At 40.2% G+C, this 115,343-nt stretch carries 91 protein-coding genes and 2 tRNA genes (1 of these 93 only partly in view); 56 read left to right on the forward strand and 37 right to left on the reverse strand.

What is annotated here, in order from left to right:
- Nucleotides 1-2: 2 nt before the first annotated feature.
- The 4 genes from FAZ19_RS16595 (at nt 3) to obgE (ending at nt 1,973) form a co-directional block, all read left to right on the forward strand.
- Nucleotides 3-76: transfer RNA gene (locus FAZ19_RS16595), tRNA-Arg, on the forward strand.
- 159 nt (nt 77-235) lie between these two features.
- A tRNA-Arg gene (locus FAZ19_RS16600) sits at nt 236-309 on the forward strand.
- A 77-nt stretch (nt 310-386) separates the two neighbouring features.
- Nucleotides 387-962, forward strand: coding sequence for an adenylate kinase (locus FAZ19_RS16605; protein ID WP_136821870.1), 576 nt, complete (start codon nt 387-389; stop codon nt 960-962).
- Nucleotides 963-974: 12 nt separating this feature from the next.
- Nucleotides 975-1,973 (forward strand): GTPase ObgE, encoded by a 999-nt coding sequence (obgE, locus tag FAZ19_RS16610; RefSeq protein WP_136821871.1) that lies wholly within the window; start codon nt 975-977, stop codon nt 1,971-1,973.
- Nucleotides 1,974-2,045: 72 nt separating this feature from the next.
- On the opposite strand, the gene FAZ19_RS16615 is transcribed toward obgE, so the two are convergent.
- Nucleotides 2,046-2,999, reverse strand: a complete 954-nt coding sequence (locus FAZ19_RS16615) for an acetyl-CoA carboxylase carboxyltransferase subunit alpha (protein WP_136821872.1) — start codon at nt 2,997-2,999, stop codon at nt 2,046-2,048.
- A gap of 221 nt (nt 3,000-3,220) precedes the next feature.
- On the opposite strand from FAZ19_RS16615, the gene FAZ19_RS16620 reads away from it, so the two are divergent.
- Nucleotides 3,221-4,090, forward strand: coding sequence for a mechanosensitive ion channel family protein (locus tag FAZ19_RS16620; RefSeq protein ID WP_136821873.1), 870 nt, complete (start codon nt 3,221-3,223; stop codon nt 4,088-4,090).
- Here the strand turns inward: FAZ19_RS16620 and coaA are convergent.
- From coaA to FAZ19_RS16660, 8 genes are all read right to left on the reverse strand, one after another.
- Complete coding sequence (gene coaA / locus FAZ19_RS16625; RefSeq protein ID WP_136821874.1) at nt 4,077-5,030, reverse strand: type I pantothenate kinase; 954 nt, start codon at nt 5,028-5,030, stop codon at nt 4,077-4,079. The two genes, FAZ19_RS16620 and coaA, sit on opposite strands and share 14 nt — an antisense overlap.
- Nucleotides 5,031-5,093: 63 nt before the next feature.
- Complete coding sequence (locus tag FAZ19_RS16630; RefSeq protein WP_136821875.1) at nt 5,094-5,495, reverse strand: OsmC family protein; 402 nt, start codon at nt 5,493-5,495, stop codon at nt 5,094-5,096.
- 7 nt (nt 5,496-5,502) lie between these two features.
- The gene (locus tag FAZ19_RS16635; RefSeq protein ID WP_136821876.1) at nt 5,503-5,877 is read right to left on the reverse strand and encodes a methylglyoxal synthase; all 375 of its coding nucleotides are present in this window, start codon (nt 5,875-5,877) and stop codon (nt 5,503-5,505) included.
- 119 nt (nt 5,878-5,996) lie between these two features.
- Entirely contained in the window at nt 5,997-7,229 is a 1,233-nt protein-coding gene (locus tag FAZ19_RS16640) for a nucleoside recognition domain-containing protein (RefSeq protein ID WP_136821877.1), read from the reverse strand.
- Nucleotides 7,230-7,315: 86 nt separating this feature from the next.
- Entirely contained in the window at nt 7,316-8,596 is a 1,281-nt protein-coding gene (locus FAZ19_RS16645; protein ID WP_136821878.1) for an anthranilate synthase component I family protein, read from the reverse strand.
- A gap of 8 nt (nt 8,597-8,604) precedes the next feature.
- Nucleotides 8,605-9,876 carry an adenylosuccinate synthase gene (locus FAZ19_RS16650; RefSeq protein WP_136821879.1) on the reverse strand — a complete coding sequence of 424 codons (1,272 nt, stop codon included), beginning with the start codon at nt 9,874-9,876 and terminating at the stop codon, nt 8,605-8,607.
- 325 nt (nt 9,877-10,201) lie between these two features.
- Nucleotides 10,202-10,690 carry a Fur family transcriptional regulator gene (locus FAZ19_RS16655; RefSeq protein ID WP_136821880.1) on the reverse strand — a complete coding sequence of 163 codons (489 nt, stop codon included), beginning with the start codon at nt 10,688-10,690 and terminating at the stop codon, nt 10,202-10,204.
- A gap of 78 nt (nt 10,691-10,768) precedes the next feature.
- A complete protein-coding gene (locus FAZ19_RS16660) occupies nt 10,769-12,976 on the reverse strand; it encodes a RelA/SpoT family protein (protein WP_136821881.1) in 2,208 nt (735 codons plus the stop codon).
- Between the two features lie 305 nt (nt 12,977-13,281).
- Between FAZ19_RS16660 and FAZ19_RS16665 the strand changes: the two genes are divergently transcribed.
- Genes FAZ19_RS16665 through bshB1 form a run of 3 tightly spaced genes read left to right on the forward strand, consistent with a single transcriptional unit; the run spans nt 13,282 to nt 15,181 of the window.
- Entirely contained in the window at nt 13,282-13,923 is a 642-nt protein-coding gene (locus tag FAZ19_RS16665; protein ID WP_136821882.1) for a DUF4294 domain-containing protein, read from the forward strand.
- A 7-nt stretch (nt 13,924-13,930) separates the two neighbouring features.
- On the forward strand, nt 13,931-14,422 hold the full coding sequence (locus FAZ19_RS16670) for a glutathione peroxidase (protein ID WP_136821883.1): 492 nt from the start codon (nt 13,931-13,933) through the stop codon (nt 14,420-14,422).
- 39 nt (nt 14,423-14,461) lie between these two features.
- Nucleotides 14,462-15,181 carry a bacillithiol biosynthesis deacetylase BshB1 gene (gene bshB1 / locus FAZ19_RS16675; RefSeq protein WP_136821884.1) on the forward strand — a complete coding sequence of 240 codons (720 nt, stop codon included), beginning with the start codon at nt 14,462-14,464 and terminating at the stop codon, nt 15,179-15,181.
- 38 nt (nt 15,182-15,219) lie between these two features.
- Here the strand turns inward: bshB1 and FAZ19_RS16680 are convergent, their stop codons facing one another.
- The 5 genes from FAZ19_RS16680 to FAZ19_RS16700 all read right to left on the reverse strand — a co-directional run bounded on the left by FAZ19_RS16680 (nt 15,220) and on the right by FAZ19_RS16700 (nt 18,953).
- Nucleotides 15,220-16,203 (reverse strand): bifunctional riboflavin kinase/FAD synthetase, encoded by a 984-nt coding sequence (locus FAZ19_RS16680; RefSeq protein ID WP_136821885.1) that lies wholly within the window; start codon nt 16,201-16,203, stop codon nt 15,220-15,222.
- 101 nt (nt 16,204-16,304) lie between these two features.
- Nucleotides 16,305-17,015 carry a tRNA pseudouridine(55) synthase TruB gene (truB, locus tag FAZ19_RS16685; protein ID WP_136821886.1) on the reverse strand — a complete coding sequence of 237 codons (711 nt, stop codon included), beginning with the start codon at nt 17,013-17,015 and terminating at the stop codon, nt 16,305-16,307.
- Complete coding sequence (locus FAZ19_RS16690) at nt 17,015-17,809, reverse strand: undecaprenyl-diphosphate phosphatase (RefSeq protein WP_136821887.1); 795 nt, start codon at nt 17,807-17,809, stop codon at nt 17,015-17,017. Before FAZ19_RS16690 ends, truB begins: the two co-directional genes overlap by 1 nt.
- A gap of 3 nt (nt 17,810-17,812) precedes the next feature.
- Nucleotides 17,813-18,055, reverse strand: coding sequence for a DUF3098 domain-containing protein (locus FAZ19_RS16695; RefSeq protein WP_136821888.1), 243 nt, complete (start codon nt 18,053-18,055; stop codon nt 17,813-17,815).
- A 19-nt stretch (nt 18,056-18,074) separates the two neighbouring features.
- A complete protein-coding gene (locus FAZ19_RS16700; RefSeq protein ID WP_136821889.1) occupies nt 18,075-18,953 on the reverse strand; it encodes a cell division protein FtsX in 879 nt (292 codons plus the stop codon).
- Nucleotides 18,954-19,180: 227 nt separating this feature from the next.
- Here FAZ19_RS16700 and leuS point away from each other — a divergent pair, with 227 nt between their 5' ends.
- Nucleotides 19,181-21,964, forward strand: coding sequence for a leucine--tRNA ligase (gene leuS, locus FAZ19_RS16705; RefSeq protein WP_136821890.1), 2,784 nt, complete (start codon nt 19,181-19,183; stop codon nt 21,962-21,964).
- A 540-nt stretch (nt 21,965-22,504) separates the two neighbouring features.
- Nucleotides 22,505-23,002: a hypothetical protein gene (locus FAZ19_RS16710; protein WP_136821891.1), complete on the forward strand. Its 498-nt coding sequence runs from the start codon at nt 22,505-22,507 to the stop codon at nt 23,000-23,002.
- Between the two features lie 47 nt (nt 23,003-23,049).
- Here the strand turns inward: FAZ19_RS16710 and FAZ19_RS16715 are convergent, their stop codons facing one another.
- A complete protein-coding gene (locus FAZ19_RS16715) occupies nt 23,050-23,661 on the reverse strand; it encodes an NUDIX hydrolase (RefSeq protein WP_136821892.1) in 612 nt (203 codons plus the stop codon).
- On the opposite strand from FAZ19_RS16715, the gene pyrE reads away from it, so the two are divergent.
- From pyrE to FAZ19_RS16755, 8 genes are all read left to right on the forward strand, one after another.
- Nucleotides 23,660-24,307, forward strand: a complete 648-nt coding sequence (gene pyrE, locus FAZ19_RS16720; RefSeq protein WP_136821893.1) for an orotate phosphoribosyltransferase — start codon at nt 23,660-23,662, stop codon at nt 24,305-24,307. The genes FAZ19_RS16715 and pyrE overlap by 2 nt on opposite strands.
- A gap of 15 nt (nt 24,308-24,322) precedes the next feature.
- The gene (locus tag FAZ19_RS16725) at nt 24,323-24,721 is read left to right on the forward strand and encodes an SRPBCC family protein (RefSeq protein WP_136821894.1); all 399 of its coding nucleotides are present in this window, start codon (nt 24,323-24,325) and stop codon (nt 24,719-24,721) included.
- Between the two features lie 257 nt (nt 24,722-24,978).
- A complete protein-coding gene (locus FAZ19_RS16730) occupies nt 24,979-25,932 on the forward strand; it encodes a 3'-5' exonuclease (protein WP_136821895.1) in 954 nt (317 codons plus the stop codon).
- A gap of 38 nt (nt 25,933-25,970) precedes the next feature.
- A complete protein-coding gene (gene trxB / locus FAZ19_RS16735; protein ID WP_136821896.1) occupies nt 25,971-26,933 on the forward strand; it encodes a thioredoxin-disulfide reductase in 963 nt (320 codons plus the stop codon).
- Between the two features lie 142 nt (nt 26,934-27,075).
- Nucleotides 27,076-28,638 (forward strand): calcineurin-like phosphoesterase C-terminal domain-containing protein, encoded by a 1,563-nt coding sequence (locus FAZ19_RS16740; RefSeq protein ID WP_136821897.1) that lies wholly within the window; start codon nt 27,076-27,078, stop codon nt 28,636-28,638.
- A 204-nt stretch (nt 28,639-28,842) separates the two neighbouring features.
- On the forward strand, nt 28,843-29,391 hold the full coding sequence (locus FAZ19_RS16745; protein WP_136821898.1) for a YeeE/YedE family protein: 549 nt from the start codon (nt 28,843-28,845) through the stop codon (nt 29,389-29,391).
- Between the two features lie 3 nt (nt 29,392-29,394).
- Entirely contained in the window at nt 29,395-29,808 is a 414-nt protein-coding gene (locus tag FAZ19_RS16750; protein WP_136821899.1) for a YeeE/YedE family protein, read from the forward strand.
- A 12-nt stretch (nt 29,809-29,820) separates the two neighbouring features.
- Nucleotides 29,821-30,621: a sulfite exporter TauE/SafE family protein gene (locus tag FAZ19_RS16755; protein ID WP_136821900.1), complete on the forward strand. Its 801-nt coding sequence runs from the start codon at nt 29,821-29,823 to the stop codon at nt 30,619-30,621.
- Nucleotides 30,622-30,710: 89 nt separating this feature from the next.
- Here the strand turns inward: FAZ19_RS16755 and FAZ19_RS16760 are convergent, their stop codons facing one another.
- Nucleotides 30,711-30,920, reverse strand: a complete 210-nt coding sequence (locus FAZ19_RS16760; protein WP_136821901.1) for a hypothetical protein — start codon at nt 30,918-30,920, stop codon at nt 30,711-30,713.
- A 234-nt stretch (nt 30,921-31,154) separates the two neighbouring features.
- The gene (locus FAZ19_RS16765; RefSeq protein ID WP_136821902.1) at nt 31,155-31,685 is read right to left on the reverse strand and encodes a YceI family protein; all 531 of its coding nucleotides are present in this window, start codon (nt 31,683-31,685) and stop codon (nt 31,155-31,157) included.
- A 226-nt stretch (nt 31,686-31,911) separates the two neighbouring features.
- Here FAZ19_RS16765 and mnmE point away from each other — a divergent pair, with 226 nt between their 5' ends.
- Both mnmE and FAZ19_RS16775 read left to right on the forward strand, forming a co-directional pair.
- On the forward strand, nt 31,912-33,291 hold the full coding sequence (gene mnmE / locus FAZ19_RS16770; protein ID WP_136821903.1) for a tRNA uridine-5-carboxymethylaminomethyl(34) synthesis GTPase MnmE: 1,380 nt from the start codon (nt 31,912-31,914) through the stop codon (nt 33,289-33,291).
- Between the two features lie 85 nt (nt 33,292-33,376).
- Complete coding sequence (locus FAZ19_RS16775) at nt 33,377-34,192, forward strand: ZIP family metal transporter (RefSeq protein ID WP_136821904.1); 816 nt, start codon at nt 33,377-33,379, stop codon at nt 34,190-34,192.
- Nucleotides 34,193-34,430: 238 nt separating this feature from the next.
- On the opposite strand, the gene FAZ19_RS16780 is transcribed toward FAZ19_RS16775, so the two are convergent.
- Complete coding sequence (locus FAZ19_RS16780) at nt 34,431-34,754, reverse strand: YegP family protein (RefSeq protein ID WP_136821905.1); 324 nt, start codon at nt 34,752-34,754, stop codon at nt 34,431-34,433.
- A 198-nt stretch (nt 34,755-34,952) separates the two neighbouring features.
- Between FAZ19_RS16780 and FAZ19_RS16785 the strand changes: the two genes are divergently transcribed.
- The 7 genes from FAZ19_RS16785 (at nt 34,953) to FAZ19_RS16815 (ending at nt 45,726) form a co-directional block, all read left to right on the forward strand.
- Nucleotides 34,953-35,942, forward strand: a complete 990-nt coding sequence (locus FAZ19_RS16785; protein WP_211245523.1) for a Gfo/Idh/MocA family protein — start codon at nt 34,953-34,955, stop codon at nt 35,940-35,942.
- 702 nt (nt 35,943-36,644) lie between these two features.
- Nucleotides 36,645-37,595 (forward strand): bifunctional molybdenum cofactor biosynthesis protein MoaC/MoaB, encoded by a 951-nt coding sequence (gene moaCB / locus FAZ19_RS16790; protein WP_136821906.1) that lies wholly within the window; start codon nt 36,645-36,647, stop codon nt 37,593-37,595.
- Nucleotides 37,596-37,597: 2 nt separating this feature from the next.
- Entirely contained in the window at nt 37,598-38,782 is a 1,185-nt protein-coding gene (locus FAZ19_RS16795) for a molybdopterin molybdotransferase MoeA (RefSeq protein ID WP_136821907.1), read from the forward strand.
- 31 nt (nt 38,783-38,813) lie between these two features.
- Nucleotides 38,814-40,130 (forward strand): NarK family nitrate/nitrite MFS transporter, encoded by a 1,317-nt coding sequence (locus tag FAZ19_RS16800; protein ID WP_136821908.1) that lies wholly within the window; start codon nt 38,814-38,816, stop codon nt 40,128-40,130.
- Between the two features lie 10 nt (nt 40,131-40,140).
- Entirely contained in the window at nt 40,141-43,665 is a 3,525-nt protein-coding gene (locus FAZ19_RS16805) for a nitrate reductase (RefSeq protein WP_136821909.1), read from the forward strand.
- Between the two features lies 1 nt (nt 43,666).
- Nucleotides 43,667-45,148, forward strand: a complete 1,482-nt coding sequence (locus FAZ19_RS16810; RefSeq protein WP_136821910.1) for a rubredoxin — start codon at nt 43,667-43,669, stop codon at nt 45,146-45,148.
- An 8-nt stretch (nt 45,149-45,156) separates the two neighbouring features.
- On the forward strand, nt 45,157-45,726 hold the full coding sequence (locus FAZ19_RS16815) for a molybdenum cofactor guanylyltransferase (protein ID WP_136821911.1): 570 nt from the start codon (nt 45,157-45,159) through the stop codon (nt 45,724-45,726).
- 186 nt (nt 45,727-45,912) lie between these two features.
- Here FAZ19_RS16815 and FAZ19_RS16820 read toward each other — a convergent pair whose 3' ends face one another.
- Nucleotides 45,913-46,473: a biliverdin-producing heme oxygenase gene (locus FAZ19_RS16820; RefSeq protein WP_136821912.1), complete on the reverse strand. Its 561-nt coding sequence runs from the start codon at nt 46,471-46,473 to the stop codon at nt 45,913-45,915.
- A gap of 273 nt (nt 46,474-46,746) precedes the next feature.
- On the opposite strand from FAZ19_RS16820, the gene FAZ19_RS16825 reads away from it, so the two are divergent.
- From FAZ19_RS16825 to FAZ19_RS16835, 3 genes are all read left to right on the forward strand, one after another.
- Nucleotides 46,747-49,221 carry a glutaminase family protein gene (locus FAZ19_RS16825; RefSeq protein WP_136821913.1) on the forward strand — a complete coding sequence of 825 codons (2,475 nt, stop codon included), beginning with the start codon at nt 46,747-46,749 and terminating at the stop codon, nt 49,219-49,221.
- Nucleotides 49,222-49,554: 333 nt separating this feature from the next.
- Complete coding sequence (locus FAZ19_RS16830) at nt 49,555-50,739, forward strand: hypothetical protein (protein WP_136821914.1); 1,185 nt, start codon at nt 49,555-49,557, stop codon at nt 50,737-50,739.
- A gap of 174 nt (nt 50,740-50,913) precedes the next feature.
- A complete protein-coding gene (locus FAZ19_RS16835) occupies nt 50,914-51,567 on the forward strand; it encodes a hypothetical protein (protein WP_136821915.1) in 654 nt (217 codons plus the stop codon).
- Nucleotides 51,568-51,600: 33 nt separating this feature from the next.
- Here the strand turns inward: FAZ19_RS16835 and FAZ19_RS16840 are convergent, their stop codons facing one another.
- Nucleotides 51,601-53,118 carry a GH3 family domain-containing protein gene (locus FAZ19_RS16840; protein ID WP_136821916.1) on the reverse strand — a complete coding sequence of 506 codons (1,518 nt, stop codon included), beginning with the start codon at nt 53,116-53,118 and terminating at the stop codon, nt 51,601-51,603.
- Between the two features lie 114 nt (nt 53,119-53,232).
- Between FAZ19_RS16840 and FAZ19_RS16845 the strand changes: the two genes are divergently transcribed.
- Nucleotides 53,233-54,228, forward strand: a complete 996-nt coding sequence (locus tag FAZ19_RS16845) for a DUF6807 domain-containing protein (RefSeq protein ID WP_136821917.1) — start codon at nt 53,233-53,235, stop codon at nt 54,226-54,228.
- A gap of 113 nt (nt 54,229-54,341) precedes the next feature.
- Nucleotides 54,342-54,845, forward strand: coding sequence for a VOC family protein (locus FAZ19_RS16850; protein ID WP_136821918.1), 504 nt, complete (start codon nt 54,342-54,344; stop codon nt 54,843-54,845).
- Nucleotides 54,846-55,601: 756 nt separating this feature from the next.
- On the opposite strand, the gene FAZ19_RS16855 is transcribed toward FAZ19_RS16850, so the two are convergent.
- From FAZ19_RS16855 to FAZ19_RS16890, 9 genes are all read right to left on the reverse strand, one after another.
- On the reverse strand, nt 55,602-55,793 hold the full coding sequence (locus FAZ19_RS16855) for a cold-shock protein (RefSeq protein ID WP_136821919.1): 192 nt from the start codon (nt 55,791-55,793) through the stop codon (nt 55,602-55,604).
- Between the two features lie 334 nt (nt 55,794-56,127).
- Complete coding sequence (locus FAZ19_RS23935; RefSeq protein WP_169305686.1) at nt 56,128-56,286, reverse strand: hypothetical protein; 159 nt, start codon at nt 56,284-56,286, stop codon at nt 56,128-56,130.
- A 934-nt stretch (nt 56,287-57,220) separates the two neighbouring features.
- Nucleotides 57,221-58,516 (reverse strand): S41 family peptidase, encoded by a 1,296-nt coding sequence (locus tag FAZ19_RS16860; RefSeq protein WP_136821920.1) that lies wholly within the window; start codon nt 58,514-58,516, stop codon nt 57,221-57,223.
- A gap of 87 nt (nt 58,517-58,603) precedes the next feature.
- A complete protein-coding gene (locus tag FAZ19_RS16865; RefSeq protein ID WP_136821921.1) occupies nt 58,604-59,614 on the reverse strand; it encodes a hypothetical protein in 1,011 nt (336 codons plus the stop codon).
- Nucleotides 59,615-59,635: 21 nt separating this feature from the next.
- The gene (locus tag FAZ19_RS16870) at nt 59,636-60,460 is read right to left on the reverse strand and encodes a hypothetical protein (protein ID WP_136821922.1); all 825 of its coding nucleotides are present in this window, start codon (nt 60,458-60,460) and stop codon (nt 59,636-59,638) included.
- 85 nt (nt 60,461-60,545) lie between these two features.
- Nucleotides 60,546-61,238: a hypothetical protein gene (locus FAZ19_RS16875; protein ID WP_136821923.1), complete on the reverse strand. Its 693-nt coding sequence runs from the start codon at nt 61,236-61,238 to the stop codon at nt 60,546-60,548.
- 128 nt (nt 61,239-61,366) lie between these two features.
- Nucleotides 61,367-62,164, reverse strand: a complete 798-nt coding sequence (locus FAZ19_RS16880; protein WP_169305687.1) for an HmuY family protein — start codon at nt 62,162-62,164, stop codon at nt 61,367-61,369.
- Nucleotides 62,165-62,297: 133 nt separating this feature from the next.
- Complete coding sequence (locus tag FAZ19_RS16885) at nt 62,298-63,029, reverse strand: HmuY family protein (RefSeq protein WP_229707621.1); 732 nt, start codon at nt 63,027-63,029, stop codon at nt 62,298-62,300.
- A gap of 54 nt (nt 63,030-63,083) precedes the next feature.
- Complete coding sequence (locus FAZ19_RS16890) at nt 63,084-65,462, reverse strand: TonB-dependent receptor (protein WP_229707620.1); 2,379 nt, start codon at nt 65,460-65,462, stop codon at nt 63,084-63,086.
- Between the two features lie 253 nt (nt 65,463-65,715).
- Between FAZ19_RS16890 and FAZ19_RS16895 the strand changes: the two genes are divergently transcribed.
- The 5 genes from FAZ19_RS16895 to FAZ19_RS16915 all read left to right on the forward strand — a co-directional run bounded on the left by FAZ19_RS16895 (nt 65,716) and on the right by FAZ19_RS16915 (nt 70,775).
- Nucleotides 65,716-66,576 carry a heme/hemin ABC transporter substrate-binding protein gene (locus FAZ19_RS16895; protein WP_136821925.1) on the forward strand — a complete coding sequence of 287 codons (861 nt, stop codon included), beginning with the start codon at nt 65,716-65,718 and terminating at the stop codon, nt 66,574-66,576.
- Nucleotides 66,577-66,644: 68 nt separating this feature from the next.
- Nucleotides 66,645-67,670 (forward strand): FecCD family ABC transporter permease, encoded by a 1,026-nt coding sequence (locus FAZ19_RS16900; protein ID WP_136821926.1) that lies wholly within the window; start codon nt 66,645-66,647, stop codon nt 67,668-67,670.
- Between the two features lie 7 nt (nt 67,671-67,677).
- Nucleotides 67,678-69,423, forward strand: coding sequence for a heme ABC transporter ATP-binding protein (locus FAZ19_RS16905; protein WP_136821927.1), 1,746 nt, complete (start codon nt 67,678-67,680; stop codon nt 69,421-69,423).
- 15 nt (nt 69,424-69,438) lie between these two features.
- A complete protein-coding gene (locus FAZ19_RS16910; RefSeq protein ID WP_229707619.1) occupies nt 69,439-69,717 on the forward strand; it encodes a transcriptional repressor in 279 nt (92 codons plus the stop codon).
- A gap of 95 nt (nt 69,718-69,812) precedes the next feature.
- The gene (locus FAZ19_RS16915; RefSeq protein ID WP_136821929.1) at nt 69,813-70,775 is read left to right on the forward strand and encodes a helix-turn-helix transcriptional regulator; all 963 of its coding nucleotides are present in this window, start codon (nt 69,813-69,815) and stop codon (nt 70,773-70,775) included.
- Between the two features lie 7 nt (nt 70,776-70,782).
- On the opposite strand, the gene FAZ19_RS16920 is transcribed toward FAZ19_RS16915, so the two are convergent.
- A complete protein-coding gene (locus tag FAZ19_RS16920) occupies nt 70,783-71,589 on the reverse strand; it encodes an XRE family transcriptional regulator (RefSeq protein ID WP_136821930.1) in 807 nt (268 codons plus the stop codon).
- 54 nt (nt 71,590-71,643) lie between these two features.
- On the opposite strand from FAZ19_RS16920, the gene FAZ19_RS16925 reads away from it, so the two are divergent.
- Genes FAZ19_RS16925 through FAZ19_RS16935 form a run of 3 tightly spaced genes read left to right on the forward strand, consistent with a single transcriptional unit; the run spans nt 71,644 to nt 77,083 of the window.
- Nucleotides 71,644-72,444 (forward strand): ImuA family protein, encoded by an 801-nt coding sequence (locus FAZ19_RS16925; protein WP_136821931.1) that lies wholly within the window; start codon nt 71,644-71,646, stop codon nt 72,442-72,444.
- Nucleotides 72,438-73,940, forward strand: coding sequence for a Y-family DNA polymerase (locus tag FAZ19_RS16930; RefSeq protein ID WP_136821932.1), 1,503 nt, complete (start codon nt 72,438-72,440; stop codon nt 73,938-73,940). The genes FAZ19_RS16925 and FAZ19_RS16930 overlap by 7 nt, the downstream gene beginning before the upstream one ends.
- Nucleotides 73,941-73,945: 5 nt before the next feature.
- Entirely contained in the window at nt 73,946-77,083 is a 3,138-nt protein-coding gene (locus tag FAZ19_RS16935) for an error-prone DNA polymerase (protein ID WP_136821933.1), read from the forward strand.
- On the opposite strand, the gene FAZ19_RS16940 is transcribed toward FAZ19_RS16935, so the two are convergent.
- Complete coding sequence (locus tag FAZ19_RS16940; protein WP_136821934.1) at nt 77,084-78,187, reverse strand: NYN domain-containing protein; 1,104 nt, start codon at nt 78,185-78,187, stop codon at nt 77,084-77,086. It abuts the gene before it with no gap.
- Between the two features lie 400 nt (nt 78,188-78,587).
- Here FAZ19_RS16940 and FAZ19_RS16945 point away from each other — a divergent pair, with 400 nt between their 5' ends.
- From FAZ19_RS16945 to FAZ19_RS16970, 6 genes are read left to right on the forward strand one after another with little or no spacing between them, the layout of a single operon-like run.
- The gene (locus FAZ19_RS16945) at nt 78,588-81,824 is read left to right on the forward strand and encodes a SusC/RagA family TonB-linked outer membrane protein (RefSeq protein ID WP_136821935.1); all 3,237 of its coding nucleotides are present in this window, start codon (nt 78,588-78,590) and stop codon (nt 81,822-81,824) included.
- Between the two features lie 12 nt (nt 81,825-81,836).
- Nucleotides 81,837-83,735 (forward strand): RagB/SusD family nutrient uptake outer membrane protein, encoded by a 1,899-nt coding sequence (locus FAZ19_RS16950; protein ID WP_136821936.1) that lies wholly within the window; start codon nt 81,837-81,839, stop codon nt 83,733-83,735.
- Between the two features lie 21 nt (nt 83,736-83,756).
- Nucleotides 83,757-84,986, forward strand: a complete 1,230-nt coding sequence (locus FAZ19_RS16955) for a DUF4959 domain-containing protein (RefSeq protein ID WP_136821937.1) — start codon at nt 83,757-83,759, stop codon at nt 84,984-84,986.
- A 29-nt stretch (nt 84,987-85,015) separates the two neighbouring features.
- Nucleotides 85,016-86,254: a DUF5000 domain-containing lipoprotein gene (locus tag FAZ19_RS16960; protein WP_136821938.1), complete on the forward strand. Its 1,239-nt coding sequence runs from the start codon at nt 85,016-85,018 to the stop codon at nt 86,252-86,254.
- Nucleotides 86,255-86,296: 42 nt separating this feature from the next.
- Nucleotides 86,297-88,504, forward strand: coding sequence for an alpha-amylase family protein (locus FAZ19_RS16965; protein ID WP_136821939.1), 2,208 nt, complete (start codon nt 86,297-86,299; stop codon nt 88,502-88,504).
- 9 nt (nt 88,505-88,513) lie between these two features.
- A complete protein-coding gene (locus FAZ19_RS16970; RefSeq protein WP_136821940.1) occupies nt 88,514-90,874 on the forward strand; it encodes a glycoside hydrolase family 95 protein in 2,361 nt (786 codons plus the stop codon).
- 210 nt (nt 90,875-91,084) lie between these two features.
- Here the strand turns inward: FAZ19_RS16970 and FAZ19_RS16975 are convergent, their stop codons facing one another.
- Nucleotides 91,085-93,286, reverse strand: a complete 2,202-nt coding sequence (locus FAZ19_RS16975) for an alpha-galactosidase (protein WP_136821941.1) — start codon at nt 93,284-93,286, stop codon at nt 91,085-91,087.
- A gap of 111 nt (nt 93,287-93,397) precedes the next feature.
- Nucleotides 93,398-94,351: an aldose epimerase family protein gene (locus FAZ19_RS16980; protein WP_136821942.1), complete on the reverse strand. Its 954-nt coding sequence runs from the start codon at nt 94,349-94,351 to the stop codon at nt 93,398-93,400.
- A 136-nt stretch (nt 94,352-94,487) separates the two neighbouring features.
- On the opposite strand from FAZ19_RS16980, the gene FAZ19_RS16985 reads away from it, so the two are divergent.
- On the forward strand, nt 94,488-95,390 hold the full coding sequence (locus FAZ19_RS16985) for a helix-turn-helix domain-containing protein (RefSeq protein ID WP_136821943.1): 903 nt from the start codon (nt 94,488-94,490) through the stop codon (nt 95,388-95,390).
- 10 nt (nt 95,391-95,400) lie between these two features.
- Here FAZ19_RS16985 and FAZ19_RS16990 read toward each other — a convergent pair whose 3' ends face one another.
- Together FAZ19_RS16990 and FAZ19_RS16995 are read right to left on the reverse strand one after the other, a co-directional pair.
- Complete coding sequence (locus FAZ19_RS16990) at nt 95,401-95,961, reverse strand: DUF4230 domain-containing protein (protein ID WP_136821944.1); 561 nt, start codon at nt 95,959-95,961, stop codon at nt 95,401-95,403.
- Nucleotides 95,962-96,035: 74 nt separating this feature from the next.
- Nucleotides 96,036-96,803 (reverse strand): lysophospholipid acyltransferase family protein, encoded by a 768-nt coding sequence (locus FAZ19_RS16995; protein ID WP_136821945.1) that lies wholly within the window; start codon nt 96,801-96,803, stop codon nt 96,036-96,038.
- A gap of 324 nt (nt 96,804-97,127) precedes the next feature.
- On the opposite strand from FAZ19_RS16995, the gene FAZ19_RS17000 reads away from it, so the two are divergent.
- The 8 genes from FAZ19_RS17000 to FAZ19_RS17035 all read left to right on the forward strand — a co-directional run bounded on the left by FAZ19_RS17000 (nt 97,128) and on the right by FAZ19_RS17035 (nt 112,253).
- Nucleotides 97,128-100,265 carry a SusC/RagA family TonB-linked outer membrane protein gene (locus FAZ19_RS17000; RefSeq protein WP_136821946.1) on the forward strand — a complete coding sequence of 1,046 codons (3,138 nt, stop codon included), beginning with the start codon at nt 97,128-97,130 and terminating at the stop codon, nt 100,263-100,265.
- 17 nt (nt 100,266-100,282) lie between these two features.
- Entirely contained in the window at nt 100,283-101,851 is a 1,569-nt protein-coding gene (locus tag FAZ19_RS17005; protein WP_136821947.1) for a RagB/SusD family nutrient uptake outer membrane protein, read from the forward strand.
- 21 nt (nt 101,852-101,872) lie between these two features.
- On the forward strand, nt 101,873-102,757 hold the full coding sequence (locus FAZ19_RS17010; RefSeq protein ID WP_169305689.1) for a DUF5017 domain-containing protein: 885 nt from the start codon (nt 101,873-101,875) through the stop codon (nt 102,755-102,757).
- Nucleotides 102,754-105,408 (forward strand): glycoside hydrolase family 88 protein, encoded by a 2,655-nt coding sequence (locus FAZ19_RS17015; protein ID WP_229707618.1) that lies wholly within the window; start codon nt 102,754-102,756, stop codon nt 105,406-105,408. The genes FAZ19_RS17010 and FAZ19_RS17015 overlap by 4 nt, the downstream gene beginning before the upstream one ends.
- Nucleotides 105,409-105,477: 69 nt before the next feature.
- Nucleotides 105,478-106,914, forward strand: a complete 1,437-nt coding sequence (locus FAZ19_RS17020) for a glycoside hydrolase family protein (RefSeq protein ID WP_136821949.1) — start codon at nt 105,478-105,480, stop codon at nt 106,912-106,914.
- A gap of 26 nt (nt 106,915-106,940) precedes the next feature.
- Nucleotides 106,941-110,378, forward strand: a complete 3,438-nt coding sequence (locus FAZ19_RS17025; RefSeq protein WP_211245524.1) for a hypothetical protein — start codon at nt 106,941-106,943, stop codon at nt 110,376-110,378.
- 46 nt (nt 110,379-110,424) lie between these two features.
- Nucleotides 110,425-111,105 (forward strand): GDSL-type esterase/lipase family protein, encoded by a 681-nt coding sequence (locus tag FAZ19_RS17030; protein ID WP_136821950.1) that lies wholly within the window; start codon nt 110,425-110,427, stop codon nt 111,103-111,105.
- Nucleotides 111,106-111,578: 473 nt separating this feature from the next.
- Nucleotides 111,579-112,253, forward strand: a complete 675-nt coding sequence (locus FAZ19_RS17035; RefSeq protein ID WP_136821951.1) for a hypothetical protein — start codon at nt 111,579-111,581, stop codon at nt 112,251-112,253.
- A gap of 354 nt (nt 112,254-112,607) precedes the next feature.
- On the opposite strand, the gene FAZ19_RS17040 is transcribed toward FAZ19_RS17035, so the two are convergent.
- Nucleotides 112,608-113,033, reverse strand: a complete 426-nt coding sequence (locus tag FAZ19_RS17040; RefSeq protein WP_136821952.1) for a response regulator — start codon at nt 113,031-113,033, stop codon at nt 112,608-112,610.
- Nucleotides 113,034-113,042: 9 nt separating this feature from the next.
- Complete coding sequence (locus tag FAZ19_RS17045; RefSeq protein WP_136821953.1) at nt 113,043-114,932, reverse strand: sensor histidine kinase; 1,890 nt, start codon at nt 114,930-114,932, stop codon at nt 113,043-113,045.
- A 292-nt stretch (nt 114,933-115,224) separates the two neighbouring features.
- Here FAZ19_RS17045 and FAZ19_RS17050 point away from each other — a divergent pair, with 292 nt between their 5' ends.
- On the forward strand, nt 115,225-115,343 hold the start of the coding sequence (locus FAZ19_RS17050) for an NAD(P)-dependent oxidoreductase (protein WP_136821954.1). 736 nt of this gene lie beyond the right edge of the window; only the first 119 of its 855 coding nucleotides appear in the window; its start codon is at nt 115,225-115,227; its stop codon lies off the right edge, out of view.

The following is a 115,343-nucleotide window of genomic DNA, read 5'->3' on the forward strand; positions in this document are numbered from 1 at the left end:
CTGCGCTCATAGCTTAATTGGATAGAGCACCTGACTACGGATCAGGAGGTTAGGGGTTCGACTCCCTTTGAGCGCACATTATCTCTTTCAAAAAGTTTACTGACCTGACTTTTCTTCCTTTTACATTCTTCTATTAGATTCCTTAATGTAAAAAAAATTTGCTATAAACTATATATTTACCTATATTTGCATCACCAAAACAAAAAGGACTATTAGTACTTAAGTGATGGCTGCCGCGCTCATAGCTTAATTGGATAGAGCACCTGACTACGGATCAGGAGGTTAGGGGTTCGACTCCCTTTGAGCGCACCTAGTAACTGAAAAGCCTAATTCTTTAAAACGGGATTAGGCTTTTATTTTTGTCATAATATTAACAACTAAAACTTATGCTAAACCTCGTGTTATTCGGGCCTCCAGGAGCAGGAAAAGGTACTCAATCAGAAAAACTTATTGACAAATACCGACTGGTACATGTTTCTACAGGAGATATTTTTCGTTCGCATATTAAGAATCAAACCAGTTTGGGTCAGCAGGTAAATCAAATAATAGCCGAAGGAAATTTGGTGCCTGATTCGATAACCATAGCTATGTTGGAGGAAGAAATTAAAAAAAATCCGCACGCAGAGGGTTTTATTTTTGATGGATTCCCACGAACCGTTGCTCAAGCAAAGGCTTTAGATAATTTTTTAATGGATAATAATACCTCGATCACTGGAGTTATCGCTTTGGATGTAACTGAAGAGGAACTGACCCAACGTATTGCTAAACGGCAGGAAATATCTGGAAGGGCTGATGATGCTGCTGATAAACTTAAAAAGCGTATTGAAGAATACTTTAGTAAAACTATCCACGTGTTACCTTATTATGATGAGCAAGGTAAATTGTCTAAAGTGAATGGGATTGGTGATATCGAAACTATTTTCGCTGAATTGTCAGCTGTTATTGATGAATATAATGCTTAATTTTTAATCAATATGGCGCAAGGCTCGAATTTTGTTGATTATGTAAAAGTGTGTTGTCGTTCGGGACATGGAGGAGCTGGCTCAGCGCATTTGCACCGCGATAAGCATACCGCTAAGGGTGGGCCGGATGGAGGAGATGGTGGTCGCGGTGGTCATATTATTCTTAAGGGCTCATCCCAGCATTGGACCTTATTGCACTTGAAATATAGAAAGCATATTATTGCCGCAGATGGTGAGCGTGGAGGAGCTGCATTGCGTTCAGGAGCTACCGGAGCGGATGAAATTTTAGAAGTTCCGTTAGGCACCGTAGCTAAAGACGCAGAAACAGGGGATATTCTTTTTGAGATTACAGCGGAAGGTGAAACACAAATCCTGACCCCTGGAGGGAAAGGAGGATTAGGTAATTGGCATTTTAAGTCAGCAACCCAACAAACACCTCGACATGCTCAACCTGGTATAGCCGGTAAAGAACAGTGGATTATTCTTGAATTAAAGGTTTTAGCCGATGTAGGACTTGTTGGTTTTCCCAATGCAGGTAAATCGACGCTATTATCGGTAGTATCGGCTGCAAAACCGGAGATTGCAAACTATCCATTTACCACATTAGTCCCTAATCTGGGCATCGTGGGCTACCGAGAAAGTAAGTCGTTTGTGATGGCTGACATTCCTGGGATTATTGAAGGGGCATCACAGGGCAAAGGTTTGGGATATAGGTTTTTGAGGCATATCGAGCGGAATTCTGTCCTGCTGTTTATGGTGCCTGCAGATACCGATCGTACTATTGCGGAAGAGTACGAAATTCTTCTGAATGAGTTGACGACATACAATAGCGAATTGTTGGATAAGCCTCGGGTTCTGGCTGTGACAAAGGTGGATATGTTGGATGAGGAACTAGAGAATGAAATGAAGGTACAAATCCCTGCTAAAATACCGTATATTTTTATCTCTTCCGTAACAGGTAAAAACATTCAAGAGTTAAAAGATATGCTTTGGAAGGCAATTAATTCCTAACAGTTTGCAAAGAATTTTAAAGGCTAATCAAATTTTACTTAATTAGCCTTTAATTTACCAATATTATTACACCTATTCGTTCACCACGCCCATTTTGCTGAATTTGTCAATACGATCGGCAACTAATGTATTGGGATCTTTAGCTTTGAGAATACTTAAATCGCTTAAAATTCTATCTTTCACATTTTGAGCGGCAACTAGTGGGTTTTGATGTGCCCCACCTAAAGGTTCAGCAATGATACCATCAATTAATCCATTACCCAGCATATCTTTTGCGGTAAGTTTTAAAGATTCAGCAGCTTTCTCCTTTTGATCCCAACTACGATACAAAATAGAAGAACAGGATTCTGGAGAAATCACAGAATACCAAGTGTTATCCATCATGTAAACTCGATCACCGATACCGATCCCTAAAGCTCCACCAGAAGCTCCTTCACCAATTACGATACAGATTACGGGAACTTTTAATACAGACATTTCTAGCAGGTTTCGCGCAATTGCTTCTCCTTGGCCTCTTTCTTCCGCTTCTATACCTGGATAGGCTCCCATTGTATCGATAAGCGTGACTACTGGTTTATTAAACTTTTCAGCCATTTTCATCAAGCGCAATGCTTTACGGTATCCCTCCGGATTTGCCATACCAAAGTTACGGTATTGCCTTTCTTTCGTATTTTTCCCTTTTTGATGACCGATTACCATGACAGAGTGACCACCTATAGAAGCGAAGCCACCTACTATTGCTTTATCATCTTTAACTGTACGATCGCCGTGTAATTCCACAAAGTCGTCACAGATCATTTCGATGTAATCGAAGGTTTGAGGACGTTCTGCATGCCGTGACATCTGAACCTTTTGCCATCCAGTCATGTTATTGTATATCTCGTGTTGTGTAATTTCTAATTTTTCTTCTAGCTCACGTACGGTTGCACTCATGTCCACTTTCGTTTTCTCGGCTACCTGCTGTACTTTTTCTATCTGTGTTTGCAAATCTGCAATTGGTTTTTCAAAATCAAATGTTGTTTCCATATAAAAACTCGTTCACTTTAAGCAAGCTAAGTTAGTGTATTTTTGTCTATTTTAAAATATTCACCATAAAATGAATTGCTCGATACTGTAGAAAAATCGCGCGCGTATTACAGATATTCATGATATAATAAACTTAAATTTAGCTAAGTTTAAGTGAATAATTAGAAATTCATAAGCAGCATTCTAAATAATTTGTTAGTTTAGTATATTATGTTTATTGTATGTTAGAGAAAGAAAATAAGAATAAAATACCGGTCTCTTTTATTTTGAAAATTGTCGCGGGGATCCTGTTAGTAGGTTTTTATTTGCAGTTTGAGAATCAAATTAATGAAAATAAATGGCTTCAGGTCATCAAAGGTTTAAATAGCTTTTTGATTCCCAGTATATTACTATCTGTTTCCCGTTTTGTTGTGATTGCACTATATAATGCACAACATGCGAACAAGGCAGTAAGAGGTAATTTTGTTTTGGGAATAAATCGGCTTACTGCTATCCTAAATGCAGTGTTTGCGATAATAGCAATTATGATTGCATTAGGCATAAATCCTGTTGAATTTATCACCAGTCTGACCATTGTTGCGATGGCGATAGCAGTATTATTCCGCGATTACATTACGAATCTGATAAGTGGATTATTCATTATGTTCTCCGAGCAGCTTTCTGTAGGCGACCGTATCAAAATAGGAGATCATAAGGGGAGAATAATGGATATTACTTTTGCAAATATCATAGTGCAGAATGAGGAGGATGATATTGTCATGGTACCCAACAATCTAGTTTTTTCCAATCCTACCGTTAATTTATCTGCTCATCGGTCTAATTTGTTTGCGGTAAAATTTGAACTACCGCTACATGCTGCTACCGAAATAGATAAATTGGAAAATGAAATACAGGCAGTAGTATTGAATCATCCAAATTTAGCCAAAGAAAGCGATATTATATTGAATGTTGAGGAAATAGGGAAGGATTTTGTTCGTTATAAAATAGAATTACACGCTGTAACCAGTAGTAACCGTTTACATAAACAATTGGAAAATGAGCTTTTGAGGCAAATTCTTATTTTTGAAAAAGCGTTAATTAAATCTTCCTGACTTTAATTGTTTTCACAAAGTGTCGAGAGCTCTTTTCTAAAATTAGATCCGCACGATACTTAGTTGGCAAAATATTATCCCGAAGATTTGGGCGATTGATCTCGTTCCAAATATGATTGGCCATTTGGATACTTTTTTCTTGAGATAAATTGGCGTACTTGTGAAAATAGGATGAAGGATCTTGGAAAGCTGTTGTGCGTAAGGATTCAAACCGGCTGATATACCAATTGACAATATCTTTTTCTGCCGCATCTACATAAATGGCGTAATCAAAAAAGTCAGAAACGAATACTCCAGGACCTTGCACCCGCTGCGAATTGACTTGCAGCACATTTATTCCTTCTACAATCAGAATGTCGGGATTTTGTATTTTTTGTTTTTTATGCTCTTGTATATCATATTCCATGTGCGAGTACACAGGTACAGTAACAGTCTTTTTTCCTGATTTTATGGATGAGAGAAAATTTAACAGACTTTTCGTATCATAACTTTCTGGAAAACCTTTTCTATTCAATATGTTTCGTTCAATAAGAACATTATTGGGGTACAAAAAACCATCAGTAGTTACCAATTCCACCTTAGGTTTACTTGGTAATAACGATAATACTTTTTTTAATACACGGGCAGTTGTACTTTTTCCCACTGCTACAGAACCAGCGATCCCAATGATGAAAGGTAATTTTTGTTGAGTCCGCTGGAAAAAACTATTATTGTTGTCACGGAGCGCCGCATAGTTATTTATGTGAAGCTCTAAGAGATGAGCCAAAGGGAAATATATCTCTTCGATCTCCTGTATATTCAGCGGCTCATTTAACGCGTGTAATTGATCAATATCCTGAGCAATTAGGGTATGATTAAAATGCCCATTCAGGCTCTTCCACTCTTCTCTTTCGAAAGTTTGATAAGGGCTACTGAAAGTTTGCTCGCTGATAAGTGTCATGAAAATATGCGTTGATATTAAATTTTTGTTAAATATACGCTGTCTATGTGAAAATTCTCAAAATTAAATCATATTACTCTCTATAATAATGGGGTTGGTAAGTATTTTGTGAATGGGACATTTGTCAGCTATTCTATAAATACGCTGTTTTTGCTCGAGTGTCAAATCACCCGAAATAATGATGTGACAGCGAATGAATGTCGTTTGTTGTTGTTCACTTTTTTTTACTTCTGATGACAACCGTACTTCCACCTTCTCCAATGGCCAATTTTTTCGATCCGCATACATACGCATTGTCATGGCTTTACAGGTTCCTAGAGAAGATAGCAGCAGTGGGGTAGGTGAGAAACCTCTATCTTTACCACCCAGTTCTTCGGGTTCGTCAACTATTATAATGTGCTTATCAAAATTGATCTCCGTAGTATATTTTTCTTTCCCGATGGTAACGATAACATCTTTCGTCATTTTGCTATTATAAATTATCTTCTAAAAGGCCTTCGATTATTAATGAACCTGTACCCGGATTGGTGGCTAGAGGTACATTGTACAGATCACAGATTCGCATCAACATCTGAATATCCGGTTCGTGTGGATGCTTGCCTAATGGGTCTCTGAAAAATATTATACCATCAATTTTTCCTTCAGCAGCTAAAGCAGCTATTTGCGCATCACCACCTTTAGGGCCGCTTAATTTGAGCTCAACAGGAAGGCCAGTTTGCTGGATATAAGATCCAGTCGTACCTGTTGCGACGAGCTTTGCTTTACGTAGATATTCGATATGGTCTTTTACAAAACCCACCATTTCCGCTTTTTTACCGTCGTGGGCAATCAGTGCAATTGTCTTCATCTATCTTTATTTATTGATAAGTTTTAGCTTTTTACATGTATGAATGAGCTCGCTATCGCTCTGTTTTTTCTATGGTTGATGTGAGATCTCCGTTCCCTTTTTTATAGATTTGAGTTGATTTAACCGAAGAATATATATGCTAAAAATATTGCTGCTATTAATCCCACTAAATCAGCTATTAAGCCACATGTCAGCGCATATTTTGTGTTTTTGATACCTACGGAACCAAAATAGACAGCTAGTACATAAAAGGTGGTTTCTGAAGATCCTTGAATAACACTAGCCAGTCTCCCTTGAAAAGAGTCTACCCCGTAGGTATCCATAACGTCAATCATGAGTCCTCGGGCACCCCCACCGCTGAGCGTTTTCATGAATCCAACCGGTAGAGCGGGTACAAACCGCGTGTCCAGGCCGAAATAAGTAGCTACTGAAGCAATACCATTTACTATGTAATCCATACATCCCGTTGTTCTAAAAGCAGAAATTGCCACCAGAATAGCTATCAGAAAAGGAATAATCATTACGGAGGTTTTAAAGCCTTCTTTGGCTCCTTCAATAAAAGAGTCATACACATTTATCTTCTTTGCTGCTGCATACGCAATAAACAATACTATTATGGAAAATATAAGCAAGCCTCCAATTAAGCCTGTTATTTTTTGAATTTCTTCTGGCGGTAATCCGTTAAGTCCAAAGTAAAGTAGACACATCAATCCGATGAAGAATCCTAGAAAAACAATTATGGGAAGCTTTAGAAGATTTATTTTTTGGTAAGCCGCTACTGCTATCATGCCAGATACAAAGGATATAAATGTACCCATGAGAGATGGGATGAATATATCTGCTGGATTTTCAGCACCCGCTGCCATCCGTAAGGCGATAACGGAAGTTGGTATCAAGGTGATGCCGGCCGTATTTAATACCAAAAACATAATTTGGGCATTGGTAGCCGTATCTTTTTCGGGGTTAATTTCATGCATTTCCTTCATCGCTTTCAGACCTAGCGGTGTCGCCGCGTTATCTAATCCCAACATATTAGCGGAAAAGTTCATGATAATAGAACCATTTGCTGGATGGCTTTTCGGAATCCCGGGAAATAATTTACTGAAGAAAGGGCTTACTCCTTTTGCAAATAACGTAATCATACCAGCCTGTTCTCCAACCTTCATAATACCTAGCCAAAAAGTCATAATACCAATGAGTCCTATTGATAATTCTGCACCTGTTTTCGCACTATCAAAGATACCATTAACAACCGCTGAGAAAATCTCCGTATCACCAAAAAATATAAGTTTTATCAATGCGACAACAAAAGATATAATAAAGAAGCTTACCCAAACGTAATTTAATGCCATAAAGTTGTTTATTTACGTAAATGTAGTATTTAAGAAGGATTCTTCCAAAAGTGAACTCCCTAAGAAAGGGAAAAATATGTTACAGCTTATTCCAACTCAGTATTCAGGGTTTTTAAGATAGCGCTGGCTTTCAGTTCACATTCGTTATATTCATTTTCTGGATCTGCTTCTATGGTCAAAGCTCCGCCAGTGTGAAAGGAAAGATACTTGGAACTTTTGTTATACAGAATGGTGCGTATAACGACATTAAAATCAAAATCGCCATCAGATGAGAAATAACCAACAGTACCCGCGTATACCCCTCTACGGCTTATTTCGTATTGTTCACATAATCGCATGGCACTGATTTTGGGAGCCCCCGTCATGGATCCGGCGGGAAAAGTATCTTTAATTACATCAATATCAGATTTCGAATGGTCGATTTTGCAAGTAATAGTTGAGATCAATTGATGAACCTGCTTAAAAGTATGCACCTGAGGTCTCTTTTCTGCCGCTACAGTGCCCGGCAATGCGCTGCGTGTTAGGTCATTGCGTACGAGATCCACTATCATTACATTTTCAGCTATTTCTTTCGGATTGTTTTTCAATGTATGGATTATTTCCTGATCTTCTTGGGGTGTGTTCCCACGGCGTGCAGTGCCTTTTATGGGTTGAGATATTAATATATCACCTCTCTTAGCCAAAAATCGTTCTGGCGAAGCCGACAAAATATATTTGTTATTGGATTTGAAAAACGTAGAAAAGGGGGTAGGAGAAATGGAATTGAGCCTAATGTAAACGGCTAACGGATTTAAATCAATATTTTCGATATAAAATTCTTGACATAAATTTACTTCGTAAATATCCCCCCGTTTGATATGGTCCATCATCTTATGAAAAGCGTCAAAATAAGCTTCCTTTGAAAACCTCTTTTTTACTTTCTTTTTCAAATCAATACTAATTTCTTTAAAAGAATATTGATTGATCAAATCGTATATTTGAAAAGGGTTCTCACTTTCTATTTCAATAGACGTACCGATAAATTTGATAAGAATTTTTGGAATAAAGAAATACGCATCCGCAAAGCCTACCGGATTGGGAAAGGAGCTGATTAGTGGTTCAATCTCATTTTTGAGATCATAGCCAAAAAAGCCAAACATCCAATTATTAGGATGCTTGGCTTTAAACAATTTTAATTTCTCAAAAGTAGCATGGCCATCACTTTCGAATATTTCGGATGCGTCTAGAGCGAGTAAAGCATCTATTGATGCATATTCATCCTTGTAGTCATTAGATTGAAGAAAACATACCTGTTCAAACTGTTGTGCCCACTCTAGTGCCTTAGCTTGAAAAATATTTCTGTTTACCTCATACGTGGCTTTAGCCATATTACTATTTAGAGTTCTATAGTTTGAATCCGGTCCGGACCTACAGACAAATATTTGATAGGAACTTCTAGCGCTTTTTCTAAGTATACTATGTAATTTGCTAATGCAGCCGGAATTTCGTCTTTGCTACGAATGCCTGTTAAATCTTGACTCCAGCCTTCGATCTCTTCTAGAATTGGTTCGGCTGTGTGCGTTATGATCTCATAGGGCATGTAATCTATTATCTCGCCGTTGTACTTATAATGGGTACAGGCGTAGATTTTGTCAAATGTATCTAATACATCTGCTTTCATCATGATTAATTCCGTTACACCATTGAGCATGATCGCATACTTCAAAGCTGGGATGTCAATCCAACCAGTACGGCGTGCGCGTCCAGTTGTTGCTCCGAATTCGTGCCCCAATTGACGAAGTCTTTCTCCAGTTTCATCATCCAATTCGGTAGGAAATGGACCGCCACCGACCCGTGTAGCGTAAGCTTTGAAGATTCCGTATACCTGCCCAATTTTATTTGGAGCAATCCCCAATCCTGTGCAAGCTCCTGCAGTAGTCGTATTTGAAGAGGTTACAAAAGGGTAGGAGCCAAAATCAACATCTAATAGTGTACCCTGAGCACCTTCTGCCAATACTTTTTTTCCTTCTTTTAGATATTTATTCACTAAATGTTCCGCATCCACATGTGGAATGGATTTAATAAAGTTAATGGCATTTAAGAAGGCTATTTCTTTTTCCGAAAAATCAGGAATCTCACCATAGTGAGCGAGAATTGAAAGATGCTTTTCTTTTAATTTTTCATAACGTTCTTGGAAGTCAGGGAGTGTTGTGTCACCGACACGTAGGCCATTACGACCGGTTTTATCCATATAGGTAGGTCCGATGCCTTTTAACGTAGAACCAATCTTGCCTGCACCCATTCTGGATTCGGATGCAGCATCTAATAATTGATGAGTAGGTAAGATCAAATGTGCCTTACGCGCAAGTACTAGATTGCCTTTACCAACCGGGTCGAAACCAGCAGTTTTCAAGTTATCTAGTTCTCTTTTTAGAATAATAGGGTCAATTACAACACCATTACCGATTAGATTTAGGATTCCCTCGTTGAAAATTCCTGACGGAATCGTGTTCAACACAAACTTTTTGTTGTCAAACTCCAATGTATGTCCGGCATTAGGACCGCCTTGGAAGCGAGCAATTAAATCGTATTTTGGACAAAAAACGTCTACGATTTTTCCTTTACCCTCGTCGCCCCATTGTAGGCCCAATAGCACATCAACTTGCATAGTTTTTTATATTGAAATTAATATTGAATGTATATTTCCGTTTTTAATAAAAATAAAATGTTCGGAATTTGGATTTCCAATTTCCGAACAAACTTAGATAAATTTGCTTTTATATGCAATTATAATCAGGTGGAATATAGTCGCAATTTATCTTTTATAATGTGTTTACTATTTTGCATTCAAGAACGTCTCGCATAAGTTCATTCTTTTAAACGAACGTTAGGGAGGGGTGTCGATTGAACTGCATTAGTTTGTCAGCCCAGCATTACTCCACTCTTAAAATAAAGTTGAGATTATATATTAAATATTTGATTGGAAATTAACTTCAAATTACTGCCTCTTGGATTTTAAGATTAGCTTGTACTTCCTTATTTCTACAATCTTCACATACGCCATATAAATTTAATGAGTGATGTTTGATGTCAAACTTAAGTAGTTCACCCATCATGCTTTGGATTTGATGAATACGCGGGTCACAAAATTCCACTACTTTATTACATTCTATACAGATAATGTGATCGTGCTGTTTATATCCATAAGATTTCTCAAATTGAGCCATATTTCGACCAAACTGATGTTTGGTGACAAGGTCACAAGATACTAGAAGTTCTAGCGTGTTGTAGACAGTGGCTCGGCTCACACGATATTTTTTATTTTTCATGTGGATATACAAAGACTCCACATCGAAGTGATCCGTTCTTGAATAAATCTCTTCCAAAATAGCGTAACGCTCTGGAGTCTTTCTTAAATTTTTGTTTTCTAAGTAAGCTTCAAAAATTTTTTTGACTGTTCCGTAATTTTCAGCTTGATTCATAGTTTTTATTACTCCCACACAAATTTACCAATTTATACTCTATTTTTTGCATTAATATGAAATCTGATATTTAAATGATTAATTTTCAGATTCGTAACGTGTTACACTCGTAATTCCTGTTACTTGTTTCAAATGTTTAATCAAATTGTCTAACTGTTCAGTGTTATTGACATGTACCATAATATTTCCTTCAAATATACCCTCGTTACTCGATATGGATAAAGAGCGAATATTGACTTTAAATTCCTGAGAAATAACGGTAGTAAGCTGATTGACGAGGCCTACATCATCTATTCCAATGATTCGTATGCCTGTCAAAAATGCTGTATCATGTTGCGACGACGCCCATTTTGCCTTCAATATACGGTACCCGTAATTAGCCATTAGTTTGGATGCATTCGGACATGATGTCCGATGGATTTTGATACCATCATTAACAGTTAGAAATCCAAAAATGTCGTCACCGGGGATGGGGTTACAACAAGGTGCTAGGGTGTAATCTATTTTTTGATAATCATCGCCGATTAAGATTGTGTCGACATCTTTCTTGTTTATTTTTTCAACTAAGCCAGAAATATGAGATGCGAATTGATTAGTGGTCGTCTCAGGTAACTTCTCATTAGCCACATATTCTCTCAAGTTTTTAATGTCAATTATACTCTTTGCTACATTATAAAACAACTCTTGAGAGCTAGGAAATTTGAAGTAATTAGCAATTTTATTAATGTTATCTGTATTATAAGTGATTTTTAAAGATTTTAATTTTCGTTCTAATATCTCTTTCCCTTCTTCCGCTACACGTCGTTTTTCTTCCTTGAGGGATGATCTGATCTTACCTTTCGCTTTTGCTGTAATAACAAAATTTAACCAATCTTCTTTCGGTGTTTGTTTATTAGAAGTGATAATTTCTACCTGATCGCCATTTTGTAAAGGATGGCTTAGTGGGACTAATTTATGATTCACTTTAGCCCCAATACATGTCGCGCCAATATCGGAGTGTATCTCGAAAGCAAAGTCTAGGGCAGTGGCCCCATTAGGTAACTGTATTAACGTACCTTTTGGGGTGAAGATGAATATTTCGTCGGAGAAGAGGTTCATGCGAAAATCATCCAAAAAGTCCATTGCATTTGGTTCAGGATTACCCAAGACATCTCTTACTTTTTGAATCCACTGATCTAGTCCATTATCTGAATTAGATTCTTTGTATTTCCAGTGCGCGGCAAACCCTTTTTCAGCAATTTCATTCATTCTCCGCGTGCGGATTTGTACCTCTACCCATTGCCCTCTAGGTCCCATTACCGTAGTATGCAAGGATTCATATCCATTTCCTTTTGGAGAAGATACCCAGTCGCGCAAACGATCCGGATTAGGGCGATATAGATCCGTAATGATGGAATAAACTTTCCAACACTCCGTTTTTTCTTTATCAATATCGGTATTTATAATAACGCGAATAGCAAATAAATCATATACTTCCTCAAAGGGGATCGATTTTTTTCGCATTTTGTTCCAGATAGAATGAATAGACTTTGGCCTGCCGAAAACATCTGCAGTAATGCCCTGTTCTACCAATATTTCCTTCACGGGAGCAATAAAATCAGTCACAAATTTTTCTCTTTCCGCTTTCTTCTCATTTAATTTCTTTGCTATGAATTTATACGTATCTGGATCCGTATATTTCATGGATAAGTCTTCCAGCTCCGACTTAATTGCATAAAGCCCCAGTCGATGAGCGAGTGGAGCGTATAGGTAGCTTGTCTCTGAAGCAATCTTCAGTTGCTTGTGCCGGGCCATAAACTCCATTGTGCGCATATTATGTAAACGGTCAGCAAGCTTGATGAGAATTACGCGCACGTCATCAGCTAGGGTCAAGAGCATTTTGCGGAAGTTTTCCGCCTGAATAGAACTATTGGGATCAAATACGCCAGCAATTTTAGTTAAGCCATCGATAATTCTGGCTACTTTTTTCCCGAATTGATCTTCTATGTCGCGGAGCGTCATGCTGGTGTCTTCCACCACGTCATGCAATAATGAACATACGATAGAAGTAGTCCCTAAACCAATCTCCTCCGCCGCAATTTGGGCTACAGCAATAGGATGGTATATGTAAGGTTCACCGGATTTTCTACGCATTTCTTTGTGGCTTTCGAGTGCTAAGTCGAAAGCCTTTCTAATCTCTTGCTTATCCCCCTTTTGTAGCGTGGGTTTGCAGGCCCTTAATAAAGCTCTATATCTTTTACGAATTTCTTTGTTTTCCGCCTCAATATCAATCACATATTCTTCCATAAAAACTATTTTCTTTTCTTCGTAATATCGGTGAATTTTACTAATTTTATTTGATGGTTTGAAGATAAGCTTTTGGAGCTTATTATTAAACAAATAAAGTTAAGAAATTTTAGTTTAATTTAAAAGGAGTTTTTGCTGTTTTGTACTTGAAATCTTCATGGACGTCTGCTCAAAAATAACGGAGTGAAGTGAGCTTGAACGTCGTCGAGAGTAAACAAGAATAAAAAAAATAATGAGACAGCTTGTGCCCCTCCTCCAGGGAAGGACAGACAAGTTTTATTGCTATAAAAATAACATTTATTCTAATGAAAAAATGCTTGTATGCACTACTTTTAATTGGTTATTTGGCTTTCGGTTCAGATAGCTATGGGCAGGCTTTGACTATGCCTCATTATGGAGCAGGAACACCCGAAACGGTCGACTTTTTCACCACTACAAAATTGGAATCTGGTGAAGTCATTCCGTGGTTTCCGATTGAGGAAGTTGTGATTATAGCAAACCGGATTTGGAAAAATGAAGCACAACGTCAAAACTATTTTCGACTAAAAAGAAATGTCTTACGCGTCCTTCCATATGCAATTTACGCACAAAAAAGATATGAGAAGTTGGATAGGGATCTCGCTTTAACTAATTCAAAGAAAGAAGAAAGAAGATTAATAAAGGCCTGCGAAGACGAGATCAAGCAGAAAATAAATTCGGAAGTAAAAAACTTGTCTATTTCTCAGGGTAAAATTTTGATTAAGTTAGTAGAAAGACAAACCGGTAACACCAGTTATGATTTAGTGAGAGATATGAAAGGGGGAGTGACTGCCTTTGTTTACCAGGGAGTCGCCCGTGTATTCGGTCACAATTTAAAGACAACTTTTGATCCAAAAGAAGATTTTGAAATAGAAAATATAATCCGCGAATATGAACGTGTGAGACCGATCAATAATCCATATCAATAGCATACAGATGAAGACGATTTACGATTATAAAGTTCTTGAGTTCTCTGGTAATGAAAAATCCTTACATGAATATACGGGAAAAGTAGTACTTATTGTCAATACCGCGAGTAAATGTTATTTTAGAAATCAATTTAAAACGCTTGAAAAACTTTACCTTAAGTACAAGGATCAAGGATTTGAGATATTAGCATTTCCTTCCAATGATTTTCTGAATCAGGAACCTCGAACGGGACTCAATCTAGAAACATACTGCCGCCTGAACCAACAAATCTCTTTTCCTGTTTTCAAACGCATACATGTAAAAGGGGATTATGTTCATCCATTATATAAATTCCTACAGACAAAGGAATTAAATGGAAATGTAAATGTGAGACCTTTTTGGAACTTTCACAAGTATTTAATTAATAAAAATGGGGAAGTTGTAAATTATTACTACTCGTTTACGCCTCCACTTTCCACCAAAATACAGAATCATATTGAACATTTACTTTCTCAGTAAATTGTCGAAATTCCGTACCTTTGTACAAAATTTAGTAACATGACATTAGACTTGATGGTGATGACAGTACATCCTGATGATGCTGAATTGGGTGCTGGAGGTACAATCGCTAAATCTGTGGCAGAGGGAAAAAAAGTAGGTATTATAGACCTTACCCGTGGAGAATTGGGAACGAGAGGTTCGGCGGAGACACGAGCAAACGAAGCTAGCGCAGCAGCTGCAATTTTAGGCGTTGAGGTTCGAGAGAATTTGGGATTACGAGATGGGTTTTTCTCAAATGAAGAAATTTCTCAATTAGCTATCATTCGTGTAATACGCAAATATCGCCCAGAAATAATTATCACAAATGCTTGGGATGATCGTCATCCTGATCATGGTAGAGCCAGTAAATTGGTTAGCGATGCTGTATTTTTGTCAGGTCTTCGGCGTGTGGAAACAAAATTAGACGACGTGATACAAGAGGCTTTTAGGCCACGATTACAGTTGCAGCTTATTCAAGATAAATATATTCAACCCCATGTAATCTTAGATATATCCGATTATTGGGATATCAAAGAACAATCGATTTTAGCTTACAAAACGCAGTTCAACGCATCATCTGACGATGATGGTCCACAGACATATATCTCGAATCCGGATTTTATAGAATATACAAGAGGGAGAGCTCGAGAGCTTGGACGGAATATACAAGCAAAATATGGAGAGGGATTTACAGCGAGAAAATTATTAGGGGTAAAAGATTTATTTGATCTTATTTAGTGCTCATAATAAAATGAACAAGATAGTTGATTTTGCTCTTAGTAGCTTGCTCCAAAGTAACTTCTAATTGCATCTTCATCTTTTTTAATCTGAATTTGAAGATCTTCTAAATTGTCAAATCGCTCGTCGTGGCGTACAAAATGTAAGAATTTAAGACGTAGTGTTTTTGAATATAGATCGTCCTTAAAATCCAAGAGATTTACCTCAATTTTTCGGTTCATACCGTCTACAGTAGGCCTGGTACCTATGTAGCACATACCTTTTGCCAAGGAAATGGGTTCCGGGTGTATATAATCGCCGGAGTCTATTGAGGGAACCTTAGGGTAAATTTCTACTTCGACAGCATAAATACCGTAAGCAGGAATAAGTTTATGACTTTCATGCACGTGTAGATTTGCTGTTGGAAAGCCAATCTGCCGGCCAATTTGGTCGCCCCTTACAATGGTACCGGTCAATTCAAACGAATATCCAAGGTATTTATTAGCTGTATCCACATCCCCTTTAATAAGTGCTTCACGAATACGGGTAGAGGATACGGCGACATCATCAATATCCTGTTCAGGAATTTGATCTACACCGAAATCAAATATTTCGGAAAAGTGGACTAGATCTTTAATAGAACCGGTTCTATTCTTTCCAAAATGGTGGTCGTAGCCAATGATGATTTTTTTTGTACCTAATTTTCCTACCAATACATTTCGAATATATTCTTCAGCATTTTGATTGGAAAAATCTCGTGTAAAAGGAGTAATAATCAAATGATCTAATCCAGCAAGGGCAAGGCGGTGCGTCTTTTCCTCAATATCGTTAATGAGCTTTAAAGCCTCATCGTCAGGGTTAATGATTAATCTTGGATGGGGGAAAAACGTCAAAAGAACGGATTCTCCATTGTTCTCTCTCGCACAATCTACCAATTGTTTTAAAATCTTCTGGTGCCCAACATGAACCCCATCAAAGGTACCTATAGTCACGATTGCGTTTTCTAAGGTATTGAATTCTTCAAGATTCCTATATATTTTCATTAGAATAGTTTGCTTTTTAAGATGATGAAGATGAGTTGTCTTTATGTCCTTTTTTGGGACAGCAAGTTATACAGGTTTCATTTATAATGATTTTTTTTCAATTAAGATGCTTTTTGTGATCTTATAGTCTGAATTAAATCTTCCAAATTCCAAGCATTATCTACATGAAATTCTCCGCTCATGGTGCGACGCAAAGAAGAAAGATGTGCGCCATTATGTAACGCTTTTCCAAAATCATGAGCGATAGAGCGTATATAAGTTCCTTTTGAACACTTAATCTTGAAAAAAACCAAAGGAAGTTCAATTTTTTCAATCTTAAATTCTTGTACAGATACCTTGCGAGATTTGAGTTCGACATCTTCTCCACGTCGTGCTTTTTCGTACACACGTTCTCCATTAATTTTAATTGCCGAATGGGCCGGTGGAAATTGATCTAGCTCACCGATAAAGGACTGCGCCACTTTTTGTATCTCATCCTCCGTCAGATGTTCAGTATCAAATGTTTGATCAATCTCCGTTTCTAGATCATATGAAGGAGTAGTAGCTCCTAACGTAATTGTACCGATATATTCTTTGCCTTCTGCTTGAAATGAATCTATCTTTTTGGTGAATTTTCCCGTGCAGATAATTAATAATCCTGTTGCTAAAGGATCCAGCGTACCTGCATGACCTACTTTTAATTTAAGGGGTTTCATGGTATTCCGCAATTTACCTACTACGTCGAAGCTTGTCCAAGTCAATGGCTTATCGACTAATAATACCTCTCCCTCCGCAAAGGAGAAAGTGTGTGTGTGTTCTTGAATGTTTTCCATTAAATCATTTGCAAGCTATGTCCGCTAAGCAGCATAACTATAATAATTAATCCCAGCACAATTCTATACCATCCAAAAGCTTTGAAACCATATTTTGTTAAAATATCAATAAAAGTTTTAATTGCAACAACGGCCACGATAAAACCCACTATATTTCCAACAATAAGCAGGCTGATTTCCTCATTACTAATTGTATTACCATCTTTAAAAAAGCCGTATAGTTTTACAAGCGATGCCCCGAGCATCATAGGTATTGCCAGGAAAAAAGAAAACTCCGCTGCCGCTTTACGTGTTAATTTTTGTGTCATCCCCCCAATAATGGTGCTTGCAGACCTCGACGTACCGGGGACCAATGCTAGGCATTGATAACAACCAATAATGAACGCCTGCCTGAACGAAATGTTATCTGAATTCGCAATTTCCGGTTTGTTGAACCATTTATCCACAAAGAGCAGAATAACTCCCCCTACAACCAGCATTACGGCCACCATTAGTGGACTTTCCAATAACGAATCAATCACATCATTGAATATAAAACCTAAAATAGAGGCGGGAATACCCGCTACAATCAATTTATAGTAAAAATCCAATGACTTAAAAAAGCGCTTCCAATACAATAAAAGTACGGAGAGTATCGTTCCCAATTGGATGAATATGGTGAATAGCTTCACAAAAGCTGAGGGTTCTAAGCCCATTAAAGCCGTACCTATGATCATATGGCCCGTAGAAGACACAGGTAAAAACTCTGTTAATCCTTCAATAATGGCTAAAATAATAGCCTCTAAATAGCTCATCTTTTAAATGTCTTTATTCTTTTTTTTGTATAAGATTGCGACAAATCCTACTGCAAATCCGATAATAACAACCAAAGGAGCCAAAGTAATTTTCGTAAAGCTATAGATATCCTCCGTTCCCATCATGAGTAGAAAGCCTAGCGCAACGATCAGGATACTAGTCAAAAATAAAATATAGTTAATCTTTTGAAATACAAATCCGGCGTATTTCTTTTCATTACTAGGTATTGTGTTTTTTAAAGCCATTTTCAATTTTTAATAGAAGTTAACGGTACAAACTATGTGATTTGGCGCGTAAGTATTTCGTCACTGCAAAATAGGTGCTTAGACCCGAAATTAATATTCCTAATATAACGACGATCAGAAAGATCGCACCAAACTCATACCAATTGCGTAAAAAAACTAATTCAGGAATCTGTTTTTGAGCAAATTGTAATGTGAAAATCAACAATAAGATCGAAATCAGTGCTCCGATAAGACCGTGGATAATTCCATATAGGATGTAGGGTTTGCGGATGAAATTTTTTGTAGCACCTATTAGCTGCATGCTTTTTATTAAAAAACGTTGGGAATAAATAGCTAACCGAATAGTATTATTAATCAAGGCTATTGCAATGATTAATAATATTACTGTAAAAGCAAGGACTACAATTCCGATTATTCGAATATTCTTATTAACCATGTCAATTAGAGACTCTTGATATACGACCTCTTTAACGCGGCTGCTTTTTGATATTTTTTCTATGAAAGGTTGAATACTGTCTGTATTAGCGTATTGTTCCTTCATATAAATGTCTACTGAATGTAAAAGTGGATTGTGTCCAAGATATTCTACAAAATCTTCGCCTAAATCTTCCTTAAGGTTCTTGGCGGCCAACTCTTTACTCACGTATTCGGTGCGCAATACATAAGGATCTTTTTCAAAATCTTTTTGCAAAGAAAGTACATCACCCTCGTTCACATTATCGTTTACGATAACATTTAAGACGATATTTTCTTTTACGTATTTGGATAAGTTTTTTGCGTGTACAAGTATAAGTCCTAGTAGACCAGTCATTAATAAAACCAGTGCAATGCTAATCACAGTGGAAATATATACAGATTTTGTTTTTTTACGCGGTGAGCCTTGTTCTATTACTGACATAAAGCTTTAAATATATTTGATGCGAAAGTAATTAATAAAGATGATTTTTTGAATATTAAATGTAATTCTTCAATTTGAAACTTAATAAAGTTCAATAGAAATGTTTGATACCTCTCAAGTTTTAACAACGAATATCCGAATTTATTGTCTATAATAAAAAACTTTTATACTGTTTTTGTCTTAAAATCGCTAATTTCGCAACTCTTATACAATTCTTACTTAGGAAGATGGAATACAATCACAGATCAATTGAACAAAAGTGGCAACAATTTTGGGCCGAAAATCAAACATTCAAAACAGCTGAATCGACTGACAAGCCGAAATATTATGTTTTGGATATGTTTCCCTATCCTTCGGGAGCTGGTTTGCATGTTGGTCATCCGCTGGGTTATATAGCATCTGATATTTTTTCCAGATATAAGCGATTAAAAGGATTCAATGTGTTGCATCCAATGGGCTACGATTCATTTGGTTTACCAGCCGAACAATACGCAATACAAACAGGTCAACATCCCGCCATAACGACAGCGGCAAATATAAACCGTTACCGTGAACAATTGGATAATATTGGTTTCTCTTACGATTGGTCACGTGAAGTACGGACGTCCAACCCCGATTATTATAAGTGGACACAATGGATTTTCATGCAATTGTTTAATTCCTGGTATAATAAGGATGTTGACAAAGCAGAATCCATAGATACATTAATTGATAAGTTTAATAATTCCGGTTCTCAAGGTATTCATGCAGAATCAGATGAAGATACCTCCGTCTTTTCTGCTGCGGACTGGAAAGTATTTTCAGAAGAAGAGCAACAGAGAGAACTGCTGAAATATCGCTTGGCTTACTTACGCGAAAGTACGGTGAACTGGTGTGCGGCCTTAGGTACGGTGTTGGCGAATGATGAGGTTATAAACGGTGTTTCCGAGCGGGGCGGTTATCCTGTCGAGCAAAAGAAAATGATGCAATGGTCTATGCGTATTACCGCATATGCAGATCGCTTGTTGAGCGGTCTGGACAGTGTGGATTGGCCTGAACCATTAGTAGAGATGCAACGTAATTGGATTGGCAAATCGGTGGGGGCTTCTGTCAAGTTTCCGCTTCCGCAAGTGAATTCGGAAATCGAGGTGTTCACCACGCGTGTAGATACACTCTTTGGTGTTTCTTTTGTTGTTTTGGCGCCCGAACACGAGTTAGTCGAAGCGTTAAGTACGGATGAACAACGTTCGGCTGTGACAGCTTATATCGAAAAAACAGCAAAAAAATCGGAACTCGACCGTATGGCAGATACAAAAACCGTATCAGGGGTATTTACAGGTTCCTATGCGAAACATCCGATTACCGGTGAAGAGGTTCAAATCTGGATAGCGGATTATGTTTTGGCAGGATACGGAACAGGTGCTGTGATGGCAGTTCCCTCGGGAGATCAACGTGATTATGTCTTTGCTAAACATTTTAATTTGCCGATTATTCCGATCTCTGATTCGCAAAATATTGAAGAACAGGCCGACCCAAATAAGGAAGGGAGATATATCAATTCTGACTTCATCAATGGAATGACCTATCAGGAAGCCGTCCCCGCATTAGTTGCGAAACTAGAAGCGCTGAAATTGGGAAAGGCAAAAGTTAATTTTCGGATGCGCGATGCGATTTTCGGACGGCAGCGTTATTGGGGAGAACCTGTTCCGGTATACTTTAAGAATGGAATACCATATTTAATAGAGGAGAAGGAGCTGCCTTTATTGCTGCCTGAAGTAGATAAATATTTACCAACAGAAACAGGGGAACCACCTCTTGGACGTGCTGAAGGATGGAAATATCAAGATCAATATGAATACGAGTTAAGTACAATGCCGGGTTGGGCAGGCTCTTCCTGGTATTGGTTCCGCTATATGGATTCTCAAAATCAAGATATATTCGTTTCCAAACAGGCCGTTGATTATTGGAAGGCCGTTGATTTGTATATCGGTGGTTCTGAGCATGCTACGGGACACTTGTTGTACTCGCGCTTTTGGAATAAGGTATTGAAAGATTTAGGTTTTCATCAAGAGGAAGAACCCTTCAAAAAGCTAATTAACCAAGGTATGATCCAAGGTCGTTCGAACTTTGTATACCGTGTTTTGGACAATGAAGGAAAAGGAACGAATCAATTTGTTTCATTAGGATTGAAAGACCAATATAATACCGTTCCCTTGCATGTAGACGTAAACATAGTATACAATGATGTATTGGATACGGAAAGATTCAAAACATTCCGCCCTGATTTTGCGGATGCCGAATTTATTCTGGAGAATGGTAAATACATCTGTGGAACTGAAGTGGAGAAGATGTCTAAATCTAAATTCAATGTTGTTAATCCAGATGATATTATCGAAACATACGGTGCGGATACATTACGTTTGTACGAAATGTTCTTAGGTCCTTTAGAGCAGGCAAAGCCTTGGAATACAAATGGTATCGAAGGAGTATATAAATTCCTGCGTAAAGTGTGGCGGTTGTTTCATGATGCCCAAGGTAATTTCAATGTTTCAGATGAGGAGCCTACAAAGGCCGAATATAAAGCGTTACACAAAATTATTAAAAAAGTGGAAGATGATATCGAACGATTCTCTTTCAATACTTCTGTCTCCGCCTTCATGATCTGTGTAAATGAACTCACAGAGCTAAAATGCAATAAACGTCAAATCCTGCAAGATTTGATTATCGTACTAGAACCTTACGCGCCACATATAGCAGAAGAACTTTGGGCATTGCTAGGTAATGAAGTTGGAACGATTTCTTACGCTATCTATCCTACATTCAATCCGGAATATTTAATAGAATCCCAATTTGCATATCCTGTGTCGATAAATGGTAAAATGAAAATGAACCTACCATTGGCCTTGGATCTAGATGCGAAAGCTGTCGAAGAGATTGTTATCAGTAACGCCGATGTTCAACGTTATTTAGACGGCAAAGCTGTGAAAAAGCTTATTTTTGTGAAGGGTAAGATTATTAATATTGTAATATAAGAGGAATTTACCCCGCAATAAATAAAGGACCGGATTTCATTGATTCGGTCCTTCGTTTTATGATCTTTAAATGTCATTAATCTATTTGAATAGAGATCTATCTGAAACAATATTTGGATTTGGCTTGATAATTGACTACTTTAGGAAGAACAATAAAAAATATATGATTAGAAAAAAGAAAGAGAAAAAAACAGTGTTGGAGAGAAATCCATTTTTATACTACGTTACAAATGTAGGTTTCATTGACCCGATCAAAGAAGAAGATCAGGAAATAAGAGAAACGTTAACCATACGTTAATGTTCTTTAAAAACTTAACACAATTTACATATGCTTTTCAAAACGAAAGCATTTTTTGTTTTATAGACTCTTGTACTAACTTTAAATAGTCATTATTAGTTAGTGATACCACCAACTCACATATCTTGCCCAAAGCCTTAACTAAATTTAACAATAAGAACATTAAACTGTTTCCTTCGAATTGTATCTATAAATACAATAAAGGTTATTAAAATATTATTTACAATTTAACTGAGATGACTATGAAAAAGATATTGACATTAGCAGTATTGTTTACAGGATTGAGTGTTGCATCCTTTGCACAGGACAAGTCAGATAATACGCGTACAGATCGTAGAGGTGGTAAATCATTGAGAGAGCATGTGGTAAGTAAATCGGCCGAAGACATTGCGAAAATCCGTACAGAGCGGTTGGATAAGGAATTAAAATTTACCGATAAGCAGCGCCAAGAAGTATACGCGTATAATCTCGATCAAGCGAAAAAGCTGAAGCAACGATCTGAAACACGAAAGAAGGAACGTATTGCCCTGAAAAACGAAATGAAAGCTGATCGTGATAGATTTAAAAGTTTATTGACAGAAGATCAACAAAAAGTAATGAAAGAGCGTCTAGTAAAGCGCGATGGGGATCGTATACACAAACGTGATCGACATTTTAAAGGTCGCAAGGACCGTGAGAGACCTATGCATAGAAAGACTGAAAAATCTGTCGATTCTAAAGAAGAAAGTTCAAATAGTTAGTGGTTATATGTTGTAGAAGAAAGCCCTGAATTACCTCAGGGCTTTTCTTATTTTAAAATTTTATCATTTACTATTGCAAGAATGAGGGGATAGGTATTTTCTTTTACCTGAGTTAAGTCTTTTTTGGATAACCATTCTGCCCGGTCAATGTCTTCTTCAAGTTGGGGGGTCAATTTTGGAATTTTATTAACGCCCATTTCGTACCAGTTGGTTTGTTTTAAAACCGGTTTGCCACGCATCAGATAGACGTGGTATGTTGTGATAGCTTTTTTTCCAAGATAGTGAATCTCAATTCCACACTCTTCCTCCACTTCACGGACGGCCGCATCACGCATCTTTTCATTATCTTCGACCTTTCCTTTGGGCAAATCCCATTTTCCTAGACGGTGAATGAATAGATAATGGCCTTCGCCATTTTTTACGATACCGCCCGCAGCTTTAATAATTTTAAGTTTACTGGAGATTAATTTAAAAACATTTTCTATTTCTGGGTGTATATACAAATAAGTGACAATATTGTTCTTTGTACTGTTGTTGAAAAGTTTTTCTAAGTCAATCTCTTGTAATCCAATAGTTTGGATACCATCCTTGATTTTCGGTGTAAAATCTGCTAAAATAAGCAGACTTTCGTTCATATAAATTTTATAAATTTGCGCCATGAATAATTTTAATGAGGTTGAACAAAAAGTTGCTGAATCCTTATTGCAAATTAAAGCAATAAAATTGCAACCTAAAAGTCCTTTTACATGGGCTTCGGGTTGGAGGTCTCCAATTTACTGTGATAACCGCGTCGCACTATCACATCCCGCTATCCGTACATATATCCGTCAGAAGCTGTCTGAACGTATTCAGGAAGAATTCGGGAGCGTAGAAATGATCTCTGGAGTAGCTACAGCTGGTATCCCACAAGGAGTATTGGTCGCTCAGGATTTAGGCCTTCCTTTTACATATGTGCGTAGCAGTGCGAAGGATCATGGACGTCAAAATCTTATCGAAGGAGAGGTGGTAAGTGGACAACGTGTTGTGGTAATAGAGGACTTGGTATCTACAGGCAAAAGTTCTTTGATCGCGGTGAAGGCATTGCGTGAAGCAGGTTGCAATGTTGTCGGTCTGATTTCTATCTTTACCTATGGATTTGATGAGGCCGTAAATAATTTTACAGCAGCGAAATGTCCTTTGTTCAGTCTTTGTACATATGAGTCGTTAATTAAAGTGGCTGTAGACAAAAGCTATATACTGGAAAGTGACGTGGAAATGTTAGAACAATGGCGTAAAGATCCTGCAAGTTGGGAACCAAATGTGTAACCGAAGAAAATAATCATGACAGTCATTCAAAATCATACTGTAATCAACAAAGCTATTTCTGAAGTGTATTCTTTTTTAGCAGATTTGAACAATCATGAGCAGCTGATGCCAGATAATATATACAACTGGACCTCGACGGTGGATGAAGCTCGTTTTACCATTAAAAATATGGCTAAGTTGTCGCTTAAGATTAATCAACGTGTCGAGAACAAGGAAATCATTTGTGTGCCTTCAGAAGAAGCCCCATTTGAAGTCAAATTATCATGGCGAGTAGAAGAAATATCTTCATCGGAAACAAAAGCTACCTTTGTGATTGAAGCGCAATTAAACATGATGATGAAGATGATGGCTTCTGGTCCTTTACAAAAATTGGTTGATCATCAAATAGCCAGGGTGAGAGAGGTACTGGGATAATAATATTTTATATTATAACAAAAGGCAATCCACATGGATTGCCTTTTTGTTATAATTCACATTTAAAATCAATACATATAAAAGCCATCTTTTCACGATCAACACCAGATGAATGGATAGATTTTTTAAAAAATGAAATTTTATACATTTGGATGTAAAATGATGAATCTCAAATTTATGAAATTACCTTCGTTTGATAAATGGGTGAAATATGAATTGTATTTTTGTTTATTCGCATTTAGCTATATCTTTAGGGCATGGAATTGAAATTAAAAAGATCATTGGCATTCTTTGATTTAGAGACTACCGGGGTCAATATTTCAGCAGATAAAATTGTTGAAATTGCTATATTGAAGGTGTTGCCCGATGGCAGTGAGCAGGTGTTTTCTAAGCGGGTGAATCCTGGTATGCCTATTCCGTTGGCTTCCTCGATGTTTCATGGTATTTATGATGAGGATGTAAAAGCCTTACCTAGCTTTAAGGAGCTGGCAGCAGAGGTAGCTGAATTTATAGGCGATGCAGATTTGGCGGGCTATAATTCTAATAAATTTGATGTGCCCATGCTGATGGAAGAATTTCTACGTGCTGGCGTTGAATTTACTTTAGAAGGCCGGTCATTTGTCGACGTTCAAAATATATTCCACCAGATGGAGCAACGTACATTGAAGGCGGCTTATAAGTTTTATTGTGGTAAGAGTTTGGATAATGCTCATCAGGCAGAAGCCGATGTGCGAGCAACTTACGAAGTTCTGAAAGCACAGTTGGTTAAATACCAAGGTGTCGAATTCGAGGACAAGCACGGTAACGTAAGTGTTCCTGTCGTCAATGATGTAAGTGCATTGCATACTTTTACCAATATGTCCAAACCTGCCGATTTCGCGGGACGATTGGTATATAATGAGGATGATCAGGTCGTTATTAATTTCGGAAAGCATAAAGGAAGGGTAGTGACGGATGTATTTGATGTCGAGCCAAGTTACTATGCTTGGATGCAAAACGGCGATTTTCCGTTGTACACTAAGAAGGTTCTCGAAAATATTTGGAATACACATCGCCAAGTAAAACGCGAAGCCAAAGCGGCTCAGACGGAAGTAGAGAAAGACAACAAAAAGGATGCTAAAAAGAATTTTCAAAATTTGCCAAGCAAGGAAAAGTCTAAACCTATTACCTTAGATATGCTTGACGATCTGAAAAGTAAATTTGGAAAGTAATAAAATTAAACAGAATAAAGTATATTGTTGATTATAAAATGAATACACAAGAAGAAGTAGAGCACGTACAATGTTTGATTATTGGTTCGGGTCCGGCGGGATATACTGCAGCGATCTATGCGGCACGGGCGGATATGAAACCAGTTATTTATACAGGACTGGTACCAGGAGGGCAATTAACACAGACAACAGAGGTAGATAATTTCCCTGGCTATCCTAATGGTATTACCGGACCGGTAATGATGGAGGATTTACGCGCTCAAGCTGAGCGGTTCGGTACCAGCGTACGCTTTGGATATGCTACAAAAGTGGATTTTTCAATAATTGGTGGTGTGCACAGCGTAGAGATCGATAATATTAAAACAATAACTGCCGACACGGTAATTATTGCAACAGGAGCAACTGCAAAATGGCTGGGGTTAGATTCGGAAGAAAAATACAATGGTTTTGGTGTTTCAGCTTGTGCTGTTTGTGACGGTTTCTTCTTTAAAGGTCAAGATGTTGCCATCGTCGGAGCCGGTGATACTGCCGCTGAGGAAGCTACCTACCTTGCTAAATTGTGTAATAAAGTGCACATGTTAGTACGACGTGATGAATTCCGTGCTTCTAAGGCCATGGTACATCGGGTATTAAATACACCGAATATTGAAATTCATTATAATACCGAAACACAGGAAGTTCTTGGGGACGGGCAGGTGGTTACAGGACTACGTGTTAAGAATAACCAAACACAAGAAGTAAAGGATCTTGACATTACCGGATTCTTCGTCGCTATCGGACATAAGCCCAATACCGATCTATTTAAAGGTATCTTAGATATGGACGAAACAGGATATTTAATTACAAAGCCTAACGTTACGGCGACAAACATACCTGGTGTATTTGCTTGTGGGGATGTGCAAGATAATGTGTATCGCCAAGCAATTACCGCTGCGGGAACTGGTTGTATGGCGGCTTTAGAAGCTGAACGATACCTCGCCTCGAAAGAGGGGGGCGAATAAGAATTATTTCAATGTTATAACAAAAGGGGTTAATTTTTATAAAAATTAACCCCTTTTGTTATAACAATTCACGATTTGTTTACATTATGTTAATCAGTATTTAGTCTATAAAGTATATGTTTGCAGGATTAGTAAACAATATATGGACTTTAAAGTATTATTAATTAGCTGCGCTACACTATTCGGGTCAGTGCACGCACAACAGCTCGCTAAAGGTGTTATTTTTGAGGATAATAATAATAATGGTAAGCGAGAACAGAATGAAAAGGGTGTTGCACAGGTAGCTGTGAGCAACGGACGCGAGGTCGTACTGACTAACACCAAGGGCGAATATAGTTTGCCGATGAGCGATGACAATATCATTTTTGTTATTAAGCCCCGCAATTTCAAATTTCCGGTAGACCAAGACAACCATCCGAAATTTTACTACATTCATAAAGCGAAAGGATCACCTGAACTTAAGTATGCAGGTACGCCAGCTACAGGTCGTATTCCTAAATCAATAGATTTTCCAATTCTTCCGAATAAGGAAAGTGATGATTTTAAAGCCTTTGTTTTCGGTGATCCACAAGCGTACAACCTAGAGGAGATAGCTTATTTTAAGAAGGGGATTATTGATGATGTTCAACATAAGGAGGGAATTTCATTCGGTATCAGTCTGGGAGATTTAGTAGGCAACGACCTAAGTCTTCATCCGGCCTATAAACAGGCAGTTGGACAACTCGGACTCACGTGGTATAATGTCATGGGCAACCACGATATGAATTTTGATGTAAAATCCGACTCCCTTTCGGACGAGACGTATGAAAAGAATTTTGGGCCAAATAACTTCTCGTTTAACTATGGGAATACCCACTTCATAGTTTTAGACAATATTATCTATCCTAATCCACGCACAGGTAAAGGGTATTTAGGCGGGTTTCGGGAAGATCAGTTGGATTTCGTCGCAAATGATTTGAAATTTGTACCGAAAGATAAGCTGATCGTGCTTGCTTTTCATATCCCACTCCAACACGAAAACTCAGATGTATTTAGAAATGAAGATAGACAACGTTTATTTGATTTATTGACAGAATATCCGCATACACTTTCCCTATCGGCTCATACGCATTTTCAAAAGCAGAATTACTATGATCAAGCAGACGGATGGAAACAAGCGAAGCCGCATCACGAATATAATGTTGGCACCACTTCTGGCGATTGGTATTCCGGCAGAATGAATCCACAAGGAGTCCCTACATCAACTATGAGAGATGGCACACCAAAAGGATATGCGATTTTGTCTATCAATGATAATCAATATACATTTGATTATAAAGTGGCCGGACACGATCCAACCTATCAGATGAATCTGATAGGGCCTGAAGAGATACAGGCGAAATATGTAAGACGTTACACCTTATATGCGAATTTTTTTATTGGTAAACCCGATGATAAATTACAATACCGTGTAGACAATGGCGCCTGGAGGGATATGGAAATAAGCGATACTTCCGATCCACATTTTGCTTACAATGTGCTATCGTATGATAATACAGTTAAGTTGCTGGAGGGGAGAAGGCCGTCAGATCCAGTTCCTTCGTCGCACTTGTGGAAGGCGAAGTATCCTAAATTAGGTATAGGTACACATAAAATAGAAGTAAAAGCGATAGATATGTTTGGTCGTGAGCATATACAGGCTAAAAATGTCACGGTATTGGAATAAAGTCGCGATTCTATTTAATACCGTCGTTGTACCTGGCTTCGCTTTTGCTTAAAAAGAGCGAAGCCAGTTTTTTAAAGACCTATTGCTTCCCCACACCTCTCCTTATTTAATACCGAAAAAATTACGGCTGTTTTTTTGGTAACATATGTTACTTACTTTATAATTTTAGAGTTCTACATTTGTCTAACTAAAAGAGAATATGTTATGGAAGTACTATTAGATCCTTGGCCATGGTATGTTGGAGGCGCCTTGGTCGCAATTATTATGTTAATGTTGATTATTCTGGGTAAAAGCTTTGGATTTTCTTCCAATTTCAGGACACTTTGCTCTGTATTTGGAGCTGGGAATAATTGCGATTTCTTCAAATTTGATTGGAAGGCACAGCGGTGGAATCTTTTGTTTCTTGTAGGCGCTATAATAGGTGGGTTTATTGCAGTACACTATCTGTCTAACAATCAGATTCCCGAAATTAATGAAAGCACAGTGTCCCGGTTGCATGAACTGGGTTTCAAAAGTGCAGGAAAGGCATATGTCCCTTCTGAGATATTTGGCCAACTGACCACAAAAAATCTGCTAATCCTTTCTGTTGGCGGTTTGTTGATTGGTTTTGGTACACGATACGCGGGAGGATGTACTTCCGGGCATGCCATATCTGGGCTGAGTGACTTCCAACTGCCTTCTCTAATCGCTGTCATTGGATTTTTTATTGGTGGCTTATTGATGGTTCACGTATTGTTTCCTTTAATCTTTTAAGAAATGAAGAATTTAGTGTATATTTTTTTAGGAGTAGTTTTTGGTCTTGCTATGTATAAAGCTGAGGCTGCGTCCTGGTTCCGGATATATGAAATGTTTAATTTTGATTCCTTTCATATGTATGGTTTTATTGGTACCGCACTACTTGTCGGAGCAGTAGGTCTGCAACTGTTCAAAAGATACGATACAAAGGACATAAACGGTGAAAAAATCGTGATAAAACCAAAAGACAGGTCAATAGTACGCTATTTAATAGGCGGTATTCTATTTGGATTAGGATGGGCTTTGGTCGGTGCATGTCCTGGTCCCATCTTTGTTCTTTTAGGAGCGGGAATATGGCAGATATTAATTGTTATTGTATTTGCTTTATTAGGTACTTATCTCTACGGGCTCATTAAAGATAAACTCCCACATTAAATATCTTAGCAAATGATTGTTTTAGGGATACTGTTGGCTATTGTGGTAGGGATTACGTTAGGACTAGTGGGTAGTGGTGGAACAATATTGACTGTCCCCATTTTTGTCTATATCATGGGGGTAGATCCTATTATATCTACTACCTATTCATTGTTTGCCATTGGAGTCACTTCGTTTATCGGCGGCATCCGTGGTATTATTACGCGAAATGTGGATATTAAAAAAGCGTTGACATTCGGTATCCCTTCGCTGCTCATGGTCTATCTTACTCGCATGTTCATATTGCCGCTGGTACCTGATGTATTTGTCATCGGTTCCTATTCAATACATCAGAAGAAAGCTCTCATGATCTTATTCGCTGTAGTCATGTTGGGATCTTCAATTTCGATGATAAGGAGGCGAGAAGAACAAATAGAACAGAATAAAGAAAAAGAGGCGTCTATTAGTAAGGTAGTTGTAGACGGGGGGGGTGTAGGGCTGGTGACGGGGTTAGTTGGGGCTGGGGGAGGTTTTTTAATTATTCCCGCTTTGGTTAATTTTTTTCAAATGCCGATCAAAAGAGCCGTGAGTACATCTTTAGTTATCATTGCTGTCAATTCTTTTTTTGGATTACTTGGAGATACAGAGAAATTTGATAGATTTGACTGGCAGATATTATTAAGTTATACTGTTGCGGTTATTGTTGGGATGTTTGTTGGCTTTTCTATATCAAAAGGAGTGGACGGGTCGAAGTTGAAGGTTATTTTTGGTTATCTAGTTTTGTTTATAGGAATCTATATCCTTCTTTCTGAGTTCATTTTGCAGAAGTTCTAAATAAGCCGTCCGGCTTACCTCTATCCAACAAAGCACTTCAGCGACTAGGCCGCTAATAAAGGTTATTACCTATAGGGCACTTTTTTAACTTATTTCTTCTTTACTTTCTCTTTCGGTCGGATGTTCGGATCGTTAGGCATATCATTTATTTGTTCCATTTGGGCATCGACCCCCGCTTCCGCGTCGGCATGTTGTTTTTTATCTTGCTTTTTATTTACGACGGACGTTAGCCCCCGTTCGGTAGCTTCCTTCGTTTCTTTCTTGATACCGCTAAGGTTATTTTCTACTTTTGTTGGCATAATTTATATAGTTTAAAAAATAAAAAAATTTAATCTCTACTTTAAAAACAAACCAAAATAGAAGTTTCTTCGCAATAAATACGTGATTTTCTAAGTAATAAATACGCTAATTTTAGCAATTAAGCGTTTCGATAAGATAGGTTAGCGTAACTAAGCCGCTAATAAGCAGCGTTGTCTAACTAAAGAAAACGCTGCTTGTTTAGAAAAAATAATACGTTTATTTAAGGTTATGGATTAGTTTTCACTTAATATAAATTGTATATCAGCCTGGAATTTCACATCTTCACTCACCATTACGCCCCCCGTTTCCAATGCAGCATTCCATGTTAATCCAAATTCTTCGCGGTTTATTTTACCCGTTACGGTATAACCTATCTTTTTGTTTCCCCATGGATCTTTCGCGACACCTCCGAATTCTACTTGGAAAGTTGTAGGTTTCGTCACCTCTTTAATCGTAAGATTACCCACTAATGTAAATTCAGCATCAGAGACCTTTTTAATCTCTGTAGATTGAAATGCGATCTTTTTGAAATTTTCAATATCGAAGAAATCAGGACTTTTCAAATGCTTATCACGCTGTTCATTTTTTGTATTGATCGAATCGGTTTGAATGCTCACCTCAATTACAGCATTCACGATATCTTCTGTAGGACTGTTTACCGTAATGTCAAAATCATTAAATTGTCCTTTAACACTTGATATCATCATGTGTCTTACCTTAAATTCAATTTCACTGTGTGCTTTGTCTAAATTCCAAGTTGCCATAGTCGTAATTTTTATATTTTATAATTTGTTGTTTAACTATTTTAATCAGCTTAGTTCGCTGAATGTAGAAGCAAAGATCTCAATTAAAATCTCTACAAAACTTAACATAGATTAAGAAATTTATTTTCTGCGTAATTGCATCTCGCATGTGTGCCTTGACGTCAATTTTTAGTATAATCTTTCTGATGCTATATACTAATCGGTGCAAAGCCGTACCTTTGTCCATATGTCTACAGCAGGATTAATTTCACAGGATACGATCGTGGCCTTGGCCACTTCTTCAGGTTCAAATGGAGCAATTGCCGTGATACGTGTTTCAGGATCTGAAGCGATACGCATTACCAACGCTATATTTAAAGGTAAAGATTTAACCCAGCAGCCTTCACATACGATTCATTTTGGAACAATTCGTGAAGGAGAAGATATTATTGATGAAGTATTGGTCTCCCTTTTTATCGGCCCTAATTCATATACCAAAGAAAATTCGGTAGAGATTTCTACTCATAATTCAACATATATTATAGAGCGGGTAGTCAGTCTTTTGATAAAAAAGGGAGCGCGTGCCGCAAAGGCAGGAGAGTTTACATTGCGTGCTTTCCTAAATGGTGGATTAGATCTTTCTCAGGCCGAAGCGGTAGCTGATTTGATCGCGTCCAATTCGGCGGCCTCGCATCAAATTGCTATGCAACAGATGCGAGGAGGATTTTCTAACCAATTGAAAAAGCTTCGTGAAGATTTGGTGCATTTTGCCTCCTTAATAGAATTAGAATTGGATTTTTCCGAAGAGGATGTTGAATTTGCAAATCGGGATCAACTTAAGAACTTAATTCAGCAAATCTACACTGTTATCAATAAGCTTGTATCCTCATTTGAACAAGGTAATGTTTTGAAAAACGGTGTTCCCATCGTTATCGCTGGGAAACCGAATGTTGGTAAATCTACATTATTGAATGCATTATTAAACGAGGAGCGTGCGATTGTATCTGAGATTGCGGGTACTACGCGCGATACAATAGAAGATGAAATTAATATCCATGGGGTTACTTTTCGTTTTATTGACACAGCAGGTATTCGGGAAACCACGGATATTATTGAAGCGAAAGGAGTGGAGCGCACCCGGGAGAAGATGAAGCAAGCCCGTTTGATCGTTTATTTGTTCGATCCCACGCAGGATCAGATTACTAATGTTTGGATACAGATTGAAGAAGTTAAATCCTTGGGAATTCCCTTTATCACGATCATTAATAAAGCTGATTTATTGAGCGAACCGCAAAAAGTCGAATTTAATATTTTGAACCCATTATTTATCTCGGCTAAAGAGCAACAAGGTATAGAAAAATTGAAAGATGAATTGCTCAATCAAGTCAACCTGGCGAATATAAATACAGACGATGTGATGGTGACAAATATTCGACATGTAGAAGCTTTGCAAAAAACACAACAATCATTGGAAAAAGTATTATATGGAATTGAGAATCCTGTGACTTCAGACTTTTTGGCCATGGATATACGTCAAGCATTACACCACCTCGGAGAGATAACAGGAGCGGTCACTACGGATGATTTACTCGATAATATTTTTTCTAAATTCTGTATAGGGAAGTAGATTTTTTTTGTATTAGAGATATGATATAATATATGTAATTTTAGGACCTACTCCAACTTATTGGACACGATTAACGATTATTTTTATGGATGATATTATTCTTTATTTTGAAAATCTAGATCCCATTCTTGGTGCTTTTTATGCAACTACTTTTACGTGGCTTGTCACTGCAGTAGGCGCGTCAACCGTGTTTTTTTTCAAAGCAATCAATCGTAATTTTATGGATGGTATGCTCGGTTTTACAGGTGGGGTGATGGTTGCGGCAAGTGTATGGAGTTTGTTGATCCCAGCTATGAATATGAGTGAGGGGGAAGGTTTTGTAAAAGTATTACCAGCTATTTTAGGCTTTCTGTTCGGTGCTGGTTTTTTGTATGCCCTCGATAGATTACTGCCTCATTTACATGTCAATTTTAAACAGGTTGAAGGTGTAAAAACCCCGTGGCAGAAAACAACACTATTGGTGCTTGCCATTACGCTGCATAATATTCCCGAGGGACTTGCTGTAGGCGTTTTGTTTGGAGGAGTTGCTGTGGGGCTCCCGGAGGCCAGTATAGCAGGAGCGGTAGCGCTGGCGATTGGCATCGGACTACAGAATCTTCCGGAAGGAATTGCCGTAGCCATGCCGTTACGTCGATTAGGGATGAGTCGTAAAAAAAGTTTCTTTTATGGGCAGTTCTCCGCTATAGTTGAACCCATAGCGGGAGTCGTCGGTGCTTTAGCGGTTACTGTTTTTACACCAATTTTACCTTATGCCCTTGCATTCGCTGCAGGAGCCATGATTTTCGTAGTTGTAGAAGAAGTTATTCCCGAAGCACAGCAAAATAAAGATTCAGATATCGCCACCATAGGGTTCATTATCGGTTTTTTGATTATGATGTCCTTAGATGTAGTTTTAGGATAAATAAGAAAGTAAGACCTATTCAACAACAACTGCAATTTTACATGAATTATATCGATGTATTTTATGAAAAAGAAGTCTTATCAGCGTCGAAAGTTAACGTTGTTTCATGAACAGATTAAAATTTGGTAGGCGGCATTAGATAGCATTTTCCTGAAAACAAAGACCAGAAATGATAAGAAATCTGGTCTTTGTTTTTTGAATGTGTCTATTTTCATCCACCATCTGTTATCGTTTGCCTTTATTCTTCTGTCGTTGCTGAAGGAGCATTCTCTTTTACTGAATTTATACCGTTATTTCGCCCGGATTCGCTTTCGTACATTTCACTGCTGCCAATCACCTGACCATTCGTTGATTTAAGGTTGAAAAAATATTTACCATTGGACGAATTCTTTTTTTCGAATCTAGCGTCGACTTGTGCATTTTTTTTTACCGACTCTATGCCTTTTAGACAGTTTGCTTTTGTGGAGTATCCTTCACTGGTCAGTATTATCTGTCCATTCCCTGCTTTAAGATTGAATTGAAATTCTCCATTTTTTCTTGTACTTACTACAAATTTTCCCATTGCTTTAGTTTTATATGGTTTATATCCTACATACAATATACCTACTTTAGGTACGTATTTATACCCTAAAATAAGGAATAATAATAGAAAATAAAAATCTCTTTTAGCAAATAGCTCCCCTTGTGCTGATACACCGCATTGTAAATATTTAATTTTTGATTATATTGAACCTATTTAACACAATAAAGAAACGGACCTATGGATTTTAAGAAATTGGATACGATACAGTGGGGAATGATCGGTACAGGAGATGTGACTGAAGTAAAGAGCGGGCCAGCATTTTCCAAAATACAAAATTCAAGATTAGTGGCTGTGATGGCGCGTACTTTGGATCGAGTAAAAGACTATGCCGAAAGGCATAATGTTCTCACCTACTATACAGATGCACAGCAATTAATAGACGATCCACAGGTAAATGCGATTTATATTGCCACACCGCCCAATACACATATGGAGTATGCGATTAGAGCGATGAATGCTGGAAAGCCGGTGTATGTTGAGAAGCCGATGGCCATGAGCGTAAAAGAATGCGAGCAGATGAATAACATATCCAAACAGACAGGAGTTCCTCTTTTTGTTGCTTTTTACAGGAGAGGAATGGAATACTTTAATCAGGTAAAAGAGCTGTTGAGTGAGGGTAAAATTGGAACGGCCCTTACAGTCGATACCAAAATAGTACAATCTCCCTTTGCAAGTGATCTTGATCCTGAGAAGCACAGCTGGCGAATCGAGAGAAGCATTGGTGGTGAAGGATATTTTGTTGATCTTGCTCCCCATACATTCGATATATTAGATTATTTATTGGGTGAAATTAAGATCGCAAGTGGATATGCTATCAATATTGCAGGGAATTACGAAGTCGCAGACACCGTTGCCACAAGTTGGAAATTTAAATCCGGTGTTTTAGGGACAGGGCTCTGGACCTTTTCAAGTACGCAATCTGTAGAGTCGGATGCTGTGGTTATCACTGGGACTCGCGGTACTATTTCGTTCAGTATCTTCAAACAGACGCCAATAGAAGTGCGCACAGATACGGGAGTAGAAAGGTATGATTTTGATAGACCACAGCATATACAGATGGGGCTCATTCAAATGATCGTAGACGAACTGATCGGGAAAGGTATAAGCCCCTCCACAGGAACGTCAGGAATACGGACTGCAAAAGTAATGGAGCAAATCCTCCGCTGATTGTTCAACGTGATCGCAGCATTGGTTGAGATGGGGAAACTTAAACAAGTAAGTTTCCCCATTCCCGTAATTTATACATTTAACACGTATTCTCAGCATTATAATGCTGAGAAAGATACGTGTTAATTACGTTCAATAGAAATTTTACTTCCTAAGTAATCTATTAGATTCCTCTATCCCCTGATTAATCCTGCGAATATTTAAATATGTACTGGTTTTATATATAGTACTTAAGGGTGTGGAGCTGTATTTCTTAATTATTTCAATTTTATTCGTCTCTTTTTGTTTTTTTTAATAGTTATCTGTGTTATTTTATTCTATTTACTTTTAAAATAGGGTGTTTTATTTGTTTTAAGTCTTATTTGTTTAAATAAATGTCATATTAATTTTCATTATTTGTTATATATATCATATTTTTACAATGATTTATATTTGAAATATGCAATTTTGTGTTATTGATGTTGTATTTTGTTTAATTTGTTATATAATTACTATTAAAAATGGTAGTTTTTTATGTGAAAATTAAAATATTATATCAATTTATGTCCTGTTTTTATTAAAGTAATCATAAACTATCTATTCTTGATAGCTGTAGGCCGGATAAATTGAACGAGTTTAAGATATTAATCAGCTTGATGTATTAATTAGTGATATAAGGACGGATTTTATTTCCAGAAACTAGATTTTTGAACAATTTTTAATATGAGAGATATCAGTCGCAAACAAATGACATTACGAACAGCTCACGCGATAGCTATCGTCTATTGTTCTGATGAGACCATTTCATTGATTGAAGGTAATCAACTACCTAAAGGAAATTTATTTGATGTAGCACGTGCCGCAGGGTTTATCGGTGCAAAGCTAACACCGCAGTTGCTTCCTCATTGTCATCCGGTGGGCATAGATGGAATGGATATTTCTTTTGAATATCTTTCTCGGGTAGCACATCCGACATATTTTTCAGATCCAGACCTTCCATCTCACGGCGTGTTGATTTCAGTCACAGCCAAGTCTATCGGCCGTACAGGAATAGAAATGGAATCGCTTACGGCCGCAAGTATCGCCGCGTTAGAGATTTATGATATGCTAAAACCTATTGATCAAAAGCTTGAAATCGGGAGCATTAAATTACGTAAAAAAACAGGTGGGAAAACGGATAGTCGCCGCTATCTGGGAATGACCGCTACATGTGCCATACTCGTATGTTCTGATTCTACTGCTGCTGGTTCTCGTACTGATAAAAGTGGTGTACTGATCAAAAAAATATTGGAAGATCACAAAGCAAACGTTATAGATTATCAAATTATACCCGATGACAAAGATTTGATACAGAGTCAGATTCGTGAATGGGTGAAGTCGGATGTTCATTTTATTTTCACAACAGGCGGAACAGGCCTAGGGCCCCGAGATAACACGGTAGCTGCTGTTTCAGAAATATTGGAAAGAGACGCGAATGGGATTACTGAAGCAATGAGAGCTTTTGGCCAAATGCGTACCCCGATGGCGATGATGAGCCGGTCGGTTGCAGGTGCAATAAAGCAAAGTCTCGTTATAACGCTTCCAGGTAGTACCACTGGGGCTCAAGAATCGCTGGATGCAATTTTACCCGGTGTTTTTCATGCTCGGAAAATGATGTTAGGAGGAGGTCATTAACAATGGAAACGTTCGATAGCGCAAAATTATTACTTCAAAAAATAGCAGGTTCATTCGGTTGCGAAGAAGTCGATCTAGCTGATGCTGATAATCGATTTTTGGCGATAAATGTAACCGCTGACCGAGATTATCCTCCTTTCAATCGAGCTGCAATGGATGGCTATGCACTACAAATTGGAGATTGGAAAAGTGGAATACGCAGCTATGAGGTTATTGAAGTAGTATACGCTGGCGCAAGACATAAGCAAGAGTTAAAAAAGGGACAATGTTATAAAATTATGACAGGTGCAGCGTGTCCCGATGGGGTAAATGCTGTTGTTAAGCGAGAAGATGCTATTGAGATGGATGGTTTAGTAAGTTTTGCCATCGATCGTGTCATAGAATTCCAGCATATCGCTCGGCAAGGCGAGGATATAAAACAAGGTGAAACGGTTGTTCGCTCACCTCAGAAGTGTGATGCACAGTTAATTAGCATGTTAGCTGCCCTAGGTATATCACGTGTGACTGTATATACGCTTCCTTCGGTTGCCGTTGTAACAACCGGATCAGAGATCGTACAGCCTGACTTGCCGGCAGGTCCTTTTCAAATTAGGAACAGTAATCAATTTCTGCTGAAGGCCTTATTGAAAAAATGGTCGATTATGCCGCAGCTTTGTACGCATGTTGCTGATGATATTCCTTCGCTCAAAGTAGTTCTCGGCAAAGCATTAAAACATGATATCACTTTGATAAACGGAGGAGTTTCGGCGGGAGATGCAGATTATATCCCTTCGGTGCTGAGTGATTTAGGAATAGAAATCCTGTTTCATAAAGTTTGTATCAAACCAGGTAAGCCGATTTTAGTTGGTCGGACAGCTAGAAACGGGATTGTATTTGCATTACCCGGCAACCCTCTGTCATGCCTTGTGACCTTCACCGTATTTGTAGAAGAATATCTATACCGTAGTTTTCAATATGAAGAGCGATTGATCTACAGCCTTCCGATCTTGGAATCTAGATGCAAGAAAAACGAACTGACTGAGTTTTTCCCTGTGAAAATCCATCCATCAGATGGCGGACTGATCACCTTGAAGAATAATGGTTCCGGGGATATTACCGCCGCGTTGGGAGCGAACGGGTTAGCGATACATCCCGATTATATAGCAGAGGTAGCAGCGCATACCTGTGTATACTTTTATCCCTTATAATAGTTAATTCAATCATCCTAAAAAATAACTCATGAAAGAAACACTTAAACCACTGACTACTCTTCGTATCTTTTCCATCAAAGGTATTCAAATGCGTACTTTTCACATTACCTGGATCACCTTTTTTTTCTGCTTCTTTGGATGGTTTGGCGTAGCGCCATTAATGCCACTTATAAGAGAACAATTAAATTTAAGCAAAAGTGAGATCGGAAATATCATTATTGCATCCGTTTCTGCCACCATTGTAGCCAGACTCATTATTGGAAAATTATGTGACACCTTAGGCCCACGGTTATCCTACACTATTTTATTAGCAGTAGGTTCGCTACCCGTTATGCTAATTGGCTTAAGTAACAGCTATGAGTCTTTTTTGTTGTTTAGATTTTTCATCGGAATAATAGGCGCTTCGTTTGTGATTACGCAATTTCATACGTCGATGATGTTTGCACCCAACGTAGTTGGTACAGCAAACGCCGTCACTGGTGGGTGGGGAAACCTAGGAGGAGGAGTAACGAATTTAGTTATGCCACTAATTGCGGCGGGTTTTGTAGGAATGGGGTTGGTAAGTCAATCTAATTCATGGCGAATAGCGATGGTAGTACCTGGTGTTATTCTACTGATTATGGCTTTTATTTATTACAAGTATACCAAAGATACCCCGGAAGGAAACTATCGTGAATTAGCTCTTGAGAAGAGTAAGAAAAAAGCTGCAGAGAAAGGAACATTTATAAAGGCGCTAAAAGATTACCGTGTATGGGCTTTAACGTTTGCTTATGCCGCGTGTTTTGGAATCGAGATTACTGTGGATAATGTGGCTGCTACGTTTTTTACCGATCAGTTTGGAACAAGTATGATAATGGCGGGTGCCATGGCTAGTATATTCGGTGGGATGAATATTTTTGCCAGAGCGTTAGGGGGAATCGTAAGTGATAAGATTGGTAAATCCTATGGCTTGAAAGGTAAGGGTATTTTGTTAGGCGGCTTACTAATGCTCGAAGGTATAGGAATCGGACTGTTTGCACAATCGAACACGCTCGCAATGGCTATAGTAACGATGCTATTATTTGCACTCTTTCTTAAGATGGCAAATGGTTGTACCTATGGCATTGTACCTTTTATCAATAAAGATTCCATTGGCACGATAAGCGGAATAGTAGGTGCCGGTGGAAATATAGGTGCTATGCTTGTTGGATTTTTATTTAAATCTGAAAACTTAACGTATGCAGATGCTTTCCAATATATCGGTATTGGAGTCACAATAATCGGTGCCATTGTACTTATTACTAAATTTCAATTGAAACCTTTTAGCAAGTCGGCTTCAGTTTCTCTTGAACTACAAAACAAATAGGAGATCTTCCATGAGCAAAGATAAACAAGAGATGTTCACCAGTACGTGCTGCTATTGTGGCGTAGGTTGCGGTGTTCAGATTAAAATCGAAAACAAGGGTGTCATTTCCGTCAGGGGAGATCAGGATCACCCTGTTAATAGAGGGATGCTTTGCAGTAAAGGACTCAATTTGCAATATACGGTGAATGATAAATCCGACCGCCTGCTATACCCACAGATGCGCTATAATAAGAACATGCCTTTGCAGCGAACATCTTGGGATCTGGCGCTGGATCGTACGGTGGCAGTATTCAAAACTTTTATTGAAAAATACGGTCCAGATTCTGTCGCATTTTATGCTTCTGGGCAATGTCTTACAGAAGAATATTATGTAATAAACAAGCTGATGAAAGGGTTTATTGGCAGTAACAATATTGACACCAACTCGCGTTTATGTATGAGTAGTGCGGTCACGGCGTACAAAATGACTTTAGGAGAAGATAGTGTGCCCATATGCTACGATGATATCGAGTTAGCGGACTGCTTTTTGGTAACTGGAGCAAATCCTGCTTGGTGTCATCCTATTTTATGGCGGCGTATTGAAGCTCATAAATCTGCCAATCCGCAAGCCAAAATTATTGTTGTCGATCCGCGTGTTACCGATTCTTGCTCATTAGCCGATTTGCATCTGCAGATTAATCCTGGTACTGATGTCGTGCTCAATTATGCTATAGGAAGGGTTTTAATCGAGACGAATCAAATCGATCGTGATTTTATCCATGACCACACCGAAGGATTCGAAGCCTATAAACAACGCGTGTTTGAAAAATCGGTCTACGAAGCTGCCATTATATGTGGTGTGGAAGAAGATTCTATACGGCTGGCTGCTGAATATATAGGTGGAGCAAAGGGCTTTCTAAGTATGTGGACGATGGGACTCAATCAAAGCGCTATAGGTGTGAATAAAAATTTGAGCCTTATTAACCTTAATCTTATTACCGGAAAAATCGGGAAACCAGGTTGCGGACCGTTTTCGCTAACGGGACAGCCCAATGCAATGGGAGGTCGGGAAGTTGGAGGCTTAGCCAATTTGCTACCAGCTCATCGAGATTTATCGAATGATACACATCGAAAAGAAGTTCAAAAATTTTGGGGAGGCACTACGATTTCAGGTAAAACTGGGCTTACTGCAACGGAAATGTTTGAAGCACTTCACAATGGACAGTTGAAGGCTATATGGATTTTGTGCACAAATCCAATGACAAGTTTGCCAAATGCGCGATTTGCGGAGGAGGCTTTAAAAAAAGCAAAATTTGTGATTGTCCAGGAAATCACGAACAAGGCACAAACGTTGCCTTATGCGGATGTTATTTTACCGGCGGCGGCCTGGGCCGAAAAAGAAGGGACGATGACGAATTCAGAACGTCGGGTAAGTCATCTTCATAAAATCCTCGATCCTCCCGGGGAAGCACTCCCAGATGCGGAAATTATTTGTCGCTTTGCTAAAAAAATGGGCTATAAAGGTTTCGATTATACGAATCCAGCAGATATTTATAAAGAACATACCAAACTTACAGCGAAAACGAATATTTCTGTTGACGGTTTAGATTATGAACTTATAGACAGTTGCAAAACTGTTCAGTGGCCTTTTCAAAAACGAAAGGGGATCGGTACAGTTCGATTGTTCACAGATCATCTATTCCATACCAAAAGTCAAAAGGCAAATATACATAGTCCCGTTGACGTGCTGACGAGCGAGCTTCCGGATTCGCAATTTCCATTTATACTTACAACGGGAAGAATCAGAGATCACTGGCATACGATGTCTAAAACAGGCAAAGTCAGTAAACTTAAGCAGCATATTAAAGAAGCGTTTTTGGAAATTAATCTTGCTGATGCCGACCGATTGCATATAAAAGATGATCAGATCGTATGTGTACAATCCAGACGAGGAAAAGTACAGGTTAAGGCTAGGGTTACAGATAGCATTAAACCTGGAGTTGTTTTTCTTCCTATGCATTGGGGAAAAGAGTTGGGAAGTGATCTGCATAGAACGAATAATTTGACAAGCTCATTTTTAGATCCCTTGTCTAAAGAACCTGATTTCAAGTATTGTGCTGTTCATATCGCGCCGTTTTCGAAGCCATTTCAAAAGATTGTTGTCGTAGGTGCCGGTGCAGGTGCCTTCGGGTTTGTTAAATCGTATAGAGAACTGAATCAACTGGATGAAATTACGGTTTTTAGCAATGAAGACCAACCGTTTTACAATAGAGTGATGTTACCGCACTACGTGAGTGGAGACCAAGAATGGGAACAGCTTGTAAAAATGAAAGATGAAGAGGAAAATGAGTATAACATCAAACATCTTCGTGGAGTAGGGGTGCAGCATATAGATCGTGAAAATAAATATGTAGTCGATTCCCGCGGGAAAAAGACCCATTATGATCTTCTAATTTTAGCTACTGGTAGTCGTGCTACATTACCTAAGAACGTGCCTGCTTTACCGGGTATCTTCACGATGAGAAGAAGGGATGATGCAGATAACTTAAAAAGATATTTACCGAAGAATGCACATGTCGTTATTGTGGGAGGAGGTTTGTTGGGATTGGAAATGGCGGCTTCAATGCGAGAAATAGGCATCAAAATTACAATTATACAACGGGTATCGCGTTTCCTAAATAGACAGTTGGATATATTGGGTAGCCAAATGCTGCATGAAGAAATGGTGGAGCAGGGCTGCGACATATATTACAATGATGAAGTTCAGCTGTATTACGGGAGAAGCAAACTAACAAAGGTGGAGCTGAAGAGTGGTAGACAGATTAAATGCGATGCCATCATTTTGGCAATTGGCACTACTCCAAATATAGAATTGGCTAGAGAAGCTGGTTTACTTTGCAAACGAGGTGTGGTTGTAAATGAACGTTTGCAAACAAGTGATCCAAATATCTATGCAATAGGTGAGATTGCCGAATTCGAAGGGACGCTTTATGGAATTACGGCTGCAGCGGAACAGCAAGCCGCCGTGGTTGCAAAATTCCATAATGGTGATGTCGGTAGCTACTATGCGGGTAGTCTGTTTATGAATATTATCAAAATTCAGGGGTTTGATCTCTGTAGTATTGGTCTCAGCGAATCCCCTAACGAGGATTATGAGGAAGTCGTCTTTATTGATAAGACCAAGCGTTATTACAAAAAATGCATTATATATCAAGATCGCTTAGTTGGAACAGTGCTTATAGGAGATAAAAATGAATTTTTAGAATTTAAAGATCTTATTGCAAATAAAACAGAACTAAGTGAGAAAAGACTTCACCTGTTACGCAGTGGAAATAAAACAGAGCCTATTATCGGAAAGCTTGTCTGCAGCTGTAGTCAGGTTGGAGTAGGTAACCTGACTGTAAAAATGGACTCGGGCTGTGTAGATTTACAGCAGCTGTGCGAAATTACTGGAGCAGGTATGGGATGCGGATCCTGCCGACCGGAGGTGAAAACCATTCTGACCAACTATCTAACAGCAGCAGTTGTAACAGAGGAGGTGACCATTGAAAACTAGTATGACAACAACTCATCATATAAAAGTAAACCTTAGGGGCGGAATTGTGGCAGTAGGCGACCTTTTGCCCGTTTTGGAGATTTTACAACAGGTAGGTGTGAAAGAGGTGAGATTTGGAACGCGGCAGCAGCTTTATTTCGAGGTAGAAAATGAGGAGCTCGAGCAAATAGAATATGGGTTTTTAAGCACGGATAGTGAATTCGAGATTGATAGCGATGATTATCCTAATATTATTAGTTCGTATGTTACGGACGACCTGTTTACTCAATCTACCTGGCTACGTGAGGGAGTATACCGTGATATCTTGGATTCTTTCAGCTATAAACCGAAGCTGAAGGTTAATGTGGTAGATAATAGTCAGTCACTTGTGCCCTTCTTTACCGGCAATTTAAACTTTATTTCATCAGAAATCAGTAACTATTGGTATTTGTATATTCGTTTTCCGAAAACCAATACCCTGTATTGCTGGTCATCTTTAATTTATTCCTTTGATATTTCTCTAGTCTCTCAACACATAGAAGAGGTCATCTGGAAAGAGTCAGATCTATTTGTGGGTCGTGAAGAAATTGACGGTGTTATATTAGAGGAAAAAGTAAAAGATAAAGGGAATTATTTTTCGCAAGAATTAACTACTCCTTTGTTTCTTCCTGAATTTCAATTACCTTATTACGAAGGGTTTAATAAATATAATGATAAGTTTTGGCTGGGTATCTACAGACGGAGCGAGCTTTTCTCTGTAGATTTTTTATTGGATATTTGTTCTGTATGTAGCAAAACTCGAATAGCACAGATTTATACGACTCCTTGGAAATCAATAATAATAAAAGGAATCCAATTTTTAGATAGAAAGTTGTGGAATGGCGTACTCAATAAGAATCGAATTAACGTGCGACATGCTTCAAATGAGCTGAACTGGCAAACCGAAGACCTGTGTAGCTATGGATTGGCACTTAAGCACGAACTGATTTTCCATTTTGATCGAATGGATTTAAGAACATTCAAATTGTGTTTTGCAATAAAAACAAATCCAAAAAGTAGTCTTTTTGGTTCGATTATAATAAAGAGATTGTTTCTTGATGCTGAGGGTGAATGGTTTGATGTCCTGCATACCGTAGATTTTAATCCTTATTCCAAGAACCTGATTCCCTATGCTCAACGTGTTTCAAGGTCGGAACTCAGTGATATATTGACGCGATTATGTAATTATCATTACGAATTGCAAGAAAGGCAATCAGATATCTCAACGTCAGATCATTCCGATTACGCCGTGGAAAATGATACGTCGTACGAATTGGTGGTGATTCATCAATGTATTGAATGTTTAAGTTTATACGATCCAGAATGGGGTGATGAAGTCGCAAATATAGAACCGGGGGTAGCTTTTTCTATGTTGGAAGAGACGTATCGTTGTCCTATCTGTGCAGCTGGTAAAGAACGGTTCGTTGCTGTAAATAAGAGGAACCTAGAAATAATAAAATCATAAAGAGCAAGATGGTAGGACTTGTTTTATGCGGCGGAGAAAGTAAACGAATGGGAACAGATAAAGGTATGTTGCGGTCAGGAAACCTTACGTGGGCACAAGTAGCACAGAAGACATTGAAGGATCTAGATTTACCCGTATTTATATCCGTGAATGAAATACAGGTTCCATCGTATCAACGCCAGTTTTCACGCCAGCACTTAATTGTAGACCATGTCCCCGTAAAAGGTCCATTAGCAGGGCTATTGAGTTTTCATTATAGCTATCCAGAAACAGATGTACTGGTTTTGCCCTGTGATATGGTTAATATGGATACAAATACGTTGTATAGCCTTATTAAAAGTTATGATAGAAATAGAAAAATGGAAGGTCACTTTTTTTTAGAAAATAATTTTATAGAACCTTTGTGCGCTGTTTATTCTTGCAAGATGTTGGCAATGATTGCCGAACAAATAGTATCCGGTCAGCTTACGCATTTTGCTCTACACAAAATCATTTCACGTTTTCATATTTCCGTTGTTCCGATCCCTGATCGATCCAAATTTGCAAATTATAATAGTATTGATTCTATTTGTAATTAATACGCCAGCGGGAAATAATATCCTCTTTTCAATTCGAAAGCCTAAGATAAATTACTATCCTAGGCCTTCTACTTCATGAGGTATTCAATATACCCTATATTTTTGCAGTTGCTAATGTTGCTATCTATATTTAAAACGTTTAAGGTTTCAAATTGTTTCAAAAAGGAGAAAAAATTGTATGAAAGACTACGCTACGGAAGCTGAACTGAAGACATCTCCAAATTTAGAAAATGTTTCATTAGCCACTTCTATTGCTCTTGCATGACTAGAGGTATCTTCTCCATAAATATTGAGTACCGCTGTAAATGCGCCCCACATCTTGCCGGTATCTGTGCCGTATCCCGAGAAGAAAGACGTTCCTTCCGTAATACCGTATTTGTTCAACATTTGTACAATATATGGTCCGCCCATGATAGAACCTTCTAATACATACAAAGCCGATAGCGCCTCTAGGGTAGATTTTATAACAGGGACGTCAGCCTTAGGGAGATTGTCTACACTTCCACCCAGTTCTTCAATATCTTGTTTAATGTGGCTCGAATTCCTACGATCAGCATAATCTGGCAACACCTCGATAGTCATATAAGGTGCTATGCTTTTTTCCACCGCGTTGAAATATGCATAGAAATTTTTTAATACTTCTGCATAATCCGCATTGGAACGGATAGCTTTCAATTGACGTACAACTGTACCTTCTAACTTTTGGTGTGCAGCACCTGTGCTTTCTTTGATATTTTGACTTAACATAATGTACTCTATTTTATTTATAACGATTCTATACAAAGATTGTTATTTAACGGATAATTTGTATGCTTCTTTTCGCTTAATCATCTATGAAATCCGCTATTTCTTGATCTACCGTTTACAACTTTATAGGTGTCGATCGGTGTAAGGACCTCTATTGTGTTTAAAGCGGGAAATATAACGTTTCTTTGTTTTTTTAAAGAAAATAAACTATGTTGCAGGGAATTTGTACTTCGGTCGTGTAAAGATTTTTATTCCAAAATAAACAATTCAATTATGAACAAAATCAGTTTTATGAAAAATGTCGTGTTTTTCTTCTTAGTAGGGGTTTCCTTACAGTTGAATGGACAGAACAGGAGGGCTCCGTCGTATCCCTTGATCACCCACAATCCCAATTTTAGCATTTGGTCTAATACCGATCAGCTTACGGAGTCGGTTACAGCACACTGGACCGGAACTAATCATTCGCTCTTGGGTATGATCGATGTGGATGGAAAAATATACCGTTTTTTAGGAAAAGAAATGCCTAATTACAAAACCATATTGCCCGCCTCCGATGAAGGTTCCTACGAAGTGCATTATACTAAAGTACAACCTCAAGGTGATTGGAAAGCAACAAACTATGACGCATCTACCTGGCAATTAGGTAATGCACCTATAGGTGATTTGGTTCAAAAAGCTAAAACGATTTTGCAATCGAATGAGATCTGGGTACGACGTACTTTTGAGGTTTTAGATCCCGAAGGTATAGACGATCTGTTTTTGAAATTGAACCATGATGATAATATAGATATCTATCTTAATGGAAAAAAGATCTATAACAAAGTAGGTTGGACAAACACGTTTGAATACATTCCGTTAGGAGAGGGAGAAAAAAAATTATTAAAATCTGGAAAAAATGTAATTGCAATTCATCTGCGAAATACCGCCGGCGGACGCTTTCTCGACTTTGGATTGGTCGATCGGGAAATAGACCGATCAGCAACGACACTGGTAGCGAAGCAGACAAACGTAGAAATAGGTGCAACACAGACCATATATCATTTTACCTGCGGAGCAATCGACCTCAAGTTGACTTTCACTTCGCCACTATTGATGGACAATCTAGAGCAATTAGCTCGTCCAGTCTCTTATATTTCATATCAAGTTAATGCAAACGACGGCAAAAACCATCCAGTCAAGGTTTATCTTAGTGCTGCCTCAGATATTGCCGTTTATGAACCTTCACAGCAAGTGATGGCACAGCAATATAATGCGGATCAGCTTTCTATTTTAAAAACCGGCACAATCGAACAGCCTATACTTCAAAAAGCAGCAGACGATATGCGTATAGATTGGGGTTATTTCTATGTTGCTGTACCGAAGAAGAGTCAATCGGTCCAGTTTATTACTCCACAAAAGGACGCTGGGGATGCCTTTAGAAATGGTGTTACAGCATCTACAGCACAGCGGGGTAGGCAGCTCGCATTGAATACTGTTATTCCCTTTGGTAACGTAGGCAAGCATCCGGTAACGCAGTATGTCGCACTTGGTTATGACGAGCTGTATTCCATACAATACTTTGGTAAGAACTTGAGACCATGGTGGAATCTATTTGGTAACGAACCAATTGAAAAGCAATTAACAATAGCCACAAATGAATACCAAAGGATCATAGCGCAGTGCGAAGTCTTTGACAAAACTTTATATGCAGATGCGTTAAAATCGGGAGGGGAAGAGTACGCTCATCTCTGTGTACTGGCCTATCGTCAGAGTATCGCGGCACATACACTCGTCAAAAGTCCGGAAGGTGAGATTTTATGGTTGTCTAAGGAAAATAACAGTGGCGGATTTATTAATACGGTAGATGTGACGTATCCTTCTGCCCCTTTATACCTGATTTATAATTCAAAGCTGTTGGAAGGTATGCTTAATGGAATTTTTTATTTCAGTGAAAGTGGTAGATACGCACATCCATGGGCTGCGCATGATCTCGGCACTTACCCATTAGCTAACGGACAGACCTATGGTGAACCCATGCCAGTTGAAGAATCGGGTAATATGATTATTCTCACCACAGCTATAGCAAAAGCCCAAGGCAATGCTGCATATGCGAAGAAACATTGGGAAATACTTACCACTTGGGCCAATTATCTAGTCAAGGAAGGTCTTGATCCAAAGAATCAATTGTGTACAGATGACTTTGCGGGGCATCTTGCTAGGAATGCTAATTTATCTGTCAAGGCAATTGTAGGTATAACTTGCTATGCTGAGCTAGCCAATATGCTAGGTTATATCGATATTGCAAAGAAATACAGGGCTATTGCAGATGGAATGGTTCCAGAGTGGATGGAAATGGCAGATGCAGGAGATCATTATGCGTTGACATTTGATAATAAAAGCACCTGGAGTCAAAAATATAATCTGGTATGGGATAAAGTTTTAGATCTACAACTTTTTCCTCAAAAAGTGTATGATACTGAAATCGCATATTATCTCAGCAGACAGAATAAGTACGGATTGCCGCTGGACAGCCGAAAAGACTATACTAAAAATGATTGGATTTTATGGACGGCAACTTTTGCGAATAATGAGAAGGACTTTAGGTCACTCATTGATCCTGTTTACGTACACGCCATAGAAACATCATCTAGAGTACCATTAACTGATTTTTATAACTCAAAGACTGGAATACGGGAAAACTTTAAAGCCCGGAGCGTGGTCGGAGGTTTTTATATGAAGATGTTTTCAGATCGGTTAAATAATAAATAGCCTTCCAAGGAGTCCAAAATCATGTCTTTTTGGACTCCTTGTCATTCAATATCCAGTTTTTAGCTTCTTACTTCATCTTATTAATACCTAAGTTAATATCTTCTGGTGTATTTCTGGTAACTGTCGCTACACATGGCGTACTTCACTTGGAATAAAAAGGATCAAAATAGACATTTTCCCGTCCGTACGAAGAATACTCTCTCATTCAAAGTTACTTTTCAATCATTCTAACTCCTTTTTTACTCATTGTAAAAAAATATCAGCTTATTAAACGCGAAGTTTAATTTATGAAATAACATAAAGTGTTGATTATTAATAATAAATATGATAGTTATGAAAGTATTCATGCGTTGCTTACGGATTCTTATGCTCGTATCTGGTTTTTCAATAGTTACCAATTGTACGAAAGAAGGTGTGGTCGGTCCTCAAGGAGAAGAGGGTGTTGATGGATCAACAATTTACAGTGGAGTAACAGCTCCTGCGGACGATTTAGGTTTTATGGGAGACTACTACTACCGCATCACAACGAGTGATTTTTATGGGCCAAAGTCTATGGAAGGATGGGGAAGTCCTACGAATTTAAAAGGTGCCGTTGGTGCAGATGGAGCACCCGGTGTTCCCGGTCCTAGCGGCCCTACAGGAGCCGACGGCTCAAAGATCTGGAATGGAAATGTTATTCCGGGAGCTTCCACCGGAAAAATTGGTGACTACTATTTCCAAAGCAGTACGGCGAATTTCTATGGCCCCAAAACAAGTAGCGGTTGGGGGACACCTGTAAACCTAAAGGGTGCTGTTGGACCCAAAGGTGAAGATGGTTCTACAATTATTAGCGGTGTAGCGATCCCGGATTTATCCATAGGACAAGCTGGAGACTATTATTTTCGAGCGCTAACGGGAGATTTTTATGGACCAAAGACTGGTACAAGCTGGGGTACTCCTACGAGTTTAAGAGGTGCGACAGGCGCTACTGGTACCGCAGGTTCTACCATTTTAAGTGGCCTAGTAGTACCGAATACAACGCTGGGAAAGGTGGGTGATTATTACTTTAATAAAAGTAATGCTGATTTTTATGGGCCAAAGACTGGTACAAGCTGGGGAACCCCCATAAACCTAAGAGGTCCTGCTGGTCCTCAAGGCCCTCCTGGCACTGCAAATGTAATGTACAGCAATTGGGAAACTTATCCGGGTGGGAGAGAAGTAATTATTCCAGCACCTATTACGAAGGATATTCTTGATAAAGGCGAGGTTGCAGTATACGTCAAAGAGTTTAAAGGGGAGTATCTTCTTGGTCTGTATAAAATTCCATATATATCGAATCATATAGGTGATTTGGTTGAATTTCGCTTAGAACTAAATCGTATAATAGTATATTCTCGAAGCGGTTCTATTTCGGCTACAGAAGGTACGCAGTATCGATATGTTATTATTCCTGGTAGTATCGAAATCGGCTCATTCCAAGCACGGGTGAATCTTTCCGACTATAAAGAGGTGATATCGGTTTTTAATATTCCTGAATAGGTAATTCATCAAATTTTATATTCAGGAAATTGATTCTATATATTATGGAAAAAACCGGTAAAAGGTAAGGTACAGTAATATATCTTTTAGTCTTCTATCTGTTAGGTTTTATACAATATAGTACAACAATTTTTGCTGCTAACTGTTGTTTCTTAAACTATCATAACAAATTCTATGGGTTTAAACGCGAAAATACATAACATAGCAGAGCTTAAAATCAAGAAACAAATTCCGAAGGTAATAGAAGAACGTGTGCTTATTGCCTTATCTCACTATCCAGAGCTGAAAGATACACATATAAGGTTCATTTTTACACAGCAACTGAAGGCGTCCGTTATGGCAGCAAGACCGGTCATTTTAACACTTTTAGGATCACGTAAGAGGCGTATTTATGATATATTGATCAGTCCCGTATTTAAGCTCAAGCACAGTATTGAACCCATACATCAGGTGGCCGATGAGGTGCTAATCGGATGGATAGGTCATGAGCTGGGACACATTATGGATTATGAACAGCGAAATACAATGAGCATCGCTAAGTTTGGTCTGTTATATTGGTTATCCAAAACATATGTCCGTAAGGCAGAACGCGTAGCAGATACTTTTGCCGTGAACAGGGGTATGAGCTCCTATATCTTAGCTACCAAAGACTTTATTCTTGGACATAGTGAACTATCCCAGCGATACAAAGATAAAATTGCGCGCCTTTACCTTTCACCAGATGATATTGTCGAACTGGTAGCAAAATTGGAGGATAAAACCCAAGATCGTGAAGAAATATTAGATGATGAAGCAAAAATAGCGGATCATATTGCGACAGAAAAATAATAGTTGATTTTTCTCAAAAGTCTCGTCTATTATTTATAAGGAGGCAATGTAATCTTCAAACTCTTTGAATTCCTCTTCTTTCATTACCCGAGGTATTTTGGTCTGTCCTCCCAGTTTTTTATAATGTTCGCTCCAGTTGTGGAAATGCGAGTCAGGTATCAGTTGCACTTCTATTCCATCCAAAGCTTGATGTCGCGCGACTTTATAGTTTTTGTTGGTAGCTTGAAGTTCCGCATCGAGAAATTCAGTAATCCGTGGAGCAGTGTGCATCGTATTGGTGCCTAGGTACCACTTGTTAATGTACTTTTCGCCTCTGCGTATTGAGGCTACGGTAAATTCAGCTATCTGCAGATCAAATTGTTCCTGTACCTTTTGGATTGCATTATTCATTTGGTACACTGATAATTGTTCACCTACCACATTGAGAAAGTGCTTTGTCCGCCCGCTGATAATAATTTCTGCACGCTCCTTATTCGTAATGATTACCGTGTCACCAATCATATAGCGCCAAGCTCCCGCCACCGTTGAGATCAGCAATACATATTGGATACCTTCCTCTGCTTCTTCCAACGTAAGTACTTCAGCATCTTGTTTCACCCGTCCTTCTTCATCCATGTTTGAATCTAGGAAGGGAACGAACTCAAAGAAAATACCGTTATCCACGATAAGTGCCATCGCGGCGGTATCGGGTCTTTTTTGTGTAGCTAAATAACCTTCTGAGGCGAGGTATGTATCAATATACGTCATTGGACGTGCGGACAGTTTTTCAAAGCTTTTTCGGTAGGGGCCAAAAGCCACGCCACCAGTTGTATACACCTGTAAATTTGGCCAGATATCATGTATTGTGTCTACTTTATGATAACGAACGATTTCCTTGAGTAGGAGTTCCGACCAAGACGGTATCCCCGACATGCTACCAACATCCCATTTCCGCGCAGCCTTGGCTATTTTAAGTACGCGCTCGTCCCAATCTTTACTTTTAGCTATTTTTCGCCCCGGTTTGTAGAACTTTCTAAACCACAAGGGGAGGTTGGAGGCAGAAATACCACTAATTTCGCCTTCAAGAAAGCCGTTGTTTTCTGTGAGCTGTGTGCTGCTACCAAGCATCATGATATCTTTTTCAAAAAAGTCGGAAGGCAGATCGAAGTTTTTAAGGCTCAAAACTTGCTGGATACCCGCTTTTTTGATCGCTTCTAGCATATCGTCGGTCACAGGTATTGCTTTACTGCTGCTGGTGGTTCCGCTACTCATTGCAAAGTACTGTTGCCCACCGGGCCAGGTAATGTTTTCGTGCCCCTCATGCAGATAGTGCCACCACTCATTATACAAATTGTCGTAGTCATAGATGGGTACATTCTCTTGAAAAGCTTTTACAGGATTAGTTTCAGCAAGTAGGGCACTGAAATCAAATTTTCTTCCAAAAGCTGTGTACTTAGCCTTTTTCAACATATCGGTCAACACTTCTCGCTGCGCATCTGCCGGTAGCGGGGTGCTGCTGATTATACCATTAACGTTAATTGCTCGTTTTATAATTTCTCCGATGATCGCCATGATTAATTTATATATCTTATAACCTATAACAAACGAAGGACTGCTGAAGTTTTGCGTTAAATATCAAACAGAAAGACTTCCGTATTTATTAACAAATATTTATGTTTGTATGATATGCACTGGCTACTTAACAATTTCATTTTTTGGATAACCATTATCCTATGGTTAGTAACCGATATGTGCCGAGCACAAGTATCCGGGGAGTCAGAAGATTTACAGCTGACGATCGATAGTGTGTTGACAATTCGTAAAGGTACGCGAAACCTGCTAAGCTACCAGTTTAATATAGTATATCCACCTAAGGGGCAAGATAGTAGTTACCAACGTAGCGGGTTTATCCATCCGCTTCGTACACTTCAAGGACATCGACTTACCCGTATGCAGCCAAAGGATCACTACCATCATTACGGCATCTGGAATCCTTGGACCCATACCATCTTTGAAAAGGATACCATCGATTTCTGGAACCTGAAAAAGAAAACAGGGACTGTTCGATTTGTTCGATTTGTCGATCAAGATAAAGGTGAACACTATGTAGGATATACGGCATTACACCATCACATTGCTTTAAAAAAAAATGGTTCAGAAAAAGTAGCTTTAGAAGAATTGCAAACTGTTAAGGTAGAAGTTCCAACTGATGAGAAAGGTTATTATTGGGTCGATGTGACGACTTCCTTCCGTTGTGCTTCAGCGAGTCCGTTGCACTTGCTTACCTATAGGTACGGTGGCTTGGGATGGCGAGCCACAGAATTTTGGGATAAGAGTAATTGCGATGTATTGACGTCTGAAGGGAAGGACAGAAAAGATACAGATGGCAGCAAAGCCAAGTGGTGCTTGGTACAGGGAGACTTACCAAATAATTCTCATGGCGGTATGGCCATTCTTTCCCACCCAGATAATTACAATCATCCTGAGCCTTTACGTATTTGGGATGAAAGTGGTAATAACGGACGAGGAGATTTCTTCCTTAATTTTTCTCCTACGAAGGATCGGGATTGGGTATTAGAACCTGGTCGTACGTATGTTTTAAAATATAGGCTTATTGTATTTGACGGTCATATGGATGCGGATAGTGTGGAAAAAAACTGGAAAATTTTTTCAAGGCGTTGAGAGCCATGTCGATACAGTGATTTTTTTCGACCCTTATGTTACTGGAGACGATTACCCTTTTGTGATGGGGTAATCCACTAAGTTGGTACCAACTATGATTTCATTCTAAAAAAATGACAGAAAAAAAAGATTATACCGTCCCAATGCAAACCCGCATAGGACATGTGCATTTGAAAGTGTCCAATCTTGAACGAGCGCTGGAGTTTTATCGTGGCCTGTTAGGTTTTGAGGTCACTACCCTGTATGGTGATCAAGCCGCTTTTTTATCGGCAGGTGGTTATCATCATCATATCGGGTTGAATACTTGGCATAGCAAGGGGGCTTCTCCTGCACCTTCGGACGGTGTAGGTCTATATCATACAGCTATTGTTTATCCGACGCGAAGAGACTTGGGAGTTGTGTTTGACCGTTTGCGCCGTTTAAATTATCCGCTAACCGGGGTTGCCGATCACGGTGTATCAGAGGCGTTGTACTTGAATGATCCAGATGGAAATGGGGTAGAATTATATTGGGATCGTCCCAAGGAACAATGGCCACACCATCCCGATGGCTCTCTAGAAATGTATACTCGTGCGCTTGATCTAGAAGATTTGTTGAAAGAACTTGATAAGGGTTAGAAAATTGTTCTAGCCTTTTTAAGATACTAACATGACATGTGACAGAAGTATTCATACTTTTTCCTTCGACCCAGAATGCCAATACATATCTAGTAGATAATAACTATCTTCGATATGCTAATGGATTTGTGTAATCCAAAAACTACTAAAATACGAAAAAGAACAGGGTGTTAGAAATCCAATTCGTACACGCCGGTACAGCTTTTTAGTTTGCCCGGAGCAGCTTTTTTGGGACTCCAATACTAGCAGACTAATCTTGTCGCTTTTTCTCAGCCTGTTTTAATTTCTTGTCGGCCCGTTTTTCCTTGAAATTTTTTACTGCAGTCTTTTTTCCGGTATCCTTCTTTGCTCCTTTATCTTTTGACATGATATTATTTTTTAAGATGATGTTTTATGTAAGGTACTGTTTTTTAAATGGGATACAGCAATTATCTTCCTTTTTTACTAAAATCAGTACTCGTTCATGGATCTATAGCCAGTTTTCTAGACTGCTTTTTAGTTCTTTTGAGAAAGCTCTTGAGGTGCTGCTAACAGGCAAAATCAAAGATGTCAGGACCAATTATGTGCTTATAGTATTTAATACGTCATTAATTGATTTAGGCACCAAGCAAAAATTGCTATTAATATGTTTGTTTTGCCATCGTGTAACTTACTGAGTTGTAGAAATGACGCAGAGATACAAAAAAATAGCAGATAACACAAATGCTATCTGCCACTTTTAAATAGGAAGAAGGATTATTCATCCCCCCTCTAAAATTATGCTACGCGTACGTTAACTGCATTAACGCCTTTTTTGCCGTTTTCTACATCGAATGTTACGCTGTCGTTTTCACGTACATCATGAATTAAACCTGATGAATGTACGAAAACATCTTGACCACCATTTGCTGGTGTAATAAAACCGAAACCTTTGGTAACGTTAAAGAATTTTACTGTTCCTTCTTGCATTGTATTATTATTTATTGATAAAAAATTACTATCCTTAGGCTTTCGCCATTACTACGCTAAAGATAACTTTATCACAGTAATAAATCAATTTGCTAGCAAGAGAAAGGATGTTTGTATTGTTTTGTGAGGCTCGAAAATGATCAAGTTCAAAAAGGTACTGCATACATTATATTGACAACAAAAATTAGCAACTGAAAAAGCGAAGACTGATAGAGAAGAATAAACTAAACTTTCTCAGAAAAGCGTCGGCAGAGCCTGATTATAACATCAAAGATATATATAATATATTGAAAATAAAAGAGTTTTAATTTTTTTGTTAAATATTGGAGCACCTCTACTGCTGACAGGCTTTAGCAAAGAAAAAGAAGATAGCAATCCAGACTAAGCCCTTTGCTAAAAAGAAAAAGAACGCACCGATGCCAATTCGCTTTAACCACAGCTTTAGCTTGCTGTTTTTGGGATCTGTAACTTTTATTTCTTCTTGTGGTTCCATATAAATAAAGGTAGGGAATAGTAAGTAGTTGAGCAAGTGTAATTGAGCAAGTGAGTGGTAAATAATTGGAAATAGCTTTTTGTTCCATCTACGTTGTCTTTAGTTTAAACTGCCATTTGGTCAATGGTATAACATACTGATCCGTTTGTGGCTTTATTTCTTCGAATATCGATTTACCCATGTAATGGATATTGAGTAACGGTTCATTCAGACGTAGCTCTTTCGTCAGCTCCCGTTGATAGTTCTTCCTACTTTGCTCTTGCTTCTACACCGTTCAATTTACAAAAGGGTGAAAAATTATCACTGTGATTGAATATCATTAGCCCTGACTGCTATTCCGTCAGCAGCTAATGTAATAGCATTAACCCTTAACGTAATATCAATAAGTACCGACGTAATACAGTTAAACTTTAACGAGGTATACTTGATGGTTCAGGCAATATCATGTATGCCTTCGGATGTATCGTAGAAGCTCGAGGTAGTATCGCTGGGCTTCAAGGATACATCATTAGCGCGTAAGTATATTACATCTGTGTTTAATGATGTATCATGGAGCCTTTCGGTAACATCATGAGCAGTCAAAGCAATATCATTAGCATTTAACGTAATATCATGAGCGACTAAAGCAATACCATCTAAGCTCGACTAAATATCATTTAGCCTCGATGTGATATCGTTAACCTTCAACATAATATCATTAGCTGCCAGGGATGTTTTCTTAACCTCTAATGATGTTTCATTAGCGTTAGATGATGTTCCATCGGCCCTTACTGATGTTTCGTTAGCCTTCGATGTAATATCGGCTGGCGTCGACTAAATATCAAAAACTAGCCATTTTAGGTATATATGTCTGATACGTGGCTATTTTTTACATGTTTGTGGCTCCATGTACGTAAAGGTAAGCAATAACGGGGAGGTGCCTAAGAATATAGGTTTAAAATGGTTTAAGCGTAAAGTACTGTTTAACGAGGGGAACAGCATGTTCTTTAGCTTGCGCACTCCGTTCGCTTTTCCGTTCCGGTCTGCTGCTGGCTTGGAGCGGCAGTTTACTGCTTGATGTTTTACCGCTGATGTCTTCCAGTACAGCGGCGAGTAGGGGTTCCTCCGGATTGCCCAAATTAGGAATGTTATCGCCGCTCACTTCGATATCTACTTGCATACCATCGAAATAATCACTCCAACCATCGGCATTACGAATTAGGAAACTAGCCAAGTATACGGTGTAATTGTCAATCCGGATAGGGAAGAAGCCCACGGGCTTACCGTAAGTCCGCTGTCCGACGAGTTTAACCGAAAGGTGGGGTTTGAGACTGCTGATCAACAGCTCGGCTGCCGAAGCCGTACGATTAGAGACGATAAAATAAAGTTGCGTGATACCTTCGAGTGCGCCTTTTTTGCTAAAATAATGCGTGTTGGCGGTTTCGCTGTAATCGATATCTGCCATGGTGGCTAGCCGGCCATTATAGTCCACGCTTTTACCGTGGACATCTAGGTACGGCTGATATTGCAGAATGTTAGCCTGTTTGTTCTGCATGCGACCATTAAACTGTTCGCTGAACATGACCTTACCTTTTACCGAAGAAGGAGCAATCAGATTGGCAAGATATTCCGCACTCTCCACGTAACCGCCACCGTTGGAACGCAGGTCGACAATAAGATGACTGCTGCCGGCAGCGGCGATCTCGGCAAAAGCCTCGTCGAGTTCGTTTTGTATATTGCTAAGTTGCGGAAACGAACTGATAGCGAGGTAGGAAACTTTCTTGCCGGCTATTTCCAGGTGCTGGCGCATGTTGAGGCCTACTCCTGATTCGGTATTGGCCCTGGCCGAAGAAATACTGCTGCCTGTATAGCGCTCCATGTAGGAGTACTTTGCCCTGGTATCAATATTGGACCACTCGTAAGGTTGTCCATCGGTGCGTAACTTATATTGGCTGATATCGTACAGTTCGAGTTGGTAGGCCGTTAGTTCTGGAGTGATACCACCGTAGCGCTTGCGTGGATTGAAATCGGCATAAGGGGGAAGAGCGTCATTCCAAAGGTAGGCCTGGCGTGCGTACAAAAAAATTGAATCCAGGGTAAGCTCTTGTCGCGTACCTGTAGTAGGGGAGATGATCGCATCGGGTGCAACATTTGGTGTAGAATCTTCTTTGCCACAGCAAGGAAACAGCAAAAATAAAGGTATGCTGAAAATAATGAAAGTTGGATAAAAAGGATACCTGTTACGCAACATAATAATAAGGCTGGTCAAATTATCAAAAACTTCCCTTGAACCAATAAAAACAAGGGAAGTTTGGAAAACGTACTAAGATGGAAGCTATTACTCGACTATTTTGATGTTATGCGGATAATACCCGGTACCGTTTGTCGCCAGATTCGAACCCTGATAGGTGAGTCGGATCTGTAAACCTGGGTCGCTTTCTAAATTAATACCTGTAGGTGCATCTGCCGGAACCTGAAAAGAAACCTCATTATAAGCTTCGTTGGCGCCCATATAGTTTAATGTTAAGAACGATATATAACCCGTGCCAGGATCAATATAGTAAAAACGTGAGCGGTTGATACTGTACTGTTCGCCGTAATGCCGGATTGGAACAGTAAAGGTTTCTCCTCGTTTAACTTCGATCGTTTGTGTGTGATTAAAATAAATATAAGGTACACTTGGTTCTTCGGTGACGGTTATCATTTTTGTACTGCTTTTGACAGGTACGTTGTATTTGTTGACGACCTTTGCATAATAATCTCCGGCTGGAATGCCTGATCCGTCGGGCTGATCGGCAATAAAATTAATTCCACCGACCGAAACCTGTGCGCTATGAATTACCTTAAATTCTTCATTGTTGTCGTTAACTAGGAAAAGGCTGTCCGAACCATCTCCTGCAGTATTAAACAGATTAATAGTATATTTTGCTCCTACTTGTACATTAATGGCAGTTTCGTCGACGAAAGAAGGCAATAGGGCCCCGTTTATTAATTTAATGGTATAGGTCTTGGCTGTACCATTCTGGGCGGTTACGGTATAGGTCGTTCCGTCTTCTAGTGGTATGCTTGCGCCAGAAGCTGGAGAGACCGTCGCATTCCTGGATACGGTTATTTCCGGATTGACGGTTTCTGGAATAGGCCACTCGGTACTGCCAGGCCATACAATATGAATGGTTGAACCATCGATAATCCCCGCAATAGTGTCTTGCCCGTTATAATAACCTATTTTAAAAGAAGTAATCTCAGTGTAAGGTGTGGGAGCGGTCTCGTATTCTTTGCTACAGGAACCCAATACGCCTGTTCCGATTAATAAAAACAGATAAGCTACAGGATATAAATATTTTTTCATTGTCATGATCGTTAAAGCGGATTAATTATTGTAGAAAATGCGGATTGGATTTTTCAGCGTGGTCTCGCGACTGTAATACCGAAGTTTAATGTGGTACAAACCTTCTGGTGGGGTATTTGTATAAATCTGATCTCGTCCACTTCCCACTACGCGTCCTTCGATATTATTTAAATTCAGGAGCATATAAGCAGACGAAATGATGGGAGGTACGCCTGATTGTGCCAGCTTAAACTTATACACTGTCCCATCCTGGCTGATCAGACTTGCCTGAGCCAGCTCCAGGTCGAATTCAAAGTTAGTCGAATATGGGTAGGTACTTAAGGTGTTATATATGTATATGTAGTTTGTGTTCAGCCAATTAGTTTGATCATAGCTTACTGGATTAGTGGGGTCTGTGGTCACCTCATTCATTAGCAATGGGGGTTGATTGGTTTTAATCAGCAATCGGTAGGTCGCTGTACTGCCATCTGTGGCGGTAACAGGATAGCTGATTTCTCGTGTAGAACCTTCGGCAAAGTAGGTGAGTACATTCGTGATCAAGGTATCGGATCCTTCTTTTAATGTGCTACCTTCGGCTACGGTAATTTCAGGTTCTAATGTATTGAGATACTGGCCTGCGGGTATAGTAAGCGTAATAGTCTTGTCATTTTCATTGATGGCGCCTACGATTTCCGCTGCCGTATTCACAATCTTAAAACTGCTGATGCGTGCCATGGGTTCTTCCTCGTAAGGTGTAATTTCTGTTTTGGTGCATGCACTAATAAGTCCCATGCTTATCAAGGCGACAGATAGTATCGCTTTGTATCCGAATTTTAATCTAGGTGTTTGTAAAGTTGTATTCATCATATTTTTTAAATAAACCGGTGTCAATAGATCTTGACACCGGAATTTTACTATAGTATACCAAATAAACTATTGCGTTGTTCCTGACCTACAGTTCGGCGTAGTCAAAACTCATAAAAGGAAAGTTGGTGGCTGCAAACCCTGAATTTGGTATCTCATCTTTATAGACACTATTTAGACGGATTTTCCAATCACTGCCCGTACTTTTATTTACTAGAATGTAGGTGCGTGGTTGATAGCTTGACATAATGTGGACACTGATGTCGTAGATATACCATCCGGCACTACTTGGATTTCCAGTTCCGCTTGTACTGTTAGCTCCCGCCGTACCTGAGGAAATGAGTGTTCCTCCTGTGGAGCTTACACTTCCAAATGCGGTATTTACGTAGTACAAATCATACTTTGCGGTGTTTACGGTAAAACTGGCATTTGCTGTTCCGCTAAATAGGAAATCATAATTTCCGGAAGTACCTCCATCGTTATTGCCTAGGTCGTAATAATATGTACCAGCGGGGTTCGCCCATTGGGTCGTATCTACCAAATCGGGAACTGTTCCCTGATGGAAATTTCGGGCACCGTATACACCGGATGAAATTGTGGTAAGATACCCTTTGGTATTTGCGGCCGTAAAGTTGGCTGTGCCGCCTATGGCTGGAGGTGTAACTGCTAAGCTATTTGCCTGTAAATCAGGTGCGACATCGTTGTCTTTATTACATGATGCTGTTAAGCCGATAACAGCAAGTCCAAATGCAATTGTTAGTAATCTAAATGATTTTTTCATTTTTTTTCTGTAATTTTGCCGCTTCAAGAGGGGCCGGTTAATGAATAAAATTGTTAATTAGTCTTCATGTACCGGATGTACCTGCAACGTATATCCGGTTTTTTATTTGGTATATATAGCGTTTACTTTTATTTAATCTCAAACTTGGTACTTCCCGCCGGTGCAAGTATATATTCAAAGGTGAAATAGACTTTGGGCGACGATCTGGTCCATTCTGATCGCTCAAACTGATCCTTATAAAGTGATATTAACTTGATCTTAGCGTAATTTCCTTTTGCCGTGCGGACGATGACGGTACGCGGAGGAACGACTGTGCCATTCTTTAGTGTTAAAGGACGATCAAGTGCGTAAGCCACATGTTGATTTGCGTAAGCACCGTCACGCACGATTATACCAGCGAAATCATAGAGGTACCAGCCTATTCCTTCACCAAATTCTCCGTAATTATCGGTGCCGATGAGGTTGCCGCCGGTCTTAAACTCACTGTCGACAGGTATATCCGTAACTTCGTCAAAGGGTTTTTCTATAATTGCAATACCTCCTTTGGCTGTATTTCCGTATCCAGAGTTGGTAGAGTTGCTGCCGTTGTTGCCAGATACAAAGCTATTTAACAAACCGCCAAAAGCCAGGTCCCAACGGTTGGTTTGTTGATATTTTGCTTCCATGGGCTTATTGTTTTCTAAACTATAGTATATAGCTGCTGCTGCAGACTCGAAATTGTTGTCCTGCGTTCCTTGAAAGTTCTCTACCCGAATAAGTTTATAGAAATTGGACTCATCGGAAGGTGTTGTATCATCTGGTATCTCTTCTTCGTCCTGTCCGGGGTCATTTCCCTTGTCACAGGCTACAAATCCGATAACTAAAAATGCAAGGAAGACATAAGTTATGCTGAGAGCTGCCTTTGCGATGTATTTATTAATATCCATAATTTCTTTATTTTTATTTAAAATCATTCTAAATAATAGCAAATATAATAGCTTTACTTAAGAGGTAATGTATGAAAAGTGATATTTCGTTTATGAAATTCGGTATTTGTGGAAGCTGAAAGTAAGTGTTAATTTACAGATTCTTGCTGCCATCCTGTTGTACGTAATACCGGAAAGTATAGTAGGGGGCAGGCCAATTCATATTGGTGACCGCTGGTGGATTACCCTTATAGGCGTTGATAAGTTGTAATTTAGCATATTTTCCGTCGGGTAATCGGATAGCATAGGTTCTATCTGGCAAGGCCTGCATAATGTGGGTACTTAAGCTATACCGAAACCAGCCATAGGACGATTCAGAAGACGCCCAGCCGATTTTGGTAACCTCGCTTTGATCAAATTCTTCGTCGCTAGGCGCTGCGATCACGCTTTGATAAGATTGTTTCAATAGTAACACAGCGCTATGACTTGCTGGACCTTCATATCCAGGATTGAATTCGTCGTTGGCATTATTGACATATACCTCCGAGTTGTAAGGTCCCGTAAAAGCTAAATCCCAATCGTTGGTTTTAAGCCATTGCAAGGAATCTTGTTTTGTTTTGATCCAAACTTGTTTTTGATCACGAAAACGGAAGAGAAAGGTATAAAAGGGTCGGTTTTCCTTTCCTTCTACTCCCTCAGCCATAGAGGCCTCTATATCGCCTGCCAAATCGTAGATAACAGTGCTTTTTCCATCTTCCAACGCTGGACGCGGATCCTCATCTTTGTCGCAAGAAGAAAGCGAAAGGATAAACAGTAATCCGAAGAATACCTTGCCTAGCAAGAAGATACTCCGGCATTCATTTAATATTATTTGTAGTGTTTTCATTGCTCTTTACTCTTTTATCTTAATCTAACCCCTAAATCCTCAGGTATCTCACATCTACTCCTTCATCCACCGATAACTTAATCCACCCAGAATAATCCTTCCGGGCTGGCCGAGCATATTACGGTGTGTGAAGTTGAGCAGATTATCTGCTATTAAGCGCAAGGTTAACTTTCTGTTCCATAGGTTTTTTTCGATTGTTAAATTAAGCAATACATGATCCGGTACAAATTCATCATACTCATCGATAAATTGATTGGAAGTGGTCTCCTGAAAAGGATATTTACCGCGGATATTTGCCCGTAGATTAAAGTTTATCTCCCACGGACGGTACTCGTATAATGCTTTCAGATTGAGCATATGGCGCGAGCGATCTTCGATACCCCAATAATCGGCAACGGTTGGTTCCCGTGATTCGCCAGTAACGGGGTTGTTTATCGTCTGGTTATAAGGCCATCCACCGGCACGTATGCTGTCCAGTACGCTGAGATCTTTTGCGATAAGGTATTGGTAGCCTGCGGAAAGTTGTAGGTTTACAGTAGCCTGGTAAGTAGTGGAAACTTCAAAACCCTTATTTACCGCTTTAGGTAGATTTCTGTAGCTGTAAACTGTTGAAAACGATGTGGTTCCTCCGACGATAATCGTATTGATCTGATTATTTATGCGGTGGTAGAAGGCAGAAACTTCACTCTGCCATTTCGAATTCGGATTCCATACCAATCCCACATTGTTGGATAAACTTTTTTCCGCTTGTAGATTTCCGGATACAAGATTGAGCATATAGGAGTTTTTAAAACTTAATTCACCACTGTTTTCCATGGCCTGAATCACATCGGCAATACGGTCACTTCCAACAACGAGATAGTTGGCTGCAGGATTATAAAATACCTGATAGCGCATTTTATAATCTGGAGCTTTAAATCCGGCACCTACACCCGCCTTCGCCAATAGTGTCGGACTGATGTGGTACTGTAATCCGAAACTCGGACTTAGACGGCCATCATATACATTGGTATAATCGTAACGTAGGCCTAGTGTGGTCAGTATGCCATCTATGGGTTTCCATTCGGTTTGGAGAAATGCAAAAGCCGTATTGAGCGATCTCTCTTCGTCAAGATCTTGATTATCCATGATTTCTATACTACCACCTAAACCTCCGGTAAACTTAACGGTCCGAATAGGGCTATAGGCAAATTGCTGCTCCACTCGGTGTACCTGCTGGCCAAATTCTTCTGCATCGGCTAGTATACCCTGACGAAGCCACTGTGCCTGCATAGCGGTATGAAAGCGCGTAAAATAATAACGTGTCATGCTCCGAAGGCCTGAATGGAAAGTATGGTCATAGCTGGCAGATAGGTTGACATCTTGATCTGTTTGTGTGTCTTCAATCGTTATATCATCCGACCACCCATTAATCATCTTGGAATTCCGTGCCGCATAGCGCCCCGTAAAACCTACAGTTCCGTTTTTGGTGATGCGGTAGCGTGTACGCCCCTGAAAACTGTAGTTCGTATAGGGTGGAAAGGTAGTGCTTTCTTCGGTGAGGTACCTGCTGTCGGTATTAAAGCCGTCGGTTCGGTAATAATTGCCCGAAAAAACCACGGAACCCCGCTGGTTGGCAAAGGGCGTTTCAGCCTCTAATGTGGCATCTATTGTATTGAGCGTACCGTATAAAAAGGAGGCATGCGCCTGTGGTGCTACGGCTCCATGCCGGGTGATAATGTTGATGGCGCCACCTAAGGCATCGCTGCCGTATAGGCAAGAGCTCGCGCCTTTTATAATCTCAATACGTTCGATATTGGTAACCGAGATGCGCGAAAGATCAAAGTTGCCGCTATTCCTACCGAGCATGGGCTGCCCATCGATCAAAACCATCACGTAGTTGCTGCTGAAACCCTGAATTTGAACACCTACCGCCCGTGAACCTCCGGCAATGTCGTTGACCACCGCAATACCGGTCTGCTCTTTCATCACTTCATCAAGCCTGCGGCTACCCATAAGTTCGATTTCCCGGCGGGTAATAATCTTGACCGGCATAGCCGAATTTTCGGCTTTGATGAGATTGTCGACGCTTCGTCGGCGCTCCTGAACGGATACTTCGGTGATACTAGCTTCACTTGGACGCATGGTCAGTTCTACGCTGCTTGATTTTTTCAAGGGCAGATCCTGCTCGATCGGGTAGTAACCAACGCTGCTGACACGTAGTTGATAAGTGCCTTCATATAACTTATCGAAAGAAAACCTACCTTCTTTATCGGTAAGAGTGGTATGTCGGTCGGGAAGGAGTATGATGGTGGCCTGTACGATTGCATTGCCAGATTTGTCGAGCACACGCCCTTTGATCTGATACAATTCTTGCGCATAGGCAAGTAAACTGAAAGAGGATAAACCGGTAATGTACACTGTTAATTTTATGAAAAATATAGCTTGATTCACTATTTTTATTTTTAATCATTCTAAATAATGTTACAAAACAAGGGAATGTTTCTGATATTATATCTATGAAATCTGATAAATCTTATCTGAAAATTGATATTTATTGCAGATAAAGATGGGTTTGATTGTTTAATAAGATCTTGTTTTTTAGTATTTTAACTAAATATTTGATGTGTCTTAATTCGAAGCAGTCTAAATCAAAAAATTTTTATTTAGACTTATTATTGATTGATTTGTACTTTAATATTGCAAAATGAGGATCAAATATTTATTACCGACTTGGATTACTATTCTTTTTGTTGGATGGTTTTTCACGGCTACGGCAGCAGTACCTCAGCGTATTATTACGCTGAGTAGTGCTTTAACAGAGACTGTTTATTCCTTGGGGTTGGGGGCATCCATTGTTGCTGCTGATGTAACAAGTGTATCGCCTGCCGAGGCAGCTCAGCTGCCTCGAGTCAGTAAGAATAGGTCGGTATCAGCCGAGGGACTTATGGCTTATCGGCCCGACCTTATTCTAGCACCTGCAGGCGATATTCCTGCAGGTATTCTGGGGCAGTTAAAATCCGCTGGTATTCGCGTTGTTGAAATTAAGCAGGAATTTTCGGAAAAAGGTGCTATCCGTTACATAGAGTCTGTTGCGCAGGCGTTAAATGTAAACGATAAAGGAAAGCTGCTCACACAGAAGGTGCAACGGGAATTGCGTGCTGTAAAAGATGCTGTTTCGAAAAATGTGAAGGATGAAAAAGCAAAGGTGCTCTTCATTTATGCACGAGGTACTGGTACCATGAGTGTAGCTGGGAAAGGAAGCAGTCTCGATGCAATAATAACCTTGGCAGGAGGGCGCAATGCTGTGCAGGAGTTCGCGGATTTCAAACCCTATACAACAGAGTCCCTGGTCAAAGCTAATCCAGATGTCATCCTGATGTTTGACTTTGGAATGAGCAGCTTGGGGGGAATCGAGGCAATACTTAAAATGCCAGGCATCGGGACGACAGAAGCGGGAAAACACAAGCGTATCATACAGATGAACGGTCCCTTATTGGTTAATTTTAGTACACGTCTTCCTGAAGCGATCATTAAGCTTAATACACTATTGCATGGTAAAAATTAAGAGCTTATCTCCAGATTATCTTGCTTTTGCGTATTCACGAATCTGCAATTTTAAAACAATATAATTAGATGAAGCAACACACGATTATCTGGATACTGAGTATCGGATTACTGCTCACGATGATCATTGCTCTTGGGGTTGGCGCTTTTTCGATTCCGGTGCAGGATGTATTGATACTGCTGATACAGAAGTTTGGACTGATGCACGATGTACAGGTTGATGAAATCTATAATGATGTACTTTACATCGTTCGGTTTCCACGAGTTTTATTGGGTGTGTTGGTCGGTGCCGCTTTGGGAATATCTGGTGCGGCCATACAAGGTATATTCCGTAATCCGTTGGCGGAGCCAGGCTTAATAGGGATATCTGCAGGAGCCTCGCTATTCGCCGTATTGATCATCGCGTTTGAAACTGTCCTCTTTGTGGGTCTTAGTCAATTGCTTGGGTATTATCTATTGGCTTTTGCAGCCTTTGTTGGAGCAGGGCTTACCTCATTTTTGGTGTATCAGCTTTCAAAAAAGCAAGGCATACCGCGGGTAACGACAATGCTGTTAGCAGGTATTGCGATCAACGCTTTTGCCGGTGCATTGACCGGATTAATTACTTACATAGCCGACGAACAGCAGTTACGGACCATTACGTTCTGGATGTTGGGTAGTCTTGGTGGTGCGACCTGGGATAATGTGATCGCAATCTTTCCTTTTATTTTGATCCCATTATTTATTTTACCCTTTTTTAGTAAACCCTTGAATGCGTTTGCACTGGGTGAAACGCAGGCTGATCTTCTGGGTATGCGTACCGACCTCGTAAAACGGTGGGTTGTTGTCTTATCCACAATGGCAGTGGGGGCCTCGGTAGCCGTATCGGGTATTATCGGTTTTGTCGGCCTGCTTGTGCCGCATACGGTTCGTTTACTGGGAGGTGTAGAGCATCGATATGTACTGATTGCTTCGGCTGTTTTCGGTGCTTTAATCCTCACGCTGGCTGATATCATATCCCGAGTACTGGTGGCTCCTATAGAATTGCCGATAGGTGTAGTTACCGCACTACTGGGAACACCGGTTTTCTTGTATATTTTAATGACTGAAGAATAAAATACACATGTTACGTGTCGAAAAAATAACTTACGAGGTAAAGGGCAGAAAATTGCTCAAAGATGTTTCCTTTCAATTGCGGAAAGGAGAGGTACTGGCATTGTTGGGAGCTAATGGCGCTGGGAAATCTTCGCTTATGCGTTTATTATGTGGCGACACCGTACCTACAGAAGGACAGGTAAGCTTAATGGGAAAACCACTTCAGCAATATAGTCCCATGGAATTAGCGAAGAAAAGAGCAATGCTTGCACAGCATAATAATATGAGTATGGCGTTTAAGGTGGGAGAAATTGTGCAAATGGGTCGATACCCACACTACCGCTCTATACCATCGATCCACGACCAAGAAATCGTGGACGAGGTAATGGACGTGTGTGGTGTAAGTCTCTTTACAGATCGCTCTTACCTTAGCCTGTCGGGTGGCGAACAGCAACGGGTACAATTAGCACGTGTGCTGGTACAGATATGGGACAATCCGGATAGTTTGCTCTTATTGGATGAACCTGTATCTGCGCTGGATTTACAGTTTCAGCAACAAGTCCTGGCGTTGACTAAAGCGCTATCTAGAAAAGGTTTTATGGTGGTGGTTGTATTACATGATATCAACCTGGCCGCCCTATACAGTGATCGTATACTGATGCTCAAAAACGGCCGTAAATGGTGTGAAGGCACACCGATTGAAGTCATGGAAAAGCAAAATATTTACACGGTATTTTCTGTTCAGGCAGATGTATCTATCGATACCAAGACTTTACAGCCTATTGTCAAGTTGGAAGAGTTGCTCTTGGATGCGGATCAGTTTAATACAAAACTACCACAAATCCGAAAAAAGGATAAGGTGATCGATGGTTATATAAAGAATTATAAATCAGATCCGTTGTATAGACTGGATGAAGAGTCTATGGAGATGGGGCTATCGGAACTAGGACTGCTTAGATTGGCTTATCCACAGCACGTCAGTCTTCTTATTCCCGACTTCGTTGCATTACTCACCGAATTTGCTAAGCTGGGTACGGTATACTCTATCGCATATAATAAAGCGGGGTATATGGAGATGAAAGGAGTGTATACCCTGCCTATAAGCGATCAGAATCGCCAGGTGTGGATTGTTCAAAATGAGGCATATCGAATGAGCTTGGATATGACAACGTGGAGCGCAGGAGTTGCCGTATTCAATGAATGGGGACAGAGTTTCCAGTTTTTCGATCACAAAGGTTTACTTCTCCACAAGGTGGTTTTGATAGAAGGAACCAGCAACAAAGAAGAATATGATGGGTTGCTGGCCCGCTATAAATCCCCCGATCAAGACGCCCTTCAAAAAGATGCAGCTACACTTTTGCCGACTTCTCCATCTATTGTTCCGCTATGTATGGGTAGGTCGATTGCACTGCCCTTGTGGAAAAGTATAGTAGCTCAATCTTTTGCGCAGAAAACAAGAGCATCTTGTTCGTTAATAAATGCAGAAGGGATATATACGTACGAAGGCCAGATTATGAGTTTGGTCGATCAGGGAGAACGCTACCAGATTATCTATCCCGATTGTACCATTACATTGGATAAGTTACAGGGGCTAAGAATTGTGTTGGAAATAAATGAAAAGGATACAGATGGAGCAACATTTAGCTTATGTGATGAAAATAATAGGGTTGCGATGCAATTTCAAATAGAGAGGGGATTACTTTCTCATCCCAGTTGCAGTAATTTTGTATTAGAATCGCAGACTGAACAACTAAAAAAATCCATTCAAATCTGATGCATTATGGAACATATGCGAATAGCTTTACAGGAAGATATACATCGTTTATTGCAGGATTATTGTATTGAGCAGCAATTACAGTACTCCAGAAAACGACACATCATTCTTGATCAGATACTACTACAAAAAGATTGGATAGACGCCGTAGACCTTTGGATTAGTATGAAAAGAACAGTGAGTGTGAGCTGTATTTACCAGACATTGCGACTGTTCGTAAGTGCTGGTATTGTTGAAAAGAAAATGAAAGAAGACCGTACGAAACTTTTTCGGATCGCAATTAAGCCAGATTGAAAGGTGTCCTATTATTTAGAAAGATTTTAAATAACTGCACTTTCTGGCAAAAAATACCGTATCTTTAACCTGAAAATAATGGAATATCCTGCTATATGTTGATCAAGAGTAAAATTGAAGAGTTAGACGAATGGCTTTTTATCGAAGAGATACCGGATCGTTACATGCCCGATAAGCCGCTGATCGAAAAAAGAATAGAGATTAAGCGCGATCCTCTTACCATGACGAATTATCAGCTGTCTACCAGCGGGCTTTTTATTCTCTATACGGAGATGAGTTTTGATAAGCCTGTACATATTTATACTGAAGTGGAAGGTGAGGCCATTACCAGTCAGTTTATCTTTTACAAGACAACGGGCAGTAAACTACCTTATGGAATGAGCCGTCATAATATCCGCTATATTCCTACCGTAAAATCTAGCCACGAGATGAAAACCGGTGTGCAATACAGTTATTTCATCGCAGTGATTTCTAAAGAATATTACCTAAACCTCATCAAGCGGGATTCTCTCTTGCACCGTGATTTTGTGAAAAATATTGAAAAAGGCTATTATACGTCTTATGCCGAAGAGGATCTTATGGCTACGTATGAAATGCAACATACCATCCATGAACTAATTGAGTCTAAAAAGTCAGGGGAGATCCGACGACTGCATACGGAGTCACGTATTGTCGAGCTGCTCATGTATCAATTTGAACAATATAATGAGCAAGGGACACCAGCAGCGGAGGTATTTAATTCCGAAGATATACAGCGACTCGAAATGGCGAGACAGATTCTGGAACAACGTATTGCTAATCCACCAACACAAAAGGAATTGGCTTCTGTCGTTATGATGAGTGAAAGTAAACTACGTAAGGATTTCAAAGAATACTTCTCTGTTACGATACACGATTACCTAACGCGGATCAGAATGGAAAAAGCACGTATTCTGCTCCTTACCAAACAAAATACGGTTTATGAAGTCTCTCTTCTTACTGGATTTGGCCATCAGAATAATTTCAGTAGCGCCTTTAAGAAGTATTACGGGATATCCCCCGGTGAATTGAAAATGTAAAAGAGGGCTAGACCATTGACGATTTGCTGATATGTTTTTGCATATCGATTAACAGTTGTTTTATTTCCAGTAAATCGGTTTCTTGTTCAGGGACACTATCGGTCTGATGCCGCACATACTGCCACAGCTCCAATACCTCATCTACGGGCACTATAAAAGGGGGGTAGTTGCTGTTCAATGAGGTGAGCCTTATTTTTCCATCCTCGAGTAGGCTTACCTGTTTAAATACAAAATCCTGTTCCCCTTTTAGAATCACAATACATAGGCTGTTGCTTTTGAGTGTAGTCCAATCCTGCACATAGGAAGCCACAATATCGCTTCCTTCGGGAATGGGGAGCATAGAATCACCTGAAGTAGGAAACATCCTATAGGTCGCTCCTTCGGGGAGATTGGGTAAGGAAAATTTGGGTAATGTTGCCAGGTAATCCGGATCTGTATGTCCTGCAGCGTACCCTGCTTTGGCTTTAACCGGCACGTACTCCATATTCTCCTTATTGTCGGAAGTCACGGTGATGGATAATACCCGGAGATTGTTACCGGAGATATATTCTTTGGCACCTGTTTCCATTTTACGCAGGTCGAATTCACTCCAATGGCTCAGGTCTACTTTAAGGAGGCTGTCTAATGGCACTTTAAAAAAATCAGAAATCTTTATGAGGTCTAGAAGTGGTGGATTCTCTGTCTTTCCGTTTTCCAGCGCGGTATACTTACTACGTGTAAAACCAAGCAATTGGGCCTGGTATTCCTGGCTGAATTTTTTCCGATTCCTTAGGAAACGCAGATTCGTGTTGAAAAAAAGTTTTGCATCTTCCATTATGTATTGTTATTATTGATGACGTTGTTTTGTCATTTATAATGACAAATGTAAATGAATTTTTGCTTAGATGCAAATACGCAGGTTTGCGAATATGCAAAAAATGAGGATATGGAAGGTTTATTGGATAAAAAGCATAGAATCGAGGAACTGCGCAGGATGATTGTTGCAGCAGAGGGATTCGTTGTGCCAAGTGACCTCAATAATCCACTTTCCGATCTTGGTCTAATGGATAAATCCTTTCCTACAGGAATATTTCCGATAGGTGCAATCCATGAATTTGTTAGCAGTGATGCAGCCGCGGCGGCATCGTCCAGCGGATTTATTTCTTGCCTGATGGGGATGCTGATGAAACAAAAAGGACTTTGTGTATGGGTAAGTATAGGCAACAAGCTGTATCCGCCATCGCTTACAGGTTTTGGTATAGATCCAGATCGGGTGATATTCATCCAGGTGTCGCGGGAGAAGGATGCGCTATGGGCAATCGAAGAAGCATTAAAATGTCCGTCTTTAGCGGGAGTAGTGGGCGAAATCCGGGATATGGACCTGACAGCTTCCCGAAGGCTACAGCTTGCGGTAGAGCAGAGCCGGGTCACGGGTTTTCTACATCGGTATCGCCCCAGACGGATTGAAAATGTGGCCTGCGTGTCACGTTGGTATATTCGACCGCTCCCGAGCAGTTCAGATCCCGGGCTACCCGGCATCGGCCGGCCAGCATGGCAAGTGGAACTGCAAAAGATCCGGAATGGTAAACCGGGAACGTGGCAGATTTGTTGGGCTGCAGGACAATTCCATTATCTAGATGCACAAGTAGTAACTAAGGGAGATGTTTATGCACAGACAGGAACATGGTAAAGAGATATGTCGCAATTTGGTTTCCGTATTTGCTCACGGATAGGCTGGCAATTCGTCAGCCTGAGTTGCGGGGCGAACCTTTTGTGCTGACCATGGCCGAAAAAGGTCGAATGCTGATTCGCGCCGTAAGCCCGGAAGCGGAGGCGGAAGGAATTAAGGAGAACATGGTGCTGGCTGATGCCAAAGCACTCTTTCCTAATCTCTTGGTGTTTGATTTTGATGCCGCTATGTCCGAAAAATTGCTCCGCCGTTTGGGAGAATGGTGTCTCCGCTATACACCCCTAGTAAGTGTGGATGTACCAGATGGGTTACTGTTGGATGTAAGTGGCTGTACACACCTTTGGAAAGGAGAGGGGTATTATCTAAAAGAAATTACAACAAAGATGAAAGCGGGCGGATATCATGTACGTGCTGCGATGGCAGACACCCCTGGGATAGCATGGGCTGTTTCGCGCTATGGAAAAGAGGGACAGATTATTGCGGAGGGTGAGTTGCTGATGGCTTTATTGCCCCTGCCACCGGCAGCACTACGATTGGATGATGCTGTTACCCAACGGATGTACAAGCTGGGGATGAGAAAGGTTCGCGATTTCATACACCTACCTGCGACTACCTTACGTCGTCGTTTCGGGCAACAGTTGCTTGATCGTATAGGGCAGGCATTGGGTACAAGTCCGGAATACCTGGAACCGGTATGTCCAGTAGTCGTGTATCAGGAACGACTTCCCTGCATGGAACCGGTGCGCACCCGAAAAGCAATAGAGCTTGCTTTGGATAATCTGTTGGAGACGTTAACCGCTCGGCTGTTTAAAGAAGGTCAAGGATTGCGAAAAGCGGTCTTCAAATCATTCCGTATGGATGGTAAGGTTCAAGAAATTGCCATTGGAACCAATCGGCCTTCGCGCGACAGGCAGCATCTATTTCGGTTATTCAACGAGAAAATCGCTCATATAGCACCGGGATTAGGGATTGAACTTTTTGTCTTAGAAGCACCGGTTGTGGAGGAACTGCATATGGAGCAGGAAAGACTGTGGAATAAGGACAACGCCTTTGATCGTGTAGAAATTGGCCATCTGCTGGATCGGATAGCTGGCCGCGTGGGAGAGGAATCGATCCGACGTTATCTGCCCGATGAGCACCACTGGCCCGAGCGGGGCGTGAAACGGGCTGCATCGCTAGAAGAACAACCTTCCATTTCTTGGCCTACCGAACGTCCACGACCTACGCAATTGCTTACCATACCTCAGCCGATAGAAGTAACGGTGCCTATTCCGGATTATCCTCCGATGCTGTTCCGGTATAAAGGAGAGACGCATATGATCAAAAAGGCAGATGGCCCCGAACGGATTGAGCGGGAATGGTGGATGGACCAGGGCGAACATCGCGATTATTATTATGTAGAGGATGAGAAAGGGCGACGGTATTGGTTATTCCGCTTAGGGCATTATAGCGATGACCGTTCTCATCAATGGTATTTACATGGATATTTTGCGTGATGACTATGGGGTATGTAGAGTTACAGGTAACCACCAATTTCAGTTTTCTTCGTGGTGCTTCCCATCCGGAGGAATTGGTGGAACAGGCTGCACAGCTCGGATATAAAGCATTGGCAGTGACCGACCGGAATAGTATGGCGGGGATCGTGCGGGCTCATGTCGCTACACGTAAGCAGGAGATACGTCTTATTCCGGCTTGTCGGCTTGATTTGTTGGATGGACCTAGTTTATTGGCTTACCCCACAGATCTAGCGGCATATGGACGGCTTTCAACCTTGCTCACTACTGGTAATCTGCGTGCTGAGAAGGGAAAATGTTACCTCTATAAGGCCGATGTATATGCCCATAGTCAAGGTATCAAATTCATCGCGCTGCCACCTGATCAGCTTACTCCCTCATTTGAACTTGAGCCCGAATTTGTCCAGCATATGGAAGAATACCGGGGTGCGCTTCAGCATCAGTACTATCTGGGTGCGTCACGTACTTACCGCGGAGATGATGCCAAAAAACTGTTTCGGATCAATCAACTGGGGCAACGGCTTCACACCCCCATGGTGGCATTGGGGGATATACATTATCATGAACCATCGCGCCGCGAATTGCAGGATATCCTGACCTGCATACGGGAAAAATGTACGATTCATCATGCCGGGTTTCGTTTGCATCCCAATGCCGAACGTTACCTGAAACCCAAGGAAGAAATGGAGCGTCTGTTTCGGGCTTATCCCGATGCTATCGCGCGTACCACAGAAATAGCAGATGCCTGTAGTTTTTCGCTGGATCAACTGAAGTATGTGTATCCCGAAGAATTGACGACAGATGGACGTACACCACAAGAAGAACTGAATCAATTGACTTGGGAAGGGGCTGCTACTCGATTTGGAGGTGATATTCCTTCGAGGATAAAAGAAACCATTGAGATGGAGCTTGATTTTATTGCACGAAAGAACTATGCTTCTTATTTCCTAACGGTATATGATTATGTACGATTTGCCCGCGAACGCGGTATCCTCTGTCAGGGACGTGGTTCGGCAGCCAATTCTACGATCTGTTACTGTTTGGGGATCACCTCAGTCAATCCTATAAAAATCAATCTGCTATTTGCCCGTTTCATGTCGGATGCCAGAGATGAACCACCGGATATCGACGTGGATTTTGAACACGAGCGACGGGAAGAGGTGATCCAGTACATCTATGAAAAATATGGACGTGACCGCGCAGCAATTGTGGCGACCGTAACCCAAGAGCGTTCCAAAGGAGCGATACGTGATGTGGGTAAAGCGATGGGGCTATCTATGGACGCGCTTGGCCGCCTTTCCAATGCCATAGGCTCCCATTGGGATACAACACTCGAGATGGAGCACTTTGTCGAGCAGGGATTCAACCCGGCCGATCCCCATTTTCGTAAAATACTGGAGCTATCGGAACAACTTATGGGCTTTCCCAGGCAGCTGGGACAACATACGGGCGGATTTGTCATTACGCAGGGAAAGTTGCACGAACTCTGTCCGATTATCCCGGCCCGTATGGAAGGACGTACGAATCTGGAATGGAACAAAGATGACCTGGAGGCATTGGGTTTTCTGAAAGTGGATGTATTAGGGTTAGGTATGCTGACCTGTATCCGTAAGGCTTTTGATCTGGCCAAACAGCATTATGGAGAAAATTTTACCCTGGCCAATATCCCGCAGGATGACACTAAGGTATACGACATGATTAGCCATGCAGACACACTGGGGGTATTCCAGATCGAGAGTCGTGCGCAGATGTCTATGTTGCCACGCCTGCGGCCTAAAGAGTTTTACGATTTGGTTATCGAGGTGGCTATTGTACGGCCGGGACCCATACAGGGTGATATGGTGCATCCGTACCTGCGTCGGCGTAATAAAGAAGAACTTGTAGATTATCCTTCCGAAGAAATCAAACATATCCTGAAGCGTACGTTAGGTGTGCCGTTGTTTCAGGAGCAGGCCATGGAGATTGCTATCGTGGCTGCGGGATTTACACCGGCAGAGGCAGACGAGCTGCGGCGGAGCATGGCTACCTTCAAGGCCAAAGGGGAGGTGAGCCGTTTTCATCGGAAGATGGTGGATGGGATGGTCGGTAAAGGGTATTCCGAAGATTTTGCCAACCGCGTTTTTCGACAGCTGGAAGGATTTGGTAGTTACGGTTTTCCCGAAAGTCATGCGGCCTCTTTTGCCTTATTGGTATATGTATCCAGTTGGATCAAATACCATTATCCCGATATCTTTGCTGCTTCCCTGTTAAATAGCCAGCCTATGGGTTTCTACCAACCTGCACAGCTGGTAAGCGATGCCCGCAGGCATGGGATTACGGTATTGCCTATAGATGTCAATCACTCCCACTGGGACAATACGTTAGAAGGTAAATTTGGCATAAAGTACCATGCTTTGCGCCTTGGTTTTAGGCAGGTCAAGGGGCTTTCAGAAGAGGATGTGCAATTGTTGATTGCACATCGTGGGGCGGGTTACCGTACGGTGGAAGCTTTAGCTTCTATTGTAGCGATAGCGGCCATGGAAAGACTGGCCGATGCAGATAGCTTTCGTTCATTGGGTTTAGACCGAAGACAGGCCTTATGGGAGGTATCCGCACTAAAGGATAGACCAATAGCGCTTTTTGAGGGACAACCTTCAGAAAGCACGAAAGAAGGACAGATCGTACTACCGCTGATGACAGCCAGTGAGCATGTGGTACAGGATTACGCCACAACGTCGCTCTCGATCAAAGCGCATCCCGTTAGTTTTTTGCGGCAGCAGCTTGATCTTTTACATGTCGTGCCAACAGAAAAATTAAAAGTTGTAAAGAATGGCATGCCTGTAAAAGTCTGTGGAATAATCACGGTACGACAGCGCCCCGGCACAGCCAAAGGGGTATTATTTGTAACGATAGAAGACGAAACAGGATTTGCCAACCTCGTGCTATGGGGTAAGGTGTTTGAGAAATACCGACGTGAAATATTACAGGCCAAACTCTTTATGGTGGATGGCAAGATTCAGGTAGAAGGAGAAGTCATTCATGTAATCGCAACGCGCTGTTACAATATGAACAAATGGTTACACAGCCTGCAGACCCATGAAGAAGAAGCGGATGCTGTATTCTATAAGGGAAGAAATTTCAGATAATTAACTTACCTTTTCTATCTTATAATACCTGTCATCGATCCGTGTAAAGGCAAGTGTAATGCCCTCTGCTAATCCCAATTCATTGGCGGCTTCCTTTCCTAAGCGCAAAACATGTGGACGCTCTCCGCGATGGGAAAAGGTACATTCGAATTCATTTCGGATTAAAACTTTAATTTTTTGGTTACTGCTGGGAAAGAAAGGTTTGACATCTTTTGTGATCCGAATCTGATTTTTTCGTACGTCATCAGCTGTTATCTTATTGCCTGCTGAGGGAATAATACCATGAGGAGCCTTTTGTGTTGGGTTTGTATCGGATAAACGTGTGGATTTATGCGTGATACTTTTGATATAGATGTGTTTTATTTTTGATTTTTCCGTATTCTTTTCCTCAATTTCAAAATCAGATTTTAACGATTTAAACAACTGGGATAATTTCATGAAGCCATAATTACGCGGATCAAAATCAGGTTTTCTTTTTAAGATCAATCCGCCGACTTCGGCGAGAAAGGCCCAACCGCTTTCATCAGCCGTATCGTTGACGGTATCTTTTAAAAGGGATAGCGTCTCTTTATCTATTACGGGCTCAGTCTTCTTGAGTGGAGACTGTTTTTGAATAGTTTCTTTCGTATTGATCGTGTTTTCAAGACGATCCTCCACCTTACTTTTGTCTAATATTTCAACGTAAATAAATTTATCGCATGATGCGATAAAAGGTTTGGGTGTTTTTCTTTCTCCAACACCCAGCACGAGTTTACCGGATTCCCTAAGCCGGGTAGCCAATCTTGTAAAATCACTGTCGCTTGATACAATGCAAAAACCATCAACGCGATCCGAATGCAAGATATCCATTGCATCGATAATTAATGCAGAATCTGTAGAATTCTTTCCTTGTGTATAACTGTATTGTTGAATAGGGGTAATCGCATGTATTAATAGAGACTCCTTCCAACCCACTACGTACGAACTGGTCCAATCGCCGTAAATTCTCTTTATCGTCGGGATACCGTATCTTTTTACTTCGTTGAGAATACCTTCTATTTTAGTATAAGACACATTATCGGCATCAATTAGGATAGCAATATTGAGATCTTTTTGTTCTGCCATGGTTCAATTTTTTAGATAGCGCTATAAATATTTGTCCAAAGTAGCTATTAATTAGCAAAAACTCTATATTTTCCGTTCATTCCTTCTTCTCTACACATCCCCCTATCGAAGCAGGCTAATTCGGATGTCGCTTGAGCTAAGATAATATAATCCATCAAATCGACTAAATTATACATCTATAGGGTTCATTTGTCGACTACCTTTGAGTTAATACTTGTAGCTGGCTACAAGTAATAGTTATAATCAATTGATAAGCCAAAAGGCATTATATTTTTTTCAAAAGACAAAATAGTTTAAAAGGATAGCGTTGGCCGTCATAAATTTAATAACCAATAGAAGTATGAAATATTTATGGGCACATGAATATTCCATATGACCATTAACAGTAAATTATATACATATGAAACCTATTTATTACTATGCAGCTTGTTTCTGTTTTCTTGTTTTACTGCAGCTGCCTGTTTTAACAGTGCGTGCCCAAAACACTAAAGCCATTGTGACCGGCTCTGTTACAGATGCCTTGGGCAGGAAACTCGTAGGGGTCAATGTCAAGCCTAAAGGAAATACTGGTTTAGAAACACGTACAGATGAAAATGGACGATTTGTTTTGGAAGTAGATCAAAATGCTATCCTTGTGTTTTCGTTTGTTGGATTTGTACCCCAAGAGGTAAATCTCGCTGAATCGGGACAGACGCTGACTATCGTAATGACGGAAGCCAGTTCAGACCTGGATGAGGTAGTAGTGACCGCATTTAGTCAAAAACAGCGGAAAGAGGCTGTTGTGGGTTCGGTAACATCTATCGAACCTGGCAAGTTAAAGATTCCGGCCAGTAACCTGACCAACGCGATGGCGGGGCAGATTGCAGGCGTCATTGGTTTTCAGCGTTCGGGGCAGCCAGGACAGGACAATTCGCAGTTTTTTATCCGTGGTGTTACTACTTTTGGATACAGACAGGAACCCCTGATATTAATTGACAACGTGGAGTTATCCACAAATGACTTAGCACGACTGAATGTGGATGATATTGCTAGTTTTGTTATCCTAAAGGATGCGAGTGCTACGGCATTGTACGGAGCTAGGGGAGCAAATGGTGTTATCTTGGTAAGTACTAAAGAAGGAACCGAAGGTAAGGCAAAGATTAGCTTCCGTTCTGAATTTTCATCCTCCGAATCCGCTAAAACCATTGAATTGTCTGATCCGATCGAATATATGCACCTGTATAACGAAGCCTCGTTGACTCGGACACCGGCATTACCGTTGCCGTTCTCGCCATCCAAGATTCGGAACACGCAAGCAACGCTAGACGGCGCAGCGGGAAGTAATCCTTATGTATATCCAGCGGTCGATTGGCTCGATATGTTATTTAAAAAGCGTGCTATCACGCACCGTAATAATTTAAGTTTAAACGGGGGAGGTGCAGTTGCCCGTTATTATATAGCAGGGACATACAATAAAGATAATGGCGTCCTGAAAACGGATATCAGAAATAATAACGAAAATAATGTCAATTTTCAGAATTATCAGTTGCGCTCCAATGTGAATGTAAACATTACGAAAACAACGGAAGTTATCGTACGGCTTTCAGGTAATTTTAATGAATACCGTGGACCTATTACCGTGGATGGTTCTTTTGCGTCGGATTTATACAATGTAGCGGTACATACCAGTCCGGTTTTATTTCCGGCGTATTATGAACCGGATGAGGCCAACCGAAATGCACAGCATATCCTATTTGGGAATAATGGACAGGCCGGAGGTACCAGCAGTAACAGCATTTTGTACAATAATCCTTATGCTCAATTGTTACGAGGTCAAAAAAGCTCTACGGAATCAAGGATGTCTGCACAATTCGAAGTGAATCAGGATTTTAGTTTTATTACAGAGGGACTTAAATTCAAGGCTTTGTTTAATACCAATCGTCGTTCGTATTTTGATTCACAACTGGCATATAGTCCATTTTACTATAATATTAATACTTATGATGAGCTAACGGATCAATACAGTTTATTGTGGTTGAATCCACAGCCAACTGGGTACAATGTAGCTACTGAATACCTAAACTACAGTCGTAGCGAACCGAATGCCAATTCGTTTATCTATCTGCAGACTGCGGCGGATTATAACCGTACATTTGGCCCACATACGTTGAGCTCAACGCTTATTGGGACCATGCAGTCTACCGTATATTCCAGCGCTTCAGATTTACATAATTCTTTGCCATATCGCAATATGGGACTAGCCGGAAGATTGACCTATTCCTTTAAGAACCGCTATTTTACGGAGTTCAATTTTGGCTATAATGGTTCCGAGCGCTTTGCAAAAGAACATCGATATGGTTTTTTTCCGACCATTGGTGCATCTTGGGTAGCATCTAATGAAGATTTTTGGAACAAGGATGGATGGTTTACGAAGCTGAAGATCAGGGGAAGCCACGGTTTGGTCGGGAATGATGCGATCGGTAGTCAGCGTTTCTTTTACTTATCTAATGTCGACCTATCCGGGGGTGGAAACTGGTCACAATTTGGATTTAATAATCAATATGAACGCAAAGGGGTCACTATCCGGAGCTATGCCAACGATAATATTAGTTGGGAAACTTCCCGTCAGAGCAATCTTGCCGCGGAGGCTACCTTATTTGGTAACATGAATATTGTTGCCGAAGTGTATAAAAACCACCGTTATGATATTCTACGGGAGAGGTATATTCCTTCCAGCGAAGGTTTAGAGTCGGCTATAAGTACCAATTTAGGTATTGTTGATTCTAAGGGTATGGACTTGTCAATTGATTACAGTAAAAATTTTAGTAGCGGTTTATGGGCATCATTCCGGGGAAATTTTACCTACGCGACAAATCAATATACCTACGTCGAAGAGCCCAATTATGCTGAACCTTGGCGGCAATTCATAGGACAGCCTATCAGTAGAAACTACGGCTATATTGCAGAACGGTTATTTGTGGACGATGAAGAAGCCAGAAATTCACCTACACAGATTATGAGTGTGCAGGATGGATGGGATAATGTGATACAGGGAATTCTGCCGCAGGGAGGTGATATCAAATACCGTGATATGAATGGTGATGGTCGGGTGGATAATTTGGATATGGTTTTTATGGGCTATCCGACCACACCTGAGGTCGTATATGGCTTCGGATTCTCTACCGGATATAAGGGATTCGATCTATCGGCTTTCTTCCAAGGGCAGACGCGGGTATCTTTCTTTATAGATCCTTGGCGGGTGAGCCCGTTTGTACAGAGCCCTCAGCAATATATTTATGGTAATACGCAGGTTCTAAAAGAATTCGCCGACAGTCACTGGTCGGAAGAGAATCAAGATCTCTATGCGCAATATCCACGCTTGGGTGTTAATGCTGCTCAAATAGCCAATAACTTACAAACCAGTTCCTGGTGGATGCGCGATGGTAGCTTCATACGGTTAAAATCATTGGAAATAGGTTATGCGTTGCCCGTCAATGTAGCACAACGATTAAAAATGACCAATTGCCGGATATATTTCAACGGTCTAAACCTATTAACGTTCAGCTCATTTAAGCTTTGGGATCCAGAGCAGGGAGGAAATGGATTTGCTTATCCGATTCAAAGGGTGTTTAATGTGGGGCTGAATATAAACCTGTAAAATAGAAAAAAGATGAAAAAAATATATTATCATTTAATCAGCCTTATACTGATGAGCTCAATGGCACTGTCATGTAATAAGTATTTGGATATTGTGCCTGATGATGTAGGTACATTGGATTATGCATTCCGGAACAGAAATGAGGCCGAAAATTACTTGTTTGGTTGCTATTCTACCATGCAGCGACAATCAGATGTAATCTACAATCCAGGTTTTACCATTTCTGCTGAAGTTGTTTATCCTGTTCTGGAAACACAGTTCTTTAATTCTACAGGATTTGATTTCATACGCGGTACGCAAAGTAGCAGTAATCCGGTATTGGCAAAATGGGGGGAAATGTATCGAGCTATCAGACGGTGTAACATTATGTTAGAGAACATGGATAAGCCTATCGACTTACGGGATGATGAAAAAAAGAGATGGACAGCGGAAACGAAGTTCTTAAAGGCTTACTATCACTACATACTAATCCGGATATATGGACCTGTGATCCTGATTAAAGATAATAATCCGGTAGATGTAGATGTTGAGCAAACCAAACGCAAACGTGCTACGCTCTACGAATCATTTGACTATGTGATTTCCCTTATGGATGAAGCGATTCCTGATCTACCCCCGATTATTGAAAACCGAGCGCAGGAGTTTGGGCGTATCACCAAATTTATGGCTATGGCCGTAAAGGCAGAAATGTTAGCAACAGCAGCTAGCCCACTGTTTAACGGTAATCCTGATTATGCGGGTTATAAAGATAAAGATGGGAGAGATCTTTTCCCGGCTTCCTATGATGCGCAAAAATGGAATAAAGCTGCGATCGCCTGTAAGGAAGCTATAGATGAATGCGAAGAGCAGGGATTACACCTCTATACGGATGTACCTACCTCCGGGATAGGCAATGACGTGTCCGATGAGTTGAAAAAGGTACTCACCTTGCAGAATATCATCACCCAACGTTGGGAGGAAAACCCAGAACTGGTATGGGCATTGAATCATGGATTTAATTATCAAGGGTATACGATCCCGAAATTGACTACCCTTGCAATAGGCACGTCCAATAGTCACCCCTCGAATTGGGCGGTTCCCATGGCCACGACGGAACTATTCTATACAAACAACGGCGTGCCCATCAATGAAGACCATACTTGGGATTATACCAATAGGTATGCCATAGAAACGGGTGATGAAGCCAATAAGCACTATATTAAACAAGGCTATGAGACGGTAAAGGCACATTTCAACCGGGAGCGTCGTTTTTATGCGGCTATCGGTTTCGACGGTGGCATATGGTTTGGAAATGGACAGACGCAGGAGGCAAATGCCTATCATGTACAAGCCCGGGGTGTAACAGGTATTGCCGGTCCGAAGAGTTTAAATGCGACGAACATTACCGGATATTGGCCAAAAAAATTAACCCATTATATGTCAGTATTCGATGCTCAATTGACCCCTACAAATTTCCAAATTTCGTTGATCCGTCTTGCAGGGCTTTATTTGTTGTATGCTGAAGCGCTGAATGAAGCGGAAAATAGTCCGACCGAAGAGGTGTATACCTATATTGATAAAGTACGTGAACGGGCAGGCCTTGAAGGTGTTCGGGAGGCTTGGTCGGCTTACTCCAGAACTCCGGCAAAGCCGACTACAAAAGATGGTCTTCGGCAGATTATCCGGCAGGAACGCCGCATTGAACTGGCTTTTGAAGGACAGGCGGGCTGGGACTTACGTCGTTGGAAAGAATTGCAGTCTGTACTAGGCAGACCAGTACAGGGATGGAACGTCAACGAAGAAAATGTGGTAAGTTATTACCGTCCGACTACGGTGATTATTCCTGTATTTGGACTGAGAGATTACTTGTGGCCATTGAACAATACGGATGTGGTGGTCAATGAAAATCTAACGCAAAACCCTTATTGGTAGACATTTTATAATACTTGAGCTATGATAAAACGAATAAAAAAAACAGACTGGCTAACCTATGTGATGCCTCTGGTCTTTGTGATCGCGCTACTATCGGTATCGTGTAGCAAAAGCGAATCTCCAGTGGAGGTCGTATCTGATGATATGTCCAAACCCGATGTCGTAACGGATATAAAAGTAGAGAACCTGAATGGAGCGGCGCGCATTACATATAAGTTACCCCAATCGAAGAATTTGCTGTATGTTTTGGCCCAATATCCCATCAACGATAATCGGATTAGAGAGTCCAAAACAAGTTATTATCGGGACACCATTATTGTCGATGGATTTGCGGAAGAGGGTGAATACGAAGTGACTTTATATGCTGTAAGTCGGGCTAACGTAAAATCAGATCCGGTAATGGTGAAGGTACAGCCTCAAAAACCGAATTATATCCTGGTCAATGAAGGATTAGAGATCGCAGCGGATTTTGGTGGAGCCAGTTTTATTGGGGCGAATCCTACGGGGGCACCTATATCAATACACTTGCTTGCGTTTAACCCGGCCAAAAATAAATTTGAAGAGCGGGATCCGATATATGTTAGCGGCAATACGGTTGCTGTATCGCTGCGCGGATTTGAACCTACTGAGCAGGAGTTTGGGGTGTATACATCCGATCGCTTTGGAAATACATCAGAAATAAGGTATAGCAAAGTTGTGCCGCTATTTGAAACCCTATTGGATAAGAGCAAATTCTTCGTGTACCGTTTACCAAGCGATGCGCCGATTGGATTTGGCTGGGAGCTTCGGTACTTTTTTGATGGAAGCTTAAACGGTAACGGATGGCATACAACCACGGCTCCATTAACAGTGGGTACTTTTGGCATAGGACAGACAGCTAAGATCAGTCGCTTTGTGCTATGGAATAGGTTACCGAATATGTTCTCCGACCAAAATGCAAAAGGTATTACCATTTGGGGGTCTAATGTAGATGAACCGCAAGATGCACCGTTGCCACGTAGTTCGGAGCCGGGTACAATAGCCGGAGACTGGGTGAATATGGGAAATTTTACCTATCCAAATCCGCCATCTGGTTTGCCGGGTAACCGCGCGAATGCTTCAGACAATGCATGGGCTAATGAGGGTGTTAATTTTGTTATGCCGAGTGCGGCTCCTCCCGTAAAATATATCCGTTTTGTGGCGACACAAACCTGGGGAGGTCTCAATTATATCAATGCCATGGAGATATCTTTTTATGGCAGCCCCGAATAACGTTTAATGTTAAATTAAAAATATCTACGATGAGACAGAAAGTCATCTTTAATATTATAGGTCTCCTCATGATGGGGAGCATATTCTTGGGATGCGAGAAATATGCGGACGACTATAAAGACTATTTAGATAATAAAGAGGTTGTGTACCCCGGCCTCGTTAGAAATGTACGTTATCAAGCGGGCAATTTGAGAGCGGTATTGATTTGGAATCCAAGTCCCGATCCGAATATCAAGAATTATGTGGTACGCTGGAATAACGGTACAGGCACTGCGACGGTCGAAGCCACTACACATGATCCAGCAGAAGAAATAACGGTCGTTATTCCTGGTCTGAATGAATATGTATATAGCTTTAGCATCACGGCTTACGACGAAGAGGGGAATGCTTCTGTGGGGCAAGACATAAACAACGTGCGCGTATATGGTCCTAGCTACGAGTCAACGCTGTTGAATAGGGGCTATAATACTTCAGATCCCTATCAATTTCTGGCAGACGGAACTCTTCAGTTGAATTTTAACAGAAGAGATACGATGAATGTATCGACAACGATCAGTTATACCAATACTTTGGGGGAACAGGCTACTGCAGAACTTGACGCAGATGTGAATACGATCCTTATTCCGGGTTACCAGCTTGGTACAGCGATCAAGTACCGCTCTTCCTACCAACCGGAACCGGATTCTTACGACGTTTTTCATGTGACGGAGTTTGCCGATTTTCCAACTATTATCAAGATTACAGAACTCGATAAATCGCTCTTTAGGGCGATGTTACTTCCGGGAGACAACGATCAGGAATATAGTTGGGTATTATCCAATTTATGGAACAATCGGTATTATAAAAGTACTAGCGATAACCCCGATGAAGGTTTTCATACCGGCGGAACGGGAATGCCACAGTCTTTTACCTTCGATTTGGGGCGCACAGCGAAATTGGATCATTTCAGGCTATGGCAGCGTGATAATGCATTATATGCGGTGGCTAATTTTAAGGTATTTGAAGTATGGGGCAGTGATACGGCACCCAATATGGACGGCAGCTGGACTGAATGGACAAAATTGGAGACATTTACCTCAGTTAAGCCTTCGGGGCTACCATCTGGGCAGGTAAGTGACGGCGACAGAACGTATGCCCGCGCCGGAGAAAAATTTATGATGCCCGCAAGCGTGCCGGAAATAAGGTATCTCCGATTTAAAGTCTTAGAAACATGGGGTGGTGCCGGTTATTTGCACGCTACAGAACTTACATTTTTTGAAGCTAATTAATGTTTTATTAAATCATTATACCTTTTTTTTATTCGTTGTTTTATGCATAGATATAATTTTTTGCTATTAGCCGTTTTCTTGTTTTTTTATACCAGTGGATACGGACATACCGTATTGGAAAGTCGAACGATCAAACTGGAAAACGGTAAACTTATTATTAATATAAATGAAGGTACCATCGATTATGCATTTAACAATGGTACTTTCTTAAAAAATACAGTGTCGTATGTGGATTTGGTTTATTATGGTATTAAAGTATCCTCTCAATTCGATCGACACAGTTTGAAAGAAGAGTCGATAAAAGACAGCATAGGTGAAGGTATGCTTCTTAGATTTATACATGAAGACCATGAAGGTATTACTTTAGTACAATCTATTACGATTTACAAGAACAACCCCTATCTTTTATTGCGTGTAGAAGCAAGTAAGAAAGATAATACAGTTTTGGAAACCCGTAATATCAGTCCGCTGGCTGTACTTGCGCAGTACAATGGCAGTGCAGAAATACCTTGGGCCTATCCCAAACTGGTAGATCTACCTTTCGATAACGATAATTGGACAAAACTGTTGGCGCAACCCTGGCCGGAGGCAGGTGATAAACCATTGGACGGTGTGAGTCATGAGCTCGCATTTATTTATGATAATAAGTCTTATCAAGGTCTTGTCGTAGGGAGTTTGGAGCACGATTTCTGGAAAACAGGAATCAGTTATCTTACGGGAAATAAAAAAGGATCATTAGCATCTTTTATCATTTTTGGAGGCGCGGCGAGACCGGATAACCCTAGCTTACCTGCCAACTACGGCGGACAGGATGGAACGCATGATGTCATGCCACATGGCAGTATGCTTGGGACAGTGGTACGATCGCCATTGATTTACCTGGAAGCTTCCGCTGATTTTCGGGTTTCTAGTAAAAATTTTGGCAAGATGCAAGCCCGTGTAGACGGAAGCCTAACTTGGAAAGGCGCTGCTCCGGTGTACTGGAACAGTTTCGGAGTAGAAGGTGTATTGGGACACGAGCGGATCATGATGCCCAAAGGTGTCTATGAAACGGTAGATTTTATAAAGAGCATGGAAAATCTGAACCAGTTTGGTAGACCCGTGCTGAGTATCGATTCTTATGATCAGGGGATCTATACCACGAAAGTGTTAAAACAAATCGGTGATTATGCAAGAGAAAGGGGACAGGAAATCGGCTTTTATTGTAGTCCTTTTTCGCTTTGGACCTGGAGCAACAATATCGACAATGCGGTTTTATCGGGCACCAAAGTTCCACTTCGGGAAGTAATCCTACGGGATCATCGAGATAAGCCTATTCCTTTTAAAGACGGAGAATGGGGAGCTTATCCGTTAGATCCTACACATCCAGCAACTAAAGTATCGATGATCAGTCAGATTGAAAAGGCACATGCAATCGGTGCAAAACTCATAAAGGTTGATTTCGTGACGGCGGGATCCTTGGAAGCGATCAAGTGGTATGATCCGAAAGTCCGGAGTGGTATGCAGGCGTATAATTACGGAATGAAGTTATTTAAACATTTGGTGGACTCTATTATGGGGCCTGATGTTTTTATTACATTGGCGATATCACCGATGTTTCCGCACCAATATGCGCATACACGTTTCGTCTCAACGGATGTGCATTCCCATCTACGTGATAGCCAACCTGGTTTTCCACATTACGGCAGTACCGCCGCATCTATGATCACCGCTTCTTATATGGGGTGGGTGCAGGGCACGTTGTGGCCGTATACCAATATGGATGTATTGGTCATGAGGAAGTTTCAAAAACATCCCGATCTCACGGAACAGGAGGTTAAAGTAAGATTGATTTCATTGATGACTATGGGCAGTATATTGGGCGATGGTTCGGATTATAGAGATCCCTTAACCGCTTCCCGAGCCAAGATCTTTTTAGATCAGCCTCACGTTGCCGAATTCTTTTCAAATCCGAAAGCATTCATTCCTTTACAACTTTCTGAAGGAGAGACAATGGATCAGCAGCTTTCGTTTTTCCTCCCGGGTGATACGACGTTGGTTGCTGCATTTAACTTTGCCGAGAACCATCTATTTGAAGCTAACTTCGCACCGTTAGAGCTAGGTCTGAAAAATGGGAGCTATAAATTGGTGGACTTCCTGACCGGAGAGGAGCATGGGATTTTTGATGTAGAAAGTGGCGACCTTAAGGTTTCTGTGTCGGCCAAAGATGCTGTACTTTACAAACTTATTTCAAAAGCGAAAACAGATTAATAATTCGATATGCTAGTTAAAATAAAAAGTTTATTTTTCGTGGCTTTGTTTTTTCTAACCGCGATTTATCCATTTGGGGTTTTGGCAAAAAGAAATAACAACCCGAATGTCTTATGGTATAATGCGCCTGCTAATCAATGGGAAGAAACGTTACCCCTGGGAAATGGCCGATTAGGAATGATGCCAGATGGCGGAATAATCAAAGAGTCTATTGTCTTAAATGATATTACACTGTGGTCTGGGGCGCCACAGGATGCCAACAACTATGAGGCAAACAAATACCTGCCGGAAATCCGGAGGTTGTTAAAAGCAGGCCGAAATGACGAGGCTCAGCGCTTGATCAGCGAACATTTTGTATGTAAGGGACCCGGTTCTGGTGGGCCACAATGGGGGAAATACCAAATGTTAGGCTTTCTGGATCTGGGGTTTGAATATCCCGAAGCAAAGGTTGCTACGATGAGGAATTATCGGCGTAGTCTGGATATCGACAACGCTGTAGCCAATTGTATGTTTGAAGTGGACGGGGTAACCTACAAACGAGAATATTTCACGGCGTTTGGTGCCGACGTGGGCATCATCCGACTATCGGCCAGTGTAGCCGGAAAACTGAACTTAAAGATTTCCATGCGAAGACCAGAGCGCGGAAATACCCAGGTAGTAGGAGAAGAGTTACAATTAACAGGACGGCTTGACAACGGTACCGATGGAAAAGGTATGCAGTATATTTCCCGGGTGCGGGCATTGTTGAAGGGTGGTAAACAAAAGACAACGCAAGAAGGACTGGTTATAAGTGGGGCAACATCTGTGATTCTGTTTGTTTCTGCTGGTACTGATTTTCAGGGAAATGATCATTTAAAGACGACAGAAAAAATGTTGCAACAGGCAATGGGTAAGTCGTATAAAACTCTAAAAAAACAGCATGGAGTGGGGTATCATAAACTTTTTAATCGCCTACAAATTAATTTGGGAGCCGGAAGAACGGATATTCCAACGGATGCGCGGCTGGAAGAGTTTCAGAAGACTCCAGAACGGGATCGTGGATTGCCAGCATTATTTTTTCAGTTTGGCAGGTACCTAAGTATCAGTAGTACACGGATCGGTTTACTTCCACCGAATCTGCAAGGCCTTTGGGCAAATCAGATTCACACGCCTTGGAATGGCGACTACCATCTAGATGTAAATGTGCAAATGAATCATTGGCACCTGGGAGCCGCCAATCTCAGCGAACTCAATCTTCCACTGGTGGAGTTGGTGCGTGGTTTGGTAGAACCTGGCCAACGTACAGCGAAGGCATACTACAACGCGGACGGCTGGGTTGCGCATGTCATTACCAATATATGGGGCTTTACCGAACCTGGAGAAAGTGCATCCTGGGGAATTGCCAATGCCGGCTCAGGCTGGTTATGTAACAATTTATGGGAGCACTACGCCTTTACGCGTGATACGGCCTATCTACGGAATATTTACCCGATATTGAAAGGATCTGCACAATTTTATAACAGTGTATTAATGGAAGACCCCCAGACGGGCTGGTTGGTCACCGGTCCATCTGTATCGCCGGAAAATACCTTTTACATGCCCGACGGTAAGACACATACAAACGTCGCTATGGGGCCTACTATTGACCATCAGATTACTCGGGAGCTTTTTACCAACGTTATGGAAGCGGCGACACTCCTGGGGTTGGATGAAGATTTTAGCGATACGCTCCGCATTAAATTAGAACGTATTCCGCCTCCCGGAAGGATTGGGTCGGATGGACGTCTTCTGGAGTGGCTGGAAGAATATCAAGAAGTGGATCCGCAACACAGGCATATCTCCCATTTATACGGGGTGTTCCCGGCCGACCTCATTTCACCTTTTAAGACACCTGCATTGGCGGAAGCTGCAAAGAAATCACTAGAGGTACGTGGCGACGATGGCACTGGATGGGCAATTGCGTATAAGCAAATTTTCTGGGCGCGATTACTAGATGGGAACCGGGCATTTAAATTGTTGCGTCAGGTGCTTACCCCTACAAGGAAAGTCGATATGAATTATGGCCCTGGGGGCGGAACTTATCCCAATTTGTTTAATGCGCATCCGCCCATGCAGATTGACGGTAATTTCGGAGCCACAGCTGCTATAGCAGAGATGCTATTGCAAAGCCACAATGGTATGATTGATTTATTGCCGGCGCTCCCTGATGCGTGGAAAGAAAGTGGGCAGCTTAAGGGATTCCGAGCCCGTGGAAATTTCACGGTCGATATGAAATGGAAAGATGGAAGGGTGACATACTACCGTATTTCATCCCCTAAATCGATGAAAGTGAAGGTGAAAGTCAATGGAGAGATGAAGGAAATCAAGAGTGCCGTGCGGAACAATAACTAAATCCCAGAACTGCTTAATTTAGCAGAGAATAAAAAAAAATGAACCGATAGTTGTTTTTTGCTGTTTTATCGATTATAAAAACCCCCATTCGAGTTGTTCTCAAATGGGGGTTTGCTATCACGTTTACTCGTTAAATAGTACGGTTCAATACACTTATTATGCTGAGTTTTGTAACCACGCGTATTTCATGATGAGTAATCACAGTTACGACTATTTTACTTCTTTTAGAATTAGCACTGCACTTCTTTTACCGTTACTCAGTACCGGATTCAAACCTATTTTCATGAGGAAATCACCAGTCAACACTAAATCGCTAGGGATGTAGCTTCCCGATTTGTATAGATTGATCTCGGTAACACTATATTTTTTTGCTGCGTCTAACCCTCCAAATTTAATAGGCGACGAGGTTTTCGATACCTGACTGTATGAAGTTAAATAGTTAAACATTACGGCCGCAGATTTGTCTTTGCTCACATAGGCAAGACTCGCGTGATTGGTTTCTCTCGGATTTGCTAAACGGTATAGATCACCATGCCATACCACATGTTTGTATTTGTCGTAGCTTTTGATCGCTTCCTGTGCAAAGTGGAGTTCATCAGCTGTTAATTCTTCGAGATTTAAATCGAATCCTACTTTACCCATCATAGCGACATCGATTCTAAATTTAATATCCTGTTTTCCAAAGGTTGTAACGTGGTTTGCACTTGCGATGGCAGGGAAAAACATGGAATTTTCATACTGTATGTAAATCCTGTCCAACGCATCGGTATTATCGCTTGGCCAGTATTCGGTAAAATATTGCATTGCACCGTAGTCAATACGACCACCACCGCCCGAACAAAGCATCATTGGGATTTTGGGATATTTAGCCCTAAAGCGTTCTAATACCTTGTATAGTCCTAAAGTATAATCCACATAGAAGTTGTTTTGATCTTCCAGATAGTTTGAGTGTGCGTTATAGATGACGGCGTTGCAGTCCCATTTTATATACGCTAATCCAGGGTTCTTTGTAAAAAGATCATCAAGGATACCATACATGTAATCCTGAACTTCAGGGTTTGATAGATCCAAAACTAACTGATTTCTGAAGTAGAATTCTGCTCTGTTTTGTTGTTTAACAACCCACTTCGGTTTTTTTTCGTAGAGTTCACTTTTAGGACTGACCATTTCAGGTTCGACCCAAATACCAAATTCTACGCCGGTTTTTTTTGCTTCCTTAACAATGGAAATGATCCCATTAGGCAATTTGGTTTTATTTTCGACCCAGTCTCCTAGTGCCGAAGTATCCGCATTTCTTGGGTATTTATTACCGAACCAACCGTCATCCAGCAAAAATAGATCGACCCCAAGCTCTTTTGTGTTTTCTAATAGATTGAAGATTTTGTTTTCGTCAAAGTCGAAATAAGTGCTTTCCCAATTATTCAATAGTGTAAACCGCTCTCCGTATCCATCGATGAGTTTATTTGATCTTGCCCAGTTGTGTAAATTGCGGCTTCCTTCTCCCGTGCCGTTGGTCGATAAGGTATACGAGAAACGAGGTGTTACGAATTCTTTGTTGGGTGCAAGTGAATAATGGGAGGCATAGTTATTAATACCGGCCACCATACGAAGATTATCCTGCGGATCTTTTTCAAAATCCACTTTAAAATTACCGCTCCAGTCCAATCCGCCCATTAATACGAGGCCTTCATTCTCTGCTATAGGATTGTCAATAGCTAATGCGAAATAAGAGGATCTAAATAGATTAGTGCGGGATCCCAGCTTGCTATCTAAGGTTTTAATGCCGTGTGTTAGACGTTCTTCTTCAGGGTGCATTTCTGCGATCCAGTCACCATGATAGCTTTTTAAATAAAAATCTTTACCTTTTAAACTCAAATTGGCCGAAGCATATTTTGTAAGTGTTACATTTTTCTTCTCTTGATGTTTCAGCACTGCCCATTGCTCAATGACATTTTCGGTATAGTTTGCAAGGTAATTAAGCTCCACAAAAAAAGGATACACTTCATCTTTCAAGTATACTGTTACCTGGGTTTGATTGGGTGATAGCTGTTGTATTTTATGATCGACATATTTTAGATCTAGAGATAGGTTACCATCCACGTGCTGTACGCTAATGGCAGGCTCCAACAAGTTCCTCGTACCCGAGGCTGTATACACAGATTGATACATATTGGTGTAATCGTGTGCCTGTTTATACTGTTTGCTTAGAAGCTTGTATTCATCATGATTTGCTAGTTTTTTGCCGAGATAAAGCAAATTGACATCGTTGTTTTCCTCGACACTTAGCACGACAGAAAATGTTTCCGTTTCTAAGATGATTTCTTTTTTGGTTTTTAACCTTAATTGCGTTTGTTGCGCAAAAGTTAAATTTGCCAAGTACATAAGGATAAAGAATAGATTTACTTGTTTCATATGTATATAGTTATTCATTTAATAATTGTTGTTTTAGTGATATTCATGAGCGCTCCGCGGTTATTTCATGAGCTTGCAAGCTCGGTTTTGGAGACATGAGTATTTTATTTATTAAAAATTTTCGAAATGATAATGAATAGTATGTTTATATTCCTCTCCGGGATGAAGCACGACAGATGGATACGCTTCGATATTAGGAGAGTTAGGGGAGTAGTGAGGTTCGCAGCATAAGCCTTGAAATGGCCTCAATTTCCCAGATAAGTAGTTGCCAAAGTATACTTGTAGGCCGGGATAATCTGAAGAAATAGTTACCTGGCGATTGGTGTCGGTATCCAAAATAGTGGACATGGCATTGATCTGTTTAGTAGGTTCTATGACATAATTAACATTACAGATTGTCTGTTTAACCTTGCGCACGGGTTGAAAATTTCTCAAATCAAAAATGCTGTTTTCCACACGTTTTTTAAAAGGTGCAATAGGTACGTGTTTTGAACCCATTGGTGTGTAATAGGAGGCATTTACTTTGATTTCGTGGTTATCGATTAAACGTTTATTGCCTGATAAGTTGAAGTAACTATGGTTTGTCAGATTTACGATAGTTGTCTGATCGGAGGTAGCGGTGTATTTAATACTAAGTGTATTTGTTTCGAATAATTCGTATTTTACACTAACAGTTAATGCACCTGGATATCCTTCTTCACCATCAGGGCTCGTGATTTTCATTTCTACAACAGACTCTGTCAGATTCACCAACGTCCAATATTTTTTATCGAACCCGATAAAGCCTCCATGTAAGTGATTTTTTGCTTCGCTTTCGTTAATGGAGAGTTGAACATCTGTTTCCTGTAATTTGAAGTTGCCATTTTCTATTCGGTTGGCATATCGGCCAACGGTACAGCCCAAGTAATTTGGATCGTGTTTGTAATCATTGATGTCGGAATAGCTGAGCACGGTATTAATCAGTTCCCCGAGCCTGTCCGGTACGCGTATGGCTATGATCCTACACCCCCAATCCAATATCTCTACGCTCATATTTTGTTTGTTTTTTATAACAAAACGTTTCATTCGTCAAAAATTTGTATTTAATTTGAATTGATTATAACTGATGCAAACAAATATAACCACATATTGTACACCATATGATAGAGTTATTATTCATTTAAATGGATTATATTCTTATCGAAAATAAAAACATTGACCAATGGAAAGTAAAGCGAAGTTAGCGGGTTTTGATGGGGAAATTAGGATAGTTGTACCTCCCTTAATTCTTAAGGAAAATGGATTTAATAGTTTGTCCAATACCTTTTATATAACAGATATAGGCTATTACCCCAAAGCTAAAAACCATTACTGTAAACGACTTTCGGGTTGCGATGAGCATATACTTATACATTGTGTAGGTGGCGGGGGTATCGTCGTTGTCGATGATGAGGTGCTCCATTTAGAAACCAATCAATACTTACTCATACCGGCTAATATGTCGCATGCCTATCAGGCTGATGTGAATAATCCCTGGACTATTTATTGGATGCATTTTAGAGGATCCCAGTCTCAGCATATCGTACAAGAAATTTTCAATAGGGTATTGGATCGAAAAAATGTCTTGGCTTTTGATGGAGAGATAAGGGGAATCTTTGAAAAATTGTGCCGTTTACTGTCTAAGGGTTATAGTAAGGAGATTTTAGAATACATTTCATTAAGTCTACCGCACTTTTTTAGTGGGTATCTATATCCGGAAATATTTAAAGGAAAGCATGAGGATAGTGATGATGTCATTGAAAAATCCATTGAATTTTTGAAAGCAAATATAGGTAACCGTATTGGACTTGTCGAGATTGCTGAAAATATCCATCTCTCCGTTTCTCATTTCAGTAGGCTCTTTAAAGGAAGGACCGGCTATTCCCCGATTGAATATCTAAATCATTTAAAAGTGCAAAAGGCATGTTACTTACTGCAGTTTTCTGATAAAAGGATCTCGCTGATATCTTTTGAACTTGGCTTCGACGATCAGTATTATTTTTCGAGATTATTTAAAGAACATATGGGCGTATCGCCATCACATTATCGGAATAATCTGATTTCCGATAATGATAAAATCAATTAATAAACTTTTATTAATCAAATGATAAACTTATTTTTGAATAACCTAAACCCTGTAGGAGTGGTCGGAATACGTGTATTGCATTTGTCCGTGTCTGCTGAAGCATATCTGATTTGGCGACTTCTTTAGTTATCTCTACCTCAGCGGCTTTAAAGGCTTCACCTACTAGTTCAGCTTCTCGGAAAAATGCCATCTTTGTGTCGTATACCCTTGACGCTTTGTGATCTATTTTTACATAGCAGACTTCAGGCTTAGGTAAGTTGATCGCTACCGAGTCATCAAAAACCCGTATATCATCTGCAGTGAGCTTTGTCAGGTCAACACAACCTACCGCGTCAGCTTTTATAATAAGCAATACACTTGCATCGGGTAGGAAGGTGCTTATATTCTTATGTTCCAGCACATCGCTGAAACGATATTTTACCAACTCCAGCTTGCCCATGGCTTCGATACGCTCAACCAATAGCTGATGTTTACTTTCTACCGTGGTAGTAGGGGTTAGCTCTCTGAATACCAGCCAGCCTATTAAAGTAATAACAGCTAACAGTATTAAAACTTTCAAAAATCTCATCATGTAGTAATAGACTCAAATTATAGACCAATAACCCGTATTGAACTGTAAATTTTATGTAAAGATATCTATTTCAGTTATTTCCATCGTCGGTGTGTCCATAACCACCAGGAAGGATCCTGTTGTATACTCTTTTCTAAGTTTTGGATATAAACTTTTGTGATAAATCCTTCTTCTGTTTTAGAAGCAAAATCACATATCGTCTTAAACGTTACCTTCCATCTATGTCGGGTTGTCGCTTCCATTTCCACATAGGCAACATATGCATCAAGCTTTTTAGCTACTTTCTCTGCTCCTGTAAATACAACAGTGTTTTGATTCAGAAACTCCATGGGTAAGCCATTTTGATGACCTGGAAACTGATCGGCTACAAATAGCGTAATACTGGGGTTATTTTTCTCTTTAATCAGCGTACGTATTCCATGTTGTGCCGGTATCATTCGTGCACCATAGTTTTCTCGTAACTTCATTACGATTCCGTTCAATAGTTTATTTTTTATGGGTTTGTATAACGCCTGAATTGGGATATCAATCTGTAGAGGAAGTTTGTTCAACGCTTCCCAATTCCCATAATGGCCGATCATCAGGATAATATTTCTTCTACTGTGGTGGATATGCTGAAGATGTTCGACAGCAGCTGATTCAACAATGGGCTTAGGAAGGAAAGGAAAGACACTCTCCACTAGAACTCGCCCCATATTACGGTAGAAAGAACGTTGATATTGTCTAATCTCGCCATAGGAAGCCTGTGGAAATGCTCTTGCCAGATTTTGGGTGGTCACACAAGACCTGTACCGACATACCGACCCAATAAAAAATCCCAAGAAATTGTAAATTTTATTCATTTGTACCTGTAAAGATGAGGTTTTCAATCCGCACTTTCCTCAATAGATTTTATTAAAGTGTATACTAAGTAGAAAAGCATTGCGAAGTGTATGCTAACAAAGCCAAGTAATAAGATAATCACGTACATAAATATGCGTTTTTAATAGATTTGACAATCAAAATCAGATTAACCCTTGTTGGTTTGTTCCGTATTGCTCGCCAGAGTAGATCACAAAAGATATTTTATTTTTTTTTGTGATTACAAAAAAAGTTTATACTTTTACGAAAACAAACCAGTCTAGACCAGTCTAGTTTAGTAAGCGTAACTAATTATAAGCAGTAAGATGAACATATTTTATTCCAGAGGGATTATCTTTTTAGTTTTGGTTTTATTACCTGCGCTCATTCTTGCGCAAGGCAGCTCTATCCAGAATGGTAGAGTTACGGATGCAGAAGGGGTACCGCTACAAGGCGTAACTGTCACTATCAAAGGTAAATCCGCCAAAACGGCTACTGACTCACTAGGTGAGTTTTCATTATCACCTGTTGTCAACGGGGATCTTATCCTATTTTCAATGTTGGGTTTTGTGTCGAAATCTCAGCAGGCGACTTCAGATAGACTCATGTATATCACTTTATTACATAGTACTGAAATGATGGATGATGTTGTCGTCATTGGTTATGGTACTACGACCAAAAAGGATCTCACTGGTGCAGTAGGGAAGGCGAGTGTGTCCGATATGCAAAAGGCACCGGTGGCCAATTTTGAAGAAGCCTTAGCTGGTCGGGTAGCGGGAGTGCAGGTTAGTTCCAACGATGGGCAGCCTGGATCCGAGCTCAATATCGTCGTACGCGGTAATAACTCGGTCACCCAGGACAATTCACCTCTATATGTCATAGATGGCTTTCCGGTAGAATCTTCTGTCGGGAATACCATTAATCCCGAAGAAATAGAATCGCTGGAAGTGCTCAAAGATGCCTCGGCAACAGCGATCTATGGGGCGCGGGGCGCAAATGGCGTTGTAATCATTACCACAAAAAAGGGTAAACCCGGTGTACCAGTCATTTCATACAACGGATGGGTAGGACTCAATAGCATTATCAAAAAACAGGAGATGTTAAGTCCTTATGAATTCGTAAAGTACCAATTGGAACAAAATCCTACTTTATACAGCAGGATTTATTTAAGAGATGATCAAACGTTGGAAGATTATCGCACAATGGAAGGAATTAATTGGCAAGATCAGGTATTTAAGCAGGCTATTACACACAATCATAATGGAGCCATACGTGGAGGAAATGAACGTACACGATTTGCTATTTCGGGTTCCGCAATAAATCAAGACGGTATTTTGATTAATAGTGGGTTCGATAAATATCAAGGTCGATTGGTTTTGGATCAAACAGTCAACAACAAACTAAAAATAGGAGTTAATTTAAACTATACTGCTTATAAGCGCTATGGTACTATTGTTTCCGAGCAAGGTGCAAGCCCTACGGCAAGCTTGATGTATAGCATATGGGGGTTTAGGCCTGTCACGGGTAATGCACTAACAGATGCTTCTCTGTTGGATGATCTCTATGATCCTGATATGGATCCAAGTGCCGGTACTGACTTACGTATCAATCCATATTTAGCAGCGAACAATGAGTACAATCCACTTTTTAGTGCCAATTTAATGTCAAACGCGTATCTTGATTATAAGATTATGAATGATTTGACGCTTAGAGTCACCGGAGGGTACACCCGGATTAACCAACGAAGAGAGGTGTTTTTTAATTCTAGCTCTAGAGGGGGACACCGTTTTACGAATAATAAGGTAAATGGTTCGATATGGAATAATGAGATAACTAATTTACTTAACGAAAATATATTAACATACAATAAGAAATTTAAAAAAGGACATCGCTTGAAAGCAATGGTCGGCTTTACGATGCAGGACATACGTACCTACGCCAACGGTTTTTCGGCTATTATGGTGCCCAATGAAGCACTGGGCATAAAAGGGATAGACGAAGGACAAATTACGACAGCACCTGTTACGGATAGAGCTAATGGATTAGTATCCTATCTCGGACGTCTTGACTATAATTACCTGTCAAAATATCTTTTAACAGTATCTTATCGGACGGATGGATCATCTAAGTTTTCGAAATCCAATAGATGGGGATATTTCCCATCTGCTGCATTGGCGTGGAGAATAAAGGAAGAAAAATTTATGAAATCATGGACATGGCTGCACGATGCGAAACTGCGTACCGGCATAGGTGCGACCGGAAATAATCGAGTCTCGGATTTTGCAGCACTTAGCGCACTGCAGATGAATCCTTCCTCGGGTTATAACACGGGAAATAGTCCAGGACAAGGTATTGTTCCTACCTCGTTGGGGAATTTTGATCTAAAGTGGGAGACTACCGTGCAGACCAATGTAGGACTTGATCTATCCTTTTTTAAAAATCGGATCATGTTGACCACGGATTACTATAACAAGGAAACAAAGGATCTACTTTTAAATGCCACACTTGCTCCAAGTATGGGGTTTTTAAACGGCTTTAAAAATATAGGCCGTGTGGCCAATAGAGGTTGGGAATTTACACTTGAAACCCAAAATATTCGCGCGCGAAATTTCTCTTGGAATTCCAGTTTCAATATCGCATTCAATAAGAACAAGGTGCTTGCACTCAACGAAGATGAGCCTAGCCTCGCTACGCGTGTTACCTGGGGTAATTTCAACAACGCCTATCCTTACATCGCTATTCCTGGTCAACCTATTGCAATGTTTTATGGTTATTTATTTGATGGTGTTTACCAGTACGCTGATTTTAATGGTAGTTCTGCCGATAATTATGTACTGAAGCCCGGCATACCTAATAATGGAAATCCAAGAACGAGTATCAAGCCCGGTGATATACGATTTAGGGATATCAATGGCGATGGAGAGATTACGGATCATGACCTCACGATTATCGGCAACCCAAACCCAAAACATATAGGTGGTTTCAATAATAATGTCACCTATAAGAATGTTGATTTGAATGTTTTCTTTCAATGGAGTTATGGCGGTGATATACTCAACGCCAACAGGATTGAATTTGAGGGTGGAGATCCCGTAGCACGGGGGTTCTTAAATATGTTTGCATCTTTTGCGGATCGGTGGACACCAGAAAATCCTTCCAATGATTTATATCGCATAGGGGGACAGGGGCCAGCAGTGTACTCCTCTAGAACCATTGAAGACGGTTCATATTTAAGACTAAAAACGGTTTCCTTAGGATACAATTTTACGTCAGAAAAGCTACAGAAAATACAGATGAAATCTATACGTGTATATCTAGCGGCACAAAACCTAGTTACTTGGACAAATTATTCAGGGCCCGATCCCGAAGTTAATACACGCCCTGGTGCTCTGACTCCATCATTTGATTGGTCCGCCTACCCTCGACCACGTACGGTTACTTTTGGACTTGATATTAAATTTTAACCCTAATTTCTATACCCATGAAACCTATATATATATTAATAATTGCTACTACCATTTTAATCAGTTCTTGTTCAAAGTTGTTGGACAAAGAACCAGATTTTGTAACACCGGAAAATTATTTCAGAAATGAAGGGGAGTTGATGAATAGTCTTTACGGCGTGTACAATAGATTGATTGATACGCACGGACGCATGTATAGCCGAGGGCTTTTTAGCTATTTCGTACTCAATGATGAATCTTACTTTAAAAATATATCCATCAACAATATCCGTGTAATGAGTATGGATGCTGCTGATCTTAATATCGGTAGATTTTGGGAAGTTTTGTATGAAGGTATTAATAGGGCTAACCTGCTCTTGGAAAATGTAGATGATGTGGATATGGATGTCGTTAAGAGAGATGCCATCAAGGGGGAAGCACTCTTTTTGAGGGGATATTATTATTTCTTATTGGTCGATTTCTTTGGTGATGTACCGCTTAAGCTCACTTCGACGAAATCTCCAAACGATAATTACCTGCCGCGAACATCAATCAAGGATATTTATACACAGATCGTAAATGACATGAGCCAAGCCGAAGAGCTTGTATTGGATGCGTCGGAGCTAAAATACAATGAGCGTGTTTCGAAAACTGCAGTGCAGGCAATTTTGGCAAGGGTATTTTTAAAGATGGCCGGTGAACCTTTAATGGAGGTGGCGCGATACGAGGATGCATTAACTTACGCAGACAAGGTGATCTCGTCTGGAGAGCATGTGTTAAATCCTGATTTTAAGCAGATTTTTATTAATCATTCTCAAGATATTAATGATCCGAAAGAATGTTTATGGGAGGTTGGTCTTTTTGGAAACAAAATTGGAAATATCGATCAGGCTGGTATGCTAGGAATAGAAAATGGAATAGAATGTCCCGATGAAAATATCGGCTACTCAGGTGGTGCTATGCGTATTACAGCCAAATTGTATAATTTATTTGGTACCGAAGATACATTAAGGAGGGATTGGAGTATTAGCCCCTATCGTTTTGTGATCTCCGAAGGTGTGACCCGACGTCAATTCTATACTACTCAACAGATATACGATCGTAATCCTGGGAAATGGCGTAGAGAATACGAACTCGGTACGAAATCTAGAAGTTACAACTCAACCAATTTTCCGATCATGCGTTACAGCGATGTGCTTTTAATGAAAGCTGAAGCCGAGAATGCAGTAAGCCAACACCCTACTATAGCGGCCATCGACGCGGTAAATCAGGTTCGCAGAAGGGCATTTGGTAAACCCCTTAATACCCCCGATGCCAAAAGTGATATGCCAAATGATCTAGATAAGGTCGAATTCCAACTGTATATTCAAGACGAACGCATGCGTGAACTATGTTTTGAAGGTATACGTCGACATGATCTGATACGTTGGGGTATCTATGTGCCAACTATGAATACCTTAGGTAGTGATATGAAGACGAAAGCTCCAGCAGCACATCGATATGGGGCAAATGCTGGACTCAATACGACTGATAGGAATGTTTTATTTCCTATACCCAATACCGAGATTACCATTAATAAATTGATGACACAAAATGTAGGTTGGTAAATCTTCTTTAATCTTATGAAAATGAAAAAGAACATCTTTTGTTTGACGATATTAGCTTTGCTGGCTTCCTGCATGAAGGAAGAGATAGCCGCTCCAGATTTAAACGTGACTACCGACGCATCTAGCTACAGTGCGGGTGATACCGTAACCTTTTATTTTTCGGGAAATCCGGATAACATTGTGTTCTATTCGGGAGAATCGGGACGCAACTACGATTTAAAAGATAGGCAATATGCCGACAATGATTTGCAGATAAATTTTAGCACACTCGTACAATGGGGCGTAATCTACGACAATCTCAAATTGATGGTATCCAATGATTTCAATGGTATCTACGACACCGAGAATATCACTGAGGCTACGTGGATCGATATATCCGACAAAGCTGTATTCTCGCAAGGACTGGATCATGTCCCTTCAGGAACGGTTAGCTTACAGCCTTATGTGAGTTTAGTGGATACTGCGTCACTGTATGTCGCTTTTAGATATACTGACGTTCAGAAACCGCAACAGAACAGATGGGTCGTACGCACCTTTAATGCCAACAAAGTTTCTCCTGAAGGAGCGGTTACTAATGTCGCCACCATGGCTACAGCAGGGTGGGAGCAAACAAGCTTCCTCAATGACAGCAAGGTGTGGACAATCACATCGTCGCAATTGCTTATGTATGGTGGTGTAGCCGCAGATACCGATAATGATGACTGGGTGATTACCAAGGGTTTTAAAGTTAGGGAATCCGTGGCGGATAAAGGTATAGCACTTAAGAATATCAGTACCACCATGCACGAATATAAATATGTGTACAAGCAACCAGGTATATACAAGCCTGTTTTTGAGACATCCTCTGTATGGTATAGCGGTGCGAAAGTTGGTAAGGCAGAAATAACCGTAGAGATCAAACCATGATATATTTTAAAAGATCTTATATAAAAGCATGGTATCAAGAAATTCCAAAGATGGTGTTCATGCTATGTGGACTGATGCACGTGATGTCAGCATTTGGGCAGAAAGCTTCAGAGGTAATGCTCAAAAACGATAAACTTCACTTAACGTGGTCAGAGCAATCTAGCGGTGGCTATCGGTTAGTCTCGTTGACGGTAGAAGATGGCTCACCTCAAAAAATCTCTGTACCACTTGCCGAACATCAGCGTACGATTTTGTTTGCTGCGGAAAAACCTTCTAATGAGCCTATAGTAATCCAAGATCAAAAAGGTGCCAACATAACATTTCCGGATACGCAATATCGCTATGTCGCTCCAATTTGGAAACAGGCTACCTCTCCTGTCAGTATGAATATAGCGGGTCAAGTATATACATATCAGCCTGATATAGGTGATCGACAACCGTCGGTGGTCGAGTTTCGGCAAGAGGATCAATATTTTAATATGTCCGAAACTTGGTCTTTGGATAAGGACCATCCCAATGATATTTGTGTAACCATGACCATAGAGGCTAAGTTGGCAGGTTATTATGCCATGGCAAGCCCATCATTGGCTGTAGCAGATCCTAAAGATTTTCAATGGGCCGTAATACCCGGTATGTTTCAGGGTAATCAGATCAATCCCGATTTTGTGCGTTCCTATGCTTACGGACACGGTATACCGAACAGGCCTGTCGTGGTTCGTGAACGAACCACCTCGACTTTGGCATCCTTACTGACATTGGCATCTGGCGTGACCATAGCGACTATTGCGGAACCCGGATCCGCAAGAGATCCTTGGCCAAACGATAAGAAAAAGCATGCCGATTGGCAATTGGGTTTGTCTATGATGAATAGGCAGGGAGAGTTGACCCCTACGCTGTACCATCCCGTATTAGGGGAAGAAAATTCGTATATGAAAGCAGGAGATAAGCTGTCTTTTTCCTTCCGCTATACGATCCAAAAGGCAGATTGGTATACCGTTCTGAACCATACGATCAATGACATCTATCGCTTTAAGGATTTTTTAAAGCTTAAGCAGACCGAACGCTCATTAAGTGATCGCGTATATGTAATGTACGATTATCTATTGAATGACAGTACATCAAAATGGAACACTCAGGTGTACGAAGGCACGCACATAGGAGCGCAGGATTATCTGGGTGGGGTATATGGTTCGGATAAAGACGCGATGAAGAATTCCGATTATGGCGCGATGTGGATGTTGGGTAGGTTGACAGGAGACAGCAAGCTTTTGCAGGAACGCTTGCCACAAGCAGCAAATTTCAAACGTATGCAACAAGAGCGGACCGAAGGTTTCTTTTTTGGTGCCGCGGCAGGGCAATATTATCTCCATAAAAGTAAACGTTTCGCCGAGGAATGGGGCCCCTATACCGAGCCTATAGGTACTACCTATTATATGATGATGGATATAGGTAACATGTTCTTATTTGAACCTCATCGCATGGAATTGAAGCAAGAATTACGTCATGCTGCCGATTGGCTATTGTCTCACATGCAGGAGGATGGTCAATGGGTAGTGGCTTATGATAATCAATCCAACAAACCCTTATTTGAGGATCTCGAGGATTTGCGTCCGACATTCTATGGTATGTTTGTGGCCTACAAGCTTCTGAAGGATCAAAAATATAAAGATGCCGCTATAAAAGGAGCAGATTGGTATATCAAGAATGCTGTCAACAAGGGATGGTTCCTTGGCGTATGCGGGGATACCCGTTTTGCACCCGATTTTGCAACTATACAGGCTGTACAGGCATTATTGGATATCTATACATTGACCGATGAAGATCGCTACCGAATTGCTGCACATCGATTGGCCCGATATTATATCACGTCTATCTATACGCATCCTATTCCTTCTATATTAGACAAATCGGTCAATGGTATTTCCCGTAAAGACTGGGAAATTAGTCAGGTGGGACTGAATTTTGAACATGGAGGTATCATCGGATCTGCTAATCACCATGGTCCCATATTGTTGGCTAGCCACGCCGGATTGTTTGTCCGTTTGTACGGAGAGACTCGAGATTCGATATTTCTGGACATGGCTAGAGCAGCCGTTTGGGGTAGGGATGCCTTTGTCGATAATGCAACAGGCGTGGCATCCTATTATTGGGACGCTATGAATAAGGGAGCTGGACCTTTTCCACATCATGCTTGGTGGCAGATTGGGTGGATAATAGATTATCTGGTATCTGAGGCGACACTGCGCACTGAAGGTCAAATTGTTTTTCCACGCGGATTTATTACACCTAAGGTGGGACCGCACCAAAGTTATGGATTTGCTTTAGGGCATATATTCGGACATGATGTGGAGCTCTTGTTGCGTAAGGAAATGATCTCCATTGACAATCCTAATATTGAATATATTACGGCTATAGATACGCAACAAAAACAGCTATACGTCATCCTGCTAAACAATAGTATGCGGGAGCAAAATGTCAACATGCAGCTTGAGTTGATTCCAGACACATTATGGGGTGAGCACCCAAGTCTAAAGAAAATAAGCGTGCTCGATGCGGATGGACACGTACAAAGAAATGTCGACACGTCAGCATTACCAGAACTGGTGATACCAGCTGTAGGTTTAAACGTAGTGAAAATTGATTTGCGGTAATCATCGAGTTCTTATCAACTTTAAAAAATTGAGTAATGTAATTACCATTGAAAATAAAAATGTATACAGATGAAAAAAGCATTAAGAAAAACAAGGGAATGGAGTTTCACGCTCCTATTTTTGGTCGTTATATCAATATCTTATTCTTGCCAAAATGAGGTGTTTAAATTCAGTATTCTGCAAGAAGTCTTGGATGAACCTGAAGCATTGCAAATGAATGTGTCTACAGTGAGCACCTTGGATACCCCTATGCGTGAAAGCTTAGCATATCAGGTGATCATTAATGGGGATACCATGGATGTTTGGAAAGAGACCTGTTATGATCTGCCTCAAAATGGGGGAATAACAGATGTACATACAGCCTTATTCTCTTACGAGGCAGGGGCACAGGTCAAAATCATCGTCAGTGAAGCATTTACCAATTACACACTCTCACCTAAACGTTTCAATATTCCTGTAGTTAAGACCGGAAATGAGTTAACCTTTACTATGCCAGCTTATTACAATTTTGCCTTGGCTATTCCAGGTAGAGCTCCTTTATTTTTATTTGGTGCTCCAGATTTAATATCTTACAAAGCTGGAGCAGTAGTTTTTGGAAAAGGGATGCACTACGCCCCTAACGGACAATTCGAGCTAGAGTCCAATACCACATATTACCTCGAAGAAGGAGCTATATTGGTTGGAAAGATTCTTATTGAAGATGTGTCGAATGTCAAACTTATCGGTAGGGGATTGATTGACGATCGTACTTTACCCGTTCCGGGTAACTTTGTGAAGATATATCGAAGCCATAATGTAGAGCTCAGAGGGTTTGGAGTTCGCCACGCGGCTCTCGGTTGGCAAGTTGATATGGTTAATTCCTCTAATGTGGAGGTACAACACCTCAATCTGCTAAGCTTTGGGCAGAATAATGATGGTTTGGACTTAGGGTCAGGGTGTCACGATGTACATTTTGAACATTGTTTTGTGGGTTCAGGAGATGATGGATTTGGGTGGCATGCCACTAATGCGGCCGCGGATGGTGAAGATCCTTTGTATAATTGTACGGCAAAGAACAGTATTGTATGGAAAGGTCAGGTAGGAGTAGGTATACGCATCGGATCATCCTTGGAGACCAGCACGGTAGAACAGCTCCATTTTAAGGATATTGATCTGGCCAAGATGACTTGGGGAGGTTATGCTGTAGCTATCCCGCATTCCGATTGGGCTGAAGTTAAGGATCTTATCTTCGAAGGAATACGTGATGAGACAACAACCAATGATCGATTTGTACTGGCATATATCAAACAGACATCCAATTCAAATCCGGTCTATCGTCCTGGAACTATATCCGACATTCAATTTATCGACTGCATAAGCAGTGCCACTTCAGCCGTATTCGAAGGATATGATGCTAACCATATGATTCAGAATGTAACATTTCAAAACGTGAAAGTTGGCGGTCGCGATATGTTGCAATCCGATATCGTAGCCAACGTATTTACAAGCAACATAATCGTGCAGTAAAATGCAAATCACTTATATAAGTAAAGATGTTAAAAAATAGTATCAAATGTTTTCTGTTAACAAGTAATTTTTGGAAGAGGCGCTTGTCTTTAGTTGGATTATGGCTAAGTCTCTCTGCTTCACTGTTTGCACAACAGGATAGGTACCTAATAGAAGCAGAAAGTTTTCAGTTTAAGGGCAAATGGTTTGTAGATAGGCATAGGGATTGTTTTGCAGGAGCTATGTTACGTGTTGTGGGAGGAGGGAGTAGTGACCCATCAACTGATGCATTGACTTTTGTAGATGTAAGGGAAGAGGGCCCCTATACGGTTTGGGTAAGATCGGCAGACTATAATCAAAAGCCTGGAACAAGACTTTTCCAATTAAGCGTCGATGAAAATCAGATGGAAATTGCGGGAAAGCATGGAGAAGAGGGGTTTTTATGGGAAAAGGTAGGAATTGTTGAGTTGGACAAAAAGAGGGTACTCCTTCGTTTGCATGATTCGAATAGAAATTTTGCACGTTGTGATGCGGTACTCCTTTTGAAAGATGCGACTATAAATCCGAATAATGTAGATCGGAAAACGGTTGGAAAGTGGCGGAAAAACCCTGTCGCAACCAATACCTTGATTTCATCCTATGATAACCTTTCGAAATCTCTTCCTCTAAAGGCGGAGGCTTCTGTACTTGCTAGTATAGAGAATAGCAACATACGACTATCCTTTGTGAGAGGAGGATTTGAAGATAAAGCTATCCTTTGTAGGACCGAAATTAAAATAAAAGGGCAGTGGAAGCAGTATCAGGATAAATCAGAAGACCATAAAGTATTGCTGATCAGAGCAGGCGGAAATGCTATTTCCTATCCGGAATTTTTTCCGGCTTGGGATAAAAGTATATTGAAGCAATCCTTCGAACATGAAGGTAAAACACTGACCGTTCAAGACGGACAGGATCGGATGAACCCCTATGGCGCTGGAGATATTAGTGAGGCGATTCCAATAGGTGTAAAAGCTATTGATATCCGGACTATTGAAGTCCAATATCTCACGAAGAATCGCTCAAGTATCACGGGCTATTGGAGGCTTCCGGAAAAAGGAAGTTATATAGAAACATCATTTTTAAGTCAACTGGCTGAGGACGGTATGTACAGCTTGAGTTTGGCTGCTTTTCAAGGGATTCCGGATAGTAAAGTTAGCAATGTGCTCTCTCCACCCATGTTTCAATACAAACGTTTACCTGAGAAACCTCAAATGCTTTTGTCCAATATGATGCAACAGCCATTGACCATCGTGGAAATGAAGACAGAAACCGGTAAATTATCTTCCTTTATCTGTGCAGACTTGTCGGCATTTGGTGATGATTGGGGAGCATCTGACTATGCACCAATAGGGTTTTCGCTACGAAATCCTTATCTGGAAGTACAGCCTGTTGCCTTTGCTCCGGTGCTAGGAATGCCCGATTCGAAAGTTGGTAAAGGTGATTTAATGGAAAGCAAGTTTATCATCGGTCTATTACCTGCAGGCTGGGAGGAGACGATAGCTTATATCTCAGATCATATATTTAAAGTGAGCGATTACAGAAAGCAGACAAATGCATCGCTGACAGATGCATTATTCAATATGAGAGATTTATTGTTGGATAAAGATGCCGGCGGATGGAGCGATGTTTTAAAGGGCTATTATGATATAGAGGGTGACCCTGAAACGGCACCGACAGTTGTACATGCTACGCCTTTAGCGCTCGTAGCAGGTGCTGTGATCGGGCAGGATGAAGATTTTTATTTAAAGCGGGCGCTGCCAACCATAGAATATACGCTCTCTAGAAGCGGATATAGATGGACCAGGGATATTGTGCCTGAGGGGTACAACAGAACAGTTGAATCATTGAAATTAGGACCTTTTAAGTCTCAATTTAATACTTCCTATTATGAAGGGTTAAATGCAATGCTAGGGAACCTCAATCCTTGGCTCAAAGACATCGCAATGCCAGGCGATACACTTCGTAAAACGAGCGGATATTCGGTGCCCACATTGTCATGGGTACAGGCACTGTCAGCATACCGACTTACAGGACAAAAAAAATGGTTAGAAGAAGCAAAGACGACAGCCACTCGATATATTAGTCATCAGATTTATACCAATACGACTACTCCGTTGTCGAAGATGCCCTTTTATAATACTACGTTTTATGCACCTTGGTGGGATTTGATAGATCTTTATGAAGAGACAAAAGATAACAAATTTATGGAAGCAGCCCAATATGGTGCCGCACATACCCTAGCTGGAGTACGAAGTTACCCGCAGGTGGTCGATAGCATGCAAACTATTCATTCCGATGATCAATATGAAGGAAATACCAATCTTTGGTGGAAAGATAAAGAAAAATACCGTTTGGGTTATCCGCGAAAGGAGGGAGATGTCATTGAGAAGCAGGTGGAATCAGGGTTAGTATCTCCCGTAGGATTAGGTTTTGAACAACCTTCTACGTATTTTTTGACCGCAAAGGATAAACGCGTTAGACCCGTATTCATGAGTAGTTGGGCACCTCATTTGTTGCGATTGCATCAATATACGCAAAAAGACATCTACCAGACCTATGCAAGAAATGCGGTAATTGGGCGATTTACAAATTATCCCGGATACTATGCCACAGGCTATACGGATATCACATTACATAAGGATTTTCCTTATGAAGGTCCAGATGTGAGCTCCATCTATTACCACCATATTCCACCACATTGGGCTTTTGTTTGGGATTATTTGGTAACTGAAGCCATACAGCGCTCTGAAGGACAGATTTCTTTTCCATATAGTAAGCAAGAAGGATTTGTGTGGTTTGCCAATAGGATTTATCATGGCACGGGAAAGGTTTTTGATGACAATAATGCGCGAATATGGATGAAAAGGGGCTTGGTGGAACTAAATACTGCAGAAGTGAATTATGTTACAGCGGTATCCGACAAAAATCTATGGATTGTCTTGAGCAGTGAAGCTTTTGCAAATACAGAGGTCTCGGTGAAAATAGGAGCAGATCATAATTTAGGGCTGACCACCTCAGCTAGAGTGTATCAAGAAGATGGCACTAATGAAGGTATAGATGTACAAGATGGACTGTATAAGCTATCTGTTCCTGCTAAAGGACTCCGAGCGATTTCTATCCCGTTGGCATCCCCGGAAAAACTACCTATAAAAGCTGAGCTGAAAAAAGGTATGCAAATGTTGGATCTTGGTGGTGAGCTTGGCAAAGTGTATGTGTTTAGAATCCGTTCTCCATTTGGATGGGATTCGATCTATGTATACGCGGAGAGTGGACCATTGAAAAATGCTACGCTCCGGGTCGTTTGCAATGAAGAGCAAAAGGAAGTGGAGAGCTACCCGTTTGAAATTAGCTTTTACAAACTTCCTATGGATCAGCCTATACGGATCCAGGTATCCAGTATTGTGGACAATAAAGCTACCGCTACCAAAGAGGTTGTTTTTAAATAGATGATCCATGTAATTCACACCGTCCTATAACTTAAATAAAAACAATATGAAACAACTTATCTATCTAACACAGATCCTCTATTGGATAGGGATATTAGCGCCATCATCTACACATGCCCAAGTCAAATTGACGCAGCGGCAAAAATGGGAACAAAAACTGGAGAGATATGCTCGACTGGATTCCTTGACTCCTCCCCCAAAAGATGTTAACCTGTTTGTTGGTAGCTCAACAATTGAAAATTGGAAAACACTATCAGATGATTTTCCAGATCAGATCGTTCTTAATAGAGGTGTTTCCGGCACAAAGACGATAGATCTTTATGAATTTAAAGATCGTCTTATTGATCCCTATGAACCGAAACAAATATTTATTTATGAGGGAGATAATGATATTGGTCTGGGCTGGAAAACAGATGCTATAGTCGATCAATTTAAACAACTTGTGGAAGAGGTACGGTTGTCCAAACCCGACGCAAGAATTGTTTTTATAGCAGTAAAACCTTCTCCACGCCGATTGAAAGATAGGATACAGGTTGAAGAGGTCAATGCGCGAATTCGAACCTATTTGGAGGCACGACCCAATACGGGATATGCCGATGTATACAACCCAATGTTAACAGCAGACGGACAATTAATTCCCCGATATTATCAGGATGATGGTCTGCATCTTACTGCTGCTGGTTATGCCGTTTGGAAAAAGGTAATTGAGAAATTTCTAGAATATTAATTTGATAAAAAACTGATAAGAGTAGCGTAACATAGAGCTCAATAACTATAAATTGATATGATTTACAGTAAAGCGAGTAGATCTTACCTAAACAAGGTAAGAGAAAAGAAATCCTGAAGCGGGGAACTTCAGGATTTACCAAACCAATTATTAACCTAAATTATGAAATTATGAAAAATTTTTACTCATTTGTTTTAACTACACTTATAACGATATATTGCAAGTGATAGTGTGTTGTTTTTGCTATTTTAACAATTTTTAACAACCGCATAAACCACTAGCTGAATTATACGTATCTTTTCGAAGATATTTGATTGTCGCAGCAGTTGCTATACCATCCACTTTCTTGTCTACACTCCTTTGTCTTTTACAACTAAAGAACAATCAAGATTGTTGAAAGTTAAATAAACAAAGATTGAAAGAGACTGTTTATATATTATACTTATTTTTAGCTATAATTTATAAACAACAACATGATGAAACAACTACTTACCATTTCTTGCATTCTTGTGTCTATTTGCTCGGTATATAGCCAGGAAACTTCAAAACGGCAATTTCCACCGCTCGAATTTTATTTCTCCGTCGGAGGGGAGTATAGCAATCCTAATAATCTTAATGAACGCTTGGGATCTTTAGGTGTGGATAAAGCTGATAAATTTAGACTGGCGGGCGGATTAGGACTTTCCTATCGTATTAAGCATATTATTTTAGGGCTAAACACGAGTACGTCCGGTTCAAGCTTCCGTTCGGAAGACGATAATCATGTAAAAAATTCCCATGTCGGATTTTATCTTTCAACTAATGCTCTTCGCGTTAATAAGTTAATAATAAGTCCACAAGTGGGGATAGGATATGAAGAGACACGGGTTAGATTTGTTAAGGAAGGGGTGACGGGTACATTTGATGACTTATTAACTACAAGTTCCAATCGGGTACAATTAGAAAATAAAGGGGAGGTACTAGACTTTGGTGTTGCATTCAAGAAAGCGAAATCAAATACGGATTTTTACAAAACGTTATTTAAGATTGGCTACCGTCACGGATTAAAAGAAAGGGAATGGAAAATCTCCGATGCGGCTGTCACGGGGGCACCTTCAGACCGAATGCGTAATTTCTATGTACAGCTCCTATTCGGCTTTGGTAGATAGCCGAAGAAAATATCTCAATATGATTTACATTATTTTGTAATTTTTATATCAATATCTTTTTTTTATTGTCATTATTTCATATTTTTGATTAGTTATTGATCGAATTAATAATTAATTCACACATATATAACCTTCAGTTCATAAAGTACTAGTAAGTTTATGGTGTAAAATAAAAATAAGAGATATATGGTTAAAGATTTAGAAATTCTCGAACACGAAAACTGTGCCGATTTGCAAGAGCTTGGGTACGATGGCGACGATTGTGTAAGCTTTGAAGACTAGCCTTCAAAGCTTACTGTTTTTCTATTGATTTGTATCTTTTTAAATAAAGATTTAGCCAGTTTAGCTGTCATTTTACCGGTGCGGCAATAATCCACTCAAACATTTATCGATAACTTCAAAAAGTTCTTTCTTGAAAATAGGTTTAGTAAGATAGTCATTAATAAAAGAATAATCATTTATTTTATGCTTATCACTCAAACTGATCGAGGAACTTAGAATATATATTGGTATTTTTTGAATAAGTTCCATACTTTCGCTTTGGAGGAAATCCATCAATTCCCAGCCAGAAATTATCGGCATATTTATGTCCACAAAGATGACATCCGGCAACGATATCTGCTCGTGTTGGTGCATGCGAAAATATTGAAGTGCTTCCTCACCGTTCTTAAAAACGCTAGTTTTCAGTAAGGCATTTGGATAGTGCTCCAGTAGTTTTGTAAAAAGATGGCAAAAAATGGGGTCGTCATCGACCAGCATAATAGCATAAGTCTGTTTCATTGTCGGTTTTTAAATTGGTGTTGATAGAGGAAATTGAATAGTTAATGTGTTGCCCGTTTTAGGGTCGCTATCAAAAGTGATTGTGCCACCTATTGATAGAATTTTTCTCCGTATAATGTAAAGTCCGACTGGCCGACTATTACGTTCTTGATGAAATATCTTTTTTAAATCCAACAACTCGCCATCGTCGTTAGAAATCGCAGTATATAAGCCATTATCGTCTATCGAAAGATGCATTTTCCCATCAAGTAGGTATGTTTTTATATGAATTTCCAAACGTTTATTCGGATCATCATATTTCAATGTATTGCTTAACAAATTCTGTACAATATTTTCAATAAATAATCTAGGGAAGAATACCATTTTCTCTTTAAAATCTGTTCGTATAATAGCCGATTTTTCATTGATATCGCTTTCTAGTTTTACTTTAATCGCTTCAGTTATTATTTCAATATTGCACAGCTCGAAAGGGAAATAGGAGCTTTGTTGAATTTCTAGAAGTTCTACAAGGTTGTCCAAAAGGGAAAGGAGTGTATTTCCGCTTGCATCAAGTAGTTGCAGATATTTATGCCGTTCATTTGCATCAGTCTCTCCGACGATTTGTCGAATAAGCATCTGTATATTACTTGCAGGAGCACGGAGATTGTGCGCGACGATATGATTCAGTTCCATTAATAAATTTAATTCCGACTCAAGGCTTATTTTAGCTGCTTCCAATTCCTTTTTCTGCTGATTAAGAACGTATTCACTGTTCTTGAACCGGGTGAGATCTTGTACCTGTGCCAAAATGAAAAGAGGTTTTTGACGTGTATCGGTTATCAGGCATGTATGCACGAGGCATGGAATGGATCGTGCATCAACATGGGTATACCGTTTTTCGATAACGTAGGAAGAGATCTTACCATTGAGTAGACTTTCAAAAAGGTATTCGCTGTGCTGTATGTCATCCGGATGCGTGAAATCCCGAAAATGTAGGCCCAAATCGTCAGATCCGTAACCCAGGGTCTCCTTTATTTTCTTGTTTAGCTTAATTGTTTTTCCGTCTAGACTGAACAATGCCATCCCTATCCCGGAGGAATGGAATACCTGATGAAACTTCTGTTCATTTACCAGCGTTTCTTCTTTCAACTCAACGTTTTCAGTGATATCTGATACAATGACAATCACCTTGTCCGTCTGATATTTGATAGGTCGTGCCAATAATTTATACCATTTTTTTGCAGGCTGATCAAATGGCGATTGGTATGTCATCTCTTGTTCCACACAGTCCCTGATCGATTTTCTAATTAGGGATAAGATTTTTGACGTAAAATCTGGCGGAAAAAGATCTATAATATTTTTCTTAAGAAAATCATCTGGCGGAAAAAATAGATGCTCCGGATCATTACACCAATAGTTTAGAATGTAACCCTCCACATCTACTTTAAGGACAATATCGTCAAATGAAGATAAGATTTGATTTAGATCTTCAAGTTCTTCTTGGACATCCAGAAGTTGCTGTTTATAGTGATTTACACGCGCTAAAAAAACGAATGTAAATTCATCGTTACTTCCCTTTATTTTTTTTGATCGGAGCGAAAACCAGTACTTTTTTTGTTCACCATTTTGCTGAACACCTATTACTTTTTCAACAGCCGTAGGTTTCGATATCGCACTATTTAAAATGACATCGGCATCCTTAATTGGTTGTTCACTTTCATCAAACGCGTTTTGGAACAAAGTTGCTATGCCTTTTCCATACCATTCGTTCTTCTTAACCGAGAGTAAAACTTCAGCTTCATGGTTGACAAATCGGATTTTACTGTCTTTGTCGCATAAAACAATACCCTCCCGACTATTGTCAAGGATATATTTTAGTGCCGTCAGGGTGGTGTCCAAGTCAAGCTGATCCAACATCATCTGCAACAATCTATTATAAACATAGCCCTTGTAATTGGATCTTTGATTGTATTCATATGCGTTAAGATTTATCCATAGACCTAATCGAATAAAACATTATTTAAGTCTGGGTAGATGCTAGTACGAATGTAGAAAAAAATCCATAAAATGCAAACGTTTGTATTAGGAAGCCGAGGAATATCACTACATGTTGAGAAAATGATAATTAAAACCTGTTATGTATTTTTGTGTTATAGGAGCGAGCGTACCACGTAATCTCATCAATAAATATAATTTTAAAACAAGTATAGCGATGCATATAGAAAGAATAGGATTTATTGGATTAGGAAATATGGGACATCCCATGGCAAAAAATCTGGAGAAGGCGGGCTTTCCACTTTCCGTTTATAACCGAACGTTTACAAAAGCAAC

The sequence above is a fragment of the Sphingobacterium alkalisoli genome, from assembly GCF_005049105.1.
GTDB lineage: Bacteria > Bacteroidota > Bacteroidia > Sphingobacteriales > Sphingobacteriaceae > Sphingobacterium > Sphingobacterium alkalisoli.

What these genes read in the sequence shown, in the direction of transcription:
- FAZ19_RS16605 (WP_136821870.1), top strand. Translation starts at nt 387, where the DNA reads ATGCTAAACCTCGTGTTATTCGGGCCTCCAGGAGCAGGAAAAGGTACT.
- obgE (WP_136821871.1), top strand. Translation starts at nt 975, where the DNA reads ATGGCGCAAGGCTCGAATTTTGTTGATTATGTAAAAGTGTGTTGTCGT.
- FAZ19_RS16615 (WP_136821872.1), bottom strand. Translation starts at nt 2,999, where the DNA reads ATGGAAACAACATTTGATTTTGAAAAACCAATTGCAGATTTGCAAACA.
- FAZ19_RS16620 (WP_136821873.1), top strand. Translation starts at nt 3,221, where the DNA reads ATGTTAGAGAAAGAAAATAAGAATAAAATACCGGTCTCTTTTATTTTG.
- coaA (WP_136821874.1), bottom strand. Translation starts at nt 5,030, where the DNA reads ATGACACTTATCAGCGAGCAAACTTTCAGTAGCCCTTATCAAACTTTC.
- FAZ19_RS16630 (WP_136821875.1), bottom strand. Translation starts at nt 5,495, where the DNA reads ATGACGAAAGATGTTATCGTTACCATCGGGAAAGAAAAATATACTACG.
- FAZ19_RS16635 (WP_136821876.1), bottom strand. Translation starts at nt 5,877, where the DNA reads ATGAAGACAATTGCACTGATTGCCCACGACGGTAAAAAAGCGGAAATG.
- FAZ19_RS16640 (WP_136821877.1), bottom strand. Translation starts at nt 7,229, where the DNA reads ATGGCATTAAATTACGTTTGGGTAAGCTTCTTTATTATATCTTTTGTT.
- FAZ19_RS16645 (WP_136821878.1), bottom strand. Translation starts at nt 8,596, where the DNA reads ATGGCTAAAGCCACGTATGAGGTAAACAGAAATATTTTTCAAGCTAAG.
- FAZ19_RS16650 (WP_136821879.1), bottom strand. Translation starts at nt 9,876, where the DNA reads ATGCAAGTTGATGTGCTATTGGGCCTACAATGGGGCGACGAGGGTAAA.
- FAZ19_RS16655 (WP_136821880.1), bottom strand. Translation starts at nt 10,690, where the DNA reads ATGAATCAAGCTGAAAATTACGGAACAGTCAAAAAAATTTTTGAAGCT.
- FAZ19_RS16660 (WP_136821881.1), bottom strand. Translation starts at nt 12,976, where the DNA reads ATGGAAGAATATGTGATTGATATTGAGGCGGAAAACAAAGAAATTCGT.
- FAZ19_RS16665 (WP_136821882.1), top strand. Translation starts at nt 13,282, where the DNA reads ATGAAAAAATGCTTGTATGCACTACTTTTAATTGGTTATTTGGCTTTC.
- FAZ19_RS16670 (WP_136821883.1), top strand. Translation starts at nt 13,931, where the DNA reads ATGAAGACGATTTACGATTATAAAGTTCTTGAGTTCTCTGGTAATGAA.
- bshB1 (WP_136821884.1), top strand. Translation starts at nt 14,462, where the DNA reads ATGACATTAGACTTGATGGTGATGACAGTACATCCTGATGATGCTGAA.
- FAZ19_RS16680 (WP_136821885.1), bottom strand. Translation starts at nt 16,203, where the DNA reads ATGAAAATATATAGGAATCTTGAAGAATTCAATACCTTAGAAAACGCA.
- truB (WP_136821886.1), bottom strand. Translation starts at nt 17,015, where the DNA reads ATGGAAAACATTCAAGAACACACACACACTTTCTCCTTTGCGGAGGGA.
- FAZ19_RS16690 (WP_136821887.1), bottom strand. Translation starts at nt 17,809, where the DNA reads ATGAGCTATTTAGAGGCTATTATTTTAGCCATTATTGAAGGATTAACA.
- FAZ19_RS16695 (WP_136821888.1), bottom strand. Translation starts at nt 18,055, where the DNA reads ATGGCTTTAAAAAACACAATACCTAGTAATGAAAAGAAATACGCCGGA.
- FAZ19_RS16700 (WP_136821889.1), bottom strand. Translation starts at nt 18,953, where the DNA reads ATGTCAGTAATAGAACAAGGCTCACCGCGTAAAAAAACAAAATCTGTA.
- leuS (WP_136821890.1), top strand. Translation starts at nt 19,181, where the DNA reads ATGGAATACAATCACAGATCAATTGAACAAAAGTGGCAACAATTTTGG.
- FAZ19_RS16710 (WP_136821891.1), top strand. Translation starts at nt 22,505, where the DNA reads ATGAAAAAGATATTGACATTAGCAGTATTGTTTACAGGATTGAGTGTT.
- pyrE (WP_136821893.1), top strand. Translation starts at nt 23,660, where the DNA reads ATGAATAATTTTAATGAGGTTGAACAAAAAGTTGCTGAATCCTTATTG.
- FAZ19_RS16715 (WP_136821892.1), bottom strand. Translation starts at nt 23,661, where the DNA reads ATGGCGCAAATTTATAAAATTTATATGAACGAAAGTCTGCTTATTTTA.
- FAZ19_RS16725 (WP_136821894.1), top strand. Translation starts at nt 24,323, where the DNA reads ATGACAGTCATTCAAAATCATACTGTAATCAACAAAGCTATTTCTGAA.
- FAZ19_RS16730 (WP_136821895.1), top strand. Translation starts at nt 24,979, where the DNA reads ATGGAATTGAAATTAAAAAGATCATTGGCATTCTTTGATTTAGAGACT.
- trxB (WP_136821896.1), top strand. Translation starts at nt 25,971, where the DNA reads ATGAATACACAAGAAGAAGTAGAGCACGTACAATGTTTGATTATTGGT.
- FAZ19_RS16740 (WP_136821897.1), top strand. Translation starts at nt 27,076, where the DNA reads ATGGACTTTAAAGTATTATTAATTAGCTGCGCTACACTATTCGGGTCA.
- FAZ19_RS16745 (WP_136821898.1), top strand. Translation starts at nt 28,843, where the DNA reads ATGGAAGTACTATTAGATCCTTGGCCATGGTATGTTGGAGGCGCCTTG.
- FAZ19_RS16750 (WP_136821899.1), top strand. Translation starts at nt 29,395, where the DNA reads ATGAAGAATTTAGTGTATATTTTTTTAGGAGTAGTTTTTGGTCTTGCT.
- FAZ19_RS16755 (WP_136821900.1), top strand. Translation starts at nt 29,821, where the DNA reads ATGATTGTTTTAGGGATACTGTTGGCTATTGTGGTAGGGATTACGTTA.
- FAZ19_RS16760 (WP_136821901.1), bottom strand. Translation starts at nt 30,920, where the DNA reads ATGCCAACAAAAGTAGAAAATAACCTTAGCGGTATCAAGAAAGAAACG.
- FAZ19_RS16765 (WP_136821902.1), bottom strand. Translation starts at nt 31,685, where the DNA reads ATGGCAACTTGGAATTTAGACAAAGCACACAGTGAAATTGAATTTAAG.
- mnmE (WP_136821903.1), top strand. Translation starts at nt 31,912, where the DNA reads ATGTCTACAGCAGGATTAATTTCACAGGATACGATCGTGGCCTTGGCC.
- FAZ19_RS16775 (WP_136821904.1), top strand. Translation starts at nt 33,377, where the DNA reads ATGGATGATATTATTCTTTATTTTGAAAATCTAGATCCCATTCTTGGT.
- FAZ19_RS16780 (WP_136821905.1), bottom strand. Translation starts at nt 34,754, where the DNA reads ATGGGAAAATTTGTAGTAAGTACAAGAAAAAATGGAGAATTTCAATTC.
- FAZ19_RS16785 (WP_211245523.1), top strand. Translation starts at nt 34,953, where the DNA reads ATGGATTTTAAGAAATTGGATACGATACAGTGGGGAATGATCGGTACA.
- moaCB (WP_136821906.1), top strand. Translation starts at nt 36,645, where the DNA reads ATGAGAGATATCAGTCGCAAACAAATGACATTACGAACAGCTCACGCG.
- FAZ19_RS16795 (WP_136821907.1), top strand. Translation starts at nt 37,598, where the DNA reads ATGGAAACGTTCGATAGCGCAAAATTATTACTTCAAAAAATAGCAGGT.
- FAZ19_RS16800 (WP_136821908.1), top strand. Translation starts at nt 38,814, where the DNA reads ATGAAAGAAACACTTAAACCACTGACTACTCTTCGTATCTTTTCCATC.
- FAZ19_RS16805 (WP_136821909.1), top strand. Translation starts at nt 40,141, where the DNA reads ATGAGCAAAGATAAACAAGAGATGTTCACCAGTACGTGCTGCTATTGT.
- FAZ19_RS16810 (WP_136821910.1), top strand. Translation starts at nt 43,667, where the DNA reads ATGACAACAACTCATCATATAAAAGTAAACCTTAGGGGCGGAATTGTG.
- FAZ19_RS16815 (WP_136821911.1), top strand. Translation starts at nt 45,157, where the DNA reads ATGGTAGGACTTGTTTTATGCGGCGGAGAAAGTAAACGAATGGGAACA.
- FAZ19_RS16820 (WP_136821912.1), bottom strand. Translation starts at nt 46,473, where the DNA reads ATGTTAAGTCAAAATATCAAAGAAAGCACAGGTGCTGCACACCAAAAG.
- FAZ19_RS16825 (WP_136821913.1), top strand. Translation starts at nt 46,747, where the DNA reads ATGAACAAAATCAGTTTTATGAAAAATGTCGTGTTTTTCTTCTTAGTA.
- FAZ19_RS16830 (WP_136821914.1), top strand. Translation starts at nt 49,555, where the DNA reads ATGAAAGTATTCATGCGTTGCTTACGGATTCTTATGCTCGTATCTGGT.
- FAZ19_RS16835 (WP_136821915.1), top strand. Translation starts at nt 50,914, where the DNA reads ATGGGTTTAAACGCGAAAATACATAACATAGCAGAGCTTAAAATCAAG.
- FAZ19_RS16840 (WP_136821916.1), bottom strand. Translation starts at nt 53,118, where the DNA reads ATGGCGATCATCGGAGAAATTATAAAACGAGCAATTAACGTTAATGGT.
- FAZ19_RS16845 (WP_136821917.1), top strand. Translation starts at nt 53,233, where the DNA reads ATGCACTGGCTACTTAACAATTTCATTTTTTGGATAACCATTATCCTA.
- FAZ19_RS16850 (WP_136821918.1), top strand. Translation starts at nt 54,342, where the DNA reads ATGACAGAAAAAAAAGATTATACCGTCCCAATGCAAACCCGCATAGGA.
- FAZ19_RS16855 (WP_136821919.1), bottom strand. Translation starts at nt 55,793, where the DNA reads ATGCAAGAAGGAACAGTAAAATTCTTTAACGTTACCAAAGGTTTCGGT.
- FAZ19_RS23935 (WP_169305686.1), bottom strand. Translation starts at nt 56,286, where the DNA reads ATGGAACCACAAGAAGAAATAAAAGTTACAGATCCCAAAAACAGCAAG.
- FAZ19_RS16860 (WP_136821920.1), bottom strand. Translation starts at nt 58,516, where the DNA reads ATGTTGCGTAACAGGTATCCTTTTTATCCAACTTTCATTATTTTCAGC.
- FAZ19_RS16865 (WP_136821921.1), bottom strand. Translation starts at nt 59,614, where the DNA reads ATGAAAAAATATTTATATCCTGTAGCTTATCTGTTTTTATTAATCGGA.
- FAZ19_RS16870 (WP_136821922.1), bottom strand. Translation starts at nt 60,460, where the DNA reads ATGATGAATACAACTTTACAAACACCTAGATTAAAATTCGGATACAAA.
- FAZ19_RS16875 (WP_136821923.1), bottom strand. Translation starts at nt 61,238, where the DNA reads ATGAAAAAATCATTTAGATTACTAACAATTGCATTTGGACTTGCTGTT.
- FAZ19_RS16880 (WP_169305687.1), bottom strand. Translation starts at nt 62,164, where the DNA reads ATGGATATTAATAAATACATCGCAAAGGCAGCTCTCAGCATAACTTAT.
- FAZ19_RS16885 (WP_229707621.1), bottom strand. Translation starts at nt 63,029, where the DNA reads ATGAAAACACTACAAATAATATTAAATGAATGCCGGAGTATCTTCTTG.
- FAZ19_RS16895 (WP_136821925.1), top strand. Translation starts at nt 65,716, where the DNA reads ATGAGGATCAAATATTTATTACCGACTTGGATTACTATTCTTTTTGTT.
- FAZ19_RS16900 (WP_136821926.1), top strand. Translation starts at nt 66,645, where the DNA reads ATGAAGCAACACACGATTATCTGGATACTGAGTATCGGATTACTGCTC.
- FAZ19_RS16905 (WP_136821927.1), top strand. Translation starts at nt 67,678, where the DNA reads ATGTTACGTGTCGAAAAAATAACTTACGAGGTAAAGGGCAGAAAATTG.
- FAZ19_RS16910 (WP_229707619.1), top strand. Translation starts at nt 69,439, where the DNA reads ATGCGAATAGCTTTACAGGAAGATATACATCGTTTATTGCAGGATTAT.
- FAZ19_RS16915 (WP_136821929.1), top strand. Translation starts at nt 69,813, where the DNA reads ATGTTGATCAAGAGTAAAATTGAAGAGTTAGACGAATGGCTTTTTATC.
- FAZ19_RS16920 (WP_136821930.1), bottom strand. Translation starts at nt 71,589, where the DNA reads ATGGAAGATGCAAAACTTTTTTTCAACACGAATCTGCGTTTCCTAAGG.
- FAZ19_RS16925 (WP_136821931.1), top strand. Translation starts at nt 71,644, where the DNA reads ATGAATTTTTGCTTAGATGCAAATACGCAGGTTTGCGAATATGCAAAA.
- FAZ19_RS16930 (WP_136821932.1), top strand. Translation starts at nt 72,438, where the DNA reads ATGGTAAAGAGATATGTCGCAATTTGGTTTCCGTATTTGCTCACGGAT.
- FAZ19_RS16935 (WP_136821933.1), top strand. Translation starts at nt 73,946, where the DNA reads ATGGGGTATGTAGAGTTACAGGTAACCACCAATTTCAGTTTTCTTCGT.
- FAZ19_RS16940 (WP_136821934.1), bottom strand. Translation starts at nt 78,187, where the DNA reads ATGGCAGAACAAAAAGATCTCAATATTGCTATCCTAATTGATGCCGAT.
- FAZ19_RS16945 (WP_136821935.1), top strand. Translation starts at nt 78,588, where the DNA reads ATGAAACCTATTTATTACTATGCAGCTTGTTTCTGTTTTCTTGTTTTA.
- FAZ19_RS16950 (WP_136821936.1), top strand. Translation starts at nt 81,837, where the DNA reads ATGAAAAAAATATATTATCATTTAATCAGCCTTATACTGATGAGCTCA.
- FAZ19_RS16955 (WP_136821937.1), top strand. Translation starts at nt 83,757, where the DNA reads ATGATAAAACGAATAAAAAAAACAGACTGGCTAACCTATGTGATGCCT.
- FAZ19_RS16960 (WP_136821938.1), top strand. Translation starts at nt 85,016, where the DNA reads ATGAGACAGAAAGTCATCTTTAATATTATAGGTCTCCTCATGATGGGG.
- FAZ19_RS16965 (WP_136821939.1), top strand. Translation starts at nt 86,297, where the DNA reads ATGCATAGATATAATTTTTTGCTATTAGCCGTTTTCTTGTTTTTTTAT.
- FAZ19_RS16970 (WP_136821940.1), top strand. Translation starts at nt 88,514, where the DNA reads ATGCTAGTTAAAATAAAAAGTTTATTTTTCGTGGCTTTGTTTTTTCTA.
- FAZ19_RS16975 (WP_136821941.1), bottom strand. Translation starts at nt 93,286, where the DNA reads ATGAAACAAGTAAATCTATTCTTTATCCTTATGTACTTGGCAAATTTA.
- FAZ19_RS16980 (WP_136821942.1), bottom strand. Translation starts at nt 94,351, where the DNA reads ATGAAACGTTTTGTTATAAAAAACAAACAAAATATGAGCGTAGAGATA.
- FAZ19_RS16985 (WP_136821943.1), top strand. Translation starts at nt 94,488, where the DNA reads ATGGAAAGTAAAGCGAAGTTAGCGGGTTTTGATGGGGAAATTAGGATA.
- FAZ19_RS16990 (WP_136821944.1), bottom strand. Translation starts at nt 95,961, where the DNA reads ATGATGAGATTTTTGAAAGTTTTAATACTGTTAGCTGTTATTACTTTA.
- FAZ19_RS16995 (WP_136821945.1), bottom strand. Translation starts at nt 96,803, where the DNA reads ATGAATAAAATTTACAATTTCTTGGGATTTTTTATTGGGTCGGTATGT.
- FAZ19_RS17000 (WP_136821946.1), top strand. Translation starts at nt 97,128, where the DNA reads ATGAACATATTTTATTCCAGAGGGATTATCTTTTTAGTTTTGGTTTTA.
- FAZ19_RS17005 (WP_136821947.1), top strand. Translation starts at nt 100,283, where the DNA reads ATGAAACCTATATATATATTAATAATTGCTACTACCATTTTAATCAGT.
- FAZ19_RS17010 (WP_169305689.1), top strand. Translation starts at nt 101,873, where the DNA reads ATGAAAAAGAACATCTTTTGTTTGACGATATTAGCTTTGCTGGCTTCC.
- FAZ19_RS17015 (WP_229707618.1), top strand. Translation starts at nt 102,754, where the DNA reads ATGATATATTTTAAAAGATCTTATATAAAAGCATGGTATCAAGAAATT.
- FAZ19_RS17020 (WP_136821949.1), top strand. Translation starts at nt 105,478, where the DNA reads ATGAAAAAAGCATTAAGAAAAACAAGGGAATGGAGTTTCACGCTCCTA.
- FAZ19_RS17025 (WP_211245524.1), top strand. Translation starts at nt 106,941, where the DNA reads ATGTTAAAAAATAGTATCAAATGTTTTCTGTTAACAAGTAATTTTTGG.
- FAZ19_RS17030 (WP_136821950.1), top strand. Translation starts at nt 110,425, where the DNA reads ATGAAACAACTTATCTATCTAACACAGATCCTCTATTGGATAGGGATA.
- FAZ19_RS17035 (WP_136821951.1), top strand. Translation starts at nt 111,579, where the DNA reads ATGATGAAACAACTACTTACCATTTCTTGCATTCTTGTGTCTATTTGC.
- FAZ19_RS17040 (WP_136821952.1), bottom strand. Translation starts at nt 113,033, where the DNA reads ATGAAACAGACTTATGCTATTATGCTGGTCGATGACGACCCCATTTTT.
- FAZ19_RS17045 (WP_136821953.1), bottom strand. Translation starts at nt 114,932, where the DNA reads ATGATGTTGGATCAGCTTGACTTGGACACCACCCTGACGGCACTAAAA.